Genomic DNA, 103733 nt, shown 5'->3' with positions numbered 1-103733 from the left:
GCAGAGGAGTGCCAAAAGCTGATTGAAGCAGTAATGAAGCCTGATGAAGCAGTCAGGTACATAGTTGCTCTGGGCAAAAGAAAAGTGCTCTTCGACCTGCTGTATGACAGGATCGAAAAGCACGTCAGGAGGGAGAAATAATGCTGAACGAGATTGAAGAATTCAAGGCTTACACGGGCAAGCCTGTTTACAAATGCAGCGGAAAGCGTGACATTTCCTTCCTCGGCCGTTTCAGCTTTGAAATGATGAAGGACTTCACGGGTCTGAGCCGTGTGCTGACTATAATCGCTCGGGGATATATGTTCAGAAACGGCACTCCTGATATCGACTATGCACGGAGAGCTCTGTGTGCATGGTGCAGTATCCCCGACAAAAAAACTGCCGCTCCGAAGGAGGAGTGGCAGTTCAGGACTGATTTCAGTGATTTGCATGAGGAGTTTCCCGAATTGGTGGATAAGACGGGAAAAGGCTGGTTTTACAGGCACGTCCACAAGGTCGAAAAGTTCATCACCAAGAACAGCGAAAACATGAGCAAGACTACTCTCTCCAACGCTGAGCCGCTGAAAACTAAATTTGACGCTGTATGGAGAGATAAAGTGAAGCAGTATCAGGTGTCGCTCTATTCGCCCGATACAAAGGGCGCGTGGGTTCTGCGGTTTGATGATGTGCTTGCGGATGCTTTGGAGCTCGGACCGCCGGCGGATAAGACCGTTTCCTTATCTGATGATGAAAAGGCACATATAAAGGCACTGCTGCCCGACGGTCTGCCGTATGAAGTGGCTGAGACAGTCATCGCATACTGTGTTGCCAACAAGCCCGATGATTCGGATTATGTCATTCTGCCTGTTTCCAACTTTGATGCTTACTTCGGAAATACCAGCTTCAGCCACAAGTGGCTCAATTTGTTCCCTGATACGTTGCTTGAAAGGGAGAAGCAGAGCTTTGGGGTGTGTAGGGTGAATATCACTTTGTAACCAATATTAAAACTCAAAAATGTAGCATATAATATGCTGCATTTTTATTTTGTTATGATACTAAGTAGTTTGTCATAGGTGTCTATTACTTCATAAACAACATCATTACCACTTATTGTCTTAAAGTGTTTTTCTGCACAACGTATTTTTGCTCTTTCTAACGGCGAAATATGTCCAAATTCAAGAGATTCAAGTGAGCCCTTTGTTTCTGCTACAAAGTAAATATGCTTTACTGTACCTTCATAGAAAGCGATAGCCCAATCAGGATTATACTTTCCAACAGGTGTTGAAATATAGAATCCATTTGGCAGTTTAACATACACCGCAACATCCTTGTTTGTATCAAGTTCGGTTGCAAAATTATACTCATTGGTACTGTCATATACGATATAATTGTAAAGGTGCTTCTGAGCTTTCATAGCATTGACATTCAGCTTGCCCTTGATAGTTGGCTCAGTAAATACGTCCGTGCCGTAGCGGTCATCAAGCACATGATAAGTAATATGCTCAATAATAGCCGTTGCTTTCTGCTCGTTTATAAGCTGAGCAGATTTGAGGATGAATTCTTCGGGATTGTATTTATACTGCTCGAAAACAGCAGGCTCGATACCTGTCATAATGCAGACAATATCTTTTCTTGTAAGCCCAGTTTCCGCAACAAGTTTGCCTATAAGGTCATATTTCACGCTCTTGTTAGCGGTGATAGTTCTTGTTTCAGTGGCGGACTCGTTTTTCTTCATAGCCTCGCCCTTTTCAAGAGCCTCCTTGGAGTCAATGCCCTCCATAGAGCCTGATTCGATCTTGTAGAATATCTTCTGCACCCTGAGTTTGCTGTTCAGGGCGTTGATAGCATTCTTGATAAGCTCATCAGTCTCAAAATCCACAACATATACGGATTTGGAATTAATCTTCTCCCAAAGAGCTTTAAATTCGGGCATAGCGAGCTTTTTATCATCAACTTTAAGCTCAACATTATTTTTACGGGCATCTTCGGGAAGTGCGGAACGTTCATCATAGATGCTGTCGATTATTTCGATGACAGCTGCCGCACTGTCAGCAACTTCCTCGGCAACCTTAATCTCGCCGTTAGCCTTATCCTCATAGTATTTATCGGTGAGCTGTCCACGTTTAATATATCCGTTGGAGATCATATCCTCATAGATAGCCTGAGCGGTATCATCATCAATGAACTGAGTGTTGCCCTTGCTGTCAACGATCTCTCTGCCTTTGAACAGCTCGGCAGTAACAGCCTTCGGCCTATATGCGACTGCTTCTGCAATCTCGCTCTGCAAGCCTTTAGCAAAGCTGTCATAGCTTTCACTGGCAATAACGGTCAGGACATTGATGTTATGGACTTCATTTCCGAGAACACCTGTGTCCATTCTGTCTCCGTCCTCATTGACGCAAAGTCGCAGACCTCTGCCGACTTCCTGCCGCTTGCGCACTTCACTTGTGGACTGTTTCAAGGTACAGATCTGGAATACGTTAGGATTATCCCAGCCCTCACGGAGTGCCGAGTGCGAGAAGATAAATCGAACAGGAGAACGCTTCGGATCACGGTCAAGGAGCAGTTCCTTGTTTTTCATGATAAGGTCATAAGCCGAAACATCGTCCGAGGTCTGTTCTTTCTTGTCGATCTTGCCGTCTGTCAGCTTGCCCTTTTTGTCAACGGAGAAGTAGCCTGCATGGGTGCTTTCCGCTGTGATTGCATCAAGATAGCGTATGTAATCGTCATCGCCGAACTCACGCTGATAATTCTCAATTACAGCCTTGTATTCTTCTTCAAACATATCTGCATAGATACCATTCACAGGCTGTCCTGATTCATCATACTGCTTGTACTTTGCAACTTCATCAATAAAGAAAAGCGACAACACTTTGATTCCCTTATGGAAAAGCTGTCTTTCACGTTCGATATGAGATACTATCGTTTCATGTATCTGGATACGGCGAATCTGCTCCTCGTCTATGCTGCCCATAATATCACCGAGAAACAGCTTTTTACCGTTGATAAATTCGATATGATCGTCCCTTGCGTCGATTCGTGAAATGGTAAAGCCATTCTTATATTCTTCGCGTTGACCTGAATGGTCATAAATATTAAATCCTTCGTTAACTATACGACTTGTCTGACGTACTGATGTTTTTCCATTCACGTTAAAGCGAATAGTCGCAGTCGGATTTGCACCAGATACGTTGATACTTTCAAGGAAAACAAAACCTTCTGTTCCCGTTGTGCCGCTGGCACTTATGCCCTTGACTGCTATCTTCTTGACGAGCTTTTTATTATAGGCTTCCAGTGCGTCAAGGCGGTAGATCATGTTGTAAATGCTGTCCGACTTATGGGTAGCGGAATAGCGGAGTGTGAGAATAGGCTTGAATTCTTTCAATCGCTCCTTTGTCTGCTTACCCTCAACAGACTGCGGTTCGTCAATAATAAGCACGGGATTTGTCTTTGCTATAATGTCGATCGGGCGGCGAGAACGGAACTCATCGAGCTTCATATAGATACGCCTTGCGTCTTTGCCCTTTGCGTTGAACGCCTGCGAATTGATGATCATAACATTGATATTGCTATCACTTGCAAAGCGGTCAATCTCAGTCAGGCGCGCAGAGTTATAGATGAAAAAGCGTATCTTCTTGCCGTATTCCTCAGCGAAATGCTCCTGCGTGATCTGGAAAGACTTGTACACACCCTCACGGATAGCTACGCTCGGTACAACCACTATAAACTTGCTCCAGCCGTAAGCCTTGTTCAGCTCATACATGGTCTTGATGTAGGTGTAAGTCTTGCCGACACCTGTTTCCATTTCGATCGTGAGGTTATACCGCCCCTCCAGTTTGTCGGACGGCTTTATCTGGTTTGCACGCTGAATTTTGCGGATACGCTCCAGTATCATATCATCGGTCAGTGCAGGGATAAGCTTCTGATTTGCCCAGCCTGTAAATTCCTCGTCGGTATCGGTCAGGCGTGTTTCAGAGCCTCTGTCGATCATGTATGTAGGGGTGAGATAGGGCTGACCTGCGAACACATCAACTACCGCTTTTGCCGCATCAGCCTGAAATTTCTGGTGTTTGAATTGAAGTTTCATTATTCTCTATGCTCCTTGTGACAATTTGAGGATTATCATTTTTGAATATCCGAACAATCCAGACTGGGAAATTATCTGCTGGTAATGCCCCACCTTTGATTATTCTATTTGCTCTTTCAGTAAAAACCATATACTGCATTTCTTCTAACTGTTTAATGTAAGTGGTAAACTGAAATGCAAATGACATTTTTTGTGCCAATCCCATATAAGGATAATCATCTAAAACCGATTCAAGTTCATCAGAAAAAAGTAAAAGAACATCTAACACTTCTTCATTATCCGGTTCATCATAGTCAAAATCGATTGCACAAGTATTTTCCGCATAACTAAACAATTCCTTCCCCGTTGATACATTTATGAGTGATTGAGGTTCAGAATCCTTTGTTATATAGACTCGTATAGATCGCATAGACTCTAAGAATTTTTCCTTTTTTTCAGATACACTTTCCTCTTTAACTTTCTTATACCAATTGTCTCTATGACTGATCAATTCTTTTTCTGTGAATTTCGTTCCCTTTGGATGTGTAGGATCATACTGTCCTACTTCTGCATGGCAGTCAAAGCATAATGGGATAGCATTTTCAAACGTATCATCGCCACCTTTGGCATGATGACGAATATGATGTATTTCCATTTTGTTTCCACAGAATTTATGGCATATACAGCATCTGCGTCCGCAAGCAACCAATGCCTTTATTTTAACTTCGTTCGGAAAAGCCATGTTTCTCCTCCTATCTTATATCACCTTCACTCTTGTATCCGGCGAGAGCATCTTGAAAATCTCGCTGACATTTATCTTCGACGGGCTGTCTGCAAAGCTGTCATCACGGAACACTACTCTCAGCGGCTGACGTTTTGCGATAGTCTTTATGACGCTTTCGGGGATAGCCTTGTCAAAGCAGGCGATCAGGTCGCCCTCATTGTAGGTATGCACCGTCACGCCCTCTATCTGCTCGGAACTGTATGGCATGGACAGCGGCAGACCCCAGTCAAGCAGGCAGCCGAACAGCAAATCAAGGTCGGTTCTGTCCTCTTTGATATTGCTTTCAAAGCCTGCTATCATCTGCTGTGTTGTTGCGGCAGGGGTATAATAAACATCCTGCATATTGGTATCATCAAGTTTCAGAACACGGAAACCTATATCAAGATCGCTTGTTGTAAGCGGACTATCCTCTTTTATCTTCACACCAGCACGGCGAATACGCTCTTTGCCTATATCTGCAATAGTCTTATTTTTCCCTATATAACCTTCTTCAGTAATTGGTTCATCTAATTGTACCATAATATACTTTCTATTACCATTATCCGATTTATTCAATTGCATTACTGCATCAGCAGTTGAAGCTGAACCAGAGAAAAAATCCATTATAAGTGCGTTACTATTTGCTCCTATTGTAATAATCTGTTTAAGCAATCTTGTTGGTTTTGGAGTATCAAACGGTATATTATCTGGAAAAAGAGCTTGTATTTCTCTTTTAGCTTCCTGCGAATGACCAACTTCGCCATGAAGCCAAATTGATCTTGGAACCATACCTGATTGAACGTCAGATAGAAATAGTTTTGTTGCAGGTGCTCCGTCACCATTCATTCCAAACATTATTCGTCCGTCTTTTACCATATTCCAAAAATCTTCTTCAAGCATTCTCCAATGGCTTCCTTTTGGAGGAGATATCTTTTTTCCAGCTGGAGTAGTAATCGTATACATTAGTCCTTCGTGTCGTTCGCCACTTGCAAAAATAGGTCCTAAACGCCAAGGACCTCTGGGATCATTATCTGGATTTTTATATTTATCTGAACTTTCTTCTGTTCTTGGCAGTAGATTTCTAACGTATTTCCACGCATCGCCTGCTAAGGAATAAATCAATACATAGTTATGAGCGGGAGAAATAGCAGCTGCATTACTCCTCCCGTAAAAGTTTTCCCAAATGACCGTCGAAATATAGTTTTTCCCTCCAAAGACCTCATCACATATTTCTTTGAGGTTTGCATATTCGTTATCATCAATTGTAATGAAAATAGAACCGGTAGGCGATAAAAGATTTCTTGCAAGAAGCAATCGTGAATAAATCATTGAACACCAGTCAGAATGAAATCTTCCATTTGCATCGGTATTTTTAAAAAGTCGTTCCCCATCATCGTTTATTTCACCATTTAAAAGTGAGTATTCTTCCTCATTGTAATAAAAGTCATCTCGATAAATAAAATCTGAACCAGTATTGTATGGAGGATCAATAAAAATCATATCAACCTTTTTAAGATAGCTTTCCTGCAAGAGTTTCAGCACTTCAAGGTTGTCGCCCTCGATATAGAGATTTTCGGTGGTGTCCCAGTTCACGCTTTCCTCCACGCACGGACGCAGCGTCTTGCGGATAGGACGGTTAGCCTCAGCGATAGCCGCCTTTTTGCCCACCCATGTAAATTCGTATGCTTCATCGCCCTCGGCAATATCCTCGCTCAGCATAGCACGGAGCATCTCAAAGTTGACAGCCTTTTTCAGCTTGCCGTTCTCGTCTGCCGTTTCCGTGATGCAGTTCGGGAACAGTGCAGCGATCTTTTCTATGTTCATATCCGTAATGTTTGCGGATTCCATTTTCATCTTTTCCATTATAATTTCTCCTCAATTGGTATAGCCTTTTCTCCACTATATTCAAACTTATAAATTTTATAATTATTAAAATTTAAAAGAAATTTCATGCGTCCCGAATCGTCAAAATGAACCCATCTGCATTTCAAATCAAATTTCTCCAAATATCTATGCATAAATCTGTTCTCAAGAATAAAAGAAAGTGTTAGTTGCTTATCTTTAAAATCCTTAAAAAAAGCAGCTTCACCATAGAAAACGATTTCTGAACTCTTACCCGGCATTAATGAATGCTTTTGGTTTTTGATATTATCAAATCCTTCTATTAAATAATCCCGTACGTATTCTTCATCTTCACATTCTAAATCATCAAAATAGAAAGTTAAAAACGATTCAGTTGTATTTGTAATGGTAAGAACTATTCCAATTAAAGGATTATCTTCATCGTCATCTTCTTCAGTTCTTGAACGACCGTCAATTGCAATAAATGTTTTATTGGTTTTTTCTATTTTTTCACCACAGCTAATTGTTCGAGTGGAATAATTTTTAACTATAATAAATGGTCTTATCCTTAGTAAATAATCATTTTTTTCAATATCTAAAACTTTCTGTGATACGTCATTTGCCTGCTTTGTCTGATAAATAGCATACAGGGCAAGCACAGCAGTAACAGCCGCAGAAATAAATGATACTATATAGCCTAACAAACCATCTGCCGTTATTTCTGATTTTTTGTTTGGAGATTCAATATCTATAATAAACGGGGATAATCCTCCTATAATAATAGCTATTACAATAACTACAATTATAAATCGTTTATTTTTTTTAGAAGTAGAATTAGTATCATCAAGTTCCTTTTTCCTTACAGGATTGTTCGCACTATCGGTTTCATTGTTGTATTCACTATCAGTTTTAAGATTAGTATCGTCCATCATTGTTCCTCCATATGTTTCAAAAATTCTTTTAACTGCATTCCTATAGTAAAGGGTTATTTATATATCATCCTGATACTTTTGGAATTAGTTCAAGCATCTCTTTAGCAATATCCTCAGCCGTCATTGTTGCGGTAGTCATTGCCAACTTACTTGCAATAATTGGACTATATTCTGTTACTTCCTTTTTAGTTAAATGGTGCCATATTGGCAGAATAGTCTTACCATTTATGCTTTCGAGTTGAAATAATCCATCCAGTTCAATCTTAGTCCAATACTTGTTTTCTGCAATATAATTGGGTGAAAGAACGATTATACCAAATTTCGACTTTTTTAATCCCTCATCAATCTTTTTTCTCATGGAATCTCCCCATTTGATTTTTGAAGTGTCATACCATACTTTTATACCGAGTGCTGTAAGGGCATTATAAAGTTCGTCTACAAAATCCTCTTTATCTTCCCAGGCATGAGATATAAAAACATCATACTGCTCAATTGAATTGACATCATCTGTAGTTGGATTATAAGTGATAGCTGAAGGTATAGATTGTTTTTCAAGTTCAGCAATCCTGTTTTCATACTCTTTTTTTATATTATCCATGACCTTTTGTTGGGCTTTTTGTTCTTTCTGTTGCTCTTTTTGCAATTTTAAATACGCATCATTGCGTTTGGCTCTTTTGTCTGCTATCTTTTTACCGAACTCAGTACTTTCTGTTGCTGCTTTATTACTTGCTTTATTATGTCGATCTATTTCATTCAACTTACTCTTTATTGTTGTAGCTGATGCATTTTTACTAATTGAAACACTCTCAGCTTTCTTAGATTCATCTGCCGCTTTTTTATCAGCTGCCGCTTTCTTCTTTTCAAGCTCTGCTATTTCTTTATCAAGTGAATTTACTGTGCGTTGATACTGTTCTACGCTCATATCTTATAATCCCCCTATTTAATAAACAACTTTCTACTGCTTAACAATCAACATCTGATTGAATAATATAATCTCGTTTTTAAAGAAAAGCAATAGATGACCACTATTTATGTTTGCGTCCGTTAGGTTTGCGGACGGCATTTTCATTTTGTCCATTCTGATTCTCTCCACTCGAATTTTGTAATCTTGAAATTAGCAATTCCATTGCTTGCAATTGATTAGTCTTGTATTGGTTTTGCATCTGCATTTCGTTAAACATACCTTCAGGCATATATGGCTTCTGTATAGTTTTTAATGTAATGCTATCTTTATATCCTAATGATTTTGCCATGGTTTCAAGTAGCGATTCTTGTTCATCAATCATTGTTTGCTTTTGCTTATCATCTGGATTATTTACCCACAATGCTTTATAATAGTTTCTCCATTGTTTGATTACCTCTGGTTCATCTGAAAAAATGATATCAATTGAATTTAATGCATTTACACTTTGCGGAGTCCAGCCATATATACGACTTGTCATTAAAGTCATAAAAATGTCCATCTTGTCCTGTCGCTTTTTGCCCCAATCTTGTAATTTTTGCGCAATTAAAACAGAAACGATAGGTGCAACGATAATTGCAATGCAGTTGACAATAATAGAAATAATCATAAGTTTATCAGATGTAGCCATTAAATATCCTCCAACTTTTTTATCAGTTGCTTCAATTGCTTGTTCAGCTCGACCTGTCGGTTGAACTGCTTTTCTTTGCGTATTTTTGCACGGAGTTTTTCAATATCTTTTTCGAGCTTTTCCCGTGCTGCCTGCCGTTCAACAGTCTCTTTCAGGCTCTCGCTGTTTTCCTGTATCAGCGTATCTCCTGCGATCTGACGGACAAGGTTCTCATAGATCGTGTCCATGTTCAGACCGTCTATCCGCAGGGAGAAAGTATCTTCTGTTACCCAGTCAGTGTGATAATAATTCCCGACCTTGAAAGCGGCGTTTGTGCTTTCTTCCTTGTAGCCTGTCCACAGCTGATACTGCTCCTCATATTCAAGAATGAATATCAGATGATAGTGGAGCTGCCTGTCCATTTGCCGAAGCACGTTCAGGTCGATCTCACTTGTTTTCAGCTTGATAAGAAAGACTTCGACTTCCTCAACTATACTGCCTTTTTCCACATTCAGCGTATCGGCGGACAGCTTATGCGCCCAGCGTATCGAGTTGATCTGATCTATAAAACTGCGCTCCAGTTTCTTGTCGATAGTCAGCTTGTCATAAAACTTATTCTTCGGAACGAGCTTTCCGAAATAGGTGCTTTCGGGCAGTCCAAACATTATTTGTCACCGTCCTTTACCACAAGGAAACATATCAGTTCAAAATCTGACAGTCCCGAAATATCCGACACAAGCGCACTTGTGCCGCCGGAACCGAACAGGCTGTCAATATCGCTTTCGGCTTTCGTGTCGATGATAGAGTCGATAGTCATACTCAGCAACTCGCTCATCTGCGACATATCCCTGCCGTCATCAGTCTCCTTATTGAATCTTGCACACAGGTCTTTTATCGGCTGCGACTTGCCCCTGCACAGCAGGCGCACATCGTCAAGCAGCTTTTTCGGATTGAGGTAATCGCAAAGCACCTCTCCGTCATTGCCGATATAGACCATATAGAACGGGTGTATTCGGTTCTGATTGCCGATATTCACGCTGTCATTCACATTCCGCAGAACAAATATCACGCCCTCGCCAAGCTCGTCCGTAGCAGGAACAACAGCGTGAAGTCCTTTCGGCTTCTTTTCAATATCCTTATGTGTCTTTACGTATTCCAGCAGGTCAAGGCGGTATTCGTTCAGACCCAAGTCCATGATGGAAATGCCGTCGTTCATTTCCTCCATATCCACGACTTCATTCATCATCTTTTTGAGCTGGGCACTTCTGTATTCCAGATCACCCTTTTCCTCTGCATTAATCAGATCATCATCACCAGTGGAGGTCATAACAGAAATCTTCATCCTTGTTTCAACCCTGGATTTCAGATTGAGGTAGTCATCCAGATCCATATCAGGCCAGAAGTTCACCAGTTGAATGACTCCGTTCTTGCTTCCGATACGGTCGATTCGTCCGAAACGCTGGGTGATACGAACAGGATTCCAGTGAATGTCGTAATTCACAAGATAATCGCAGTCCTGCAAGTTCTGACCTTCGGAAATACAGTCGGTAGCAATCAGAATATCGATCTCCTGCGTACTATTCGGCATCAGGACATCACGCCCTTTAGATATGGGTGAAAAGAGCGTCAGCACATTATTGAGGGTGGCTCTTTTCAGCTTGACAGTTGTTCTGCCGTCCTCGCTGCCTGTTATCATAGCAGTATCAAGTCCGAATTGTTGCTTAACATATACGCTGACATTCTCATAGAGATACTCCGCTGTATCCGAGAATGCCGTAAAGATTATCATTTTCTTGTTGCCTGCATTGATAGGCTCTTTCTGCTTTTTTGCGATAAGCTCAAACAGCGCCTGCAATTTGGTATCATGTTCGGGTGTAATATCTCTTATCATCAAAATCAGCAGTTCAAGAGTGTCTTTATCCTTTTGCAGATCGTCACGCCATGAGCGGTAGTCCATATCCGCAAGGTCGATTTTAATCTTTTTGCCGACTGTGAAATCTGTGTTGCTGTCATCAATGTCAAGGTCATCATCGGTCATCTCGTACATATCAATATTAGCGGCACCGTGCTTTTCAAAAGCATTGATAGCATTTATCGTAGTAGTTATAAGATTATAGATACGCTGTAATGTCAGCGAGAATGAATTGACCGAGCTTTCAAGCCTTTTCAGCAGATTGATAGCCATAAGCCTGCGGATACCAAGCTCACGGTTAGACTGTCTGAAATTATCGCTTGTGTCCATATACTTTGAAATCTTACTTTCAAAGATATAATGGGACGGCATATAGATGCATAGCGATAATTCTATCAGACTGCTGTATATCTCATTGTAGTTTATAGCATTGTCAAGATCTGTAAGACACGGAGTAAGCGAGATAGGTTTCAACCTTTCGGGGAATTTTCCTATCTTTTCACTGTTATAGTATTTCTGTATATGTTTCCTTGAACGTGCGATAGTTACGCTGTCGAGTAGTTCAAAGAAATCAAAATCGAGCATACGTAGCAGGGAGTCGGTCGTTCTTTCTTCCTTCGGATAGCTACTCCATTCGTTGAATGCTCTCTGCGCCTGACGAAATATTTCTTCTATGGTTTTCTTGGTGTTCAGCTTTTCGCTCAAGCCCTCCGAGCAGCCCTCATAAGCAAGAGCAAGCTGATTTCTAAGATCGGTAAAACGGTTATTGACAGGAGTTGCCGATAACATAAGCACTTTAGTTTTAACACCTGCACGGATAACCCTATCCATAAGACGCATATATCTATTTTCGTGGGTATTTGAGTGTGTACCGATACCGTTTCTGAAATTATGGGATTCATCTATAACGATAAGGTCATAATTGCCCCAGTTCAGCCTGTCAAGATCAAGCCCGTTGGAATAACCGCCGTCACGGGATAAGTCCGTATGGAACAGTACATCATAATTCAGACGGTCGGAGGCGATAGGGTTATTTACATAATTATCCTTGTATGTATTCCAGTTTTCTGCGAGCTTTTTCGGGCATAATACAAGTACGGTCTTGTTGCGGTTCTCATAATACTTGATGACCGCCAGTGCAGTGAACGTCTTACCAAGACCTACACTGTCCGCAAGTATACAGCCGTTATATTTTTCGAGCTTGTTGATGATAGCAAGGACAGCATCACGCTGAAAGTCATAGAGCATATCCCATATCTTACTCTGCTTGAAGCCTGTTGCTTCATTTGGCAGCTCATCTTCGGAAATATCTTCAAGAAATTCGCTGAAAACATGATACAGCGTCATGAAGTATATAAACTCCGGAGCATTTTCATTATAGGCGGTACTGATACTTTCGATCACTGTTTCGGTAACATCTTCAAGTTTGGATTTATCATTCCAAAGCTCATTAAAAACAGAGATGTACTGCTGTGCGAAGGGAGCATCGAGGCTGTTTACCATATTATAGGCGTTGTTTCCTCGGTCACAGCCTATATCGGTGGTAGTAAATCCCATGATCGGCATATATGCAGTTGTATCAGCAGGACTTTCAACGGTAATAAATCCGCCCATACTGTCACCGCTGACATTTGAGCGGAATTTCACCTTAGCTTTGATCCAGTCGGCACACTCCTTAGCGATAGCCTTCTGTGTCATTTCATTGCGGAGCTTTATCTCAAATTCCGTACCATACAGCCCTGACTCTCTGTCCAAACGGGGGATAAAAAACTCACGCTTCTCTTTCTTTGCTGATTCCTTTACAAAGGTAGGAGATGTGAATATGAAGCGGAGTTCATCTATATTATCAAGCTGTTTTTTCAACTCTTTGTATGCGTACATAGAAAAGCAGGAGGCAGCGATCGTCATCTTGCTTCCTTTTTTAATGCTTTCTATGAGTTCATCTTTCAGAAGCGTGTTTATATTGTCTATAACTTTCATATTGTTTACCTCTATGTGAGTGGAAGAAGAATAAAAAATGATAAATAGTTACTTCTCAAACTGTATGTGCAAAATCCACAAACAAGCAAATATTTCCAAATAAAATTATACCAAATTTCAACACACATGTCAATAATGTTCAATAAATCTTTTTAAATTTATAATAATCATATATTCTTAATAAAACCCATTATTGGTGTGCCGACTAAACAAACCTTATCGTCCCATCCGCATTTTCAATGTACACTCTATGAGTGACAGTATCATAACGTGCAATCGGCTTTCCGCAAATCTTTGCCTTATTAAGTGCTGCTTTGACAGCGGCATTTGCTCTTATATCCATATCTTTATCATCCTGAGTCAGGAAAGAATCTTTTTCTTGAGAATCTATTACTTTGATTTTCATACCGTTTAAATTTACTGATTTAGCCATTGGTATCCTCCTTTGATTTTATCAGGATTATTCGCAATATACCCTTCTTCCGTCAGGATACTCGAAATATGGCATGTTCTTGTCATAATCATATCTGGAAACAGGGAGCCCTTTGATACGGCGTATCTCGTCATCTATTCTGATTGCTTCTATAAAGCGCTTTGTAAGTTCATCATCACTTACTCCACAGGTTGAATCCAACTCATTTAATTCTTCCATAAAGGCTTACCTCCGTGTTTTTCACATATTATATCATATCAGACTTCATAAATCAATTCTATTACAATAAAATAATAGCATGTTTTTTATTTGCAGGGAGGTTAATATGGCTGATTACAGACCGCCGTTTAATAACAGTACCATCACTATGATCGATTTGCGTTCCAAACTTTGAGCTTTTCCGCCAATACTAAGAAACACTTAGATTTAATTTCAAAAATATATTTCTATTGACTTGTAGAGTCGAATATGGTATAATAAATTCAGTACAACATGGGAGGTGCTGAATATGCTGTATGATTATCTTCTTGAAACGTTTGGTAAGAATGAACCGATATTCCTTTCGGATATTCGTTATAAGGATTACTCTGATATCTGGCTCAAAAAAGGGCTTGCCAAGCTCTGTGACAGCGGCCAGATCATTCGCTACGAAAGAGGTATCTACTATATCCCTATCAAAACACCGTTTGGAAACAGTATTCTGAATCCAAACAGGATCATTGAGCGAAAGTATTTATCCGAAAAAGGAAAGCGAATCGGGTTTTACACCGGAATCACTGCATTGCAACAGGCAGGTCTTTCTACGCAGATGTCGAATATCCCCGAAATTCAAACGAATAATGAAAACTCTAAGCTCCGCAGAGTTAAAATTGGAAATCAGGAAGTTATTTTACGAAAGGCAAGAGTTACAATAGATAATGACAATATATTTGTTTTGCAGTTCCTTGAAATGATGAACAGCACCTCATCAGGATATTTTGACGATGAAAGAAAAGCTGTCATCAAAAACTGGATCAGAAAATGTAATATTTCTCAGGAACTTGTTACAAAATATGCGCCGTTTTTTCCTGACAAGGCTTTGCGAAATCTCATAGAAAGCGGAGTGATCTATTATGTTGCATAACAAAAAGGATACCTTTGAGCAGCTTGTCCTGCGAACCTCTGAATATCTCGGAGTCAAGGCAGAGATAGTTGAGAAGGACTATTTTGTAACGCTTTTTCTGAAAAGAATCGCCGCTGTTATGCCGGATATTGTTTTCAAAGGCGGCACGTCATTGTCAAAGTGCTATCATATTATAAAGCGTTTTTCCGAGGATATTGACCTTAATTTACAGTCCGAAATAAAACCGCCTGAACGAAAAAGAAGGCAGCTCAAAGCAAATATAATCCAAATAATCAATGATTTAGAGTTTGAGCTTACCAACCCTGATGCAGTCAAAAGCCGACGTGACTATAACCGTTATATTATCGACTATCCCTCGTCACTATCAGCTGCTTACCTGAAGGAACAGCTTATCGTCGAAACTGCGATATATCAAAGAGCTTATCCAACGAAGGTAATGTCAGCAGACAGCCTGATCTATCAATATCTTCACGAAAACGGTTATGGTGATTTTATTAAGCAATATGATCTAGAGCCTTTTGCGCTTAATGTTCAGACCGCCGAACGTACAATGATCGACAAAATGTATGCTCTGGCGGATTACTATCTGCTGAATACCACTACCGAGCATTCAAGGCACATCTACGATATTTACAAGCTGTCTGAGATTGTAACGGTAGATGATACGCTGAAAGAGCTTGCATTATCTGTCGCTGAAGAGCGCAGACCACATAAGATGTGCCTTTCAGTTCAGAACGGTAAAAATGTGACCGAGATCCTCCGAGAGGTCATTGATAAGAAAACCTATAAAGAGGATTACGATACAATAACAGTCCCTCTGCTGTTTGAAGCTGTTTCATATAATACGGCGGTTTCAGCATTGGAGAACATCCTTCAAAACGGTATATTTGACAAGGTTTGAATTTGACAATGGAAATTGAAAGATATGAAGAATGTTAGTCGCTCGACCGACCAAGTTAGCGACCAAGTTACCGACTAAGATCACAACACTTGCAGACTGACAAAAAGAAACGCTCAGGGACTTCCTGAGCGTTTGAATTATATGAGTTTCCTAAGCAGTTCCAAGTGCTTATCGACCTTCTTCACGATGTTATATCCGTCACCGCAGTAGAAGTCGATGAGCCATTCGCGGCAGGTTACCGATTCACTTACAGGTATTCTTGAAAATGATTATTATGATAAAGCTGGGCGGACAGTATTAAAGTAATGGTGCCTATGTTTTATCTCATTTTATATCTGGCTAAATTTCCCCCATGAGTTCAAAAGAAAAAATTTCATCATTTGAACACATTTTTCTGTTGCAATTACTTCGGTAAACCGTTATAATATATGTAAGAGAGGAGGGATTTTCATGTTGATAAATGAAAAGCTCGAAAAAATCAATATGACCAAGTATCGTCTAAGTAAGGACAGCGGAGTGCCACAGGCAACTATCAATGATATTTGCAGCGGAAAAGCCGACCTTGAAAAATGCTCGGCAGGAACACTCTATAAAATAGCAAAAGTTCTCGGAATATCAATAGAGTCTATATTAGACTCAGCCAAAGATGATATTCGCAGTTCCTTTGAAATATTTAAAAGCAATACCTGTCATCATGTAAAGGATATGGGTGATCTGGACTTTATTGTAGTTGTGCTGGAATCCGATGAAGTCCGCAAGCTCTATAACAAGCATTGGTATCCCGAAGCTCTTTATTTACTTGCTATGCTCGATTATTTATCAAGGATTAACGAAATACCGCTTTGTTCCAAGTATAACGATCTTCGCATGAGGAAACTGGAAAAGCCCATATATCCAGTAGGCGTGTTGCTTAACAGCGAGGTTTTAAAATCAGATGAACCTTTGCGAATAGCAGAAAAAGAGGCTATTCCTGAATTCAGAAGATTTAATATTATCGAAAGCGAAGTGAGAAACGTTGTTTGAGCAGCCATTTACAAAAGAAAACCTTGATCAGTATCTGAAGGAACTTGCAAAGGAATTCAGAAAAATTAATGGTAAAAATATGTCTGCCGATATTATTCTTATTGGCGGAGCTTCTGTAGTAATTAATTACGGATTCCGCGAAATGACATATGATATGGACGCAGTTATAAATGCTGCTTCTTCTATGAAAGACGCTATCAATCATGTTGGTGATAAATTCAACTTACCAAACGGTTGGCTGAATACGGATTTCATGAAAACAACGTCATATACTCCGAAAATTGTTCGGTATTCCAAGTTTTACCGCACTTTTTCCAATATTGTTACTTTCCGTACAGTAACAGGCGAATACCTCATAGCAATGAAACTTATGGCAGGTCGTCAATACAAATACGATTTATCCGATATTATCGGCATCTTATGGGAACATGAAAAAGCTAACAATCCAATTACCATAGATATGATAAGAGAAGCAGTAAGTAATTTATATGATTCTTATGATAAACTTCCTGAACACTCCAGAATTTTTATTGAGAAAGCAATTTCTGATAAGAGTTATGAGGAAATGTATAAAAGTGTAAGGCAAATGGAAGCTGATAATAAGGATATTCTTTTACAGTTCCAAGAAGACTATCCGGATGCTGCAAATACCGATAATGCTAATGATATTCTTGCTGCAATAAAGAAGAAAAAGGAAACCACTCAGAACTAAGAAAGGCTTCGCTCAGGATTGCTCCTGAGCGGTAATGTCATATGAGCTTTCTAAGCAATTCCAGGTGCTTATCAACTTTCTTTACGATGTTATATCCGTCACCGCAGTAGAAGTCGATGAGCCATTCGCGGCAGGTTATGAGTCCTGTCTGTACTATTACTGAACGGAGACTGCCTTTCACTATCCATCGGTCCACGGCATTGGGAGTATATCCTGTTATGGCTGACACCTCTGTGATAGTCAGAACATCAGGCACATCGAACCAAACATCGTTCAGCTGTTCTCGGAAGCACTCCGGCGGTCGCTGCGGCTGAACCCTTTCTGCTGCGTTCTCAGTCCGTATTATATATTCGATAACGTCATCGAGCTTCACAGCGTATCGGCGAGTTTTATTGCAGTTATCAGTGCAAGGAATAGCTCCGCTTTGGAGGAGCCATGCACACTTCCGCTTGCTGATATGGAGTATCTTACGAAGCTGTTCTCCTGATATCACTTCGGGGAACTCATCGTACAGGTAGCTGTAATCACTCATTCTTGCCGCCTCGCTTTATCGAGCGTGTAGGCTCGTCGTCGCAGTGCTCGAGCAGGTAGTCGATAAGGTCATCTTTACTTAATATGTATCCGCCCTGATATACAAAGGAGCGAAGCTCTCCGCTGTGTATGAGCTCGTAGACTCTGTTCTTTCCAAGCGGCGACCACCTGGCGGCTTTTATCGGTGATAATATCTCGGGACATCTTCTGAGCATACGCTCTAATTCTTTACGTTTTTCTTCCTTGTTCATGGTCACTTTTTCCTTTCATTTTTCGCTTTAGCCGCCTGAAATTTCTCGCAGTTTTCTCGCACTTTTCTCGCAAATTTCCGAATTCTCGCAGAAAAGTGCTCAAAATCAGGGAAAAACGGTGTTTTTTTAAGACGATAAGTGACCAAATGGGAAGTTTTATAATTTGCTCGAAATCATGATGCCCCTTGAGGGACGTGGGTTCGAATCCCACCCACTGCGCCATCTTAGCCGAATAAAAATATTGACACGGCTCAAAATCCCCGAATTTTCGGGGATTTTTACTATCTAAAAAGTCGAAAGAAACTATAAAAAACGAATGTTGACATTGGGCTATTTTACCACTTTGGTGGGAGTTGAACCCTCACACGAGCTTGTTTCCAGCCCACTCAAGGTCGAAATACAAGCAAATATTGGCTTTGTCGACAAAAAAACAGTATACAAAGTTTCGGACTCGGTTTTAGTGGTTTTCACGAAATGTGAAAACACTGGAATCGAGTCCTTTTTTGTTTCCCCGCAAACCATCTGTTAGCAAACCTATCAGCGATTTGTGAGCCGTTTCTGACGGCATCGATGGTAGCTCGGGATACTACACTACCGAGAATGACTAAAGCCGTTGTGAACGATTTTTGAGCCCATAACAACGAAGGCATTATATTTAAAAAGCTCAGGTATATCTCTGCGGTAGCGAACAGTCAATTGAGTATATGCGTCCATAATTGTGGTATCTTCACGGACAGCACTTTTGAATTCAAAGACTACAACAGGGATACCATTTATAAAGATACCGCCGTGTCAGAGAGTATGAAGCGGAACATGGGATTGCAGAGACGACCTCTGCTTGATATATAGCAATATAGTTTGGTGAGTATGCACATATTTTTCGCAGACTTTTATGCAATCCTCTAAAGCTGTAATGATTATATTGACAACTCAACATTCGCATGATATACTGATATCAGAAAAGTTGAAACAGAGAAGATTACAACTTTACAATTCACCAGAATCATGTTATAATCAGGAGGTACTTATTATGAAAATCGCAGTTGTTTGTGCAAACGGCAAGGCAGGTCAGCTCATCGTAAAAGAGGCTGTAAACAGAGGTTTTGACGTTACCGCATTCGTTCGTGGCGAGAACAAGTCTGCCGCTCCGAATGCTGTTATCAAGGATCTTTTTGAGATAACCAAAGAAGACCTTGCTCCCTTCGATGCAGTTGTGGACGCTTTCGGCGCATGGACCCACGACACACTTCCTCAGCACTCCACTTCACTTGCTCACCTGTGCGACGTTCTTTCGGGAACTGATACAAGACTTCTCGTTGTGGGCGGCGCAGGAAGCCTGTATGTGAACGCTGAGCATACCGCCTGCGTTTCTGACGGTGCTGATTTTCCCGAAGTTTTCAAGCCGCTGGCTTCTGCTATGGCAAAGGCTCTGGGTGAACTCCGTCAGAGAAACGACGTAAAATGGACTTATATCAGCCCCGCAGGAGATTTTCAGGCTGACGGCGAGCGTACAGGCAAGTATCTTCTCGGCGGTGAGGAGCTGACACTCAACTCTAAGGGTGAGAGCGTTATCAGCTACGCAGACTATGCGATCGCAATGATTGACGAGGTAGTAAACGGCGGTCATATCAAGCAGCGCATCGGCGTTGTAAAGGAATAAGAGAGATGATAGTCTATGCAGATCACAAGTAAATTCACAGCAGCAGTACATATCCTCGCCTGTATCGACATTTTTGACGGTCAGATGAGGGTGACAAGTGACGTCCTGTCAGGCAGTACGGGGGTAAATGCGGTGATAGTCCGCAACGTCCTCGGACAGCTTCGCACGGCAGGGATAGTTGAAACTCGTCAGGGCAGCGGCGGCGCACACCTTGCAAAAGCACTTGACGAAGTAACGCTGTACGATATTTACAAGGCTGTTGACTGCATAGATGATGAGGGACTGTTTCACTTCCATGAAAATCCAAATGCGGAATGTCCCGTGGGACGCAATATCCACAAGGCTATGGACGGCAGGCTTGAAGCGGCTCAGGCGGCTCTTGAAAACGAGCTGAAAAGCACTACACTTGCGCAAGTTGTTGCAGACACCCGAAAGATCATTGACGAAGAATAACCAAACAGAGTGTGCAGACGTTTTGTCAGCACACTCTTTCCATAGGAGGACAATATGACAGCGAATGATTATCTGAGATTTATCGTGGACGAGATACACTCCGCAGTTGTTGCAACAGTGGACAGCGACGGTCTGCCTGTGACCTGCGTGATCGATATGATGTACGCGGACGAGAACGGACTGTACTTTCTCACCGCAAAGGGAAAGAACTTCTATCAACGGTTAAAGGACAAGGGCTATCTTGCTCTTTCGGGAAAAAAGGGAGAGGATACCATGAGCTGCACTGCTGTTTCTGTCCGTGGCAAGGTCAGGGAGTTAGGCTCTGATATGCTCCCACTGCTGTTTGAGAAGAATCCCTATATGCGTGAAATTTATCCCACCGAGCAAACATTATCTAATGGATACACATTAACTCATACTTACTTAAAATCGGGCTTTTCACCCTCTGCAAGCCCATTATTGAGGAACTTGTAATAAATCTGAATACGGCGAGGTGTGCTTTTATCCTTCGGGCGGTCACCGACCACAATATACTCAATCAGATCTACACACATCTCCCTCGTCAACTCAGGTGCATCGGCATACTGTTTCAGACGGCGGATAAATTCCTCAATATCGTCCTTTGCCTTGCTGTCCTGTTCCAATGCAGCGGTAAGGCTTTTTACTTTCTCCGTCAGCTCTGCTTCTTCTGTGCGGAACTGACCGAGCATTTCAAGGCACAAGTCCTCCGGCACCTTGCCGAGCAGCTTATCCTGATAGACTTTCTGTGTCATCATCTTCAACTCAGCAAGCCTTGACTGGTGCTTTGCAAGCTGTTGACGGGCATCGTCAAGGTATTTTGTGCCATCTGTTTCCTTGCGTTTGAGAAATTCCTGTCGGGCTTCATCTTCGCTCTCAATAACATATTTTGCCTTTGCGTGAATATCAGCAAGCACTATCTTTTCGATCTGCTTTCTGCTGATATAGTGAGTGGTACAAGTGCTTGCACCGCAACGGCTGTATGTACCGCAGGCATAGAAATAATTGACCGAGCCGTCCTTTTTCTTTGCGTGACCGTTCAGCTTCATCTTTGCACCGCAGTCAGGACAGAACATCAAACTATTCAGCGGAAGAACAATGCCCTTTTTCATGATCTTACCGTGGCTTGCACAGCGGTCAACCTCTTGACACTTATCCCAAAGCTCCTGAGAAATAATAGGCTCGTGAGTATGCTCCGCAATAACCCACTCGTCCTTGCCACGGCGGACGGACTTATGGTTTTTGAATGATACTGTCGTAAACTTCTGCTGTGCCAGATGCCCGATATAGATCGGGTTGCCGAGGATATTTCTTACCGCCACATGACTCCAGTAATGAAAGGTGTTCTTATACGGATTCGGCTTACCCAACCTCTGCGCCCGATAGTCAGAAGGTATCGGCACACCATCGGCATTCAGGATTTTAGCGATCTGCGTCGGCGTGATGCCTGTTGCACGAAGCTCAAAGATACGGCGTACCACTTTTGCGGCAGGCTCGTCAATGACGGGAGTGTGCTTTTCATCATCGCCTTTGAGATAACCGTAGGCAGCGAATGAAGCGATATACTTTCCTTCTTTGGCATTCTGGGCGAGGACGCTTCGCACCTTCTTGGAAGTGTTGGCGGCGTGCCATTCATTGAAAAGATTCATGATCGGCATAAGATCCATCGCTGTGCTGTTGCGGTCAAGCGTATCCACATTGTCACTCAGGGCAATGAAGCGGATATTGAACGAAGGAAAAATATAGTCGATATACTGACCGACCTCAATGTAATTACGACCAAAACGAGAAAGGTCTTTACAGAGGATCAGGTTTATCTTTCCCGACTTTGCATCATCGAGAAGCTGTCTGACACCCGGACGATCAAAATTTGTACCCGAATAGCCGTCATCCTCGCATATCTCCACCAAGTTCCAGCCTGCCTGCTGACTGACATAATCGGTCAGCATTTTCTTCTGATTTTCAATGGAGAGGGACTCGCCCTCTCGCATATCTTCCTGAGATAATCTCACATAAATACCTACGTTATAGGTTGACTGTCTTGTCATGACATACTCCTTTCCAATCAAGACAGCCATATTCGATATTCCTATTATAGCGCAGAAAACCGAATATGGCAAGTCCTTTTTTCTATCTTTTCAGACTTGTCCAACGGTTTCTGCATAAGCTCTTTCAAAAGCCATTCTGTAAAGCTCCTTGTCGAGATTTTTCTCCCCGACAAAGTGGCTTGTGACGGCAAAAAGCTGACCGTCGATCTCATAGGTCGCTTCGCTCACGGGCTTGTCTTTGTATCGCTCGTTCAGCTCGGCAAGAGTAGCATCGTTTGTTGTCAATTTTCTCCTTTCCGCCTGCGATTATCTATCTCTACACGCATAGGCTCAATGTTGCAGGGCGTTACTCCTGCACAGGGTAGCCGTGCGGAACGGCAGGAGCCGTCCCGTTTACAGCTATCGTTTTGTTGTCGGTCTATATCTTAAACCGCATAAGGGTTAGACTTCTCATCAAAGAACGAAGTCTGTCCGTCAGCATCGTCAAAGCCGTTATCGGCATCATCATCGGCAGAGTTGTCCTCGCCCGACACATTCACCGCAGGACTATCTACAAGCCCCTCAATGTCGGCATAGTTCATACCGTTTGCAGTCAGCTTGCTGATAAGGGTATGCTCCGTTGTCACAGCATCGACAAGCTCCTGTCCGTCCTTGCCGTACAGCTCAGAGAGTATATCATAAGCGATCTGCTTGCTCTGCATAATGATCTTACGCTTACGTTCAAGGGCAGCTCTCACAGCCTTGTCAGCGTTGTCGATCTTCGCCTGGTTGCCGTTCAGATTTCCACGCATTCATTTCACCACCTGTCTGAAATTAGATTTCAGGATAACACCTGATGATATTATTATAGCGCGCAATAAAGCCGTTTGTCCAGATGCATTGCGCACGAACTTTCTGTTTCATTAGAGTTTTGCGTTCGACAGATTGTTATGGGGAAAATGAAAAAGCTGCGGAGCGGAAATCGCTCACACAGCTCTGTATACATATTCATTTTATTCCTCATCACTCATAAATCTGCGGAACTCTGCTTCAAGCTGTTCTCTGTCAGGCAGATACAACTGATAACGGCTTACGAATAATTGATTGGTAATATTCTGGAGAGCGTACTGCATGACCAGCTTGTCCTGATATGCACCGAGTATCAAGCCTATCGGTTCGGAGTCACCCTCAGTATTCATTTCCTGCTTGTAGTAGTTGAGATAGAAATTCATCTGTCCAATATCTTCGTGCTGGACCTCACCGATCTTCAAATCGACAAGCACAAAGCATTTCAGGATACGATGATAGAAAACGAGATCGACCTTATACGTTCTGCCTGCAATGACTATTTTCTGCTGCCTGCCGACATAAGTGAAGCCCTTGCCGAGTTCAAGGAAGAACTGGCTCAGATTATTGACAAGAGCTTCTTCAAGATCGCCCTCTTTATACACGGGAAGATTCGGAAGTCCGGTGAATTCAAGCACATACGGCTCTTTGATTATATCCTCCGGCTTTTCAATGACTTGTCCTTCCCGTGAAAGTCTGAGAACTTCGCTCTTATCTCCGCTGAGTGCGAGGCGATGATAGAGCATACTTTTCATCTGGCGTTTCAGCTCACGAACACCCCAGTTTTCAGCGATACACTCTTTCTCATAGAAGGCTCTTTCCGCAGTATCTTCGATCTTCAAAAGCTCAACGTAATGACTCCAATTTAATTTTTGCGACAGTGTCGCAAAATTTTCATAGGAGAGGTATAGCTGTCGCATACGATAGATATTGCTCCAGCTAAAGCCCTTGCCGTAGCGGACACTAAGGTCAGCGGCAAGCATCTTTAAAGTGTTTGAACCGTACTCCGCATTCTCATGACCGTGCTGTTCAAATTCAACGATATACTGTCCTATCTGCCAGTACGTTTCAACCATAGCCGAGTTGATAGCGGCAACCGCCTTGCCCTTGCCGGCTTCGATCGCATTGCCAACATTATCGAGCAGAGCTGTGTATTCGGGATCGTTTCTGTCAATTACATCTATCTCATTCATAGCGTGACCTCATTAATATAATTACGATTATCGGCGATACAGTAGCCGCCGATGTTAGCTTTGATATTATTATACCACATCGGGACTCAAAATGCAATATCCATATTTTTCACCAGATTGCCGCACTCCCAGCACGATAACTGCGCCATACCAGATTAGAATATTGACACCGATGATGACATGGAGAGCATCACGCAGGAGCGTGAGCGAGGAATAAGACCGCCGACCGAAGCGGCGGAGAGAAAGTCGCACAGCTCCAATTCGCTGGGGCAACAGCGAAAGTCTGCGGATAAGCAAATCACGCAGACGAAAATATGCGCGACAGCGCAACAAAAATAACAAGCATTGTATTTTGCGCCGCACAGCGAGCGAAAATACCAAATGCTTGTTGGGGACACCCCAAGCCCCGTAAATGACCGCACAGCGGTCAAAAAAATCGGCTAACGCCGAAATATTCACAAGGGAGATACCACCATGAATACAGAGAAAAAGAAAAGGGGCAGACCGCCCAAGCAGAGGGTTATGGAATTTGAGGGAATGACCTACGAGGGAGCAATCAATAATGCTTTGGATAAAGAGGTCAAGTCCGAGCTTGACGATACCCTTGCACATAAGGACGAGAGCAAGCTCACCGATGATGAACGCAGGTATCTGAAACGCAAGAGGGAGAAGAAGTCATATACCCTTAATGTTCGTTTCACCGAATCGGAAATGCAGGATATTCTTGCGAAGTGTGAGCAGTATGGTTACAAGAACAAAACGGAGTATATTCGTGATTGTGTCAGGGCGAGGGTTGATATTACTCCCGACCGTTCCGAGATTGCCGAATGTAATCGTCTGATGAAACGCATAGGCAGTAACATCAATCAGATACTCATTCGCCTATACAGCACAGGACACATCTATGCCGAGGATATTGACGAGATAAAGAGAGGGGTTAATGAAATTTGGCATACACTTCTATCCATACAATCAGGGCAACAGTCAGCACAGCGATCGCTTACATCACAAACGGAGATAAGACCGTCAACGGTGTATATGTCAGCTCTTATGCTTGCCGAGCCGACAGCGCAGGAGCAAGCGAGGACTTCCGAGCAGTCCGAGACACAGGAACAGGGCGAACACAAATCCTCGCATATCACATGATACAGAGCTTTGCCCCCGATGAAGTTACACCCGAACAGGCTATGCAGATCGGAGAGGAACTTTGTGACCGATATTTGAAAGGCGATTATCAGTATGTTATCGCCGTTCACACCGATAAGGAGCATACCCACTGTCATGTGATTTTCAATAACACAAATCTGTATAATGGGTTGAGCTTCACCACCGAGCATAATCAGGGCAGGAAGTCAGAACGAGCGTGGGCAGAGCTGCGTGAAATATCCGACAAGATATGTGCTGAACACGGCTTATCCCTCATTGATCCGAAAGGCAAAGGCGTATCCCATTACGAGGACGAAATGCAGAAAGAGGGCAAGTCGTGGAAAGACAAGCTCCGCAATCTGCTCAGGGAGATTATTTCTTACAGCAGGAGCTTTGAGGAATTTCTTAAAAACTGCACAGACAGCGGTATCGAGTATGCATATACTCCGCAGAACAAAGTCAAACTAAAATTCAGGCTATCGGGCGAGGGACAGCAGAGGTTTACAAGAGCCGATACGCTGGGCGATGAATTTGAGCCGAGTGCTATCACCGAAACGATTGATACAGCACAGAAGAAAGCTGCCGCCAAAGAAGCAATGGAGAAATTTCTTGCTGCCCGTCGTGCAAGACGGCAAGCGGAGCTTGCTTTGCTCAACCAATCTTCCGCAAAGTCTGCCGAGCCTAAGCCGACACCGACACCCACCGCACAGCCCAAGCCGACCATTGCAGAGCCGACTTCACCCAAACCGACCGAGAGCCACGCACCTGAAAAGAAAGAAGATGTATGGGCAGGCATCAGGGGTATGCGTGATTGTGACAAGATGATTGCAGACCTTGAAGCTGGGGGCATCACATCGCTTGACGATCTTAGGGACTTTTTCTGGAATGTTCAGCACCCCGATGACCATACGGACGAGCTTGCCGCACTTGATAAGAAAATCAAGGGCGTTGATAAACTTATCAAGATGATGAAACAGCGTTCTCAGCACTCTGCGACCTACAACGAGTATCAGGGGCGTTCAGCGTTCACACAAAAGCACTTCCGCAAAAAGAATGCCGCTGCCATTGACGCTTATGAAGAAGCCGACAAGTACATTACCGAGCATATCAAGACTTACTACATCAAGGGCAAACCGCCCAAGCAGAGTGATTTGGAGCAACGGCTCATCGAGCTGAAAAGCAAGTACAATACCCTTGTTCCCGAACATAACGCTTTTGTCAGACGGAGGACGGCGGCATCGCAGTACACCCGTCAGGTGCGTAAGTATCTCCAAAACAAGGAACAACAGGAACGTAACAGACAGTACCAAGAAAAGAAACGCTCTCAGCAGAGGAAGAAAGACACCCTCGAATAAAAAACGGCAGGGGGAAAACTTCTCCCTACCGTGCTATGAAGCATCTGCATTGTTTAGAGTGACAAGAAAGCATCATACCTCAAAGCTGTGATCAAAGTAAAGCACACATTCCTCTCCAAAATCCACTCTATATCTATACTTTGATTTAACAGTAAATATTACATCAAATTCCATATTGTTGTACAATTCTATTCTTACATTTGAGATATATAGTCCATTAACAAAATGTTGAAATAGAGCATTTGGAGCATTGGAAATTATCTCAATATCAATTAGGTCATCTTGATATTGATAATTAGTGGAATATCTGTTTTCATATATTTTTTGAGCTATCTTATCTTTGTTTTTATCAATGAGTTTTAAATTATCAGTCATTAAACGAAAAAGATGCTTGATCTCAGATTCGGAATCACTCATTATTTTTATTCTATTTCGACGCCCCCATATCTTGAAATAGAAAAAATAATAATCCGTATTTTTTGATAAATGCAAAACTTCCAATTGAGTGACCACCTCTCATAAACGTATATTGTGATTGTTATTCAATATAGGTTTCTATGTAATTATTATACCAAACTATATTGAAAAGTCAACTAAAACAGAAAGGAAACTACAACTATGAACAAAATTGGTTACATTCGTGTATCTACGGAAAGACAGGAAACCGCCCGTCAGCAGGAGATTATGTGCGACTATCAGGTTGACCGCATTTTCTCCGAAAAGCTGTCAGGGGCAAATGCAGACCGCCCTCAGCTCAGGGCAATGCTTGACTATGTGCGTGACGGCGATACTCTCTATGTGGAAAGTATCAGCCGTCTGGGGCGTTCTACAAAGGACTTGCTGAACATCATCGACACGCTCAATGAAAAAGGTGTTACCCTCGTCAGCCACAAAGAGAACATCGACACCGACACACCTACGGGCAAATTCATGTTGACCGTGTTTGCAGCTCTCTCTCAGCTTGAAAGGGAGCAGATCAAACAGTGGCAGCGTGAGGGTATCGAGATTGCAAAGGCACAGGGCAAGTACACGGGCAGAAAGCCTATCCCCACCGACTGGACGAGGTTCGGGCAGCTCTATGGGGAATGGAGAGCGAAGAATATCACGGGACGGTATTTTATGCGTAGGATGGTATTGATGTTAAACGCCTTTTAATATTGAGTGCGTGATTATAAAACCAACTATATCGAGGATATAGTAATATAAATATAATAAGAATATACTGTTACATTGAAGTAAAACAATCTCCCCTTAAACATATGTTTAAGGGGAGATAACTTGAAGATTAATTTAGACAGATATTATTACCAATAAAAAGTAAGTCCTCCAACTGCCTTAACATATCCTGAAGCAGGCGTAATTGTAAGGGTAATTGTATCTCCAGCGTTGCATGAGAATGTGCGTGTTATACCTACACCTGTTGAGCTGGGAATTATATAGTTTCCTATGCTACTTCCATTTACTTTTACATTAACGTTTGCCTGTCCAACAGAGCAAGCGCCATAAGAAATTTTAAAGTCGTTTTCATTTGCAGTTCTTGTTATAGTTAAACTGTCATCGCTGGTTGTCCCATTGCTTGTATTAAGATTGAAGCTGAAGTAAGAATACTGCACGTATCTATCAATGACAATTTCTGTCTCAGGTGTAGTAACCTCGGCTGCATTTGCGCTGAAACCAACCATACCGGATGTAAGAGCTGTCATTGCTACTAATGCAGCAACAAATCTGTTAATCTTGTGTTTCATAAATAATACCTCCGTTTGAAATGTGATTTGGTGGATACTTATGTACATCGAATAAAACTGACCACGGTTTGACCTTTTACCCGATGTTTTTGATAACGATTTCCGTTACTGACGACATTATAAGCCATTTCATCTCGGATTTCAAGCGATTTGGCATATTATGGAATTATTTGGCATTTAATGCAATAAAATACGACTTCCGTACCGTTAATAATTGCAACTTAATATTTTCGTGCCTTTTTTTGCCGTCTTGTGCCAAATAGCTTGATTATTATATTTTTATCGTGTATACTTCTTATATAAAATATCTATCCGCTAAGAAAGAGGTAATAGAGATGAAAAAAATAGGAAAGTTATTTTCATTGGCTACAGTAATTGCAACATTAATTGCGCTTCCATCATGTGGTCAAAAAAACAGTGAAAGTAAAACCGCCAATGCTGAACCACAGGCTGTATATTCACTTAATGCTGCCGACGTTTCATTGGAAAATGAATTTTCTGACATCCTTTGTTTGGGTAGCTATAATAATACTATATTTGTTTTTGGTGTGTTAGACGGTGGCAGCTATGGAGGATATACTTCTGATAATAACCTTACAAGTTTTGCAGGCTTTTCCTTTAAACCCTCAGATGATGAAGTAGTAATAACAGCCACAATTCTTAATGATACAGATAAAGCAATCGTGACATACAAAGACGAGAAAACACTAATACACATTTTTGATGATAGCGGTAAAGAAAAAGCGGTAAATGAATATAGCGACTTACTTGATGCCGAGGAGAATTATGTGACGTTTCTTTCAGTTCAAAATGGATTTTATGTAAATGTTAATAATGAAAAAATCTCTTATGCTGACTATTCAGGAAATGTAAGCCCTATCAAACAGATCGGAGATAAAGAAATACTTGGTATAACAAAAAATAAGGATAATAACGTTGTAATTCTGCTATCAGGCTTTGATGGTAAAACTACGATAGCTGATTTAAACGAAGATAATATAAATAATGAAAGAGCTTGCGGTGACAAGTCATCCGCATTCTTAAGCGCTTGTAGCGGATGTGGGGATTATGAAATAGCAGCGGTGTTTAATGACGGTATGTATGGACTTAAAGGAACTGATTGGATAAAACTCAGCGACTTTATGGATAATACGTTCTCATCATATAATATTACAAATATGATAATGACATCAGATAATAGCTTTATTGTAAGCGTGAAAAATGATGAAAAGGCATACTTGAAGAAATTAACTCAGCGAGATCCTTCGGAAATTGCTGAACAAAAAACAATAAAAATAGCTGCCCTTCAAGGCGGTCTTGTATCTGACTATTACCTAAAGGAATACAATTCTTTGCAAAGCGAATATAAAGTAGAGTATAGCTACTATAATAGTGATAACATAGAAGATTGTATACGAGATTTGAAAATGGATATTATATCTGGAAACGGTCCCGACATAATGCCATTTGATGCGAGACTGCCAATTGACACCTTTGGAGCAAATTCAGGTGTGTTTCTTGATCTGTATTCTGTAATAGATGATGATTCTGACTTGAGCAGGGATGATTTTGTTGATGGATTTCTTGATGGGCTTGAAACAAATGGAAAACTATTTATGATAACACCAAGCTTTTCAATCAGTACAATTGAATGCAAAGATAAGTATTTAAACGGTATAAGCAACTGGAATTATGATCAGATGATGGATATTTGTGATGAAAATAAAAATAATCTTTCTATTTCAGTGAAAGCCAAATACGAATCATATACCGACGCATTTCTTGATATAATAAAATACTACCCATATGTAAATTATAGTAAGGCAAGCTGTAGTTTTAATGATGGCAATTTCATCAAGCTTATGGAATACTTTAAAGATAATAAGATTGGAGCAAAAAATCCAGTTGGTTGGGATAGCAGTATGGTGATAGAAAGTTTTAAAAATGATGAAATAATGCTAAATACTACACAAGAGCAAAACTATTTAAGTCTTTATAATATGGTTAGAGAACGTTTTAATGAGCCAGCTACAGTAATAGGATATCCCACATCTAAAGGAAGTATATCGTATGTTGAAATAGAAAACGGTTTTGCTATATTAGCAAATTCAGATGTTAAAGAAGGTGCGTGGGATTTTATTAAGACGGAGTTTCTGAGCGATAATTATTATAATGGCACAGAGGGAAGTTATATTTTCCCTGCAATAGATAAATATATAGACAAACAATTGAGTAACCTTAACACTAATCTTGCCAAATGGAAGAGTGAGGGTGAAAACTGCGAACCGATGACTGATAAGCAAATCGCAGAATACGCTTCTTGGGTAAGAGAAAATGCTGGTAACGTCGTGAAACGAGATGCAAATGTCGAAGAAGTTATTCGTGATGAACTAAATTCATATTTTAATGATGAATGTTCTGCTGAAGAAGCCATAGATATAATTCAAAACCGTATTGGTCTTTATTTAAGTGAACAGTACCAGTAAATTGATAAACGGCTATTACATAATGTGATAGCCGTTTTTTAAGAATATCAGATTTTAAGAGTATGGTTGACTTTTACTAAATAAAGTGATATAATGATTATGTTATTTTAGTTTACTATTCTTATCTCCGAGCAAAGAGAGTGTTTGAAACAGATAATGCTTTTTGTCCTTTGACATAATAGATACAATATTCACCATATCTGCTATCGTCATATTTCCATATAATGTTTCATTTAGCTTGTTGTATTCTATTTCTAACATACATCTACCAAGAAGATAATCAACATTCACATGAAAGAAGTCGGCGAATTTTTCAAGCATTTCTGTATTAGGGACTGTAATACCTTGCTCGTAATGAGCAACTGTTCCCTCACTTACATTAAATGCTTTTGCAAATTCTTTTTGGGTAAGTCCTCTTCCTTTTCTTAAATCTGAGAGGATGCACCCTGTGATATTTGATACATTATCTTTCTTCATAAGCCACACGTCCTTATTCTATATTTACTTAATTATACGAAAAACTACAGAACAAGACATTGTTTTGTTATTGTTTATGATAGTGAATTAGCTTTCACAAGTAAAACTATACGCAAAAATACAGGTAACTGTATGCATTCTACAGGAGGAGATTTGTTATGATAAGAGTTGTGATATGTGATGACAATATTGTTTTTATGAATCACTTCAAAGATATTGTTGAATCATCTTTATCAAACTATACTGATGATTTTCAAATATCAACAGTTTCTAATGGAAAACTTCTTTTAGCTAAACACATGGAAAGCGAATTTGATATTATTTTCCTTGATATAGATATGCCTGATATTTCAGGTTTTGATGTCGCTAAAGTTCTCAGGGATAATAATTCAAGATGTTTTTTAATCTTTATTACAAATCATTCCGAGCTTGTGTACGAGAGTGTGGATTTTCAACCTTTTAATTTTATAAGAAAAAATTGCGGAATACCCGTTGAGGAAAGTGTAGAAAAAATAATATCCAAACTCATACGTCATATGAGGCAAAATGAAAAAGTAATACTTGAAGATGATATATCTGGTCGAAATGCAGTATATATAAAGGATATTGTATTTATCGAAAGCGAACGACATTATGTGAAATATCATATAGCGAATAAAGAGTTTCCAATAAAAATGAGAGACAATATCAGCAATTTGGAAGTCAAATTTGAACAGTATGACTTTGTCAGAATTCATAAGCGCTACTTGATAAATTTCAGATTTCTATCCAATATTGATGGGAAAAGAAATGAAGTTACTTTGAGGCAGCTTAACATTCGGCTACCGATGAGCAAAAACTATAAAAAAGAAGTAGACGAAAAATATACTCTATTTTTGAGGTCAATGATATGAGAAGCGTAATTTGGACTACCTTTGAAATAGCTATAAATATATTTCAAGGGTTTGCATTCTGCTTTTATTCTTATAAATATCTTAATAAAGGCAAATTTAAGAGTTTTATCTTCAGCTCAGGAACGGTATTCAGTTTGATTCTTGCGGCGGTAATAACATTCTTCAATTACATTACGATATTTGAACACTTCTGGGCTTTGTTGTATTCAGCAATAATATTCATTTATGCAATGATGAAACTTAATGGCACCATTGCCAATAAAGCATTTTCAGCTATTATTCCAATATTTATAATGATTATTTCTTCTGCGTTCATTACAAATTTTTTCTCTGTTCTCTTTGGAATTCCATTTGAATCAATACTTTCAGGTGAAAGCATTCCTCGAATGCTAACCCTTGTATCAGCACAGCTGATAATAGTTTATCTCCAAATGGTATCATTAAAAATATTGAATAAAGGCGAGAATAACAGCTCATTAAATGTACAAGAATGGATAATTATTCTCTCGCTTCTTGGAATAAGCATACTAATTTCAGCAGTACTAAATTTTATTTCACTTGAAGGTGTATCTAAAAGAGGTCATTATTTTGTAGTTCTTATATTTTTTGGAGTGTTGCTTGTAAATATTATGATACTCTACATTGTTTCAAATTTAAGTCGAGCAAATAATGTTAGACACGAAAATCAACTATTGAAACTTAGGCAAGAATACAATCAGCAATATATATCAAGTGCAAACGCTGAGTATGAAGTCATACGACGAATCAGACATGATTTCAAAGATAATATTTCGGCTGTATATAGACTTGTAGAGGAAGATCGCAAACAGGAAGCTCTTAAATATATGAAGGAATATTTAGCTGAACTTGCTGAAAAGGAGGTATTCATAAAGACAAATAATCCTGTTGTAAATGCAGTAATTAACTCTAAACTATCTGCTGCCAAATCATATGGAATTAACATAGTTTGCATTTGTATTTCTGATTTTTCAGGGATAGCGGATCTTGATCTGTGTAGCTTGTTATCGAATATTCTTGATAATGCTATATCAGCTTGTAAATCTTGTTTACCTGAAAGCAAAAGAATATATATGAATATCTCTGCTGATGAATATAAATATGATTTTTGTGTTAAGAATACTATATCAACTTCAGTATTAAAAAACAATCCTAAGTTGCTTACAGATAAGCGTAATAAAAAAGAGCATGGACTCGGTGTAAAAATAATAAAAAGTATTGCTGAAAAATACGAAGGCAAAGTTGATTTTTATGAAGAATCTGATGAATTCTGTTGTAGAGTTATACTTAAAAAGGGCATTGACTAAAATGCCCTTCTTTTTATGCCATTTTTATCCACCTTATGCCAATATACTTGACTTTAAGCCGTATGTTTGGTATTATAGCGTTGTAAATTCAATCTATGATTCAAGAGATGATAAAAATGATAGATTTTTTAAGTAGCTTAGCCATGAACTATCTTAATAAATATAATCTAATTGAGCAATCTAAGGATGAGTACGATCATTACAAATATGGAATTGAGATTACTATATCATCACTTATTAATTTGTTACTTGTTTTTTCTATAGGAATAATGATAAACAGAATCATGTACTCTTTAATTTTCCTTACAATTTTTATAAGTTTAAGGCAAATAACTGGTGGATTTCACGCTAAAACATATTTGCGTTGTAATATAACTATGTGTTGTTCATTTGCAATAGTTGTATTAGGAACGACTATACTTCAATCACTTCCATTATTCATATTTATAATTCATATTTTACTTTCAATATTAATAGAATATAAGCTTTGTCCAGTTGAAAACATAAATAAACCCATAGAACCAAAATGTATACCTAAATTTAAAATCGCTTCTATTATAATATCTTCATTTATTTCTTCTATTGGACTTATTATTATGAATAGCACGGATTATCCTGAGTATGGAATGTGTATCATAATGACTATTATTATAATCAATATATTAGTAATAGTATCTCAGATTGAAAAGGGGTGAGAACATGAGAGTAAGAAAAGAAGTACCGACCATTGCAAAAGCAATAAAAAACATTGCTGATAAAATGGCGAAAATTTCTTACGGAACTGCTTCAGGTTGGGGAGCGTACCAGCCTAAAGAACCTAAGAGAATTCAGAAGTAAGAAATAAAAACTCTATATGCTAAAAAACAGGTTATTGCCGTTGTGCAATAACCTGTTTTTTATAAAATTAAAAGCCTTGACTTTGCTGTTGCTTAGAACAAGGCTTTTTGTATTATCCTCATGTTCTGAAAGCGATAAATCATTTCTTTGTACGGGATAATAAAATAAGAATAACTCCTTCGTATATCGAAATATGGCTGTCTGATCTTGACGTGTATCCATTAGAAGTGGTTTCCGAAGAAAGCAGAAAGGCACTCACAGTGTTTCAGATCTATGAGGGCAGCGGAGAGTGGTTCGACCTGTCGAAAAAGCCTATCGAGCGTGACAGCTTCACATTCGGCGGTGCAGAAAGCAAGGAAAGCGGATATTTTGTTACGGATAGCTGTATCGGGTGCGGTTCATGTCTGAGCGACTGTCCGCAGAGTTGTATCGAACTGAACGGCAAGGCTGTGATCCGTCAGGAAAACTGTCTGCACTGCGGAAATTGTGCGGAGGTCTGTCCTGTTGGGGCAGTCATAAGGAGATGATCGTATGGAGAAATTAGACTTTCTGATAAACTATCTGCTGTCAGAAAGAAACGACGTTGACGGAATAAAAATACCCGAAACGCAAGCGGATAAGTTCAGGCTTTACCGCAGCCTTGTGAATATCCGCCCCGCTGTCAAGGCAGACGAGGATTATTTGCAAGCCGAGGACGAATATCTCACAGCCTTGACCGAGAGCAAGGGTATCACGGATATTGCAGATCTGTCGCCAATAGAGGACGGCATTTATCTCTGGAAAGGGGATATTACCACGCTCCGATGCGGTGCTATCGTCAATGCCGCCAATTCGGGAATGACGGGGTGCTGGCAGCCCTGCCACTCTTGTATCGACAACTGCATACACACCTTTGCGGGGGTGCGTCTGCGGTACAAGTGCGGTCAGATCATGAAAGCGCAAGGTCAGGTCGAACCCACGGGCAGGGCGAAGATCACGCCTGCCTACAACCTGCCCTGCAACTATGTGATACATACGGTCGGACCGATCGTTCAAGGGCAGCTCACGGACGAGCATTGCAGACTGCTGGAAAGCTCCTATAAAAGCTGTCTTGAAATAGCCGTACAGAACGGTATCGGGAGTATCGCTTTCTGCTGTATTTCAACGGGTGTGTTCGGCTTTCCGCAGGAAAAGGCGGCGGAAATTGCTGTCCGCACCGTCAGGGAGTTTCGCAAGAACCACGATATACAGGTGATCTTCAATGTATTCAAGGAGGACGATCATGAAATTTACAAAAGACTACTCGGCGGAAATTGACCGTCTGAAAAAAGAAATACAGACCGCTGATGCGATCGTCATCGGTGCAGGGGCAGGTCTTTCCACCGCCGCAGGCTTTACCTATTCGGGAGAGCGTTTGCAGAAGTATTTTGCTGATTTCGTGGAGAAATACGGCTTTCATGATATGTATTCAGGCGGTTTTTATCCGTTCCCGACACCGGAAGAACAGTGGGCGTACTGGTCACGCTATATTTACATCAACCGCTACATGGACGTAGACAACGGTACATACAAGCGCCTGTTCGAGCTTGTGAAGGACAAGGACTATTTTGTCATCACCACCAATGTTGACCACCAATTTCAAAAGGCAGGATTTGACAAGCACCGCCTGTTCTACACGCAGGGCGATTACGGGCTTTGGCAGTGCAGTGAGCCGTGCCACCAAAAGACCTATGACAACGAGGAAACCGTCAGGGCGATGTTTGAAACTCAGAAGGATATGCGTGTTCCGTCAGAGCTTGTTCCGCACTGTCCTGTCTGCGGAAAGCCCATGAGCATGAACCTCCGAGCAGATGACACCTTTGTCGAGGACGAGGGCTGGCACAGAGCAGGGGAGCGTTATGACGAATTTCTCCGCCGCCATGATGGACTGCATATCCTGTTCCTTGAATTGGGTGTGGGCATGAACACGCCTGTCATCATAAAGTATCCGTTCTGGAAGATGACCTATGCAAACCCGAAGGCAGTCTATGCCTGCCTGAATTTCGGGGAGGCGTATGCACCTGATGAGATATCCGAACGGAGCATTTGCATCAATGGGGATATTCGTGAGGTGCTGAATGCCTTAGTCTAATATAAATTTGAGCCTTGCTCTCTGTTTTGAGTGCAAGGCTCATTTTATGTCAATAGGTTATGTTGTTATTTCGGTATGCTCCACAATGCCTGATCGGACTTGTGTGGGACGTAAAACAGGTGCGCCAATAGACTACGGTCATTTGACATCACAAGAACAAATCACAAAACATAAAACTGATCATATTCCAAAAATTTTCATATCATCCTCAACCGTAGTAATTCCTGCAATACCGAAGCTGTCTACAAGAACCTTTGCGACATTCGGAGACAGGAACGCAGGCAGAGTCGGTCCGAGGTGAATATTCTTCACTCCGAGATACAGCAGAGCCAGCAGAACTATAACTGCTTTCTGCTCATACCATGAGATGTTGTAAACGATAGGCAGATCATTCACATCATCAAGCCCGAATATCTCTTTCAGCTTCAGGGCGATCAGCGCCAAAGAATAAGAATCATTGCACTGTCCTGCATCAAGAACTCTCGGAATACCACCAATGTCGCCTAAATTGAGCTTGTTATACTTATACTTTGCACAGCCTGCGGTAAGGATCACCGTGTCTTTAGGCAGTTTTTCTGCAAATTCCTGATAGTAGCTTCTGGACTTCGCTCTGCCGTCACAGCCTGCCATGACTACGAATTTGCGGATAGCCCCCGATTTTACAGCTTCTACAACTGTATCGGCAAGTGCGAATACCTGTTCATGGGCAAAGCCACCGATAATAGAGCCGGTTTCGATCTCGGTAGGCGGAGGACATTTCTTTGCCTGTTCGATGATTGCTGAAAAGTCCTTTGCTTCGCCGTAGGGTGCGTCAATATGCTTACAGCCCGGATAACCTGCGGCACCTGTTGTCCAAAGTCTGTCCTTGTAGCTGTCTTTCGGCGGAACGATGCAGTTTGTGGTCATCAGCACCGGACCGTTAAAGCTCTCAAATTCCTCTTTCTGCTTCCACCACGCATTGCCGTAGTTTCCTGCGAAATGCGGATACTTTTTGAAGAACGGATAATAATGCGCAGGTAGCATTTCCGAGTGCGTATAAACATCAACTCCCGTATCCTTTGTCTGCTCAAGGAGCATTTCAAGGTCTTTGAGATCGTGACCTGAGATCAGTATTGCCGGATTTTTTCTGACGCCTATGTCAACTGTTGTGATCTCAGGATTGCCGTATGCAGATGTATTTGCTGTATCAAGGTCAGCCATACCCTGAACGCCGTACTTGCCGACTTCCAGCGTGAGAGCCACAAGGTCATCGACCGACAGACTGTCATCAAGTGTTTTAGCAAGAGCCGACTGCAAGAAAGCATCAAGCTCCTCATCATCATTCAGCAGAGCGTTTGCGTGTTTTGTATATGCCGCAAGTCCTTTCAGACCGTAGGTTATCAGCTCACGCAGAGAGCGTATATCCTCATTCTCTGTTGCAAGTACGCCGACAGTCTTTGCTTTCTCGGCATAGTCCGAACCGTTCCAAAGAGCTGCTTCGGGGAGTGATTCTTTATTCTGCACCTGTCCGAGCAATTCTTCTTTGACTGCAAGTGTTTCAGTAACCTTAGCGGTAATGCTGTCGAGATCAAAATTCGCATTTGTGATCGTGATAAACAGGTTCACGCTGATAAGATGGTTGATTTCGGGACAGACCTTCTGCCCCTCTGCACGAAGCCGAGTTGTGACTGCCGACAGTCCTTTTGTAACATATACGAGCAAGTCCTGCATAGCTGCGACATCTGGCTTTTTACCGCATACTCCCGAAACTGTACATCCTTTACAGCCTGCTGTTTCCTGACATTGATAGCAAAACATTTTCTGTTCCATGATATATTCCTCCATTATTTTCTTATCTCAACGATACTGCCGTCCGGCGAAATGACTGCAACTTCAAGTGGAATATCCTTACTGCTTGCTTCTATCGCACGTTTTATCGCATACTCCATACCTCCACAGCATGGTACGGTCATTCTTGTGAGAGTGATGCTCTTTATATCGTTATTTCGGAATATCTCTGTCAGCTTTTCGGAGTAATCAACAGCATCGAGCTTCGGACAGCCGATGAGCGTGATCTTCCCACGGATAAAATCATGGTGGAAGTTCCCGTAGGCGTAAGCTGTGCAATCGGCAGCGATAAGCAGATCAGCACCGTTGAAATAAGGTGCATTTGTGGGCAGGAGCTTTATCTGTATCGGGAACTGTCGCAGACAGCCTGGAACACGAACATCGCTGTCATCTTCTTTTGGCGTAAAGCTCTGCAATGGAGAACCCGGACAAGTGAAACCGCTGCAAGCGGACTTTTTCTGCTTGTTTGCCTGTACCGCCTTTTCGTCATAAGCCGCCGCTTCACGCTCGGTGAAGTGGATAGCGTCCATAGGACAGGCAGGGAGACAGTCACCGAAGCCGTCGCAGAAATCGTCACGCATAAGCTTAGCTTTGCCGTTTACGATAGCGATTGCCCCCTCATGGCAAGCCTTCGCACACAGACCGCAGCCGTTGCATTTTTCTTCGTCTATCTCAATTATTTTCCGTATCATAGCCATACCTCCTTGACTTTCTGTATCCATTATAGTATAATTAAAGGAGAAAGTATGTTGTATTTACAACGAAAGCAGGGGTTTTATGAAAAAATATGCAGCTCTTTTGAAAAGAACAAAGCTGTTCTCCGGTGTTGGGGAAAATGACATTCTATCTATGCTCCATTGCCTGAACGCTCAGGTTCGGGAGTATAACAAGGGAGAGTATGCCTTTCGGCAAGGTGAGTATATCCGCAGTTTGATGATCCTTGCTGTGGGCAGACTTCACATTCAGAAAGAGGATTATTGGGGCAACCTGAACATATTGAATGAGATACGTCCCGGAGAAATGTTTGGAGAAGCTTATATTGTACCAAACAGTGGAACTTTGATGAACGATGTTGTTGCTATTGAAGAAAGCGTAGTCCTCTTTTTTGATATAGACCGAATACTGACCGTGTGTTCCTCTGCTTGCCCCTTTCACACTCAGCTGATAAAAAATATATTTTACACGATCTCAGATAAGAATAAAAGCCTTGTACAAAAAATCAGCTATATGTCTCAGCGTTCCACAAGAGAAAAACTGCTGTCCTACCTTTCAGATGAAGCAAAACGTCATAACAGCAATTCATTCTCTATTCCATTTAACCGACAACAGCTTGCGGATTTTCTTTCGGTAGACCGAAGTGCTATGTCCAACGAGCTAAGCAAGCTGCGGAACGAAGGAATGTTGGATTTTCATAAAAATGAGTTTACCCTGCGGTAACTTTGATCTAAACCATACACATACCCCAAACCCAATGAAATTTCGGGTTTGGGGGTTTCTATACATAGAAATAAAACAGGGATATGCCTTCTGTGGTTGCCACAGTAGACATATCCCATTTATCGTAACAGATAAACCTATAAAGACGACTCAGAAAGGTATAAAATTTTCTTTAGGTTTTGAGCCTTACCTCTTACAATTATAGCATATACGGCGGTTTTCGTCAATTCATCGGGCTTTTTGTCGGCTTGACAACAGAAGAAATAATCTGATATACTTTTTATAGCACAGCATGAAAGGAGAAGCTCATGGCAAAGAAAACCGATACAGGACAAAACCGCAAGATCAAAGCGGTAGTTGATATGATGTTTGACGACATTCCCTATTCCGAGGAGGTCACGCAGGCACAGGAGAAAATTGAAACTGCTCTGAATGCGGAGTTTGACAGGATAAGGTCTGACCGCCACGAGGACGAGGCTTTGGAGGAGCTGCTGGGCAGGTACGGCAAACTTTCGCAAATGGCAGAGCTGGCAGGCTACCCTGCGGACAGTGCGGAAAAATGGCGGGGCGATACGGAAGCTGTTGACCTTCGTCCGCTGAAAAAGGAGATATGGAAACAGCGTCTGAGGATATATTTTACTTCGGCATTTGCGGTGTTTGCGCTGCTGCAGGTGTTCTGGCTGATCTACAACATCACAGCTAAACCCATTGCCGTCATTGGAAATGTGTTTGTTATATCAGTAGATCTATTTATCGCATCATTTCCGTTCCGCAAATATCTGAAAACCGAGAAAGCCGCCGTGGGGAGCAAATACGATACCGATTCCTACAAATATCTCCGTACCCGAAGCGACAAGTATGCAAAGCGTCTTCTCAACGGAATTGCTCTGCTGTTTGCGGTGGTGTTCGTGTTTGTGGCTTCGGAACTTAGCTTTTACTTCTTCGGCAATTCAAAGTCGGCTGAATTTGCGGAAAACTTCTTTAATAACAGCATCGTTATCGAAATTCCCGTCTTTCTGCTGATAAAGAATATCCTCTCCCTCAGAATGATAAGGCGGAGGATAAACATTCCCGATAAGGACAAGTACAAAAAGCACATCATCGGCATAACGATATTTTCGGCGGTCTACTGGCTTGGCGTGACCGCATTTACGGTCATCAAGAGCAAGGACATCGCATACCCCGGAAATGTCTTTATGATAGCAGGGATATTCTTCGGACTGCTCGTCATAGTCTATGATCTCACATTAAGACGCAAAGTCACATTCAGAAATATCGTCATCAACAAGCCGAGAATAGCTGTTTATACGGCTGTTGCAGTTGCGGTATCGGGATTTATGGTCTTGCAGCAGGACACATGGTACACCCAAAGCTACATCAATTCCGTTCCCGTTGTGGAGCATAACACTCACAAGATAGAGTACAATGACGAAACTGGAGTTTACACCATAACCAAAACCACAGACGATTTCAAGATACTCCACCTGACCGACATTCACATCGGCGGCAGTCTTTACTCCTACCGCAAGGACATAAAGGCGCTGAAGGCTTGCTATGCGGAGATAGAGCACACCCACCCCGACCTTGTTGTGGTCACGGGCGACCTGAGCTTTCCGCTGGGGATAATGTCCATGTCGCTGAACAACACCGCACCCGTGGGACAGTTTGCGGCGTTTATGCGGAATACGGGCATCCCGTGGGCTTTCACCTACGGCAATCACGACACCGAATCGCTTGCATCTGCAAACAAGCAGGAGCTGAATGAGGTATACAAGTCGCTGTCTTTCAAGACTTCGGGCAATCTGCTTTACCCCTACACCCAGCCCGATGTTATGGGCAGGAACAATCAGCTGATCGAGATAAGAAATGCTGACGGCTCGCTGAACACGGGGCTTTTTATGATAGACTCAAACGCCTACACGGGCGAGGGCATCAACGTTTATGACTATATCCACGACGATCAGGTGGACTGGTATGCCGATGAAGTCCAGCGAATGAACGCTGAGGCAGGGCACACGGTAAACTCAATGGTGTTCTTCCATATCCCATTGCAGGAGTACAAGACCGCCACCGAGCTTTATCTGGACGGCAGTGATGAGGTGAAATACTTCTACGGTGAAAACCCCGGCGATCACGGCGGTATCACCAACGATCTTGTGTGCTGCTCGGACTATCCCAGCAAGATGTTCGACACCGCCCTTGAGCTTGGCAGCACGACGGGATTCTTCTGCGGGCACGACCACTACAATAATGCGTCTATCGAGTACAAGGGCATCCGCCTGACCTACGGCATGAGCATCGACTACCTTGCAATGCCCGGCATTGAAAAAGAGACAAAACAGCGTGGTGCTGAACTGATAACCATTCACGCCGACAGCACATGGGAGTCAGAACAGATACCGCTTGATTCTATAACATAACAAAAAGCAGATGCTTTCTACCGTGAAAGCATCTGCTTCTTTAAAAGGACAGCTTTGAGTAAGCTATACCTTTGTCTGTCCGTTAGTATGCTTTTAAAAGCTACTGCCACTCTGTTAAGGCAATACCGCACAAAGACGTCAGGCGGTCATTGTACGGTGTTGCCTTAATTCTAACACGATCTGCAATAATAGTCAATCAGCACAAGACGCATTTCTCCGTTCTCACTGAGAGATTTTTTCAGTTGGCTAATGTGACATTCCTGTCAAAAAAATGAAACCTGTGTGAAAATTAGCACTCTCCCCTTGACAGTGCTAATTCAGGGTGCTATAATATAGTCAGAACAAAGGAACAGAGAAGCACCAAAGGATCCGGGTGCTGAACCCTCCGTCCCCTTGCTCGAAGCAATGGAAACAATGTGACGAGTAAAAAAGGAGGACTGACCTATGTTGTATCCAAGCATTTTCGGTGAAAATTTATTCGATGATTTCTTCAGATTCCCTGATTTTGGCAGAGATGTGGAGAAGAAGCTGTACGGCAAACACGCTGCACAGGTAATGAAGACCGATGTTCATGAGCATGACGACCACTATGAGATCGTTATCGACCTGCCGGGCTTCAAGAAAGACCAGATCAATCTTGAGCTTCAGAACGGTTATCTGACTGTCAGCGCCGCAAAGGGACTTGACAAAGACGAAAAGTCAAAGAAGGGCAAGCTGATCCGTCAGGAGCGTTATGCAGGCGCAATGCAGAGGAGCTTCTACATCGGTGATACTGTTACCGAAGCCGATGTAAAGGCTAAATTTGAGGACGGTGTTCTTAACATCTGCGTTCCGAAGGCAGAGCCAAAGAAGCTGGAAAATCACAAGTATATTGCCATTGAGGGATAATACCTCGCTAAGTTCATACCCCAAAATAATACTCCCCGGAGCTGTTCATATGAGCAGTTCCGGGGAGTTTTTTACACTTTAGTGCAGTTTTTGTGCTTATCGACCTTCTTCACGATGTTATATCTGTCACCGCAGTAACAAAGCTAAAAATATTCCTGCTATATTACCAAAGGATATTGACGTCAAAATTAATGTCTGCTCAACAACTAAAAATTGGCTTTATACAGCTTTTAAAAGCCAGTTTTTAGTTGTCAAAGTGCAGGAAAAAATCAATATTCCGATAATTTTTCCTGCACTTTGTTTTGCCCGAAAGGGCAAAATGAGCATGACATAAAGAAATGTGATGCGCAAATTCCTCGAATTACAAAGAATTTGCGCCCCCGAACACAGTTCGGGGCAATAACCGCCTAAAGGCGGTTATTGAGTACACATTAATTATAAGTGTAGGCTTAGTACGAGTGTTCTATATAAATTTGATGTAACCTCATAAGCTGCCGTCGTTTCGGTTATCTGACAATTTAATACCGCTCTGTATCTCCACAACTCGTTCCTCGGTGATACAGCACTTTTCGGCAAAAAGCTTAAACTTTCATGCCATTCAGAGCCTTAACAAATTCAGGCGAATTATGGTCAACGATCTCGCTGTGACCGAGGTCAAGCTCTGCGATCTTCTGCATATCCTCGTCGGAAAGTGCAAAGTCCCAGATGTCGATATTCTGCTCCATACGTTCCACATGAACAGACTTCGGCAGAATGGAAACGCCTCGCTGCGTGTTCCATTTGAGGGCTATCTGAGCGGCAGTCTTGCCGTACTTTGTTCCGATCTCGGAGAGGACGGGGTGAGAGAAGATGCCGTGCTTGCCCTCAGCAAGCGGCCCCCACGCCTGCGGTGCGATACCGTATTCCTTCATTGTCGCAAGGGCGTTTTCCTGCTGGAAGAATGGGTGAAGCTCGACCTGGTTGACCGCAGGAATGATCTCCACATTCTCGCAAAGATTTGCAAGGATCGCAGGATAGAAATTGGAAACGCCGATCGCCTTGACAAGTCCCTCTTTGTAAGCTCTTGTGATACCTCTGTACGCTGCGAAGTAGTCGCTCATAGGCTGGTGCAGGAGAATGAGGTCAACATAGTCAAGCCCCAGCTTTGCAAGAGATGTTTTCACGGATTCATAAGCTGTGTCCTCAGTTTTCATATTGGATACCCACACTTTGGTGGTGATGAAAAGTTCCTCACGCTTTGCGATGCCGTCAGCAATTGCACGGTTCACTGCCTTGCCGACAGCCTCCTCGTTCATGTAAGCCTGAGCTGTGTCGATCAGACGATAGCCGGTAATGAGCAGATCAATAAAAGCTCAAAGCATACATATTCACCTTTATTCCATGCCTTTCAGAACTTCGACCATATCTATTTTCTTTATTCTGCGCGAGAACATGAAGCTGACAAGTACGGATACGGTCATAACAAAAATTGCTGAGATAATGTATGTTGACGGTGCTAAATAGCACGGCCAGTCCACCGCATCGCCGTTTGAGTCCATCATCGCTTGTAACGGCACACGTCCGAGGGGAATTCCGCATATCACTCCGATTATGGACAGCCAGAGATTCTGCGTGGAGAGAAGCCTGCGTACAGCATTGCTTTTAAAGCCAAGTACTTTAAGCGTCGCGAACTCCTTTTCACGTTCATTGAATGAAAGATTTCCCGAATTATAGAGAACTATGATTATCAGCAGGACTGAGAATATCACCATGAAATAAACAAGCAGATTCATTATTTCCATCATCTTGTCAAATGCAGCGATAAGGTCTTTCATGCTGTGAACAGCGGAAACACAGTCATTGTCAATAGCTTTTTCGCAGTTGTTTTTTGATACCAGCATTATAGGTCTGAACGTCAGATCGGCAGCTTCGTAATCACTGCGCAGCATTGTAATACCCGTAATATTCGGATGACGTGATACAAGACCTATCCTGCTTTCGTTCCATTTATTGCCTGCTGCGGTTTTCCAGTATACCTTGTCTCCCTCGGACAATCCAAGCTTCTTTGCCTGTTTCATGGTAAGTGCGACTGTTCCTTCGGGGATTGGCGTGGTATTAAGGTCCGTGTCGGAAACACAGTAGAGCTGTTGACCTTCGGTAACCGCCAGTTTACAGGTTATTATGCCATCGGAAGTCGGATGATCCTCTGCGGCAATTGATACAGCCTCCATAGCAATGAGTTCACCGTCGGTCTCTTTTTTCAGTTTCTCCGCCTGTTCCGTGGTACAGCTGTCATTCAGTATGACCTGATACTCATAATTCTGGATATCGCGGAAATACCAGTCACGGACATAATCGACGGTATCGTAGGCTCCAAGTCCGAGTTCCATGATCATCATACCCATGCAAGTACCGAAAACGCACATAAAAGCTCTCATTTTCGAGCGTGATATATCGCGTAAATTGTATCTTGCGTTGAAGCCCAACTTGTTCCAGAAGGGGAGCTTCTCAAATATGCATGGCTTAGCAGTTTTTGCAGCCGCAGGTCTGAGTGCCTCCGACGGGTGTATCCTCAATATCTGCTTGCAGCTGAAATATGAGGTCCCTGTGCAAATAAGAACAAGAACTGCCGCAACAATGATGCTCTTGCAGCTGAATCCCGGCTTCCAGTCAGGCAGGGTGTAAAACTGACTGAACATATTGACCATAAGCTTGCCGAATGTCACTACACCGAGAATAATACCGAGAGCACAGCCGATAACAGACAGTACAAAACTATAGCTGAGATAATGTAAAAGTATCTTTCTCTTTTTCATTCCCAGAGCGTTGAGGGTACCTATCTGAGTTCTCTGCTGCGCTATCATTCGCTTCATGGTGGTGATGATAACAAGAAGTGCAATGGCAACGAATACGAATGAGAATATATACGAAAAGCTGTCATGCTGAGCGAGCTCATCCGAAAGCTGGTACCAGCCTCGGATACTGTTCCTGTCAGCGAGATATGCATAATTATCATCGAGTGCCTTTGCGATATCATCCTCATAGCTGAGCGCCTTGCCGTTACAGGTAAATATGATCTCGTTATTGATACGCATTTCCTCGGGCAGGACTTTCTGCGATAAATAGGCGAAACCAATGTTATGAAAGTCGGTATCGGTATCAGTCGAGGCGCAGGCGAATTCGTATTCCGGAGTGACAATAAGTCCCTTGACCTCTTTTTCGATGTCAAGGCCCATGGCGTGGACTGTGAATTTGTCACCGACTTTTATTTTCCATGTTTCCGCAAATCTGCTGAACAGCCATGAACCGTTCTCGTCATCAGCATCAAAGTCCGCCCCCTCGATCGTTCGCGGTGCTGTTATATCTGCACTGTTCTGAAAATAGCAGTACATTTCCGCAGTGTTGTACTTTTCGTCGGCTTTTCCGAGTACCTCGGTGCGCCGCTGTACATCTTTGATACCGCTGATATCTGCGATCTTCTCTGCCTGTTCCTCGCTGAAGTCCGCACCGTATATCCAGCCGTCGGCAAAATTTGAACTGTCTTCAAAATCGGCTCTTGCCTTGTTGCCGCCAATAACGTTTGCCTGAAATCCCGTATAGCACCACATGGCAATAAGCGACAGCAGAAGTATTGAGAAAAACTGTGCGAAGTTAGCCTTGATGTCACGGAGCATTTTTCTTCTGAGCATTGCTGTCACCTCACCATTCGATATCGTTTACTGACAGCGGACTCTCATTGGTCTTGACAGACTTTATCTTGCCGTTTCTCATGTGAATGATACGGTTCGCACACTTAGCGATATCAGCGTTATGAGTTACAAGAATAACGGTATTTCCGTGTTCTGTTGACAGCTTTTGCAATAAGTCGATCACGAGCTTTCCTGTTTCGGAATCAAGCGCACCTGTCGGTTCATCACCGAGAATTATTTTCGGGTCTTTCGCAAGCGCTCTCGCAATGGATACTCTCTGCTGCTGTCCGCCTGACATTTGCGTAGGGAATTTGTTCTTCTGATCGGAAAGTCCCACACGCTCGAGCATTTCATCTGCGCTGAGCGCAGATCTTTTTATATCCTTGACAAGAGCTACATTCTCATAAGCTGTAAGTCCGGGGAGCAGATTGTAGAACTGAAAAATAAAACCGATCGTATCTGCACGATATTCCGAAAGCTGTCTGTCGTTATATGAGGATATTTCCTTGCCGTCAACAATGACCTTGCCCTCTGTCGGAACGTCCATTCCTCCCAGCATATTAAGAACAGTTGACTTTCCTGCACCTGATTGTCCGAGAATTACAACAAATTCTCCTTTTTCTATTGTGAAGCTGACATGATCCACAGCAACTTGTTTTCCTTCCCCCTTACCATAGATTTTTACTACATCCTTGAATTCTACTGCTGTCATCTATATACCTCCTGTTAAATAATGTTAGTATTCACAAACCAACTTATATATTATAGCATATATTTCCAAGAATAGCAAGGGGCGCGGCATAAAAGTTCCCGAGAAGTCAAGCTATACCGCGAAACAGGGGGCGGCGGCTCGCCGCTTATAGCATATATTTCCAAGAATGGCAAGAGACGCGGAGATAAAATGCTTTTTTTGTAGAGAATTACCGTGAAACAGCCAGCGTGGGCTCGTCGCTTATAGCATAAACTAACTATATATACATAATAAAAGCCGCTCAATACTGAACGGCTTTCTGTGCTCGATCATCATTTTTTCGTGTTAACACCGAACACGGAATAGCTCACCTGATAAGCCAATATCAGGTAGTTTGCTTGGCTTAAAGTATCAATGCCTAAAAAAACGACAGCTGCATATCTATCCAGCTTTCCTGACTTGCCTGATGAATGATCTCACCCTCCTGCAAATTGCCCACAAGGAAAGGTGACTCAGGGTCGTGAAGCCGCATATTTCGTCTGACATTTTCATGGTTATAGTTTGCGTAGCAGTAGCGGCAGAGGTGTCCGCAGGTGTCGTAAGCACCGATGTCCGTACCGAGAACGCAGGCACATTCCGCCCTTTGCGACTTCTTCTTCGGCACGACAAGGTTACTGCCTATTGCTGTTTCAAAGGTCTCCCGTGTCGTGCAGCCTGTGCAGTCCACTCCGTATGGTGCAAGATCGTTTCCCTCGGCACAGGCTTTGATGGTTATGCCGTATTGCTTGCCGACCTCTGCAAATGTCCTGCCGATGGTGATACGCTCCTGCGGAGTGACCGACCGAGCCTGCGGAAAGTTGCGCTTCACCTTTTCGTAGAGGTCAATAAAGCTGATAACACAGACCTTGGTATGACCAGATAATGTTCTGCACATCTGTTCAAAGTCCGCTATATGGCGTTCAATTGTGTAGGTCCTGTCGATCAGTATCGGGTCGTACCGCCAGCCCACGCAGTTTATACCGACCTTATCCGAAAGCGTGATGAAGTCCTGCATGACTTTTTCTTTGGGCGGAACATTCGGCTCAATATCCCTGCCGTAGGGCGTGATCGTAACGAACCAATACTGATGATAGGCATTCAGCTCGTCAAGGTGTTTCAGCATAGGTCCGGGATTTTTCGTGCAGAAAGCGATACAGTCCACCACATCGGGATCAAGTTCATATCTTGTTATCCAGTCGGGGCGGTAAGGATTTCTCACCAGCACAAAGCCTGCGCGGATCCTGTTCACGAACCACTGCGAATAAAATGCAGGGATATCCGTCCGCATACCTGTGTTGATTATCATTGCTCTCACCGTCCTTTCTTTATATTTTACCATATTCATTCCGCTTTTTCAACAGTCGATCATTCATCGCAGGCGGCATATGCATTAGGAGATATCGAGTTTTTTAGCGCATTGTATTGATAATAAGGGATGATCATGATATAATGGTAATGTGATCTATATGCGGGATAATTCCGATTTAAGCCGTCAGAGAGCGGCTTTGCCGCTTTATTATCGGGCGGATAATATCCGCCCCCTACGTTATGCTGATTGCTAAAATCAGGATTCTGAACAAGTGCTAAGAGTGAATAGTGAATAATGAGAGTCAATGCGTTTGTTTCGCTCACATTTGGGGCTTGGTCATATGATCTCGATGATAAAACTGTAATGGGAAATATAATACCGACGCTGTGAAAAAAGAGGTGGAACGAATGGCAAAAGCTCATGAACTAACAGAAAACGAGTATCTTGCCACTATGTCAGGCGGCATGAAAAATGTTACCGATACCGCAGGGGGCATAGTGGATATATGGGAATATGCATCCAATTTCGGAGTTCGTATGCTGCTTTCTGATTATGGATTTGAAAACAGGATCATAGAGGCAGTTTACGAGAATTCTTCATGCACTTATCAGCATATCCTGCTATTCGGTTTGAGGGAGAATGTTTACATTGTGGTAGTTGTAGATATGCAGAAAGGTGAGATATACGGTCATTATTATCTTGACTTGAATGAAAAATACGGGCTTGACGAGAGCAGTTCTGAACTGTGAGGACAGGTGTATCCGTTAAGAAAAGGCAATGTCATCCATACGCGGAGGCATTGCCTTTTTCGTTTTATTCAAGCCGCAGAGCTTATTGCACTGAACAATGACAGTTCATGAGAGCCTGATAAGCTCTTTTTTCATCAGTGTCAGGTCAAAAATGTCCAGCTGACCGTCATCATAAATATCCGCAGCCTGCCAAAGAGGAAGCTTTGTATCCTTTGATTTAAGAAGCCATTTCTGGAACAGAACAACGTCCGCGATATCGAATTTGTCATCGGCATTTACATCGCCTTTGAGATGAGTGTAGGGCTCCCATAGTTCGGTGAGCCAGTTATTTCGGTTCAGTATGAACTTTCGGACGATATCCGCCGATTCAATAAATGTCGCACCGCTGGAGCCTCCGAAGACGCAGTATTTAGAGCCGCCGTAGGTATGCCATCTGGCGTTGCTCATTTCTGCCGAAGGACAGATATCCTCAGCCATTTTCATGAGGTAAGGCTCCTCACCCTCAGTCAGCGAGCGGAGGAAGGGCTCAAAGCGCTGTGAGTATACCTCAGCGACCTGTCTTGTAAAGCCTGCATCCTTGAAAAGCTGTCCCACCCAGCTGACACCGACCGTAGGACGTCCGCTGACATCATAGCCGCTTATGGGGAAGTAGGCGGCAAAGAGGTTGTCGTATCTTGAGGAATATCCGATCTTTCCGTCGGAGTTGAAGCGGCTCGTTATGAAGTTGTTGTAGCTCAGGTCAAAATCCCATGCAGGGCTGAAATGCAGCTTTCCGTCGCCTTTCAGGTCTGAATCCTTCCAAAGATAGAAGCTTGTCTGTGTACCGTCGATATTCATGGATATCTCCTGCACAAGATAAGCGGCAATGAGCGAATCCACGTCTATGTAGTCGCTGTAATGCTTTCCCTTGGAGTTGAAGCCCGTATCGGAGTATATGGCGTCCTCGGCGTCCTGAACAAAGCCGCGGATATATTCGACCTGTGCCTTTGAAGCGTATTCGGGACCCTCGATGCCAACTGCCTGTCCTCGGGATGTGATAAAGGCGCTCTTGCATTTGAAACCGTATCTGTTCCACAGCTGGAACTGCATCAGATAACCGCCGGTTATATCCTCGGGATCATTGGGGATATCATAGTATTTATAGCTGTTTTCCATATATTCATTGGCATTTGCGGCTCCCACAACTACCTGAGGACAGCTTTCGAGGTCATCGCTGTTGAGGTCTTCCGTTACCTCCTCCAGATCGCGTATATTGACTCTGTTTTTCTGTATCTGCACCCGTTCATAGAGCTGATAGGTGCCGCGGTATGAACCGCCTGCATAGAGGTCAACGAAAACCGAGTCCATAACGTACTCCATGCCTGCTGCCCTGCACATTTCCTCGGTGAGCTTGTTCCTCAGCATGGAGTGGTCAAGGTAATTGGAAAGCAGAGCCCATTTCTTAGCCTTGCCCATGCCGTAGAGGTTTTCTTTCTGCGGAAGCTTTATGTTATAGGGCTTTTTCTTGCTGTAATCCCATGAGGAATTGCCGTGTGCCGAAAATTTCGGGATGGGTCCCTCATACTCTGTGCCTCCGTCAGCATTTATCATCAGGGCGTCCGCCGACTCATCTATAAAGCGGACGCTGTCCAGCGCATCTGTGTTGCCGTGAGTGGTGGTAAGGAATATGCAGCCGAGATTGGACTGCATTATTTTTAGCCTACCGCAGTCCTTTCCGCCTACTGTAATGTCAAAGGTATCGGCGCTGCCGAGGATATCGGTGCTTTCTCCTGTGCTTATCTCCTGACCGTTAAGACAGAGCGATCCGTCTGCGGAATATGTAATAACGAGGTCGCTTCGGTCGGCAGTGGAGGGGAGAAATACATAACGGCAGTCATCCCACTCGCTGTACCACCAGTCGGTATATTCCTTATCAGATTCCCTGTCGGGGAGAAGATTGCCTACCTGAAAGGAAGATACGGGGATATCGCTGTATTTCAGCTCAGCTTCACCGACCTTGGGGCGCATGATACTTTCCGCTGCTGTTCCGTCAGTATATATAATGTCCTCTGTCCTTTCAAATGTCAGGGGACTTTCTGCAAAAGCATTGAGCCCGCACTGTGCAAAAAGCGCAGTGACCGAGAGCGCTATGCTCAATAATCGTGTTTTCAGTTTCATAATTATCCCTCTCTCCAGCTTTGCATGAAGCTGCAAATATCCATTCTCTTTATTAGACGCACGGACTGCGGTTTCCTCTCAGTGTTTTTCGTTTGAAGATCGGGATAATTGGCGATAAGAGTCTGTGTATCTGTAATGAATTTTACCACAAAAATATGCAAATAGCAAGCTGTATGGTGATAGATCCCGATAGAAGATACTGTAAACGGATAAGAAAAACGGGCGTTATAAGATGGAGACATATACAAAAACTGCCCCTGAGCGCTGCAAAGCGTCCGGGGGCAGGGGGGATTCAGCAGGATCAGTTTATTGCTATGTCGATAATATAATCAAGGACCTCGTAAAAGTCAGAAAATTCCGAGCATTCTTCTTTTATGCTGTCATAATCTTCATATTCATAAAGGAAGAATGTGCTGTATCTTGCATCATAACATATGTGACAGGAATTATAAAAGCCTACGATCAGCAATTCTTTCGGAACTTTGCCCTCTGAAAAATCATAGCCGATCTTATGTTGAGCGTTCAGATCAGCGCTGTACAAAAAACAATCTCCGCCGAAAAGCTCTGCACCGTTTGACAGCCTGAGAAATGCTTTATAGGATTCGGGGATCACGATGTCCATTTCCTTTTCAAAAGCGGCTATTTCAGCATCTGTTGCAGGAGAATAGAAATCCGATCTCATCCAGTCGTTGTCTATATTTTTTATTTGTTCGATACGTTCTTCCATAACAAGCTCCTTTGTATTGTGAATTCTGATAAGTATTGATACATATACGAATTATACCAAGGTATAAAGAATGAGATCGACAAGCACGAATAACTGTCAATCTCATTCATAAAACCATTTCGAGCGGTTCGCTCTTTACCAAAGTATATCACGAATAACCGATAATGTCAAGGAGGTATAATACGATTACCTCTGTTCAGAGTTCGGTTTTCGGTCATTTCCTTATACGTTAACGTTTCCATCGGGAGAGATAGCGGCTGTCTATATAATAGAGGGGAGAAGTATGCTCTGAATGCACCATTTTATTTTCAGAAAAAAATTTTTGGATTTTTTTATTTCCCCCCTTGACAAAGTGTAACACTGCTGATATAATTGTATACATAGTAGTTATACAATTTTAGCTTTGCTATACAATCCGGAAGGTATAACAGAGTTCTATAACCACAAGGAGTGTACACATATGAATATCAATATCAGCAATTCATCGGGTGAGCCGATCTATTTACAGATCGCCAACCAGATCAAGACCCTGATACTGGAGGGCAAGCTGGCAGAGGGAGAAGCCCTGCCGTCTATGCGCGTCCTTGCGACGGAGCTCCGTATCAGCTTTATGACAACAAAACGTGCCTATGAGGAGCTTGAACGTGACGGCTTTATCGAGAGCTATACGGGCAGGGGCTCCTTTGTAAAGGCGCAGAATTTAGAGCTTTATCGTGAGGAGCAGATCAAGCGTATAGAGGGTCTGCTCATGGAAGCAGGGGACGCTGCACGAAAGGTAGGAGTCACCATGGATGAGCTTCACGAACTGCTCGATCTCGTTAACGGAGGGGAATAAAATGAAATCATATGAGAATGCAATTGCTATAAAGGGCGTAACAAAGCGCTATGACGGCTTTGTACTGGACAATATCAGCTTTGACGTTCCCAAGGGCTGCATTATGGGATTTATCGGACAGAACGGCGCAGGCAAGACCACCACTATCCGCAGTCTGCTGCATATCACCGATATCGACAGCGGCGAGATAAGCCTGCTTGGTATGGATCATGTTAAGGACGAGGCGGAGCTGAAAAAGCGCATCGCGGTAGTATTCGATGAGCTGCCCTTCCATGATATGTTCAATGTAAAGGATATGGCGAAGATATTCCGCGGACTCTATCCCGATTGGAACGACGATACATATATGAAGTATATCGATCGTTTCCAGCTTCCCAAGAAAAAGAAGATAGGACAGTTTTCAAAGGGCATGAAGATGAAGCTTCAGATCGCCTGTGCCCTGTCCCACAATGCCGAGCTTCTGGTAATGGACGAGGCTACTACGGGACTGGACCCCGTTGTCCGCGACGAGATACTCCACATCTTCATGGAGTATCTGGGAAACGGCGAGCGCTCTATCCTTATGTCCTCGCACATCACCTCTGACCTTGAGAAGATAGCCGATATGGTAACATTCATCGACAAGGGCAGGATACTGCTGACGGGCTATAAGGACGAGATACTCGAAAGCCACGGTATTCTCAGATGTGCAAAGGACTACATTCAGAATGTTGACCCCGAGGACATTGTAAGCATTCGCACAAACAATTTCGGTGCCGAGATAATGGTAAATGACCGTGAAAACGCAAAGATGAAGTACAGGGATACAGTGATCGATCCTGCAAGCCTTGACGATATCATGCTCTACTATGTACACAGAGACGCAAAGGAGTGGTCGTAATGAAAATGTACAGATCCCTTGTTTACAGAGAATGGAGACTCTCACGCGGACACTATATATTGATGACCATACTTTTCCTGCTGACGGAGACTGTGTTTATTCTCCCTGTTCTTGTGGAAAAGCAGTCGCTTCTTGAAATGACTGCTGAGGAGCTCAGGGAAACAAAGGTATCCATCGCAGTCGTAGCGCTGTTCCTTGCAGCTATAGGCGGATTTATCGCAGGAATGAACAACAGGGTGCATAAGGCTGATATAGCCAGCGGCTGGAAAAGGTATTCCTACGCACTGCCTCCCACGGCAAAGCAGAGAGCTGCCTCAGACCTTATGATGAAGCTTATCATGATAGCTTTTTTTGCAGCCTTTATCCTCTGCTATGCCGCAGCTGCAAAGGCGATCGTCGGCGGAAAAATAATAGGAAGCACTATAAGCGCATACCTCATCATATCTTCCATTGCTTTGGTTTTCGATACTATTTACTGCGGTATACTGCTTATGGCAAACAGTAAGAATGATCTGAAAAAATTCGGCATTATTGCCTCAGCCGCAGGTGTGGCGCTGTTCTTCATTCTCACACATTTCCCCATCAAGATCGGCTCCGGAAAAAAGATCAGCATTGCAGACAGGCTGTTTAACATCATAGACACCATGAACAAGGGTTACTTTATACTGATAAGCGCTGCTGTGTTTGTTCTTATCTGCGCATTGTATTACATCGTAATGTGGAGATCATACGAGAGGAGAGAGGCATAATGACAGGCTTCGTCTATAAGGAGCTGAAGCAGAACCTGAGATACATACTCCTTACCGTTGTCAGCGGCTTTGTTGCACTGATAGTCCTGATAATGTTCAGGGACAGCTATAATGCGCATGACTATAATATCCTGCTTATGCTCGGACTGATAGGCGGACTCCTGCTGGCAGGAGGTATGGAGATGGCTGTCCTCAACGGCGATGACCGCAAGCTCTGGGCGTACTTCGTTTCCTCAACATCGGACGGCTACAAAGGCTTTCTCCGTGTGAAATACGAGATGATATTCGTAATGTCACTGCTGTTCCTGACAAGCTTTTCGCTGTGTGAGCAGCTTATTACAGCCATTGCTGCGGATAAGGGAATGATGGTGGAGAGCTCTGCTTCTGCAATTGCAGTACCTCTGGTATTCATCCAGTTCCTTCTCAGATCGGTGGATATACCGCTTTTCTATCGCTTCGGTGCAAAAAAGGGCAATACCATAAAGCTTATTTCCGTACTGGCGATAATTGTAGTTGTATTGACAGTTCTGCTGATAAACATTGACAATTTTGAAGATGTGTACAATAGTGTATGCAAGGCATTCACAGAGTACACAAGATCGCCCCTGCTTCCTGCGGGAGCTGTTGCTGCTCTGGCTGCATACTATGCTTCCTACCGCATATCGTGCAGGGTCTATCTGAAAGGAGCGGAGACGTATGACAAATAAAAAAGAAAACCTCAGGCGTCTTGGGCTTTATCTCCTCATCGCCTTTGCACTGAGCCTTCTGCTCATAGTTTTCAGAAAGCCCATGGAGACTTCCGCAAGGGTAAGCTTCATAATCACTCAGCTGTTCTCTTTCTCTCCTGCTATAGCCTGTCTTATCACAAGGGCAGTCACAAAGGAGGGCTTCGGGGATATGAAGCTGCACTTTAATTTTCACGGCAATTTCAGATGGTACCTGCTGGCATTTGCGGTGCCGCTGTTATGCTTTTCCGCATCTGAGCTGCTTCCCGTCATCATCGGCGGTCACGGCAGCCGACTCAGCGCATTTACGGCGGATAACGTGCTGTCGGTCATATTCATACTCATGGGACAGTCCGCTGTGGTGTCGGCAGGACTTCTGGGCGAGGAGCTTGGCTGGCGCGGATATATGAACCGGAAACTGGAGCCGCTGGTGGGAACATTAGGCACTTGTCTGATAGGCGGTATTATATGGGGACTTTGGCATTTCCCAATTGACATTTCAAACTATCTCGGAGGTTACGGCTCGTTTTCATTCTCAATGAAGTTGGCTTTTGGCAGACTTGTGCTGCTGACCTGCTTCGGAGTGTTCCTGATGTGGCTTACAAAAAAGACCGACAGCGTATTCCCTGCGGTGGTAGCGCATTTCATGTTCAATGCAAGCCAGAACGCCATTATGGAGCTGTTCATGCAGAGCGATATACCCGAGGATACTGACCTCGGAAAGCTTGCTGACGTTTTTCAATATATACCTATGGCTGTACTTGCAGTGATATTCATGCTTCTGCTGCTCAGAGCCAAAGCCCATGCAGGAAAGCACTCTGCTCCGCAGGCGATGAAAGCATAGTCCCGATAAGTAATAATACGGAAGCTGCCGTGTCATAATGAACGCGGCAGCTTTTCTGTGCCTTGAAAATGTGTTATGTCATAAGCTTACTATAAATCTCCTGATTTTGCTATCATTTTTCACTGCGAAAAGTTATAATAATGCCAAGATGCAACTGAACTCGTATTCAGGGAGGAGAAAATATGAAAAGTATCAAGGCATTATCTTTTATTGCAGCAATGGCGCTTACTGCAGCCGTTACAGGCTGCGGCAGCTCAAAGGAAAGCTCGGTAAGTGAGACCGCTCCCGAGACTGCCGTTGCAGAGTCAGCGACAGCTGCTCAGGAGGAGGATGTTCCCAAAATCGAGGGCTATGACCTTCTCTGGAACGACGAATTCAGCGGAAGCGAGCTTGACCAGACCAAGTGGAACTACGAGCCCCATGAGCCGGGCTGGACAAATGAGGAGCTTCAGGAGTACACCACCTCAACGGACAATGTTTTTGTCCGTGACGGGAATCTTGTCATAAAGGCTATAAAGACCGAGAACAACGGCAGAGCGCACTATACTTCGGGTAAGGTCACTGGAAAGAACAAGACCGACTTCACCTACGGAAAGGTAGTCGCCAGAGCAAAGGTCCCCGAGGGACAGGGGTTGTGGCCTGCTATCTGGATGATGCCCAAGGACGAGGGCTACTACGGACAGTGGCCCAAGTGCGGCGAGATAGACATAATGGAGGTGCTGGGCAACGATGTCAGCACCGCCTACGGAACTCTCCACTACGGCGAGCCCCACGGCGAACAGCAGGGTACATGGGGACTTACGGGACAGACCTATGCCGACAGCTTCCACGAGTTTTCGGTAGAGTGGGAGCCCGGTGAGATACGCTGGTACATCGACGGCAACCTTTACCACACGGTCAATGACTGGTTCACAGCAGTTCAGGGCGAGGACGACAAGCCCTATCCTGCACCCTTCGACCAGCCATTTTTCGTGCAGATGAACCTTGCAGTAGGCGGCGTATGGCCCGGTGACCCCGACGAGACCACGGACTTTGACAAGGCGGAGTTCGAGATAGACTATGTGAGAGTTTATCAGAAGCCCGAGTATGATACCAACGTGACAAAGCCCGAAAAGCATTACCGCGAGGCGCTTGAGGACGGAAATTTCATCTTCAACGGCGACTTCTCCGAGGCGGAGGACCTGACCGACGATGTAAACTGGAAGTTCCTGCTCTTTAACGGCGGCGAGGGCAGTGCCGAGATAAGGGACAACATGATAGTTATAAGCTCCGAGGCAGAGGGCACAGAGGACTATTCCGTTCAGCTGGTACAGCCCGAGCTCCCCATGATAAAGGGAAAGAAGTACAGAGCTACATTCGATGCCTATGCAGATGAGGAGCGTGATATCGTGGTATGCGTGTCAGCTCCCACAGCAGGCTGGATACGCTACCTGCAGGACACAAAGCTCACTGTAACACCCGAAAAACAGACATTTACATATGACTTCGAGATGAAGGACAAGGACGACCCAAACGGCAGACTTGAATTCAATCTCGGACACAGAGGTTCCACAGCAACTGTGTATATCTCTAATGTCAGAGTCGAAGAAATATCTTGACCCCTCTTTGATTTAGCCGACGAAAGTCGGCTTTTTCCTTTATACCGCAAAACTGCTTTTTATCCTTGACAAAACCGCAATAATATGGCAAAATAGGGGTATGGTATTTTTCGGCAGCACAGGGTTTCTGCGCGCAGGCGCAGACCCGCTGCGATAAACAGGAGATAGAGATGAAAAAGATAAAACAGTGCGCTTCTGCAATAACAGTGCTTCTGACTGCGGCTGCAATGCTGTGGAGCTGTGCGGTTGCTTCCGAAAGAGACAGCAGGCAGGAGCTGATAAAGGGGCTCGAAAAGAAGTACGGCGAGTCCTTCACTCTTATCGAGGATGCAGGAGGCGGAAATCTTTCCGCAGACCACTGCGCGGTATATGTGCGTGCGGAGAGCCTGCCCGATGAGAGGATATATGCGGTCCACGGCGTTTTTGACGGAAAGACCGGGGACAGGGACAACTTCATGGCGTATTGTCTCAGAGATGAGGCTGCCGCATATCTGACGGATATTGCAGATGATGTTTACGGTGAATGCAGGACGTTTTACGTTCCCGACGATACGGGAGTGCTGCCTGCGGATATCGGAAAGGATTCCGCGGTCGGCGATATGCTCAGGGGAGGAAAGTTCTACTGGTATCTGCTTCTTCCCGAGGGGCAGGACCTGAGCAAAAAGGATGAACAGCTTGATGAGCTTATGGATAAACTGGCAGATGAGAAAATAGGCTGCTATTTCTATATCGCCTATCTTGACGACAATGACAGCTACAAGAACGCGGCTTCCGCAAAGGATGTGGACAGGAGCCATATCCTTGCCGACTGCACCGTGGGAATGGACGACAACTTCAATATAACCGAAAGAAAGTGGGAGGTCAACGGCAATGGCTGATTTCTTTGAAAAACACGGCATAAAAGACGAGGCAAGAATGTCGATAATACTCAATACATTCATGTACATAAGCAAGTGCATAAAGAGCGAAAAGACTCTTACCCTCAGCAGCATAGCTCAGCAGATAAGTCTCAGCGGACTTGAGGAGTATCAGCAGGCGGCACTGTCAATGGTGCGCAGCAGCCTTGAACACAGGAGCAACAACAGCTTCGGAGAGTATGAGCTCATAAGCTATTCCGAGAATATGGACGGGAAGTACAGAGGTGCTTATGCGGCTTCATTCCGCAGTCCCGACCGATCTGTGATATATGTGGTGTACCGCGGCACAGGCAACGGCAGATGGTACGACAACGGCGACGCACTTGCAAATGTGGCTTCGGAGTATCAGAAGATAGCTCTGCGGTATTTCGACGATATGATGGACGAGCTTTCTCCCTCCGAGGACGTAAGGGTGATACTGACAGGTCATTCCAAGGGCGGAAATCTTGCCCAGTATGTCATGCTGACCTCGAAGCATAAAAACAGCATAAGCCGATGCATATCCTTTGACGGACAGGGCTTTTCTCCCGAATTTCTCGGCAGCATAAACTACCCCGACAGCACCTCGGAGGAGCTTTGCGGCAGGATGTACTCCATCTGCGGCGACAACGACTACGTCAATGTGCTCGGTAAAAAGATAATCCCCGACACCAACACCATCTACATAAAGACCGCCACCGACCTTACGGATATGAGCGGCGCTCATTCCATAGTTCCCGACCGCAGCAGCGACATTGAAAAGGGACTTATCCGCTATATTTTCAACTTCAACACCAATGACTTCAACGAGCAGACTACCCGGCAGCGTGAGCTTGCGGTCTGTGCAAGGGAGATAAACGCCAATATCATGGACCTTCCTCAGAAGGAGAGGGAGGATATATGCAGGACCCTTATGACCCTTTCCGAGCAGTTCCTCGGCGGAAGCAATTCTCCCCGCGGACTCAACGGCGAAATGGCAACTCTTGATGAGGGAGTGGGCTTTATCACTAACCTCTACGAGATAATCGTTCCGCTGGTATCCCATGTGGGCAGCGAGGCAGGAGAGGACATCATATTCAAGGTGCTGGTGGTGCCCAACTGCAAGAATGCGGACAGCTCCATGGCAAAAGCACCTATCAGCGATAAGATATCTCTTATCATGTCAGAGCCCGATATCATGAAGTTCTACTATATCGGCGCCGCACTTGCCATAGAGGGACTATGCGACAATGCGGAGCAGAATGCCTATTCTGTCGGCAGAGCAGTTTCAAGCAGGTACTCCGACGAGCTGGGACTTATAATCAAAGCACAGCTCATGGCAGCCGATATGATAATCTCCTACATCAAAAAGGCAGGCTTCCTTGCAGGGATAGCTGTCATGGTGATAAAGTCAGTGCTGAAGAAGTATCTTTCCCTTCAGGAGAGCGCAGGTATCATAAATACCGCGAAAAAGACCGAGGCAAAAAAGGCTTCCGGCGGCAAACGCAGCAGAAAGGGCACTCAGAAAGCCGACCATATCATGGGTGACGACGCAGCTGAGGTCATAGAGGGCTTCGGCGGAGACGACAGTATACACGGCTGGGGCGGCGATGACGATATCTATGGCGGCGACGGAGACGACAGGCTCTACGGCAAGGGCGGCAGAGACAATATCTACGGCGAGAGCGGCAGCGATCACTTGGTCGGCGGCGAGGACGATGACTACCTGAACGGCGGTTCGGGGGACGACGATCTTCACGGCGACGATGGCAATGATGTGCTCTTCGGCGGCATCGGCAATGATATACTTGAGGGCGGCACAGGAGATGATACTCTCAACGGCGGAGCAGGCGATGACAGATACATCTTCGCACGCGGCTTCGGCAGGGACATTATCAGCGACCCCGAGGGCAGAGAGGTCATCGAGCTCAGAGGTATCTCGGCTGAGGACCTGCTTCTTGCCTCCGACGGCAGCGGCGGTCTCATTATCAGCGTGAGAGGTACAGATGACAGCATAAATATAGAGGGCTTCCGCTGCGATAGGTTCACCCTTGAGATAAACGGCGGCAGCTACGGAATAGTTGAAAATGACGGAGCATACTTCCTGATAAAGCAGTGATACTTGATTTATCAGGTAAGATGTGTTATACTTATATAACAATATTATTTATGAGGAGGAAACCATCATGAGCAAAAAATTAGTAGCATACTTTTCAGCAGGCGGAAATACCGCAGCACTGGCAAAGAAGCTTGCAGCGGCAGCAGGGGCAGACCTTTTCGAGATAGAGCCTGCGGTGCGCTATACTGCACAGGACCTTGACTGGATGAACAAGCAATCCAGAAGCAGCGTGGAGATGAGCGACCACAGCTCCCGTCCAGCAATTGCAGGCACAAAGAGCGATCTTGCGGAATACGATACGGTATATGTGGGATTCCCCATATGGTGGTACATAGCTCCCACTATAATCAATACATTCCTTGAGAGCGGCGACTTCTCGGGCAAGAGGATCATCCTTTTTGCCACCTCGGGCGGAAGCGGATTCGGAAAGGCTGCGGACAATCTCCGCGGCAGCGCTGTGGGTGCAGAGATCATTGAGGGAAAGGTAAATCCTTCAGACAGCGACATAAAGGCTCTGGCTGAGATGTAAGACAAAAATAACGGGGAGAAGCAAAAATACTTCTCCCCGTTTTCATGTGCAGGCTTTACAGTATTATCCTTATGGTGAGCCGTTCGTCGCTGTATTCGGCAGTTATGCTGCCGCCCATGCGCTGTATGAGGGAACGTGCAATGGACAGCCCCAGCCCCGTGGAATGACGGGCGGCTTCAACGGTATAGAAACGGTCAAAGAGCTGTTCCACTTCAACTGCGGACAGCTCTTTTGCTGTATTTGAAAAAGTTATCTCACCCGATTCTGTCAGAGCGATTTCAAGGTCTCCGTCACTGTATTTTGCCGCGTTGTTCAGCAGGTTTGAAAAGACTCTTGACAGGGCGTCGGAGTCCAGCTTGCGCTCCACACGTTCCTCGGTGATGGATATTTTCGGAGCTATGCCCTTTTCTGAAAGCGTCGGATAGAAGCTGCTGATACTCTCTGCAAGGAGCTGATTTACGAATACGGTCTCGGTTTTCAGCTCAGTTTCATCGGAAACAATGACAGAATAGCGGAAAAGCTCCTCGGTGAGATGCTTCATCATATCGGCGCGTTCCTTCATAATGGACAGGTAACGCGCCTGTTTTTCGGGATCGTCGGTCTTCTGAATCATATCAAGATAGCCGCATATGGCTGTCAGGGGAGTCCGCAGGTCGTGGGAGATATTGGTGACGGCGCTTTTCAGCTCTCTGTTGCCCTGTATGTAGGAAAGCTCCTCGGCGCGCATGGCAGAGAGCTGAGTGCTGAGGCTCTCGGCGAGCCTGCGGATATCCTTGTCACTGCAGGAGACATAGATGAGGTTATTGGTGTCATTTTTAAGTCTGTCAGCAAACTGCGCGGATATCTCCCGTGCCGACTTTTTCAGCAGATATATCTTGACGCAGAGCAGTATTATCACAACTGCGGCGCATAACAGACAGTATATCATCTTTGTCCTCCTGTGTGGTTATTTAAGGTCGGCTTTGCGGAAGTTTACCACTCCCGCTGTTATGAAAAATACGGTGAGTATCAGTGAATATACTATGTGAATGGCGGCGCGCTTGTCGGGCATAGCAAGTGCAGTCATCTGGCTCAGGGGAATGATGTCATTGAATACCCGTATCCACTTTGACTCTCCGAATTCCTGAGCCATAGCAGCGAACATCAGCAGGGGATACATGAGTATTATGGGAAGAACTCCTCCTGCGGCGCTTTTTACGGTCATGGCGAGAAATGTTGTGAGAGCGGATACAGCGACCACCGCAAAGAAGCAAACGGTCATGTTCTTCATGATATCGGAAAATACAGCGCCCTTGGTGCCGATTACGATAAGGTTGGCGGCAGACGATACCGCAAAGAAAATGATCAGCGATATGCAGAAAAACAGAGTTTCCGTTATCTGATTTGCCAGGTAGATGTCGGAGCGCTTATGTCCGACGGTGAGCTTGTTGCGTATGGTGTTCTGGGTGTAGTCGCGGCTGATGAAAAGTCCTCCCACAGCCGAGAAAAACATCATCATTATCAGGGGCATCTCAAACATACTGTACCAGTCAAGGCTGCCGTTGAGCTTGCCGATGAGGACCTCCAGCAGGGCGAGCACCGCCGACATTATGACGCATATCATAGTATCTTTTCTGCGGAGCATGAGCTTCAGGTTTACTTTCAGGAGCTTACTCATTGCTGCCACCTCCTACCAGTGAGATAAAGAAGCCTTCAAGGTTCTCGTCGTGCTCGGAGACAGAGAGTATCTCGCACTTTTCCTCCCACAGGCTGAATGCCAGCTTTGTGATATTGGGTGAGGCGAAGATATCTGCCTGTTCATCGTCGATTATCTTGTACTCCATATCCATGCCGTCGAGGACTCTTGCAAGAGCGGCGGTGTCCGTCACCTTTACCCTTACGCACTTGCGGCACTCGTTTTCCAGTTCCTCTGCGCTCATTTCGCGGACTATCTGTCCGCCGTTGATGAAGCCGTAATGTGTGGCTATCTTTGATAGCTCATCGAGGATGTGGCTGGAGATGAGTATGGTAATATTATTCTCACGGTTGAGCTTGAGAATGAGCTCGCGCATTTCGATTATGCCCTGAGGGTCGAGACCGTTTATGGGCTCATCAAGGACGAGAAAATCGGGCTTTCCGCAGAGCGCTACGGCAATGCCGAGACGCTGACGCATACCCAGTGAGAAATCCCTTGAGAGCTTGCTGCCCGTGTTTTTCAGTCCCACAAGGTCAAGGAGCTCGTCGATGCCGTTATAGTCGGGCATACCCATGATGTCGTACTGCATCTCGAGGTTTTTCCTTGCGGAGAGATAGGGGAGAATTGACGGTGTTTCCACAACGGCGCCCATTCGCCTTCTGGTCTCGGATATCTTAGGGTCACTGTTTTTTACTCCGTAAAGCTCGAAGCTGCCGTCGGTGGGGAACTGTATCCCGCACACCATTCGTATGAGAGTGGTCTTTCCTGCGCCGTTCCTGCCTACAAAGCCGTATATGGAGCCCTTGGGAACGTTCATGGTGAGACCGTTCAGGGCTTTGAAGTCCTTGTAATGCTTGGTGAGCGCATTTGTTCTTAGTACATAGTCCATATAGGAACCTCCTTCTTCCTTTCTGATATGAGTATATCACAGGAAGGTTAAGAAATCGGTTAAGAAAAGAGTTAAGATTCGGTTAAGCTTTATCCGAGAGCATATATCCTATTCCCCAGACTGCCGATATGAAGTCCCTGCCTGCGGCGTCTTTCAGCTTACGGCGGAGGTTGTGGACGTGTATTTTCAGCGAGTCCTCGGTGCAGTCGGGGGTGTCGTCGCTTATCCGTTCAAGAATGGTCAGCTTTGCGACCACCTGTTCACTGTTCTGCATGAGGAGCTTCAGTATGGCGTATTCAGTCCTTGTGAGCTTTATCTCCCTGCCGTCGGCGGTGACGGTGTGGGAGCTGCTGTCCATGGTCATTCCACCGTATGTCAGCAGTTCCTTTTCGGGAGCGGCTTTGACTTTGCGAAGCTGTACGGCAATACGCGCCATAAGCTCCTGCATATCGAAAGGCTTGGTAATGTAGTCTGCCGCGCCGCCGAGGAGAAGCCCCACCTTATGGGAGACATCGGCTTTCGCGCTGACAACTATGACGGGGATGTTCTTTATCTTTGGCAGAAGCTCCTCACCTGACAGCCCGGGGAGCATAAGGTCGAGAAGTATAAGGTCGGGAGCAGTCTGAGAGAGCAGCATTTGTGCCTCTGTTCCCGAGTACGCCTGAGAAACGGCATATCCTTCATCACGGAGAGCTTCCGTTATCATATCGCTGATATGGGGATCATCGTCGATCACCATTATTTTCGGCATTGTATCACCTCGTTTTAAATGTTCACTGATGATATTTTACCACATTCAGCCGCAAAAGTAAATATCTCTATGCTCGGACGCGGGACTGTTTCCGTTGACTTCATCGGCTGATAATGTTATAATAAGCCATAGCAAAGCTTAGGAGGTGCCGAAGAAATGAGGATATTCATTGATGCAGACGGCTGTCCCGTGGTGGATATCACAGTCAGGACGGCGTTAAGATACGGTGCGGAGTGTACCATAATATGTGACACCGCTCACGCTATACAGCGTGAGGGCGCAGAGACCATAGTCGTGGATAAGGGAGCTGACAGTGCCGACTTTCGCCTTGTGAACCTTGTGGGAGCAGGGGATATCGCAGTCACTCAGGACTACGGACTTGCTGCCATGTGTCTCAGCAGACGTGCTATTGTCCTCGATCAGGATGGCAGGCTCTATACCGAGGAGAACATATCGGGACTGCTGGAGTTCAGGGCGGTGTCTGCGAAGATACGCAGGAGCGGCGGACGCACCAAGGGTAAGCCCAAGCGCAGCGCGCAGCAGGACAGGGATTTCGAGGCGGCACTTATAAGATCACTCAGTTCAGACAAGGCACATGAACAATAATAAAACGGCAGCCGCGGCTGCCGTTATCTTTTATGTATAGTGGGATATCTCAAAGCTTTCCTCTATGAAGCTTGTCAGCTATTCAGCCTGCTTGATGAGAGCTTCCACAAGCTCTCTTTTTTCATAGAGCACACAGCCGCCCTTGTGATCGTCAAGGAGCAGGTCACCGCTTCTCAGTGCAGTGAACAGGGGAGACCTCATAGCCTCCCGGAGAGGGGTGTCCTTTATGTTTACATCGGAATAGGGCGAGAAAGGACATGGCTCCGCGCCGCCGTGGGAGTTGATGTGGAAGAATCCTCTGCCTGCGGCAACGCAGCCTCCCGAGCTCTTTTCGTCACCGGGGAAGGCGATGTATACCATCTCGGGGCGCTCATCTCTGAGCCGCTGTATCTCTCTCATGAGGTGTTCGCGCTCCGCATCTGTGGGAGCAAGGCTCCCGGTGTCCTCGCTGACGGGGACGTATTCCACGAAGATGACAGCCTTGCAGCCCCTTTCGGCAAGGTCTCCGAGAAACTTCTCGGAGGTGACCTCCGCATAATTTTTTGTGGTAACGGTGACTGATGCACCGAAAATGAGGCCTCTTTTCCTGAACTCCTCCATGTTAGCCATAAGTCTGTCATAGATACCGCTGCCCCGTCTGCTGTCGGTGAGCTCTCGGCTGCCCTCGATGCTCATAATGGGAACAAGGTTGCGGCATCTGTCAAAGAGTCCGAAGTACTCCTCATCCATGTATGTACCGTTGGTGAAAATGGGGAAGAGTATGTTCTGGCTGCTGCCTGCTGCTTCAATGATGTCGCGGCGGAGCATAGGCTCTCCTCCTGCAAGGAGAATGAAGCTGATGCCCATATCGTCTGCCTCACCGAATATCCTCAGCCATTCTTCGCCCGAGAGCTGCTTTACGGGCTCCGAGTCCACGGTGGCGTGGTTGCAGCGTGAATAGCAGCCTGCACAGTGCAGGTTGCAGCTGCTGGTGATGCTTGCGATAAGAAAGGGTGGGATATGCTCGCCGTTGTCCTCGGCTTTTCGGCGCTTTTTTGAAGCTGCGCGGCTTGCGGCAGCGAATTTCAGCATAAAAGCGCTTTCCCTCGGATTTTTTATGGTCGCCTTTATGGCTTCCTTAACGACTCCCTCAACGCCTTCGATGAGGTAGTTCTGCAGGTCGAAACCTTCATTCATGGGGGATCCTCCGTTTCTTTGCAAAAAGGGCTGCCGATGGTGTACCGACAGCCTGTTGTTCATGTGTGCAGGCTCAGTTGCTGCTGTAATATTCGTCAGCAGCCTTGCTGTACTCGTATAAGCGTGTACACAGAGCCTTCAGGTCATCGTCTGCGCTGCTGTTGCTGAGTACTCGCTGAACATAGGAAAGTGCGCTGAATGTTACTTCCTTGCCGTTTATGATGAGAGTGTTCTCGGAACTGAGCTTGTCAGCGCTGATAGCAGGTATCTCAAAGAACTTTCCGTACTGACTTGTGCTTGGTGAGATGATAAGCTGTCCGCACTTTGCTGTTTCGGCTTCATCGGGATAGTATATCCTTACAGCTGTCTTTGAGTTGAGAACGAGGGATATACTGCACTTGCCTGTTTCGTCCTTCATTTTCTTGCTGTTTATGAAGCTCATATCCTCGTCAGTGAGGGCTGCGGCTGTGATGGGAGCAGCTCCCTCGGCGAAGTAGGCGTTTGCAGCCTCGCAGTAATTGCTGAGAGAGTCAACGAGGGCATCAAGCTTTTCACTGCTCTGGTACTGAGCATAGCTGTCGATATATTCCTGAACGCTGCATTCAGCCTGTACGAAGCTGAGTATCTTCTCGTCATCGTTGACCAGTATGAGCTGTCTGCCGTCGGCATCGAAGGTCTTCATGGTGACAGCATCGCCTGCCTGCGTAGCATTTACGGGATATTTCAGCTTACATACTCCGTTTTCGTCGGTATATGCTGCAAGGTCAGCTTTGCTTAGGGTAATGTCGCCGTCTGGACCGCTGAGAACTGCCTTTGACAGTGACTCACAGGGAGTGAAGCTGATATTCACGCCGATATCCCCCTCAAGGGTAAGGCTCATGCCTTTTACAGTGCTTATCTTGTCCTTGAGTCCCTTGCAGTTGAGGAAAACGCTTTCGGTGCTTGTCACAGAAGATGTGTCGAAGCCGGTGAGGTCGAGGTATTCCAAAGCTCCGCAACCGTTGAACATATCCTCCATGTCCTCGACCTTTGAGGTATCGAAGGAGGAGAGGTCTATCTTTTCCAGCTTTTCGCAGTTGGAGAACATGAAATACATATCTGTTACGTCAGATGTGTCGAAATTTCTCAGGTCCAGCTCGGTAACAGCCTTGCAGGCAGAGAAAAGTAACGCCATATTCCGCACCTTTGATGTGTCAAAATTGCTGACATCGATAGTTTTCAGAGCATAGCAGCAGTTGAACATACTGCTCATGTCAGTGACCGAGGAGGTGTCAAAACCGCTGACGTCGATGTTTCTGAGAGCGCGGCAGCATTCAAACATCCTGCTCATATTCGTAACATTGGAGGTCTTGAATCCGCTTACGTCTATTTTCCATGTTGCCTCGCAGCTGTAGAACATACCGCTCATGTTGGTGACCTTTGATGTGTCGAAGCTGCTGAGCTTGAAGCTGTCCATAAGCAGACAGTTTCCGAACATAAAGCTCATATCGGTAACATTTGAGGTGTCGAAATTTCCTGTGGGCACAGAATAGAGCTTCTGGCAGCCGAAGAACATACGGGACATATCCGTTACCTTTGATGTGTCGAAGCTGCCGGTTTTCAGAGAAGTGAGCTTCATGCAGTTATAGAACATCCAGCTCATGTCTGTGACCTTAGAGGTGTCGAATTTGCTCAGGTCGAGAGTTGTAAGGCGATAGCAGTCGCCAAACATATGGTTCATACTGGTGACATTCGAGGTGTCAAAGCCGCTGAGGTCGAAGTTGCCGAGAGAGGTACAGCCGTCGAACATATAGCTCATATCCGTAACAGCCGAAGTATCGGCATTCCTCAGGTCAATCTCAGCCATTCTGAAGGAGTAGAAAAGCTTTGAGCAGTCCGCAGGGAGTATCGTGCCCTCCTCGGCGATGACCTTTTTGACCTTTGTATTTTGCTTGTAAGCGGTAACATCTTCCTTGACAACATTTCCGCTGAGAGTGAGGGTACCTGTTTCAGCGTCAAACGATACCGTTGAGGTACTGTCCGCAGCGGATGCGGTCACAGCGTTGTCCGAAAGGGCAGAGCTGCCGTATGCGGAAACTGCTGCGCCCCCTATGACAGCAACAGCCATTACAGCAGCAATGGTCCTTCTGAAAAGTCGATTTTCCATATATACATCTCCTTAAATAAAATAAAGGCAGACAGCTCCGTGAGAGCTGTGCCGAAAGAACAAAGCTTTACATTTAATTATAACATATTTCACAGAAATAATCAATACTAAGTTAAAAGAAACGTAGGGAACGCTGTCCTCGGCGTTCCGTACACTCATGTTGTTTTCGCTCCGCGCATCTTGCTTTATAAAAAAATATATGATATAATGAACGTAAAACGTTCATTATAATTTATCTAAAAGCCCTTGCAGATACGCAAATCAGAGATTTGCTCCCTGCAAATCGGGCAATTATATCATAATGCTTCGCTTTTATGATATAATGAGTAAAAAAACCGATAATTATATCGGGGAGAGGAGCCCTTATGCTCAGAAGGATAACAGCTGTCGCAGGTGCTCTCGTCATGGCAGTGGGTCTGTGCTCATGTACGATGACTGAGATACCCGAGAGAGAGGTAGTACATAATACGGAGGTCCCACCGAAAATGCTGTTCCTCGGAGACTCTATCGCAGCAGGTTACGGTCTGGAGGGCTACACCCTCACGGACAATTATAACTGTCCCGACTCCTATGCGAATATATTGAAGGAGCGCTATAATGCGGAGCTTCCTGACGACTGCGGTCATGTCATGGTCAACAAGGCTGTGTCAGGCTACACCTCTGGTGATCTTATAGAGCAGATACAGAGCGGAGCCCTTGACAGCGACCTCAGCGACAGCGATGCGGTGATAGTCTCCATAGGCGGCAATGACCTGCTTGATATAATGCTGGGGCTTCTCAACTCCCTCGGCATAGACGATACAGGTTCCTTTGATACGGCTCAGTTCGACATTTTCAGCGCGGCTTCTATGTTTATGAGCATGGACGGCGATGTTGACAAGGCTCTGGAGCAGTTTGACGACAATATCAAGGTCATTTCCGATGAGCTTTTGGAGAGAACTGAGGGAACGGTCTACATTCAGACACTTTACGATCCTCTGGAATATTTCAGTAAATTCAGTATGGTGACGGACTTCTCAGCCAAGAAGATAGGCAGGCTGAATACCATGATAAAGGACAATTCTCCGCGAGGCTACAAGGTCATTGATGTGGCAGCTGATTTCAAAGGCAAAGCCGCAGAGCTGACCAGAATTGCCGATTATGATATTCATCCCAACGAGGCAGGACATAAGGTCATCGCCGAGGATGTGGACGCGGCTCTCCGCGCAACGGGCTTCTCTTATACCACCATTGAGCAGGGGGAGAAGCAGCTGACCGCTGACGGCAAAAAGGCAATAGCAGCAGGCTGCGGCGGAGGAGCAGCGGCAGTTATTGCTGCTGTGACAGTGACAGTGCTTATGATCAGAAAACGCCGCAGGAAGAGCACTTCTGCGGAGTGAGTATACTGATATCTTGAATGGAGGCGGATTATGAAAACATCATTACTTGCACATTTATTCCCGTTTTTTAAAGGCTCGCAGGAAGATGTTGCAACCGCATCGTTGAATTACATCATATCATCTTTTTCAGATATTAGCAGAGCGTTTACAAAGCAACTTGGAGATGTACTTGGAATTGAAATAAATGAGACGTTGCAATATCATTGTCAAGTTGTCGGAGAGAATTATGAGCGTCCTGATATGGCTGGAACAGATACCAAAGGCAATGAAGTGGTACTTTGTGAGTCGAAGTTTTATGCTGCTCTTACAGCTAATCAACCAAATGAGTATCTGAGAAGACTTATAAAAAACAATGGTATTGGTTTGGTTTTTATTTGTCCTGAGGTGCGCCAAAAGGGATTATGGTGTGAAGTAGTGGAAATGGCAGGCAAAGAGTTTGAATTGAAAAAAGTTGACGATAATTGCGTGGAAACGAAAGATGGCGTCCGCATGGGGATAACCACATGGAAGGCGGTACTGGATTATCTGGAACAGGTAGCAATAACCAACGCCCCTGCTGTTGTGTCGGATATAAAGCAGCTTCAGGGCTATTGTGCCCAACTTGACAGCGAAGCCTTTATACCGTTTGCTGAGGAGGAGCTTGGAATAGATGTTGCAATAAAATTTGAGCGACATTATAGGCTGCTTGACGAACTTGTAAATGCTTTGAAAGTGGAATTGGGAGATGATGTCTCATTAAAAGGATTAAGAGCAACCCCAATTTGGTCTGGTTACAGAAGATACCTAAGCTATAATTCTCATGGCGTCACACTGGAATATGATACGAAAAAATGGAGAAATCCTGAGAGCAAGGTTACTCCGTATTGGCTTAGAATTGATAGGTCAATTGACGGACGATGGGTGTTTGATGAATGTTGCGAGAAGGTAATGAAAAAAATAGCTCCAGAGCTTAAAGACGGTACATATATTGCGCTTATCCCTAAAAGCTATGTTGCGTTGAATGAAATAGTCGAGGATATGAAGAAGCAGGTACTTGAATACTTCAGAATATTCAAAGAAACAGAAGAACAGGACATGTAAGACAGAAAAGCCGCAGTATTTCTTAATGAAATACTGCGGCTTTGTTTTTATGATGGATATACCGTTCAGATACCCTTGAAGGTGATCTTCTTGTACTTTTCAACTCGCTGTGCAACGGTGGCACGGGCTTCGGGATCCATGAAAAATCCACCCTGAACATCTGCGATCTCATCGCAGTGGACACCGCGTCCCTCCTCGGTGGTGCGGTCGCGCTCAAGACCGTTCTCGGCGATAACGAACTTCCACTTGCCGTCATCGGTCTTAACGAGGTCTCCGCCTGCGCCGCAGACTGCACATTCGATGGGGTACTTCAGACCGCCCCACTGCTCCTCGCCGAGGCAGAGACAGTTGCTGTGGCAGTTGGGACACCAGCCTGCGTCGGGGGCTCCCAGCCATTTGCGCTCAGCAGCAGGAGTGTTCAGCGCCTTCATGACGTTCTGACCTATCTCCCTTGCACGGGCAAGCTTTTCCTCATACAGCAGCACCTGTGCCGGGGCAGGTACCTGAGTAGCCATATACATATCGACCACCTTAAAGCTGTTGGTGACTGTGGTTATCTGCATACATTCGAGAGCCAGTGACTGCCATGAACGGGTGGAGCCGCCCACAGCGATAAGTGCGCCCACACGGTCACGGGGCTCGATAGCGCCTATCTTGGTGAGAAATGCCGACTCATAGGCGAGGTTCCTGTGCATGAACTTCAGGAACAGTGACGAGGGCATGAGAGCATATGTGGGAGCGGAGAATATGACCGCGTCCTGATTGAGCATGACCTCCATGATCCTGTGTTTGTCGTCCTTGTCCTTCAGAGAGCAGCCTGTGTTCTTGCCCATGGACATACCCATGGTGCAGGCTGTGCAGCCCGTGCAGTCAAGGAGCTCATAGTCCTTGAGGTTTATCATCGTTATCTCTGCGCCCATTTCCTGACAGACGAGGAGAGCCTCTTTCAGAAGAATTTCGCAGTTGCTGTCTTTTCTGCCTGCGGTAACGCCCATTACTTTGAATCCCATAGTAAAAACTCCTTTTCGTGATATAGTGGTGAGAGGTGAGTCCGTTCTGATGCGCCTTTTGTCCTGAATAGCTGCCGAGGGGACAGCCTTGTCTGTTAATTAAATTATACGCCGTTCTGCCGTAAAAATCAACCTTTGGTGCATTATTAAAAGTCACAATAATCAGCTTGTAAATTTGTAAGTATTGGCAGTTGAAAAACTGCGTGAAATGTGATAAAATTTACTGTTATAAAATGGTATCGGCTATGGCAGCTTTTATGATATCCGCACCACCTGCAAGCTGCACTGCGTTCATCGAAACCATAGGCTCATAATAGTTTTTCCGCAGACAAAATGATACTTTTTCTGCATTTTTTGTGACACTGCATCTTCTTGTTCCGATTGTTTTATTGAAAGCTGAAATAAAGCTTTCGGCTCAGCCGACCGCGCATAAATCAGAGAGGGAAAAAGCCGCGGTCGGGTATGAGCAGCACGAAAGGAGGAAATCGTATGACGGGCGGCGAATATCTCGCTCTTCTGGAAAGATCACCAAAACTGGCGCATGAAAAACTGTTCGGCGAGTACTATAACTATGTACGGACCATTGCATTCAACCGCCTGAGAAGTACGGGTACTACCGAGGATATCGAGGAGTGCATCAGTGATATCTTTGCACAGATATTCTTCACCTTCGGCGAGAAGTACTCAAACGGTGATATGAAGGGCTTTGTCGGCACTGTTGCCAAGAGGATGAGCATAGACTACTACAGAAAGCTTGTGAGAAAGGCAGGAAAGACATTCTCCATGGACGAGGACGGAGTTCCCGAGATAAGCGCGGAGCTTGACCTTGTAAAAGAAAGCGAGAATTCAGAGATCAGACATATATTGATGGACAGTATCAGGGAGCTCGGAGAACCGGACTCCACTATACTTATACAGAAATATTATTATAATAAAAGATCGCATCAGATAGGGACGCTTCTGTCTATGAACCCGTCAACTGTCCGTATGCGATGCAAGCGTGCGGCTGAAAAGCTGCGCAGAGTACTTGAGAATAGAGGCATAAAGGAGGGGATGATATGAAAGACATAGACCTCAGAATACTTGAAAATGCCGAGGATGACATCGTGGAGGAGCTTGTCCCCTTTTCACCCAACGAGGATCAGGTGATGAAAAGGGTGCTTGCTATGAGCGAGAAGAAATACAAAGACCTTATCAGACATCAGGATAAAGAGAAAGAACAGGATAACAGAAAAGGAACGATAAAAAGCAGCGAGACCGTTGTAGAGGGCGTAGAGGTGTACCACAGACCTGCATGGTACAAACCTCTGTGTGCGGCAGCCGCTTTCATCCTTATAGCAGGCGGACTTGGCACCGGCTTTGCATTCAGCAGAAAAGCCAGACTCTCAGGAGTATCACAGCCCGATCCTACCACCACCGCTGAGACAACAGAGCTGACGACAGAAGCTCCTGCCAAGCCGGAGGATATCCTTCCCAAAGAGGAGGAGATGAAGGGCGTTTTCGAGGAGCTCTTTCCCGTTTTCAGTGAATTCTCCGGTCTTTGTACGGAGGATTATTTCAGCAGGGACTGGGAAAGCATCAACTTTGATCTCCGGAGTAATGACGGAGAATTGTATGAAACACCTTTCTATAAGGTCGAAGACGAGAGGTTCAGCACCTATGACGAAATGGTGGAGTATTACAGCCGCTATTTTTTCGAGCCCGTTGAACTCCTGCCCTACGCAGGCGATGTAAGCGATCATCAGGCAGGCGATGTTTTGGATGACTGCAATTTTCTTGAATACAATGGAGCACTTTACGTCAGGGGCACTCTGAAAAGAGCGGAAACGCAGGAAGAATGGAACCATGATATCCTTTCCGACAGAGCTTTCTTCGTAAAGCCCGACAGCTTTATGTGGGAGCGTGTTGTAAAGAATGAAGAAAATGATGTGACATTTGCATATGCACTGACGATGGAATTCAAGAAGTCAGATGACGGAGTATGGAAGATACTCTCATACAATATAATGGGAACTCAATATGAAGAAGGCAAGGATTATACTGCAAGTGAGTATCCCCTGCTTGAGGGCGGTCCCAGCTTCCGTGCAGATGATGATATCGACTTTGATTCTGTTATGGCAAGTGTACAGACATATCTTGAGGGGTATAATGAAAACTTTTACGCTTACAATGCTCATTGGGACATGATGACGGAGCTCCCCGACAGCTATTACCATGTGACCGATGACTTCAGGAACAACAACAGATGGATCAGGTTCGTCCTTGAGCCATACTCCGACGACGACACAGACACAAGAGTGCTTTACGTTGACGGATACGGCGTGGTATTCGGCGAGGAATACTGATAACAGCGAGGCTGTCCGAAGTTTTTTGCGGGCAGCTTCACTTTTTTTCGGAAAAGCCTTGATTTATTCTGTCCGAAGTGTTATAATGTAAATACCATAAAGAGTGCGTGAGGGACAAGCCCTGTGACCGCACAGCAACCTGCGTTATGTAAGGTGCTAAAGCTTGAACGATGGGGTAAAAAGGCTTACAGAGCGGCTCCGTCGTGACGATGGAGCCGCTTTTTCGCACTCTTGTGGAATATTTTTCAAGGAGTGCATATTTATGAGAAGCATCAGAGAACTGCTGGAAAACGAGGAAACGGTATGGGTGTATTTTGACAGTGAGGAGCTCTGTGAGGAGTTCTTCCGCAGCGAGGAGGGGCTGTATTTCGGGGAGCTTCCCCGTGACAGGTGGAAGACGGGAAATGTCATAGCTGTCCATCGTGACGGCAGCATGGGGCACCTCCCTCTGTTCATATGGCTAATGTCATTCGGAGCAGGCAGGGAGCGCTGCCCCGTGAAGGTAGATTACAGGCGGTTTATCGGCGGCGAGGAGGACTATTTATGCCGCAGCTCCCATTTTTCCTGCCGTATGACATTCGGGCGCACAGCAGGCGCATGAGCGGCTTTCAACGCAAGATACGACCGAGCCGCCGCAAAAAATGACTTGAAAAATTCGTATCATGTGTTACAATCAGTATTGAAGACCCGAAAACGCTTCGGGTGACAAAACGAAAGCGAGGTCATGACCTGAATGAAGAATGGCATTTTAAAGAAACTTTCCACAGCCGCAGCAGTTGTTTGCATGATCGGTGCGCTGACAGGATGCAGCTCAAACAACGCCAAGACAGAGGTGTTTACCGAGAATGTAACGGGCTCTGCCGACGGCTATGACTATGAGCTCTGGAAGGACGAGGGCGACACCACCTTTAATGTTGAGCCCGGCGGCGGCACCTTCTCCTGTGAGTGGAGCAATATCAACAACGCTCTTTTCCGCCGCGGAAAGAAGTACGACTGCACACAGAACTACAAGGATCTGGGCAATATCACCGTGGATTACGGCGTTGACTACGACCCCATCGGCAATTCCTATATGTGCGTATACGGCTGGACAAGAGACCCCCTCATAGAGTTCTACATCGTGGAATCATGGGGCAGCTGGAGACCACCCGGAGCTCCCATGGCGCTGGGTACCGTTACTGTTGACGGCGGCACATATGATATATACAAGACCACAAGATACGAGCAGCCCTCTATCGACGGCACTCAGACCTTTGACCAGTACTGGAGCGTAAGGCAGTCAAAGCCCGAGGGCGACGGCACCAAGATCGAGGGAACTATTTCCGTTTCCAAGCACTTTGACGCATGGGCTAAGTGCGGACTTGAGCTGGGCAATATGTACGAGGTGGCACTAACCATCGAGGGCTATCAGTCCATGGGCAAGGCTAAGGTATACAAGAACGAGCTCAAGACAGGCGGCACCTACACTGAGGCAAACGATATCACAGTTACAGTTGACGAGGATGCTATCGCACAGCTTTCAGAGGCTGAGGCAGATGCAGGAACTCCCGAGGCTGTGGGCTTCTTTGATATAAGCTTCGAGAACGGCAAGGAAGGCTGGATACCCAGAGGCGGTTCAATGGTAAGCGTTGACAAGGAGAATGCATCAGACGGTTCACAGTCCCTGTTCGTCAGCGGAAGAACAGATAACTGGAACGGTGCTGCGATCATGCTCAGCAGCGATACCTACAAGCCCGGACAGGCTTACAAGTTCAGCTGCAAGGCAATGCAGAACAGCGGCAAGGACGCTACCATGAAGCTGACTATGCAGTATGACTGCGACGGCGAGAAGTACGATGAGGTGGCACTTGTGCCTGCAAAGAGCGGCGAGTGGGTAACCCTTGAAAATCCCGCATACGTTATCCCCGACGGAGCTGAAAATCTTCAGCTTTACGTTGAGTCACCCGACAGTCTCACTGACTTCTATGTGGACGAGGTCTCGGGCGCAGAGGGCGAATAATAAAGAGAGCATCATGGCTCCGATAATAATATGAACAATGAGCAGGACGTCTTGGACGTCCTGCTTTTTTGCGTACTGAAAATGAGGGAAAAAGGCTGTGCTTTGCGGAAAATCAAATTTCATAGCACACACAAAGTAACTATACAATCCGTCGGAAATGCACCTAAGGTACATTTTCTATCAAGAACATTGACAATTTTTATTCAATATGTTACACTTGGAGAGTAAGGGGAGCTTTTGGGGGCTCCTAAAATTGACAGGAGGTAAAAAGGCAATGAACAACAAAAATCGGATCAAGGCAATTCTCACGGCAGCTGTAATGGCTGCGGCACCTCTGGCTATGAATATCCCTGCCGCTTCGGCTGAGGATTATGTAGTTGAAAACGCAGAGGTGCTCACACTTTTCGGCGACGTAAACTTCGACGGTAACGTTGGCGTATCGGACGCAGTTCAGCTCAACCGCTATCTGCTGGGACACTTAGGGGAACTCGGCAACTCAAAGAACGCGGATCTGCTGGCTGACGGAGTTATCGATGTTTTCGACATGGTATACCTGAGAAAGCAGCTCGTCGGCGCTCAGAAGCCCGCAGGCACCAAGCTCAGCATCAAGGTCGTGGACATGATGACAGGCGAACCACTTGATAATGCAACGATATGTCTTTCTGAACTTAACGGCAATAATCTCTATGATATCGGAACAACTCTGGATACAAACGGCGAGTCTGTAAACTACTACGGACTTCCCGATGATAAGGATTATCAGTATTTCATCAACGTAACAGACCTTCCTGACGGCTACGCGACAGCTTACAAGAACTGGGATCAGGTTGTCGAATTTGATATGCCTGCCGGTACAGCCGAGAAGGAGCTGGTTATCAGAGTTGCTGCTGATGATGCTGAAAACAATGTAAAGATCACAAGTATGGACTGGGATCAGGGAATTGAGTACATAGGCTACGGCAACCTTACCATCACCGACAAGGACGGAAATTACTACTATCAGAGAGACTATGATATGGAGTTTGCTCTTCCCGACGGTGATTACCATGCTGACTTCAATTCCTTTGATTATCCCGTACAGCTTGTAGAACCCGACAGCATTGCTGCTGCAAGGATCAAGGAAAACTATCCCGACGCCGAGTTTGAGGACTGGTCAGACGGCATTGACTTCTCCGTAGTTGACGGAAAGGCTGACAGGGACCTGTTCATCAACTTCAGTGCCATCGAAGGAAAAGGCAATACCCTTAAAGTAAACTGCTATGACAGCCTGACAGGTCTGCCTCTCGAGGGCGTTGAACTCACACTTACAGAGGCTCCCGAAACCTATGCGAAGGAGACAAAATTCACCTCCGACGGCACCACAAAGGTATTTGAAGATCTGTACTGCACAGGCTGCAATGGCTACAATGTAAGAGTTGACAGCGTTCCCGAGGGATATAAGCCCAGCAATGAGGTGAAGCGGATAGGCTTCGGCTATGCACACAACTATACCGGCAACTTCAATTTCTACTTTGAGCCTGTGAACGCAGAAAAGGAGATATCCTTCAATGTTCTCACATGGCCCGATAAGCAGCCCTACACAGGTGATGCTACATACACTATCTATCAGGGGGATGACACTATAATGACAGATGTGAAGCCGGGTCAGAAGATTGCCCTCAAGGACGGCGACTACATGATAAGCGGTTTCAGGTATCCTGACGATGATCCCTACTGCGGCACATGGATATGGACAGAGCTCGGCGAGGAGATGAGCAGGGAGCTTGATATATTCGAGGACGAGGGAGTATACAGATCGGATATGGCGTCTTTCACAGTTAAGAACGGCAAGCTCACTAAGAACATTACTCTTTATGTCGCCGATAAGGATAAGGCAATGACAGATTACGAAAAGGAACTCGAGGAAGAGCGACTCAAGGAGGAAGAACGCCTCAAGGAGGAAGAGCGTCTCAGACTGGAAAACAGCTCATCTGAGGATCAATAAAAAGCAGGGACCCTGCTGCACATATGGTGCGGCAGGGCTCTTTTTTAGGCTGCACATATATGTCATAGATAATGTCTCAACCTTTCAAAAATGTAATATTGCGTAATATTAAGCGAAGGACAAAGTCTTGCGGAGGGTGTATAATAAGATCATGGAAACGGGGAAAAGCCCCGAGGATAAACAGGAAAAAACGAAAGGAAATGATCATTATGAAAAAGTCAGAAAAGGTATTATTCGCAATTTACAAGGTACTCTATGTTATCACTATCGCTGCTATGATATTTGTTTACTTCAGGGCAGTTTTTGACAAGACAGGGACATACAGCAGTCTGTCATCAAACGACTTCTTTGTAGGCGGACTGATGTCGGTCGTTATGGTCCTCATCGCTGAAAAGGAGAGCATGGCAAAGAAGAACAAAACTGCCGTTCTCTGAGCACTGAGCTATAATATCTTCAGGAAACAGGAGCGCCGAAAAGGCGGAGCATGAAAAGCTTTCCACATTTCCTGTTTATATAGATAAACTATCCATGAAGAGCAACAGCCGCTGCATTCCGCAGCGGCTGTTGTTCTTGTATTTACTTCATCAGGTCCTTGCCTGCATTCCATGCCTGACCTACCTTTTCGCCCACAGCGAAGTAGCCGCTGCGGTACTGATCGAAGATGAGGGCATTTACCTTTTCGGGGAGTATCTTGTCCTTGTCGCCGATGACCTGCTCGTCAGCGCTTACATTGACGATCTTTCCCACGATGGCGTGCATATTGGGAGTATTGATCTCCTCCGCAAGCTCGCACTCGATAGCAACGGGGAACTCTGTTATCACGGGAGCGTTTACGAACTCGCTCTTTACAGCGTGGCAGCCCGAGCGCTCAAACTTGTCGGGCATCTTGTTTCCTGTTGCTATACCGAAGAAGTCTGCGGGAGCCATATTGGGAACATCGGCAATGCTGACTGTGAAAGCCTTGGTCTCCATGATGTTCTTTGTGGTCTTGTGGTCTGCGTCGATGAAAAGGGCTATCTTGTCCATATCGCAGATCTGAGCCCATGCGGCGTTCATTGCGCAGATGCTTCCGTCAGCGGCATATGCAGCCACGATGACTACGGGCATGGGGAACAGCGCTGGCTGTACACCTAAATTTTTTCTCATAAAAATACCTCCTTATTATCAGCGGAAAACCGCTTATATGTGTTTGCAGTCCGTAACAAGGACTATCTTGAATATAACATATCCTGCCCGTTTTGTCAATATTCCGAACGGACAGCATACTCCTAAAGCCCAACGACCGCGAGCTTGGGGAGATTTTCGGCGCTGAGCTCACAACCCCGGAGCAGGCAGCCGGGTATGCAGAGAAGCTCCGCGGCATGGGTGCAAGGAATGTGCTTTTATCCATGGCGGAAAAGGGAGCCGTCCTCCTTGATGAAAACGGAGTGCTCCATAAGTGCGGAGTATGCAGCGGCACTGTCAGGAACTCCGTGGGTGCAGGCGACTCCATGGTAGCAGGCTTTGTAGCAGGCGCAGTGAACGGCGACTACGACTATGCGCTGAAGCTGGGAACAGCCTGCGGCGGCGCCACAGTCTTTTCCGACGGACTTGCAAAGAGACCGCTCATAGATGAGCTCATGAAGCAGCTTTGAACCTGATTCTGCTGTAAAACAGCCCCCGATCATTCAGCTGAATGTTCGGGGGCTATTTCTATTTCATGAGCTTTGAGCGGCTTGTTATGCAGCTGCCTGTGCGATGGCTTCTACCTTGCCGAGATTTCTTATGGCAGGTATAGCCGAAAGGAGAGATATGATGATATTGAGCACCAGTGAAGCGATGAGAACTGCCGCTACCTTGCCGATATGGAGCATAGAGGGCTCCCGTATGAGCAGGTATACGAATATGAGGAATATGCCAAGTCCCAGCAGTGTGCCGATCACCGCAGCCGTTGCGGAGAACATAATAGTCTCAAGGATAACGCTCTTGCGGAGCTGTTTCCTTGTCATGCCTACGCTCCTGAGCATCATCAGCTCGCGGCTTCTGTTGAGAACACTGGTGTTGACGCAGTTTATCATGGAGAGTATTCCCACAAGCCATATGGATATGAGGAAGATGAGGATTATCTTGACGATAGCCTTTACGAACTCCTTCAGACCAGTTCCCACCATGTAAAGATCTTCAATATTGCAGAGTGTGACTTTTTGTCTGAACTGATCCATCGAAGCCTGAGCTTTTTCGTAGTTTTCCATGCCGTTTACAGTCAGGCTGATATGGTAATCCTCGGCGTATCCCGCTGCTTTTTCCAGTGGGACGATCAGGTTGTATGACATAGCCTTAGGGCTGTATGCAACACCGAGAATTTTAAGGCTGAGTCCGTTGGTGCTCTCCGAGGTAATGGGCTTGCTGAATTTTTCAAATCGGCGCTCGCTTGTTTCTTTGATCGTATCTGTTTCAGGGACACGAACACCGTTTTGTATATTGAAGAAAGCCGAACCGCTGTCTCTGAACTCCGCATAGCTCATGCCGGTTACTTCGTCCAGATAGCATCTTTTGTATTCGCCCTCATTGACTGCATATACCATAGCTATGCCTTTTTCGGAAATTCGTTTGAGTCTGTCATCGGCTATCTCGTCGGTGTCTGAAACAGCTGATATTTCCTGTGTGAAAATTGAGGTTATGCAGTAGCTTGAAAAGGCATCGTTTCCTGCGAAACATTCATCGGCGGCTTCGATCAGGCTTTCGTCCGCGTACATGGTGTCTATATAATAATCTCCAATAGAATCGGGAATTATCTTTCCCGACAGCTCCTTTACATATGTGCCGATAAGGGCTGTAAAGGTGAACATGAGGACTCCCAGACCCATAGTTATGGTAGAGATCACGAAACGGCTCTTTGAGGCGCCTATGTTCTTTCTGGTGTATCTTCTCAGGAACTTCTTTGAGCTCAGGTCCAGCTTTGACTTGTATCTGCGAAGCCTGCGCTTTTTGCTCTTTGGCTTGCCGAAATTCAGTGCCTCGGCAGGGGAGAGCTTTCTTGAAGCCCACATTGCGGATGTGAATGCGGATACCATTATCGCCAGTATGCAGAGTGCTGCACCGATGACTATGAATGTGCCCTTTACGGAGAACTCAAACAGCGGGAAGCCTGCCCTGTGGAAGGAGTTGAATGCACCGCGGCAGATGAATACAGCTGTGAGTATACCGAGGGGAACGGCTGTAAGGCAGTAGAATACCGCTTCTATGAGGACTACCGCCGCCACCTGTCCCTTTGAGGCGCCCATGATACGGAGAGCGGCGAAGTGAGTGCTTCTCTCCTGAACAGCCATTTCAAAGGCGTTGTCGATGATAAATCTTGAAATGAACCACGCTATGAGCAGGACTACCATAAGGGGCAGCACGAACATGGGAAGTATGCTGTATATAGCGTCGGCGCTCTTCCATTCAAGTCCCAGCAGAGTGGAGTTTTCGGAATGGCGAAGGTTGTCGCTGTAAAAATCCTTGTCGTAATCATGACCGAGGTCGGTGAACAGTGTTTTCAGCGCTTCCTCGAAGTCACAGCCGTCCTTTATGCGTATGAACATCTCGTCTTCAAGTGAGCAGTTGAGGAAGTGATTTTTATCGTATACCTTTTTAAGGTCAACACTGCCGCTTTTTGTGTTGATGAAACGGTTCAGGTTTACACTGAATGAATTGACCGATTCGGTAAAGCCTGCTATTTTCACGGTGTACTCCACAGGCTCGCCGTAGCTCAGATCCGTAAGAGGATAGTCCTTTACGTCTATATTTCTCCGCTGGAGAGAAAATAACAGATTCGAGCCTGAAGCCTTACGCTGAAGCTCCTCGGGCAGCCGGTCAAAGCCTATATCCATTGGCGTGAGACTTGTGCCGTTCTTTTCCTTCAGCTCGGCGCGGAGCTGCTTTATGATGTCGCTGTTCTCGTCAAACTTAGCGCTGAAAGGGCATATGGTGAAAGTAACGGTATCTCCCTCGGAGTATCCCATATCCATGAAGCTGTGTGGGACATAGACTCCGTCTGCATTATCTGTATCAAGATTGAACGCAGGATCGGTGACGGTCATTTCCGAGACCAGCTTCTTGTTGCCCTCGTAGCTGCTGCTGCTGAGTACCATTGCTCTTGATGAGGTTTTTCCGTCGCTTATCTCAAAAAAGCCGATATCATCCATGTATGCTAATTCTTCAGAATGAGGCTGAAGGTAATCGTCCACAACAGCGTGGTTCTTGACTATATCCAGAGCCTTGCTATAATCCTCTGCTTGTCTTACCCAATTTGTTACGTCCACTTCCCACAAGCCGTCGTCGTGCTCGGTGTAGTTGTATAGGGTGGTGTAGAGGCTGCTGCCGAAGGAACAGACCGTGGCGAGTATGAATGCGGAGAGCATTATGCACATGAATGTGAGGAAGGTGCGGACCTTCTGGCGGCGGATATATTTGAGAGAAAGAGAGATGAGATGTTTCATGCTGCCGCCTCCTTATTCGCTGAGAACGCCGTCGGTGATACGGCAGATGCGGTCTGCCTGCGCAGCAATGCTGCCGTCATGGGTTATGAGTATGAGGGTCTGGTCATACTTCTTGATGGAGTTTTTCAGTATGGAGATTATCTCGCGGCTGTTCTTGCTGTCAAGGTTTCCCGTGGGCTCATCAGCCAGTATGAGCTGGGGCTTGTGGACCAGAGCCCTTGCGAATGCCACACGCTGCTGCTGACCGCCCGAGAGCTCGTGAGGAAAGTTACGGCGCTTGCTTTCAAGTCCCGTAAGACGCAGCAGCTCATCAAGATATGCCATATCGGGAGGAGTGTTGTCCAGATTGAGGGGAAGAACTATATTCTCCTCAACATTGAGCACGGGTATGAGATTGAAGTTCTGGAAGATGAAGCCTATGCTCCTGCGGCGGTAGGCTGAGAGAGCGTTGTCGCTGAGCCCTGTGATATCCCTGCCGTCGAAGATTATGCTGCCGCTTGTGGGACGGTCAAGCGAGCCGAGACAGTTGAGAAGAGTGGTCTTGCCGCTGCCGCTTTCGCCTGTAATAGCCACGAACTCGCCTTTGCGGACCTCAAGGTCTATGCCTTTTATGGCAAGGAATGCGTTCTCGCCCTCGCCGTACTGCTTGGTAAGTTTTTCAGTCTTCAGTATTATATCGTTTCCCATAACAGGACCTCCGTTCCTTATTCTGTCTGTATTGTAAAGCATGAACCTTACGGGAAAGTTACAAAAAGCAAAAAACTGAGAATTATCTCAGTTTTTCAGAAATACAAATTCAAAACGTGCTCCGCTGCCCTCCTCGGAGTAGACGAATATCTCGCCGCCGTGGCCGCGGACTATTTTCTGTGAGATGGACATACCCAGTCCCGAGCTGTACATTGAGCGGTCGGATGAGCCCGAGGAAAAGCGCTCAAAAAGCTTGGGTATCTCGTTCTGTGGAATGCCCTTTCCGTTGTCGGAGAGAGCTATGGTGACCTTGATGGGGTCATCGCTGACCTCGGCGGATATCTCCGTACACTCCGAGTGATCGGCGGAGTTCTTGATGATGTTCTCCACCGCCTCGCAGAGCCAGCCCTTGTCACACATGAGCCTTACATCTTCATCAAGGTCGGTGCGGACGGAGATGTTTTTCTTGCGGAGCATTGGCGCAAGGCGCTTCAGCGCAAGACTGCACACCTCGGCAGGGGATTGCTCCTGCATATCGTATTCCACGGCGTCTGCGTCAAGCTTAGCCATTTTTATAGCCTCGATGACCATGTTCTCCATGGCGTCAAGGTTGAGCTGTATCTCGTCGGAGAGCTTTGTGCGCTGCTCCTCGGAAATATCGGGGAGCTCCGACAGCATATCCGTGTTGAGCCTTACCACTGCAAGGGAGGTCTTTATCTGGTGGGAAAGGTCCGTGAGGAAGCTTCGGAGGTACTTCTGCTCGCTGCTGAGACTGAACAGTGTGTGGTCGAGCCTGCTGACCAGAAGATCGGCGGATTCGGCTATCCTGCGTACCGAGCTAAGGTCGTGACCGTAGAGCCCTATCCTTTTGTCGGGTGAGTCCGCAGCGGCTATGCACTCTTTTCTTATGGCTTCGAGGTCACGGTATATCGCCATGAGCTCCATGAGTGCGGCGATGAACCAGAAAAGTGAGACTGCTGCCGCAAGACCGAATAAGGGAATAAAAATGGTCTTGCGTACGCTTTTGTAATTGTGCATGAGCTGCGGTGAAAGGCTGCGGTCTATGCCGTATTCGTCCAGCAGCACCTCGCCTGCTGAGATGTGCTCCTCATCGGGAGAAACTGTCAGCTTGCCGCCGCCTGCCACTGAGAGCTCCGACTTTATCTGCTCTCTCACTATCTTCTCCGCGCACTTTCCCGAGATAAGGTAAGCAGCAGCCGCGGAAATGCACAGCAGCAGCGCAAGTATCAGCACCAGCCGCTTGGGAGCGCGGTTGTTTATGAATCTGTCCATTTATAGCCTATACCTCGCTTTGTAACTATGGTCCCGCAGCCCTCGGCGTTGTTGAGCTTTTCGCGGAGCCTGCTTATATTTACGGAGAGGGTATTGTCATTTACGAATGCTCCCTTTGAGTCCCAGAGGTATTCCAGTATCTGGTCACGGGTCAGGAACTGACCGCGGTTCTGCATGAGATAGTTCAGCAGCTTCTGCTCCAGCGCGGTAAGGTCCAGCTGCGGTACATCGGGGATGCGCCTGAGATTTGCTCTTATACGGGAGAAAAGCTCGCGGAGTCTGAAGGGCTTGGTCATGTAGTCGTCGCCGCCGCTGTCCAGACCGCGGATGATATCCGCTTCGTCGTCGCAGGAGGTGAGAAATATAACGGGAGCCTTTATGGTCCTGCGAAGCCGTTTGCAGAGGTCAATGCCGCTGCCGTCGGGGAGCATTACGTCCAGTATGAGCAGGTCAGCCTGCGGAGCTAGCTCCTCGGCTTCCTCGGTGGTGGAGACTGCAATGACATTATAGCCCTCTGTCTCCAGTGACATTTTTATGTTTTTACGCAGGGTATGGTCGTCCTCTGCAAGAAGAATAGTGTTCATGGTCAGCCTCCTTTGTTTTATATATTTTAGCATATTAATAACGATAAAGCAAGGGGGCGCGGAGATGATCTTCCCTCCATTTACAGCTTAGCCGCGAAACAGCCGGCGGGGGCTCCCCGCTTTTAGCATATTAATAACGATAAAGCAAGGGGGCGCGGAGATGATCTTCCTTCCATTTACAGCTTAGCCGCGAAACAGCCGGCGAGGGCTCTCCGCTTTTAGCATATTAATAACGATAAAGCAAGGGGGCGCGGAGATGATCTTCCCTCCATTTACAGCTTAGCCGCGAAACAGCCGGCGGGGGCTCCCCGCTTTTAGCATATTAATAACGATAAAGCAAGGGGGCGCGAAAGAACCTCCCGTCGGCATAGCTGCTCCGCGGTAAACAGTCCTTGCATTTCCTGTCATAAAATGCTATAATGATTATACTTTTTACTTTCGGAGGACATAATGGAACCAATTATCATTATTGCTGTTATTGCACTCATTGCTGTTATCGTTATCATAGTTCGTATGATCGGCAGCAGGCAGGCTGTTAACTACTATATACGTCATTCATTCGGCGACCCGAGCCGCGTAAAGGCAGACGTCCGCGACAGGATGGAGAGCATAGCTTTGCTTTATGAGCAGGAGAAGAAGGACTTTCGTGAGGACGAGCTTGTGGACAGTGTCACATGGAACGACCTTGAAATGGATAACATTTTTCTTCGCGCAGACCACACCGACAGCTTCGCAGGGGAGCAATATCTGTACTCCACGCTGCATATCCTCGGCAGCAAGGACAGAGAGCCGCGGCTGAACAATGACATTATCGGCTTCTTTGAGAAGAACGAGGAAAAGCGAAATGAGGTCAGAAAGCTGCTCTACGGCGTGGGAAAGCCCATAAGCGGCTATTATTCCGTTGGGCTTGCTGAGGATGCAGAAAACCGCTATCTGCCCTACAGATTTGTATACCCCGTTATGCTGGGAGTTCTGCTGCTTTTCGGTATACTGGCGGTGGTGCTCATGAGCCCTGTGTTTGCCATGCTGTTTATCTTTGTCTATCTTGTGAATTTCGTGGCTTATCTTTTCCTCAGGGGCAGCTTTGAAACAAGGCTTGAGAGCCTTTTCTCATCGGCTATGACAATCAACGCTGCTGCTGAGTTGAGCAGAGTGATACCGCAGTTTTCAAAGTCGGTGGAAGTGCCGCTGAAAAAGCTGAAAAAGGCTGCAAGGATACTTTCACTGCTCAGTATGAAGCGTTCTATGATGATGTCCGATGATCTGCTCTCACAGCTGGGCTCCTATGTAACGGGACCGCTGATGATAAACTTCATACTATATAATATGGGCGCTGCGGAGCTGGCTGACAAAAAGGACGAGTATATGCAGGTGTACCGCTATCTGGGCAGCATTGACTGCTCCATAGCCGTTGGCTCCTTCAGAAAGAGCCTGCCGCATTTCTGCGTTCCCGAGGTAAATGACGAAAGCAGCTTTGAGTTCGTACAGGTCTTCCATCCCATGCTGAAAGCTCCCGTAGCAAATGATTTCAGATTTGAGCGCAACACTATCATCACAGGCTCCAATGCTTCGGGAAAGTCCACTTTCATCAAGGCAGTGGCGATAAATCTTATCTTTGCCCAGACCATCTGCACCTGCACTGCGGACCATGCTTCGGTGCCGCGCTGCGGTGTTATCACCTCTATGGCGGTCAGGGACGACCTGCTCACAGGGGAGAGCTACTATATCCGCGAGATAAAGTACCTGAAACGTATGGTGGAGCAGGCTGAGAGCGGCAGGCTCATATTCCTCGCCATTGATGAGATACTGAAGGGCACCAATACCACAGAGCGCATTGCAGCGTCCAAGGCTGTGCTGAAGTATTTCGACAGCAGGAACTGTATGCTCATGGTGGCGACTCACGACATAGAGCTGGCGAAAGCCTTTGACGGTGTGTACAGAAATCACCACTTCTGCGAGAGCCTTGAGGATGGGGACGTAGTTTTTGATTATACTATACACGACGGCATAAGCCGCTCCAGCAACGCCATAAGGCTGCTGAGCGTCATAGGCTTCCCCGATGAGATAATTCGCGGCGCACTGGCGGAGATAGAGTAAAAAACATCTGCCTATAAGGGAGGTACTCTTATAGAAGTTTTACAAGTGATATTGAGGAAAACCCTTTTGAAAAAGGGTTCTTCCTCAAACTCCTTTCCTAAAACTTTTAGCATTAAATTTAGCCCCGTCAGGGCGCTCTCAGTTTTATTACTGTTTTTCACATCTTGTGTGGAGCGCCCTGTTGGGGCTAAATTCAGTTATAAAGTCTTTGGAAAAAGGGGGCTTGGGGGAAAAGAACCTTTCCTCAGAAAGGTTTTTTCCTCCAATAATTACATATAAACTTCTATATAAGTACTACTCTTATAGTGAAGGGTTAATGTGTTCGCTGCGCTCACGATATTTTAATATTGTGCCGCAGGCAACCCTGCGCTCCCCGACTAAATATTGTATAAAAAGAAAACAGCAGGATCATCCGATCCTGCTGTTTTTTATGGGTTACAGCTTTTACTTGGTCGATACTACGAATGTAGAGTCATTAAGGATATTCAGAGCGCTTTCGATCTCGTCAGCATTTTCTGTTGAGTTATACTTGTAAACGTTAACAGTTGAACGATCATTGTTGTTAACTACATAGAAGAATGTGTGACCGGATTCAGTGAACTGCCTGAGTTCTGAATTTGTAAAGCCGATGAATGCATCTTCGCCATGGAGGTTGCTGTCCTTCTCATATACGATGTCCCAGAGATTAGAGTCCCCGAGAGCGTTTGCAGCATCTCTTCTGATCTCCTTATAATTCTTGCCTGCATTGGCAGCTGATTTAGTAAGATAATTACCGGTGAAAGTGGTAACGTCTACTTCATGCCACTCGTATTTTCCTGTGCTTTCGTTCTTCATCCATACGAGATTATATGCGTGGTTCTCAGCTCCTGCAAGGTGATTCTTAATACCGAGAGTATCAAGGATAAGCGAAGTAGTCATAGAGATACCGCCGCACTCAGTAAAGTTTGTGTTCAGACCTGCGTTGATGGAACCATAGTTTAAGCGGCTATAGTCGAAGCTGTTATATAAAGTGCTGGGATATATTGATATTTCTTCGGGAGAGATATATGAAGTGTATGTTATATTGCTAACGACTTCTTTTATAACTGCTTTGACCTTCTCACTTTCGGTTGTTTCGGGAGTAAAGCTTTTTTCAAGATTGGAAGCGATATGATCGACAATTCTTTGAGTCTCCTTGGTTATAAAGGGAGTTCCGTCGAATGCGTTGATAAATCTTTTTATCTTCTTCTGTACGTTTGTGCCAAGTCCTGAATACTCATGACCGTTCACCTTTTCAAGCTTCCTGCAGTTTTTGAATGCGTTGAATCCGATATACTTTACAGAATCAGGGATATTTACGTTTTCAACGCTTTTGCAGAATGGGTGAGCATACGCGATCTCGTCATTGATAGAAGTAGTTCCGTCCATGAATGTGAGGTCGGTATCGCTGTATGATTCGGGATCAGCGAGTCGGTAAGCAAGGATAGCGGGGGAGCTTGTATTGCTGTCACGGTAATATTCAACACCGTTATCGTCGAAGTGATTATACTCGTTCAAGTTGAATGCAGTATCGTTGAAAGCTCCGTTTTGCATAACGATATTCTGGGGGAAGTAAATATTAGCAAGGTTGCGGCAGCCCTTGAAAGCGTTATTTTTTATCCTGAGGTATGTGCTTGCCTTGACTTCGCCGCCTTCGTTCAGAAGGAAACCATAATTGTTAATCCATTCGGGCTGACGGTAATCGCTGAGATATACGGTCTCAAGTTTCTCGCAGAATGAGAAAGCCTCAGGTTCGATCTCCTGAACAGGAAGGATGCAGCCGTGAACACTATCAAAGAGTGACGCAGGAACTACGATCTCGGTCGCATCATCCAAAGCGCAGTTCTGGATAGTGAAAGCTGCTTCTCCATCGATGAATTCTGCTCTGTATGAAAGGGACAGTTCGTGGAGATATACACAGTAGTCTTCGGGAGATATGCACATATCATTAGTCAGGTCGAAGAGCTCGGGGGTGAGATTTGCCTTCTGTGCTTCCTCGGAAAGCTCGACCTCTGAGCAGGAGTACTTCTTGTTGGGGAAGCCATCTTTAGCGTATATTCTGTTGATCTCCTTTTCAATGATAAGGAAGTCATAATAGTTGGCTTTTCCGTCCTTTTCGTAGTTGTCCTTGCCTCCGAAATCATAGGTCATGTCTGAGAGATCGATATCATGTACATTGACAAGATCTCTGTCAATTTTATAAGGGCCTTCTGCTTCTGCAAAGCTCTGTGCGGGAGCAGCTGCTGCCATCACTGAGAGAGCGGAAACAGCAGAGGTGATAAGGGCCAGTGTTCTGTTGTTTTTCTTCATTGTGTTTTTTCCTCCATTATAGTGTTTTTATTGTTATTTCTTTTACTGTATACAGTGCTATGATAAAATGTTGGAATACGATGAACTCGCAAAACATAGTTACCATTTTAACAATTTGTGCTGTGTAAACAAACGGAATGTACAATCCACGTTTATTATACACCAAAATGAAATTAAATCAAGTCCTTTAAGCGAAAAATTAATGCAAATCTGCTAATTAAATAATAATCCGTGAGGCGCCTCTGAAATAATTATCACAATTTGCTAAATAACAAATTTTAAATAAAAATTATTTAATCAACAGCTTTGAGAGTGTACGACCGTCTGTTTTGTGCCCAAAGAACTTGGTTCATTTAATACTATCGTGCCAGCAGACACAGGTGTGACATATATTTTTTTTATTATCTTTATTTATTGCAGAATGGAGCAAAAATGTTGATTTGGAGTGTTTTTTGTGATATAATGGTTAGGCTGAAATAATATCAATATAGGAGCAGATAATGGAAACGCTTAGAAATATTAAGATCGGAGATACTGTCAGGGTTGAGAGCGTCGGCGGTGAAGGTGCTCTGAGACAGCATTTCCTTGATATGGGACTTATCCCCGGAGCAGAGGTGACTCTGGTCAAATATGCACCTATGGGCGACCCTATGGAGCTGCGGCTCCACGGCTATGAGCTTACGCTGAGACTTGCGGATGCCGAGCAGATCGGAGTCTGTCCCGTCGCCTCTAAAAAAGAGGCGGTGAAGAAAGAGCACAGACATAAGAAGTCCGACCACCCGGGTCTCGGTGAGGGCGGACGCTTCCACGCCAAGGACGATGGTGTCCCTCTTGAAAAGGGCACTGTGATGAAGTTCGCTCTCGTGGGAAACCAGAACAGCGGCAAGACCACCCTTTTCAACAGGCTGACGGGCTCCAAGCAGCACGTCGGAAACTTCCCGGGAGTTACCGTGGACCGCAAGGACGGCGCTATAAAGGGTCATCCCGATACCCTTATAACCGACCTGCCCGGCATTTACTCCATGTCGCCTTACAGCAGCGAGGAGATAGTCTCCCGTAATTTCGTGCTCAACGAGAAGCCTCACGCTATCATCAATATCGTTGATGTCACCAATATCGAGAGAAATCTCTATCTTACAATGCAGCTTCTGGAAATGAATATCCCCATGGTAGTTGCACTGAATATGATGGACGAGCTGACTTCCAACGGCGGAACCATCGACATAAACCAGATGGAAAGACGTCTCGGCGTACCTGTGGTGCCCATATCAGCTGCCAAGAACAAGGGTATCGAGGAGCTTGTGGAGCACGCCATACATGTCGCCTATTATCAGGAGCGCCCCGTCCGCTATGACTTCTGCGCGAAGAACGAGAACGGGGGAGCGGTACACCGCTGTCTCCACAGTATCTCTCATCTTATTGAGGATCACGCAGAAAGCGTGGATATGCCTATACGATTTGTGACCAGTAAGGTCATCGAAAACGACAAGCTGGTCATCGACAAGCTGGGACTTGATCAGAACGAGCTCGAGACCGTTGAGCATATCGTTTCGCAGATGGAGAAGGAACGCGGTCTGGATCGAAGCTCCGCCATTGCGGATATGAGGTTCAGCTTCATCCACAGGCTCTGCGATGACACGGTGAAGAAGCCTGCGGAGAGCCGCGAGCATATCCGAAGCCGCCGTATAGATAAGTTCCTGACGGGAAAATATACGGCTATCCCTGCATTCATCCTCATTATGGGACTGGTATTCTATCTGACCTTCAATGTCATCGGTGCTTTTTTACAGGGGCTTTTCGAGACAGGTGTGGACAAGCTCACGGAGATTACAGACAAGGCGCTGACGGGCGCTCATGTTAACACGGTTATCCATGACCTTGTCATAGATGGTATTTTTGCGGGCGTGGGAAGCGTTCTCAGCTTCCTGCCAATAATCGTGACGCTTTTCTTCTTCCTGTCACTGCTGGAGGACAGCGGCTATATAGCCCGTGTTGCATTCTTTATGGACAAGATACTCCGCAAGGTGGGACTTTCGGGACGAAGCATAGTTCCGCTGCTCATCGGCTTCGGCTGCTCTGTGCCTGCGGTAATGTCCACAAGAACTCTCCCCAGCGAGAGAGACAGAAAAATGACCATTCTTCTGACCCCCTTCATGAGCTGTACCGCGAAGCTGCCCATCTATGCATTCTTTGTGAATGCTTTCTTCCCGAAACGGGGCGGACTTATCATGATAGGGCTCTATCTTCTCGGAATAGTTTCGGGAATAATCGCCGCATACATTTTCAAGGGAACACTTTTCCGCGGTGAGGCTGTGCCCTTTGTAATGGAGCTTCCCAACTACCGTCTGCCTTCGGCAGGCAACGTGGCACAGCTCCTGTGGGAAAAGGCAAAGGACTTCCTCCAGAGGGCGTTCTCCGTTATCCTCATAGCTACCATAGCAGTCTGGTTCCTCCAGAGCTTCGACCTGAAGCTGAACATGGTGGACGACGCAGGCGACAGCATACTCGCCAAGATAGCAGGTGTTTTCGCGCCGATCATGAAGCCTGTGGGACTTGGCGACTGGCGCATACTTGTTGCTCTCATAAGCGGATTTATGGCAAAGGAGAGCGTGGTCTCCACACTGAAAATACTCTATTCGGGAGATGTTGCCTCGGCTATGTCCTCACTGACAGCAGCCTGCCTGCTGGTGTTCTCGCTGCTCTACACTCCCTGTGTAGCGGCGATCGCCGCTGTAAAGCGTGAGCTGGGCAAGAAATGGGCTCTGGCAGAGGTGGTATGGCAGTGCGCCGTGGCATGGATCGCCACACTTGTTATACGCGCCATACTGCTGCTGATAGGAGTGGTCTGATGAATATTGCGGATATAGTCATATTGGCTCTGATAGTCCTTGCAGTTGTCTTTGCTGTCAGGTACATGATAAAGAGCTCAAAGAATGGCAGCTGCTGCGGAGACTGCGGAAGCTGCGGCGGATGCAGCAGGCATCGGCAGTGAGTGCCATTAGTATAAACGAATAAAGCTCCCCTAAGCAGACATCTGTCCGCTCAGGGGAGCATTTTTATATTGCCTTTTGTTTTACAGAAATTCCACTCTGCCGCTGTCAAGGCGGTATATGGCTCCCAGCACCTGCAAGCCGTACTCCTCCTCGTCACGCTGTATCTGCAAGCTGTGCTCGATTATATCACAGCTGTGCTTCACGTTGAGACAGCAGGCACGGAATTCGTTTTTCTCATCGCCGATAGCCTTCAGTATCTCGTCTGTTATGAACTTTATGTAGCCGTCGGGCTCATGGTTCATGGCGGCGTCCACGGCACCGCAGTGGTCGTGACCGAGAACTACGATAAGACCCGTGCCAAGGTGCTCTGCGGCGTATTCGATACTGCCGAGCTGGTGGGAATCCATGACGTTGCCTGCAACTCTTATGACAAAGAGGTCGCCTATGCCTGCTGAGAATATCATCTCGGGAACTACCCTCGAATCCGAGCAGGTGATGATGATAGCGTAGGGCTTCTGTCCGCTCTCGCTGAACCGCAGGAGAGTCTCGGGAGAAACGTCACAGCTAAGCGTCCGTGACTGTATGTATTTTTCATTGCCGCTGATAAGACGAGCCTTTGCTTCGTCTGCGGTTATCCTGTATGACTGCATTACACAGCACCTCCGTCCTTGATGTAATTGTAACATATTTTCGTCCGTTCCGCAATATGCTTCGGGAAGCTTTGAAAAATTGTTCCGCGGCGTTGATTTATGGCGGTATCTGTGGTATAATGGTCTGTGGTAAACAAAAATCAGTATAAGGAGGCGTATATGTTCTATCTTATTAAAAGCACCCTTGAGGAGCGCAAGAACCTCAAGCCGAGAGACTCAAAGGAAAAATATGTGGCTATACTCTCTGCGGAGGAGTGGCAGAGCAACAGCTCCAAATTCGATATGGGCATTGACCTTGAGGTCAGCACCTTTCAGATAGACAGCACTAAGGCAGAGGTGAACTATGACTCGCTGACGGGTACATTCTGCCTTCCCGACAGGAATGATATCTCGGGTGAGAACAGGAGGTTCGCATTCGCCCTCGACGAAAAGGGCATAGTTTTTATTGATGACAGCGGCGCTGTTGCTGAGATAATCAGCGGCATTGTAAAGACCAAACGCTGGACAAATCCCTCGCTGGAGCGCTTCATTTACGACTTCCTCGAGCAGATAATATATAACGACCAGAACGTGCTGGCGAAGTACGACGCGGAGCTTGACGAGATGGAGGACAAGATACTTGCAGGCGAGGAGGAGAACTATCCCAAGCGCCTCAGCGAGATAAGAAGCGACCTCAGGGATATGAGGATACACTATGAACAGCTGGAGGATTTGGGTCAGGAGCTGGAGGAGAATGAGAACAACTTCTTCAAGCATGAAAATCTCCGCTATTTTCACCTTTTCACTCAGCGCATAGCCAGACTTCACGACACCACCGCCGCACTCAGGGACTACACCGCCCAGATACGCGAGCTCTATCAGTCTCAGCTGGACATAAAGCAGAACAGGATAATGACTATACTCACCATTGTCACCACTATTTTTATGCCCCTAACCCTAATTGCAGGCTGGTACGGCATGAACTTCAAGTATATGCCCGAGCTGGAGTTCAAAGCGTCCTATCCCATAGTCATACTTGTAAGTATTATCATAGTCGTCATCAGTCTCATATTTTTCAGGAAGAAGAAATGGCTGTAAATACAAAACGCTCCGATAGTCTCGGGGCGTTTTTGTTATCGTCAACTATAACTTTATGCAGTTGTCTTTATCATCAGCGGCACTTTGTCCTTCCATCTTATAGTGAAGCTCCTTTTTGCCGCCTGCTGTTATCACTAAACGGAGATCAATGAATTCTGTGTCGGTATCATAGAATAATCCGTACTCCTCGCTGCCGTTTCTGTAAACGCTTATGGATAATAATTCAATGCGGTCAATAATATCCTGCTCGGAAGCTCCTTCCTCAATGAACCCGGGCTCTGACAGTAAACAGTCTGCCACTGCCTTTTTTACGTTACGGTCTGTGCGCTCTCCGTATAAGAGCAGCTTCTCAAGTTTCCGATAGCACTTTCCCGGCTGTATTTCCTTCAGCGACGGTATCTCTGTTATCAGCTTGTTGATATCAAGGTCGATGGGACCTTTATCGATGAGAGCCTTCTCGATCATTCCGTTATAGCCATCCTGCGGAACAGTGGGGTGCCTGTCAGTGTCAAAAAATGCAGTAACGATGCTGTCGTCGATCAGATTCCACTTCCATTTGATATCACATTCGTAGCCCACGGTGCCCGTATGGTCAAAGAGAAATCTTCCGTATCCCGTATCAAAATAGATGCGGTTGCGGTCTTTGTCCTTTGCAGCTCCGGAACGCTTGTAAGAAACAATGATTATGAATATTGACAGTGCAAGCATGAGTCCGCTTGCTGCAAACGAGAATATCGAAGCCGCCTTGTAGGTATCAACGTAGTCGCTGATATAATAGTTGTTGGGATCATTCGGGTCATAGTGGATGATGATCTTATCGCCTTTGTGTTCCGGACCTGCATTACAGTAAAGATGGCGCAGCCTGAACCTGCCATCGGGTTCGACCTCTATATGCCGCCAGTGCTTGCCTGTGAGGTATTTGCTCTCCGCATCGTCGAGATCTCTTAAATAGCCGCGGCTTTCGTTTACGACCTTGCCCGTTACTTCGGCGGTGCAATTATTTTTCAGGTCTTTGTAAATGAGTCTCTGTCCAAAGCCTGCCAGAAAGAGTATCACAGAAGCGGTAATGGTCAGGATCAGACAAAAGATAACGGCTTTTTTGCTCGGATTACTTTTCAATTTTATTACCGTCCCTTTTACTTGTTTGCAATGAGTTTTTTCAGCTCCGCCTTCAGATACTGATAACGCTCCAGCTTTTCCTGCTTTGCGAAGTGGACCTCGCGCAGCTGCTCGGGGTTGCCCTCATAGCAGAGCTTCTCGTCGCCGAACTGCTCGCTGGTAAGGTCGAATACAACATCGCCAACCACGTTGTAGCAGTGGTAGTTCCCGCCGGGACGAAGAACTCCGAAGACCTTGCCGCCGAAGATATCCTGTGCAAGGAATGCGGTTATGGAGCACTGCCCCGTGGTGATGTTGTCCTTGCTCCACTTCTCGCGGAGCCTCGGTGCACAGGTGCATTCGCACCATATCTGCAAAAGCGCGTCATAGAGCGCCTGCGGTGTTTTTATTGCACTGTATTCCTCGTTTATCGGCGGAACGAGAGCGTTCTCCCAGCCGTAAAAATCATAGCTCATAATAATCCTCCGAAATCAGTGCGCCGAAGCTGTTCATGCGCACATTTTTATTACAGTCGGCTCACACAAGACCGTCTGTGCGAAGCTTCTCCAGCAGAGCGCGGCAGCCCTCGTCGATATCGCTGTACGCCTTGCCGAAATCGCCGCTGTACCACGGGTCTGAGACATCGTCGCTCCGTCCTGCAAAGGTGAGGAGCTTGTATATCTTTCCGTCCTTGTCGCTGCCGAATATGCGGTTCATGTTGCGGATATTGGCGGAGTCCATACCCACAAAAAGGTCATAGCTGTTGTAGTCAGCCTTTTTAAGCTGAACAGCATACTTGCCTTGGCAGCTTATCCCATGGGAAGCAAGCTCCGCTCTTGCGGGAGGATATACGGGATTGCCCAGCTCCTCAGTGCTGGTGGCAGCTGAGGAGATATACAGCTCATGGCTGAGACCGTTCTCGGCAGCCAGCTTCTTCATTATAAATTCTGCCATAGGTGAGCGGCATATATTGCCGTGGCAGACGAACATGATCTTATACATCTCCTCAAATCTCCTTAAATATTTGATAATCTTCGTAAAATAGCCTCAAAGCTCGTTTTGACATAGCATGAATAAAAACGAATGTTTTCTTATAATTCTGCATATTTTTTCATGTTTTCTCATGTTTTTCATTGCAAGCGTGGAAAAAAGTTCGACCATATATTGAGCTATACCAGTGTTTTTTGTGGATTATTACTACGATAAAATGGTAAAATGAATGTTTTCAGGCTAAACGATCCCGTATAAGCGCTTCATCTCTTTCTCCGCATCTTCATACTGGACGTGAGTATAGGTATTCAATGTAACGCTTATGTCTGCATATCCCATTATGTACTGAAGCATCTTGGGGTTCATGCCGTTCTTAACAGCGATACTCATATCACAGTTACAGGCGCTTTTTTGTTTGGTTTAATTATCAGGAGAGATCAGTGTGTCTTACTGCGTCTCTGACCTTGAGTACAAAGGAAGGCGAAACTGAAAGCTCGTCTATACCCATTCTCAGGAATGTTTCGGTAAGACTTGTGTCAGCTGCAAGTTCGCCGCATATACCTATCCACGCACCATTTGCATGGGCATTTTTTGCAGACATTTCTATTAGCCGGAGAATAGCTTCATGGTGTGTATCAACGAACTGTTCAACGGCACTGTTCTGCCTGTCACAGGCGAGAGTGTATTGTGTCAGGTCATTGGTACCTACGCTGAAAAAGTCAACAAGAGGAGCAAGTTTATCGCTTATGACAGCTGCTGCGGGAGTTTCGATCATTATACCGAGTTCTGCGTTTTCATCGAAGTCTACTCCGTCAGCGCGGAGCTCCTCTCTGACCTCTGCGCATATTTTTTTGATCTGTTCCACCTCCGATACACTTGTTATCATAGGGAACATGATACCAAGCTTGCCGAATGCGGAAGCCCTGTAAAGGGCACGGAGCTGTGTCCTGAATATCTTTGGACGAGTGAGACAGATCCTTATAGCTCTGAAACCGAGGGCAGGATTGTCCTCCTTTGCGAGATCAAAATAATCCACCTTCTTGTCAGCGCCGATGTCAAGAGTACGTATAATGACCTTTTTGCCAGCCATGCTTTCAAGCACCTTTTTGTAGGCAGCAAACTGCTGCTCTTCGGTCGGATAATCGCTGCTCTCAAGATAGAGAAATTCACTTCGGAATAGACCAATTCCTCCTGCGTCGTTGGCAAGAACTGCTCCGATATGATCCACTCCGCCGATATTGGCAAAAATATTGATCCTTGTTCCGTCGAGCGTAACGTTTTCCTTGCCTTTTAACTCCTGGAGAAGCCTCTTCTTTTCCTCGTCCTCTTTCTGCTTCGTTTCGAGTTTTTCGAGAGCCTCGGTGTCAGGAGAGAGGAATACCTCACCGGTATATCCGTCAACTGCGGCAAACATACCGTCTGACACAGCTGAGAGAAAATCATCACCTGCACCGATAACGGCAGGGATATTCATATTCCTTGCCAGTATAGCTGTGTGAGAATTTGAAGAGCCGTGAGATGTAACAAAAGCGAGGACCTTGTTCTTGTCCAGCAGAACGGTTTCGCTGGGAGCCAGATCGTCTGCACAGATTATCACTTTTTCGTCGCTGCTGTTCTCCTGAGAACCGTCGTCTGAAAGGCAGGCGATAATGCGATTCGATATATCCTTCACGTCTGCGGAGCGCGCCTGCATATAGGCATCGTCCATAGACGCGAACATTTCTGAAAAGTTATCGGCGGTCACCGAGACTGCATATTCTGCATTGACAGACTGAGTGTCGATAATACTTTCGATGGACTCGTTGTAATCGTCATCTTCGATCATCATCATGTGTATCTCAAAGATCTGAGCATTCTGCTCACCGACCTCCTTGAGTGCCTTGTCATATATTTCCTGAAGCTGAGCTGTTGCCGCTTCCTTTGCGGCTTCCAGTCTTTTCTTCTCGGCAGCTGTATCGCTGACGTGTATTCGCTTTACAGTTGTGTCCCTTCGTTTGAAAACAGAGATCTTACCGATAGCTACAGCACCGTAAACTCCCTTGCCTTTGAAAATGGTCATATTGATGCACCTCCTTTAAAGGTATGGGACAGCAGTGATGCCGTCCCATTTTCGTTTGGAATTATTCGCCGAAACCGTTCTCGAACATTGCAGCGAGTTCATCAAGAACTGCCTGCTCGTTACCGCCGTTAACGACTATTTCCACTTCGGTGCCCTTTTTGAGTCCCGCTGCCATGATCTGCATGACATTTTTAGCCTTGATGTCCTTATCATTGGCTTTGAGAATGACCTCGCTGTCTGAATGAGCCTTGACAGCCTTTGCGATCATACCTGCGGGTCTCATGTGCATACCTTCTGCGTTTACGATAGTTACCTTTTTTGATACCATAAATTTTCACTCCTTATAATAATGATTTGTTTTATGCGTTCTGAGGATGCTTCTTTTTGAGCAGAGCCAGCATTAACATTCCAACTACTGAGCCGATGGCAAGTGCTATAACATACTGGAGAGGGTGTCCTACCACAGGGAATACGAATATACCGCCGTGAGGAGCTCTGAGCGTACAGCCGAATGCCATTGATATGCCGCCTGCTGTTGCCGCACCTACGATACAGGAGGGGATCACTCTTGCAGGGTCAGCTGCGGCGTAGGGGATAGCGCCTTCTGTTATGAAGCTGAGTCCCATAATGTAGTTGACGGGACCGTTCTTGCGTTCCTCCTCGGTAAATCTGTTTTTGAAGAATGTGGTAGCCAGTGCTATAGCGATAGGGGGGACCATACCTCCTACCATTACTGCTGCCATGATATTGAAGTTGCCCTGAGAGATAGCAGCAACGCCGAATACATAGGCTGCCTTGTTGAAGGGACCGCCCATGTCTATCGCCATCATACCTCCGAGTATGCAGCCAAGGAGGATCTTGCTCGAGTCGCCCATGCTGTTGAGGAAGTTGGAGAGACCGTCGTTGAGAATGCCCATTACAGGGTTGACTGCACACATCATGATGCCGACAATGGCGAGTCCTCCGAGAGGATAAATGAGTACGGGCTTGATACCGTTGAGAGCCTTGGGCAGCTTATTGCACGCCCTTTCCAGGCAAAGTGTGAGGTATCCGCCGATAAAGCCCGCCAGCAGCGCACCGAGGAAGCCTGAGGGAACGTCTCCTCCCGGAGATGCAAAGGTTGCACCTGCGGCTGCCATTGCACCTCCTGCCATACCGACAAGGAAGCCGGGGCGGTCAGCGATGCTGAGTCCGATATATCCTGCAAGCACAGGTATCATGAACTGGAAAGCGTAGTTTCCGATAGTCTTGAACCATGCCGCAGCCGCAAGGTGGGAACCGAAATCACCGTCCTGGGGAGCGCCTCCGAAGGAGTCTATCAGGAAGGCTAACGCGATAAAAATGCCTCCCGCAACTGTGAAGGGCAGCATATTTGAAACGCCGTTCATGAGGTGTTTGTAAAGCTTTCTTCCGAAGCCTTCGCTGTCAGATGTGCTCGATGAGCTGCTGTCGGCTTCGCCCTCATGATGATATACGGGAGCGTCTCCTGCTTCGATGCGGTTTATAAGCTCCTCGGGGATCTTTATACCGTCTGATACCTTGGTCTTTATGACTTTTTTGCCGTTGAAACGCGCCATGGAAACGGTCTTGTCGGCAGCGACGATGATTCCGTCACAGGCATCTATCTCCTCCTGAGTGAGGATATTCTTTGCACCGCCTGAGCCGTTTGTCTCAACTTTAATAGAGATACCCAGCTTTTTGCCTGCTTTTTCAAGAGCCTCGGCAGCCATATAGGTGTGGGCAATACCCGTCGGGCAGGCGGTTACCGCAAGAACTTTATATCCGTTTTCGGATATTTCTTCAGCAGCAGGTTCGTCGGGATATTTCTCCTTCTCCATATCGTCGATGACCTTCAGGAACTCATCAGCGTCCTTGGCTTTCAGAAGGTCGTCTCTGAAATCCTCGTCCATGAGTATAGTCATAAGTCTGGACAGAACTTCAAGATGAACATCTCCGTCATTGGGGGCTGCTATCATAAACAGCAGATTTGAGGGCTCATCATCAAGGGCTTCGTAATCAACTCCATCCGGAACTGTCATTGCCGCCAGTGATGGAGCCTTTACAGCTTCGCTTTTTGCGTGTGGTATTGCAATTCCTTCGCCAACAGCGGTCGAACCTTTTTCCTCTCTTGCGATGATGCCTTTTTTATAAGCTTCCTTATCGGCGATATGTCCGCCTTTTACCTGAAGGTCTATGAGCATATCGATAGCTTCGGATTTTGACTTTGGGGAAGCGTTCAGCTTGATGCTTTTTTTGCTGAGCAGATCTACAATTCTCATGAGCTATTCCTCCTTACTGTTGTAATATCAGAGCTGAGCGAGCAGCTCTTCGATCTTGGTTTTTACTGCCAGTCCGTCTGAGAAAGCTGTGGCTCCTCCTGCGGCGGTACCGAGCTTTAATGCGTATTCATAGTCGCCGTTCTGAGCTCCGGTCAGAAAACCTGCTACCATGGAATCTCCTGCACCGACCGAGTTTCTGACTTTTCCCTTGCAGACGCCGCAGCGGTGGCATTTACCGTTCTCGTCAATAAGCATAGCTCCGTCACCAGCCATTGAGATCAGAACATTTATAGCTCCCATGTCTTTCAGTTTTCGGGCATAGCGCTCTATTTCTTCATCTTCCGAGAGGGTTACTCCGAACATCTCACCAAGCTCATGATTATTTGGCTTGATGAGGAAGGGCTTATACTTCAGAACGTTGAGCAGAAGGTCATTTGTGGCGTCAACAACTGTCCTGATCTTTCTGTCCGAAAGTCTCTGCATGATCCTCTCATAGATGTCCGATGGAAGACTGGAAGGGATACTGCCTGCAAGCACGAGCGTATCACCGTCTGACAGCTTGTCCAGCTTTACGAAAAGTGCTTCCAGCGCCTCGTTGTCTATGTGCGGCCCCTGACCGTTGAGTTCGGTTTCTTCGCCGGCTTTGATCTTGACATTGATCCGGGAGTTGCCGTTTTTCAGTCTTACGAAATCTGATTTTATGCCCATTGCCTTGATACCGTTTTCGATAGCCTCGCCTGTGAAGCCTGCGGTGAAGCCCAGAGCAATGGACGGTGTACCAAGCTCATTCAGAACTATGGACACATTTATCCCTTTGCCGCCGAAGTACATTTCCTCCGATGATGAACGATTAACTTCGCCAAGCCTCATTTCAGCTGTGTGTACAACATAGTCGATGGCAGGGTTGAATGTTACAGTGTATACCAACTACATCACCTCCTTGATATTTGCAGCTGTCAGATATTTTTTATCACTGAGTTTATCAGTGATTATTATGACCTTATCAAGATCCGTGAAAGTTACTGAGGTGATCTGATCGAATTTGGAATGATCCGAAAGGATATATGCGGTCCTGCTGTGTCTGATCACCTCAGACTTTATGCTCGCCTCATTTCTGTCGGGAGTGGAAACTCCGGCAGAAAGTGAGATCCCGTTTGCTCCGATGAAGCTTTTTGTGAAGTTGTAAGCCTGAAGGCTGCTGACACATTCTGCGCCGACGATCGCTTCTGTTGTAAGCTTTATCTCACCGGCTGGGAGGAAAACTTTGAAGCCTCTTTGTGCAAGCTTTTTTGCGAGAACAAAGGCATTGGTAACAAATGTGACGTTTTTTGCAGAGATATAGTCTATCATTTTTTCAGTTGTTGTTCCGGCGTCAATGAATACGAAATCACCGTCTTCTATCAGTGAAGCTGCATACTTAGCTATAGCAGTCTTTTCATCATTATAAAGATGAGATTTTTCTTCAATATTCTGTTCTCCGAAGCTGAATTTGTCAATGCAGGGCATAGCACCGCCATGTATCTTGATAAGCAGTCCGCGTTCTGCAAGGTGATTAAGATCTCTCCTCACGGTAGATTCAGAAGCGCCGAGTAATGAGCAAAGCTCACTGAGCGTAACGGCATTTTTACCGTCGAGTGCATCAAGTATCATCTTATGTCTTTCTTCTGCAAGCAAAATTATCCCCGTCCTGAATATTTAATAGTATCATTATCAAACGAACATTTATGAGTGGATGTGAATGAATATGATTGATGTTGATTGAATTATATCATCAAGTGTCAAAATAGTCAAGAGAATTCAATCAAAAACATTCATCGGCAGTAAATATCTGTGTAGATAAACAACAAATGACTGTACGATTTGTTTATTTTGACTATGTGAGATGTTTTCTCAGACGAATTGATGACGGTAATTGACTGTATAAAAAAAGGTTGAACCGCATTATCATATGCGATTCAACCTTTTTCTTTTACCATTGTATGCTTTTCTGCGTTTTATACCTTAGATGTCGTTATCAAGCTCCAATGCAAATATACGCATAATATCACTCCGTTGGAAGGTCAATGAATGTGGGTTCATGCTTAGCCGCACGGACATATCTGAGCATATCCTCTCGTAGCAGGCGGACTGTCGAAGTATTGATACCCGGATGTCCGCAAATGTATTCATCGCTCATAAGGTCGTTATCTATGACGAGCTGTATGTTATTATCGGTATCGAATATAAGCTCCAGTGCTGATACTGAGCCGGGGATAGTATGCAGATACTCCTGCATCTTATCAGCCTCCGCAAAGGATAGACGGGCACAGTTCAGCTGCGATGTCAGGAACTTGGTCTTGAATGGCTTATCTCCTGGCATAAGGAGCATATAGAAGCTGGTCTTCTGGCGGTTGCAGAGAAACAGGTTCTTGCATATCTTAGCACCAAGTACCTTTTCGATAG

95 protein-coding genes, 3 pseudogenes and 1 riboswitch (1 of these 99 running past the window's edge) are annotated in these 103733 nt (G+C 45.5%); of the genes and pseudogenes, 46 read left to right on the top strand and 52 right to left on the bottom strand.

Annotated features, from left to right (window positions below; all coding sequences use genetic code 11):
• Nucleotides 1-140 precede the first annotated feature (140 nt).
• Nucleotides 141-974: a hypothetical protein gene (locus tag DSZ37_RS11185; RefSeq protein ID WP_109726987.1), complete on the top strand. Its 834-nt coding sequence runs from the start codon at nt 141-143 to the stop codon at nt 972-974.
• Between the two features lie 44 nt (nt 975-1018).
• Here DSZ37_RS11185 and DSZ37_RS11180 read toward each other — a convergent pair whose 3' ends face one another.
• The 10 genes from DSZ37_RS11180 to DSZ37_RS11135 form a co-directional block, all read right to left on the bottom strand.
• The gene (locus tag DSZ37_RS11180) at nt 1019-4066 is read right to left on the bottom strand and encodes a type III restriction-modification system endonuclease (protein ID WP_109726986.1); all 3048 of its coding nucleotides are present in this window, start codon (nt 4064-4066) and stop codon (nt 1019-1021) included.
• Nucleotides 4029-4787 carry an HNH endonuclease gene (locus tag DSZ37_RS11175; protein WP_109726985.1) on the bottom strand — a complete coding sequence of 253 codons (759 nt, stop codon included), beginning with the start codon at nt 4785-4787 and terminating at the stop codon, nt 4029-4031. The genes DSZ37_RS11180 and DSZ37_RS11175 overlap by 38 nt, the downstream gene beginning before the upstream one ends.
• Before the next feature lie 15 nt (nt 4788-4802).
• Nucleotides 4803-6671, bottom strand: a complete 1869-nt coding sequence (locus DSZ37_RS11170; RefSeq protein ID WP_109726984.1) for a site-specific DNA-methyltransferase — start codon at nt 6669-6671, stop codon at nt 4803-4805.
• On the bottom strand, nt 6671-7579 hold the full coding sequence (locus DSZ37_RS11165; RefSeq protein ID WP_109726983.1) for a hypothetical protein: 909 nt from the start codon (nt 7577-7579) through the stop codon (nt 6671-6673). The genes DSZ37_RS11170 and DSZ37_RS11165 overlap by 1 nt, the downstream gene beginning before the upstream one ends.
• Before the next feature lie 67 nt (nt 7580-7646).
• Nucleotides 7647-8504: a toll/interleukin-1 receptor domain-containing protein gene (locus DSZ37_RS11160; protein WP_109726982.1), complete on the bottom strand. Its 858-nt coding sequence runs from the start codon at nt 8502-8504 to the stop codon at nt 7647-7649.
• A 103-nt stretch (nt 8505-8607) separates the two neighbouring features.
• On the bottom strand, nt 8608-9174 hold the full coding sequence (locus tag DSZ37_RS11155) for a DUF6680 family protein (protein WP_181380302.1): 567 nt from the start codon (nt 9172-9174) through the stop codon (nt 8608-8610).
• Nucleotides 9174-9818: a DUF4391 domain-containing protein gene (locus tag DSZ37_RS11150; RefSeq protein ID WP_109726981.1), complete on the bottom strand. Its 645-nt coding sequence runs from the start codon at nt 9816-9818 to the stop codon at nt 9174-9176. Before DSZ37_RS11150 ends, DSZ37_RS11155 begins: the two co-directional genes overlap by 1 nt.
• A complete protein-coding gene (locus DSZ37_RS11145) occupies nt 9818-13045 on the bottom strand; it encodes a helicase-related protein (RefSeq protein ID WP_109726980.1) in 3228 nt (1075 codons plus the stop codon). The genes DSZ37_RS11150 and DSZ37_RS11145 overlap by 1 nt, the downstream gene beginning before the upstream one ends.
• 205 nt (nt 13046-13250) lie before the next feature.
• Nucleotides 13251-13478, bottom strand: coding sequence for a hypothetical protein (locus tag DSZ37_RS11140; RefSeq protein ID WP_109726979.1), 228 nt, complete (start codon nt 13476-13478; stop codon nt 13251-13253).
• 27 nt (nt 13479-13505) lie between these two features.
• Nucleotides 13506-13697 carry a hypothetical protein gene (locus tag DSZ37_RS11135; RefSeq protein WP_109726978.1) on the bottom strand — a complete coding sequence of 64 codons (192 nt, stop codon included), beginning with the start codon at nt 13695-13697 and terminating at the stop codon, nt 13506-13508.
• A gap of 289 nt (nt 13698-13986) precedes the next feature.
• Between DSZ37_RS11135 and DSZ37_RS11130 the strand changes: the two genes are divergently transcribed.
• The 4 genes from DSZ37_RS11130 (at nt 13987) to DSZ37_RS11115 (ending at nt 17237) form a co-directional block, all read left to right on the top strand.
• Complete coding sequence (locus tag DSZ37_RS11130; RefSeq protein ID WP_109726977.1) at nt 13987-14601, top strand: DUF6088 family protein; 615 nt, start codon at nt 13987-13989, stop codon at nt 14599-14601.
• Nucleotides 14591-15502 carry a nucleotidyl transferase AbiEii/AbiGii toxin family protein gene (locus DSZ37_RS11125; protein WP_109726976.1) on the top strand — a complete coding sequence of 304 codons (912 nt, stop codon included), beginning with the start codon at nt 14591-14593 and terminating at the stop codon, nt 15500-15502. Before DSZ37_RS11130 ends, DSZ37_RS11125 begins: the two co-directional genes overlap by 11 nt.
• A gap of 450 nt (nt 15503-15952) precedes the next feature.
• A complete protein-coding gene (locus DSZ37_RS11120; RefSeq protein ID WP_031561575.1) occupies nt 15953-16525 on the top strand; it encodes a helix-turn-helix transcriptional regulator in 573 nt (190 codons plus the stop codon).
• Entirely contained in the window at nt 16518-17237 is a 720-nt protein-coding gene (locus DSZ37_RS11115) for a DUF6036 family nucleotidyltransferase (RefSeq protein WP_109726975.1), read from the top strand. Before DSZ37_RS11120 ends, DSZ37_RS11115 begins: the two co-directional genes overlap by 8 nt.
• A gap of 37 nt (nt 17238-17274) precedes the next feature.
• Here the strand turns inward: DSZ37_RS11115 and DSZ37_RS11110 are convergent, their stop codons facing one another.
• From DSZ37_RS11110 to DSZ37_RS18235, 3 genes are all read right to left on the bottom strand, one after another.
• Nucleotides 17275-17769, bottom strand: coding sequence for a hypothetical protein (locus DSZ37_RS11110; protein WP_109726974.1), 495 nt, complete (start codon nt 17767-17769; stop codon nt 17275-17277).
• Entirely contained in the window at nt 17762-18019 is a 258-nt protein-coding gene (locus tag DSZ37_RS11105) for a helix-turn-helix domain-containing protein (protein ID WP_109726973.1), read from the bottom strand. Before DSZ37_RS11105 ends, DSZ37_RS11110 begins: the two co-directional genes overlap by 8 nt.
• A gap of 591 nt (nt 18020-18610) precedes the next feature.
• On the bottom strand, nt 18611-18796 hold the full coding sequence (locus DSZ37_RS18235; protein WP_431768066.1) for a type I restriction endonuclease: 186 nt from the start codon (nt 18794-18796) through the stop codon (nt 18611-18613).
• A 253-nt stretch (nt 18797-19049) separates the two neighbouring features.
• Between DSZ37_RS18235 and DSZ37_RS11090 the strand changes: the two genes are divergently transcribed.
• From DSZ37_RS11090 to DSZ37_RS11080, 3 genes and pseudogenes are all read left to right on the top strand, one after another.
• The gene (locus tag DSZ37_RS11090; protein ID WP_109726971.1) at nt 19050-19679 is read left to right on the top strand and encodes an NAD(P)-dependent oxidoreductase; all 630 of its coding nucleotides are present in this window, start codon (nt 19050-19052) and stop codon (nt 19677-19679) included.
• A 15-nt stretch (nt 19680-19694) separates the two neighbouring features.
• Entirely contained in the window at nt 19695-20132 is a 438-nt protein-coding gene (locus tag DSZ37_RS11085; protein ID WP_109726970.1) for an Rrf2 family transcriptional regulator, read from the top strand.
• A 54-nt stretch (nt 20133-20186) separates the two neighbouring features.
• Nucleotides 20187-20520 (top strand): annotated as a pseudogene (locus DSZ37_RS11080) (pyridoxamine 5'-phosphate oxidase family protein); the annotation flags it as partial.
• A gap of 31 nt (nt 20521-20551) precedes the next feature.
• On the opposite strand, the gene DSZ37_RS11075 reads toward DSZ37_RS11080, so the two are convergent.
• The 4 genes from DSZ37_RS11075 to DSZ37_RS11060 all read right to left on the bottom strand — a co-directional run bounded on the left by DSZ37_RS11075 (nt 20552) and on the right by DSZ37_RS11060 (nt 24216).
• Nucleotides 20552-22198, bottom strand: coding sequence for a recombinase family protein (locus tag DSZ37_RS11075; RefSeq protein WP_109726969.1), 1647 nt, complete (start codon nt 22196-22198; stop codon nt 20552-20554).
• 90 nt (nt 22199-22288) lie between these two features.
• Nucleotides 22289-22483 carry a hypothetical protein gene (locus tag DSZ37_RS11070; RefSeq protein WP_109726968.1) on the bottom strand — a complete coding sequence of 65 codons (195 nt, stop codon included), beginning with the start codon at nt 22481-22483 and terminating at the stop codon, nt 22289-22291.
• A gap of 140 nt (nt 22484-22623) precedes the next feature.
• Nucleotides 22624-22989: a hypothetical protein gene (locus DSZ37_RS11065; RefSeq protein WP_109726967.1), complete on the bottom strand. Its 366-nt coding sequence runs from the start codon at nt 22987-22989 to the stop codon at nt 22624-22626.
• Between the two features lie 201 nt (nt 22990-23190).
• Nucleotides 23191-24216, bottom strand: a complete 1026-nt coding sequence (locus DSZ37_RS11060) for a PDDEXK nuclease domain-containing protein (protein WP_109726966.1) — start codon at nt 24214-24216, stop codon at nt 23191-23193.
• Between the two features lie 474 nt (nt 24217-24690).
• Between DSZ37_RS11060 and DSZ37_RS18000 the strand changes: the two genes are divergently transcribed.
• Nucleotides 24691-25362 carry a plasmid mobilization protein gene (locus DSZ37_RS18000; protein ID WP_242978620.1) on the top strand — a complete coding sequence of 224 codons (672 nt, stop codon included), beginning with the start codon at nt 24691-24693 and terminating at the stop codon, nt 25360-25362.
• Nucleotides 25278-26717: pseudogene (locus DSZ37_RS11055) on the top strand (relaxase/mobilization nuclease domain-containing protein); the annotation flags it as partial. The gene DSZ37_RS18000 and the pseudogene DSZ37_RS11055, both read left to right, overlap by 85 nt.
• A gap of 72 nt (nt 26718-26789) precedes the next feature.
• On the opposite strand, the gene DSZ37_RS11050 reads toward DSZ37_RS11055, so the two are convergent.
• On the bottom strand, nt 26790-27218 hold the full coding sequence (locus DSZ37_RS11050) for a hypothetical protein (protein ID WP_109726964.1): 429 nt from the start codon (nt 27216-27218) through the stop codon (nt 26790-26792).
• A 117-nt stretch (nt 27219-27335) separates the two neighbouring features.
• Here DSZ37_RS11050 and DSZ37_RS11045 point away from each other — a divergent pair, with 117 nt between their 5' ends.
• Nucleotides 27336-27872 (top strand): recombinase family protein, encoded by a 537-nt coding sequence (locus DSZ37_RS11045; RefSeq protein ID WP_109726963.1) that lies wholly within the window; start codon nt 27336-27338, stop codon nt 27870-27872.
• 149 nt (nt 27873-28021) lie between these two features.
• On the opposite strand, the gene DSZ37_RS11040 is transcribed toward DSZ37_RS11045, so the two are convergent.
• The gene (locus tag DSZ37_RS11040; RefSeq protein ID WP_109726962.1) at nt 28022-28462 is read right to left on the bottom strand and encodes a hypothetical protein; all 441 of its coding nucleotides are present in this window, start codon (nt 28460-28462) and stop codon (nt 28022-28024) included.
• 335 nt (nt 28463-28797) lie between these two features.
• Here DSZ37_RS11040 and DSZ37_RS11035 point away from each other — a divergent pair, with 335 nt between their 5' ends.
• On the top strand, nt 28798-30948 hold the full coding sequence (locus DSZ37_RS11035) for an extracellular solute-binding protein (RefSeq protein ID WP_109726961.1): 2151 nt from the start codon (nt 28798-28800) through the stop codon (nt 30946-30948).
• 102 nt (nt 30949-31050) lie between these two features.
• Here the strand turns inward: DSZ37_RS11035 and DSZ37_RS11030 are convergent, their stop codons facing one another.
• The gene (locus DSZ37_RS11030) at nt 31051-31425 is read right to left on the bottom strand and encodes a helix-turn-helix domain-containing protein (protein ID WP_109726960.1); all 375 of its coding nucleotides are present in this window, start codon (nt 31423-31425) and stop codon (nt 31051-31053) included.
• A 158-nt stretch (nt 31426-31583) separates the two neighbouring features.
• On the opposite strand from DSZ37_RS11030, the gene DSZ37_RS11025 reads away from it, so the two are divergent.
• The 7 genes and pseudogenes from DSZ37_RS11025 (at nt 31584) to DSZ37_RS10990 (ending at nt 36590) form a co-directional block, all read left to right on the top strand.
• On the top strand, nt 31584-32318 hold the full coding sequence (locus DSZ37_RS11025) for a LytR/AlgR family response regulator transcription factor (RefSeq protein WP_109726959.1): 735 nt from the start codon (nt 31584-31586) through the stop codon (nt 32316-32318).
• Nucleotides 32315-33643 (top strand): sensor histidine kinase, encoded by a 1329-nt coding sequence (locus DSZ37_RS11020; RefSeq protein ID WP_109726958.1) that lies wholly within the window; start codon nt 32315-32317, stop codon nt 33641-33643. Before DSZ37_RS11025 ends, DSZ37_RS11020 begins: the two co-directional genes overlap by 4 nt.
• Nucleotides 33644-33738: 95 nt before the next feature.
• Nucleotides 33739-34338 (top strand): accessory gene regulator B family protein, encoded by a 600-nt coding sequence (locus DSZ37_RS18230; protein WP_109726957.1) that lies wholly within the window; start codon nt 33739-33741, stop codon nt 34336-34338.
• A 4-nt stretch (nt 34339-34342) separates the two neighbouring features.
• On the top strand, nt 34343-34480 hold the full coding sequence (locus DSZ37_RS11010; protein WP_109726956.1) for a cyclic lactone autoinducer peptide: 138 nt from the start codon (nt 34343-34345) through the stop codon (nt 34478-34480).
• A 233-nt stretch (nt 34481-34713) separates the two neighbouring features.
• Nucleotides 34714-35007 (top strand): annotated as a pseudogene (locus tag DSZ37_RS11000) (DUF362 domain-containing protein); the annotation flags it as partial.
• Between the two features lie 4 nt (nt 35008-35011).
• Complete coding sequence (locus DSZ37_RS10995) at nt 35012-35776, top strand: protein-ADP-ribose hydrolase (RefSeq protein ID WP_109726954.1); 765 nt, start codon at nt 35012-35014, stop codon at nt 35774-35776.
• On the top strand, nt 35742-36590 hold the full coding sequence (locus DSZ37_RS10990; protein ID WP_109726953.1) for an SIR2 family NAD-dependent protein deacylase: 849 nt from the start codon (nt 35742-35744) through the stop codon (nt 36588-36590). Before DSZ37_RS10995 ends, DSZ37_RS10990 begins: the two co-directional genes overlap by 35 nt.
• A gap of 180 nt (nt 36591-36770) precedes the next feature.
• Here the strand turns inward: DSZ37_RS10990 and hcp are convergent, their stop codons facing one another.
• Both hcp and DSZ37_RS10980 read right to left on the bottom strand, forming a co-directional pair.
• Nucleotides 36771-38399, bottom strand: coding sequence for a hydroxylamine reductase (hcp, locus tag DSZ37_RS10985; protein ID WP_109726952.1), 1629 nt, complete (start codon nt 38397-38399; stop codon nt 36771-36773).
• Between the two features lie 14 nt (nt 38400-38413).
• A complete protein-coding gene (locus DSZ37_RS10980) occupies nt 38414-39109 on the bottom strand; it encodes an ATP-binding protein (protein WP_109726951.1) in 696 nt (231 codons plus the stop codon).
• An 85-nt stretch (nt 39110-39194) separates the two neighbouring features.
• Between DSZ37_RS10980 and DSZ37_RS10975 the strand changes: the two genes are divergently transcribed.
• From DSZ37_RS10975 to DSZ37_RS10965, 3 genes are all read left to right on the top strand, one after another.
• On the top strand, nt 39195-39854 hold the full coding sequence (locus tag DSZ37_RS10975; RefSeq protein ID WP_109726950.1) for a Crp/Fnr family transcriptional regulator: 660 nt from the start codon (nt 39195-39197) through the stop codon (nt 39852-39854).
• Nucleotides 39855-40162: 308 nt separating this feature from the next.
• Entirely contained in the window at nt 40163-42274 is a 2112-nt protein-coding gene (locus tag DSZ37_RS10970; RefSeq protein ID WP_109726949.1) for a metallophosphoesterase, read from the top strand.
• Nucleotides 42275-42718: 444 nt separating this feature from the next.
• The gene (locus tag DSZ37_RS10965) at nt 42719-43162 is read left to right on the top strand and encodes an Hsp20/alpha crystallin family protein (RefSeq protein WP_002851770.1); all 444 of its coding nucleotides are present in this window, start codon (nt 42719-42721) and stop codon (nt 43160-43162) included.
• Between the two features lie 581 nt (nt 43163-43743).
• Here DSZ37_RS10965 and DSZ37_RS10960 read toward each other — a convergent pair.
• The 4 genes from DSZ37_RS10960 to DSZ37_RS10945 form a co-directional block, all read right to left on the bottom strand.
• Nucleotides 43744-44481 carry an aldo/keto reductase gene (locus DSZ37_RS10960; RefSeq protein WP_278298689.1) on the bottom strand — a complete coding sequence of 246 codons (738 nt, stop codon included), beginning with the start codon at nt 44479-44481 and terminating at the stop codon, nt 43744-43746.
• 54 nt (nt 44482-44535) lie between these two features.
• Nucleotides 44536-46830, bottom strand: a complete 2295-nt coding sequence (locus DSZ37_RS10955; protein ID WP_109726948.1) for an ABC transporter permease — start codon at nt 46828-46830, stop codon at nt 44536-44538.
• Nucleotides 46831-46840: 10 nt separating this feature from the next.
• On the bottom strand, nt 46841-47542 hold the full coding sequence (locus tag DSZ37_RS10950; protein WP_109726947.1) for an ABC transporter ATP-binding protein: 702 nt from the start codon (nt 47540-47542) through the stop codon (nt 46841-46843).
• Between the two features lie 397 nt (nt 47543-47939).
• Nucleotides 47940-48899, bottom strand: a complete 960-nt coding sequence (locus tag DSZ37_RS10945; RefSeq protein WP_347504569.1) for a DUF1848 domain-containing protein — start codon at nt 48897-48899, stop codon at nt 47940-47942.
• Nucleotides 48900-49276: 377 nt separating this feature from the next.
• Between DSZ37_RS10945 and DSZ37_RS10940 the strand changes: the two genes are divergently transcribed.
• Nucleotides 49277-49618: a hypothetical protein gene (locus DSZ37_RS10940; protein WP_109726945.1), complete on the top strand. Its 342-nt coding sequence runs from the start codon at nt 49277-49279 to the stop codon at nt 49616-49618.
• A gap of 105 nt (nt 49619-49723) precedes the next feature.
• Here the strand turns inward: DSZ37_RS10940 and DSZ37_RS17995 are convergent, their stop codons facing one another.
• Together DSZ37_RS17995 and DSZ37_RS10930 are read right to left on the bottom strand one after the other, a co-directional pair.
• Nucleotides 49724-51775, bottom strand: coding sequence for a CotH kinase family protein (locus tag DSZ37_RS17995; protein ID WP_146198178.1), 2052 nt, complete (start codon nt 51773-51775; stop codon nt 49724-49726).
• A gap of 301 nt (nt 51776-52076) precedes the next feature.
• Nucleotides 52077-52502: an SMI1/KNR4 family protein gene (locus tag DSZ37_RS10930; protein ID WP_109726943.1), complete on the bottom strand. Its 426-nt coding sequence runs from the start codon at nt 52500-52502 to the stop codon at nt 52077-52079.
• Nucleotides 52503-52962: 460 nt separating this feature from the next.
• Here DSZ37_RS10930 and DSZ37_RS10925 point away from each other — a divergent pair, with 460 nt between their 5' ends.
• From DSZ37_RS10925 to DSZ37_RS10885, 9 genes are all read left to right on the top strand, one after another.
• The gene (locus DSZ37_RS10925) at nt 52963-53337 is read left to right on the top strand and encodes a GntR family transcriptional regulator (RefSeq protein ID WP_109726942.1); all 375 of its coding nucleotides are present in this window, start codon (nt 52963-52965) and stop codon (nt 53335-53337) included.
• Between the two features lies 1 nt (nt 53338).
• The gene (locus DSZ37_RS10920; RefSeq protein ID WP_109726941.1) at nt 53339-54217 is read left to right on the top strand and encodes an ABC transporter ATP-binding protein; all 879 of its coding nucleotides are present in this window, start codon (nt 53339-53341) and stop codon (nt 54215-54217) included.
• Complete coding sequence (locus DSZ37_RS10915; protein ID WP_109726940.1) at nt 54217-54966, top strand: hypothetical protein; 750 nt, start codon at nt 54217-54219, stop codon at nt 54964-54966. The genes DSZ37_RS10920 and DSZ37_RS10915 overlap by 1 nt, the downstream gene beginning before the upstream one ends.
• On the top strand, nt 54966-55673 hold the full coding sequence (locus DSZ37_RS10910) for an ABC-2 transporter permease (protein WP_109726939.1): 708 nt from the start codon (nt 54966-54968) through the stop codon (nt 55671-55673). Before DSZ37_RS10915 ends, DSZ37_RS10910 begins: the two co-directional genes overlap by 1 nt.
• Nucleotides 55663-56535: a CPBP family intramembrane glutamic endopeptidase gene (locus tag DSZ37_RS10905; RefSeq protein WP_109726938.1), complete on the top strand. Its 873-nt coding sequence runs from the start codon at nt 55663-55665 to the stop codon at nt 56533-56535. The genes DSZ37_RS10910 and DSZ37_RS10905 overlap by 11 nt, the downstream gene beginning before the upstream one ends.
• 182 nt (nt 56536-56717) lie before the next feature.
• Nucleotides 56718-58133, top strand: a complete 1416-nt coding sequence (locus tag DSZ37_RS10900) for a family 16 glycosylhydrolase (protein WP_109726937.1) — start codon at nt 56718-56720, stop codon at nt 58131-58133.
• A 170-nt stretch (nt 58134-58303) separates the two neighbouring features.
• Nucleotides 58304-59011, top strand: a complete 708-nt coding sequence (locus DSZ37_RS10895; protein WP_109726936.1) for a hypothetical protein — start codon at nt 58304-58306, stop codon at nt 59009-59011.
• The gene (locus tag DSZ37_RS10890) at nt 59004-61127 is read left to right on the top strand and encodes an Mbeg1-like protein (protein WP_109726935.1); all 2124 of its coding nucleotides are present in this window, start codon (nt 59004-59006) and stop codon (nt 61125-61127) included. The genes DSZ37_RS10895 and DSZ37_RS10890 overlap by 8 nt, the downstream gene beginning before the upstream one ends.
• Before the next feature lie 67 nt (nt 61128-61194).
• Complete coding sequence (locus tag DSZ37_RS10885; protein ID WP_109726934.1) at nt 61195-61656, top strand: flavodoxin; 462 nt, start codon at nt 61195-61197, stop codon at nt 61654-61656.
• Between the two features lie 55 nt (nt 61657-61711).
• Here DSZ37_RS10885 and DSZ37_RS10880 read toward each other — a convergent pair whose 3' ends face one another.
• From DSZ37_RS10880 to DSZ37_RS10865, 4 genes are all read right to left on the bottom strand, one after another.
• Nucleotides 61712-62584 (bottom strand): sensor histidine kinase, encoded by an 873-nt coding sequence (locus DSZ37_RS10880; RefSeq protein WP_109726933.1) that lies wholly within the window; start codon nt 62582-62584, stop codon nt 61712-61714.
• Between the two features lie 18 nt (nt 62585-62602).
• On the bottom strand, nt 62603-63313 hold the full coding sequence (locus DSZ37_RS10875; protein WP_109726932.1) for a hypothetical protein: 711 nt from the start codon (nt 63311-63313) through the stop codon (nt 62603-62605).
• Nucleotides 63306-64220: an ATP-binding cassette domain-containing protein gene (locus DSZ37_RS10870; protein WP_109726931.1), complete on the bottom strand. Its 915-nt coding sequence runs from the start codon at nt 64218-64220 to the stop codon at nt 63306-63308. Before DSZ37_RS10870 ends, DSZ37_RS10875 begins: the two co-directional genes overlap by 8 nt.
• An 82-nt stretch (nt 64221-64302) precedes the next feature.
• Complete coding sequence (locus tag DSZ37_RS10865) at nt 64303-64971, bottom strand: response regulator transcription factor (protein WP_109726930.1); 669 nt, start codon at nt 64969-64971, stop codon at nt 64303-64305.
• Between the two features lie 156 nt (nt 64972-65127).
• Between DSZ37_RS10865 and DSZ37_RS10860 the strand changes: the two genes are divergently transcribed.
• Nucleotides 65128-65577 (top strand): YaiI/YqxD family protein, encoded by a 450-nt coding sequence (locus DSZ37_RS10860; protein ID WP_109726929.1) that lies wholly within the window; start codon nt 65128-65130, stop codon nt 65575-65577.
• A 78-nt stretch (nt 65578-65655) separates the two neighbouring features.
• Here DSZ37_RS10860 and DSZ37_RS10855 read toward each other — a convergent pair whose 3' ends face one another.
• Nucleotides 65656-66753, bottom strand: a complete 1098-nt coding sequence (locus DSZ37_RS10855) for a radical SAM protein (protein WP_109726928.1) — start codon at nt 66751-66753, stop codon at nt 65656-65658.
• 73 nt (nt 66754-66826) lie between these two features.
• On the bottom strand, nt 66827-68899 hold the full coding sequence (locus DSZ37_RS10850; protein WP_109726927.1) for a BspA family leucine-rich repeat surface protein: 2073 nt from the start codon (nt 68897-68899) through the stop codon (nt 66827-66829).
• Nucleotides 68900-69264: 365 nt separating this feature from the next.
• Between DSZ37_RS10850 and DSZ37_RS10845 the strand changes: the two genes are divergently transcribed.
• Both DSZ37_RS10845 and DSZ37_RS10840 read left to right on the top strand, forming a co-directional pair.
• Nucleotides 69265-70278: an SGNH/GDSL hydrolase family protein gene (locus DSZ37_RS10845; RefSeq protein ID WP_109726926.1), complete on the top strand. Its 1014-nt coding sequence runs from the start codon at nt 69265-69267 to the stop codon at nt 70276-70278.
• Between the two features lie 30 nt (nt 70279-70308).
• On the top strand, nt 70309-71358 hold the full coding sequence (locus DSZ37_RS10840) for a hypothetical protein (protein WP_109726925.1): 1050 nt from the start codon (nt 70309-70311) through the stop codon (nt 71356-71358).
• Nucleotides 71359-71423: 65 nt separating this feature from the next.
• Here the strand turns inward: DSZ37_RS10840 and DSZ37_RS10835 are convergent, their stop codons facing one another.
• The gene (locus DSZ37_RS10835) at nt 71424-72368 is read right to left on the bottom strand and encodes a flavodoxin family protein (protein WP_109726924.1); all 945 of its coding nucleotides are present in this window, start codon (nt 72366-72368) and stop codon (nt 71424-71426) included.
• Between the two features lie 489 nt (nt 72369-72857).
• On the opposite strand from DSZ37_RS10835, the gene DSZ37_RS10830 reads away from it, so the two are divergent.
• From DSZ37_RS10830 to DSZ37_RS10805, 6 genes are all read left to right on the top strand, one after another.
• Nucleotides 72858-73430 (top strand): RNA polymerase sigma factor, encoded by a 573-nt coding sequence (locus DSZ37_RS10830; RefSeq protein WP_164170408.1) that lies wholly within the window; start codon nt 72858-72860, stop codon nt 73428-73430.
• Nucleotides 73427-74713, top strand: coding sequence for a hypothetical protein (locus tag DSZ37_RS10825; protein ID WP_109726922.1), 1287 nt, complete (start codon nt 73427-73429; stop codon nt 74711-74713). The genes DSZ37_RS10830 and DSZ37_RS10825 overlap by 4 nt, the downstream gene beginning before the upstream one ends.
• A 91-nt stretch (nt 74714-74804) precedes the next feature.
• Nucleotides 74805-74890: riboswitch (SAM riboswitch) on the top strand.
• A gap of 85 nt (nt 74891-74975) precedes the next feature.
• A complete protein-coding gene (locus DSZ37_RS10820) occupies nt 74976-75314 on the top strand; it encodes a hypothetical protein (protein WP_173914833.1) in 339 nt (112 codons plus the stop codon).
• A gap of 132 nt (nt 75315-75446) precedes the next feature.
• On the top strand, nt 75447-76712 hold the full coding sequence (locus tag DSZ37_RS10815) for a glycoside hydrolase family 11 protein (protein ID WP_109726921.1): 1266 nt from the start codon (nt 75447-75449) through the stop codon (nt 76710-76712).
• 274 nt (nt 76713-76986) lie between these two features.
• Nucleotides 76987-78696 (top strand): dockerin type I repeat-containing protein, encoded by a 1710-nt coding sequence (locus DSZ37_RS10810; protein WP_109726920.1) that lies wholly within the window; start codon nt 76987-76989, stop codon nt 78694-78696.
• A 209-nt stretch (nt 78697-78905) separates the two neighbouring features.
• Entirely contained in the window at nt 78906-79130 is a 225-nt protein-coding gene (locus tag DSZ37_RS10805; protein ID WP_109726919.1) for a hypothetical protein, read from the top strand.
• 142 nt (nt 79131-79272) lie between these two features.
• On the opposite strand, the gene DSZ37_RS10800 is transcribed toward DSZ37_RS10805, so the two are convergent.
• Complete coding sequence (locus DSZ37_RS10800) at nt 79273-79842, bottom strand: flavin reductase family protein (RefSeq protein ID WP_109726918.1); 570 nt, start codon at nt 79840-79842, stop codon at nt 79273-79275.
• 92 nt (nt 79843-79934) lie between these two features.
• Between DSZ37_RS10800 and DSZ37_RS10795 the strand changes: the two genes are divergently transcribed.
• A complete protein-coding gene (locus DSZ37_RS10795) occupies nt 79935-80330 on the top strand; it encodes a PfkB family carbohydrate kinase (RefSeq protein ID WP_242978618.1) in 396 nt (131 codons plus the stop codon).
• Nucleotides 80331-80414: 84 nt separating this feature from the next.
• On the opposite strand, the gene DSZ37_RS10790 is transcribed toward DSZ37_RS10795, so the two are convergent.
• The 4 genes from DSZ37_RS10790 to DSZ37_RS10775 form a co-directional block, all read right to left on the bottom strand.
• Nucleotides 80415-83156: an ABC transporter permease gene (locus DSZ37_RS10790; RefSeq protein ID WP_109726916.1), complete on the bottom strand. Its 2742-nt coding sequence runs from the start codon at nt 83154-83156 to the stop codon at nt 80415-80417.
• A 12-nt stretch (nt 83157-83168) separates the two neighbouring features.
• Complete coding sequence (locus DSZ37_RS10785) at nt 83169-83843, bottom strand: ABC transporter ATP-binding protein (RefSeq protein ID WP_109726915.1); 675 nt, start codon at nt 83841-83843, stop codon at nt 83169-83171.
• 87 nt (nt 83844-83930) lie between these two features.
• Complete coding sequence (locus tag DSZ37_RS10780; RefSeq protein WP_109726914.1) at nt 83931-85136, bottom strand: sensor histidine kinase; 1206 nt, start codon at nt 85134-85136, stop codon at nt 83931-83933.
• Complete coding sequence (locus tag DSZ37_RS10775; RefSeq protein ID WP_109726913.1) at nt 85121-85720, bottom strand: response regulator transcription factor; 600 nt, start codon at nt 85718-85720, stop codon at nt 85121-85123. Before DSZ37_RS10775 ends, DSZ37_RS10780 begins: the two co-directional genes overlap by 16 nt.
• 450 nt (nt 85721-86170) lie before the next feature.
• Here DSZ37_RS10775 and DSZ37_RS10770 point away from each other — a divergent pair, with 450 nt between their 5' ends.
• Nucleotides 86171-87817 carry a MutS-related protein gene (locus DSZ37_RS10770; RefSeq protein ID WP_109726912.1) on the top strand — a complete coding sequence of 549 codons (1647 nt, stop codon included), beginning with the start codon at nt 86171-86173 and terminating at the stop codon, nt 87815-87817.
• A 444-nt stretch (nt 87818-88261) separates the two neighbouring features.
• On the opposite strand, the gene DSZ37_RS10765 is transcribed toward DSZ37_RS10770, so the two are convergent.
• The gene (locus DSZ37_RS10765; RefSeq protein ID WP_109726911.1) at nt 88262-90145 is read right to left on the bottom strand and encodes a leucine-rich repeat protein; all 1884 of its coding nucleotides are present in this window, start codon (nt 90143-90145) and stop codon (nt 88262-88264) included.
• 500 nt (nt 90146-90645) lie between these two features.
• Between DSZ37_RS10765 and feoB the strand changes: the two genes are divergently transcribed.
• Complete coding sequence (feoB, locus tag DSZ37_RS10760; RefSeq protein WP_109726910.1) at nt 90646-92994, top strand: ferrous iron transport protein B; 2349 nt, start codon at nt 90646-90648, stop codon at nt 92992-92994.
• The gene (locus DSZ37_RS10755; RefSeq protein WP_109726909.1) at nt 92994-93137 is read left to right on the top strand and encodes a FeoB-associated Cys-rich membrane protein; all 144 of its coding nucleotides are present in this window, start codon (nt 92994-92996) and stop codon (nt 93135-93137) included. Before feoB ends, DSZ37_RS10755 begins: the two co-directional genes overlap by 1 nt.
• A gap of 81 nt (nt 93138-93218) precedes the next feature.
• Here the strand turns inward: DSZ37_RS10755 and DSZ37_RS10750 are convergent, their stop codons facing one another.
• Nucleotides 93219-93788 (bottom strand): carbonic anhydrase, encoded by a 570-nt coding sequence (locus tag DSZ37_RS10750; protein WP_109726908.1) that lies wholly within the window; start codon nt 93786-93788, stop codon nt 93219-93221.
• 159 nt (nt 93789-93947) lie between these two features.
• On the opposite strand from DSZ37_RS10750, the gene DSZ37_RS10745 reads away from it, so the two are divergent.
• Nucleotides 93948-94865: a magnesium transporter CorA family protein gene (locus DSZ37_RS10745; protein ID WP_109726907.1), complete on the top strand. Its 918-nt coding sequence runs from the start codon at nt 93948-93950 to the stop codon at nt 94863-94865.
• A gap of 45 nt (nt 94866-94910) precedes the next feature.
• On the opposite strand, the gene DSZ37_RS10740 is transcribed toward DSZ37_RS10745, so the two are convergent.
• From DSZ37_RS10740 to DSZ37_RS10695, 10 genes are all read right to left on the bottom strand, one after another.
• Nucleotides 94911-95984, bottom strand: a complete 1074-nt coding sequence (locus tag DSZ37_RS10740; RefSeq protein WP_109726906.1) for a hypothetical protein — start codon at nt 95982-95984, stop codon at nt 94911-94913.
• A 17-nt stretch (nt 95985-96001) separates the two neighbouring features.
• The gene (locus DSZ37_RS10735; RefSeq protein WP_109726905.1) at nt 96002-96439 is read right to left on the bottom strand and encodes a YunG family protein; all 438 of its coding nucleotides are present in this window, start codon (nt 96437-96439) and stop codon (nt 96002-96004) included.
• 61 nt (nt 96440-96500) lie between these two features.
• Entirely contained in the window at nt 96501-96965 is a 465-nt protein-coding gene (locus tag DSZ37_RS10730; RefSeq protein WP_109726904.1) for a low molecular weight protein-tyrosine-phosphatase, read from the bottom strand.
• Nucleotides 96966-97193: 228 nt separating this feature from the next.
• Entirely contained in the window at nt 97194-97343 is a 150-nt protein-coding gene (locus DSZ37_RS10725) for a hypothetical protein (protein WP_347504561.1), read from the bottom strand.
• 37 nt (nt 97344-97380) lie between these two features.
• Nucleotides 97381-99012 carry a phosphoenolpyruvate--protein phosphotransferase gene (gene ptsP / locus DSZ37_RS10720; RefSeq protein ID WP_109726903.1) on the bottom strand — a complete coding sequence of 544 codons (1632 nt, stop codon included), beginning with the start codon at nt 99010-99012 and terminating at the stop codon, nt 97381-97383.
• A 61-nt stretch (nt 99013-99073) separates the two neighbouring features.
• Entirely contained in the window at nt 99074-99340 is a 267-nt protein-coding gene (locus DSZ37_RS10715) for an HPr family phosphocarrier protein (RefSeq protein WP_019679450.1), read from the bottom strand.
• Between the two features lie 31 nt (nt 99341-99371).
• Nucleotides 99372-101291 carry a PTS fructose transporter subunit IIABC gene (locus DSZ37_RS10710; RefSeq protein ID WP_109726902.1) on the bottom strand — a complete coding sequence of 640 codons (1920 nt, stop codon included), beginning with the start codon at nt 101289-101291 and terminating at the stop codon, nt 99372-99374.
• 27 nt (nt 101292-101318) lie between these two features.
• On the bottom strand, nt 101319-102218 hold the full coding sequence (pfkB, locus tag DSZ37_RS10705; protein ID WP_109726901.1) for a 1-phosphofructokinase: 900 nt from the start codon (nt 102216-102218) through the stop codon (nt 101319-101321).
• Nucleotides 102219-102965, bottom strand: a complete 747-nt coding sequence (locus tag DSZ37_RS10700) for a DeoR/GlpR family DNA-binding transcription regulator (RefSeq protein WP_109726900.1) — start codon at nt 102963-102965, stop codon at nt 102219-102221.
• A gap of 370 nt (nt 102966-103335) precedes the next feature.
• On the bottom strand, nt 103336-103733 hold the 3' portion of the coding sequence (locus DSZ37_RS10695) for a prolyl-tRNA synthetase associated domain-containing protein (RefSeq protein WP_109726899.1). It continues 148 nt past the right edge of the window; 398 of the gene's 546 nt are visible here — the last part of the coding sequence; its start codon lies beyond the right edge, outside the window; its stop codon occupies nt 103336-103338.

Source organism: Ruminococcus flavefaciens (assembly GCF_900116855.1).
GTDB lineage: Bacteria > Bacillota > Clostridia > Oscillospirales > Ruminococcaceae > Ruminococcus > Ruminococcus flavefaciens_R.
This window is presented reverse-complemented; position numbering and strand designations above follow the sequence as displayed.

Coding starts and splice junctions, on each gene's coding strand:
- DSZ37_RS11185 (WP_109726987.1), top strand. CDS start 141: ATGCTGAACGAGATTGAAGAATTCAAGGCTTACACGGGCAAGCCTGTT.
- DSZ37_RS11180 (WP_109726986.1), bottom strand. CDS start 4,066: ATGAAACTTCAATTCAAACACCAGAAATTTCAGGCTGATGCGGCAAAA.
- DSZ37_RS11175 (WP_109726985.1), bottom strand. CDS start 4,787: ATGGCTTTTCCGAACGAAGTTAAAATAAAGGCATTGGTTGCTTGCGGA.
- DSZ37_RS11170 (WP_109726984.1), bottom strand. CDS start 6,671: ATGGAAAAGATGAAAATGGAATCCGCAAACATTACGGATATGAACATA.
- DSZ37_RS11165 (WP_109726983.1), bottom strand. CDS start 7,579: ATGGACGATACTAATCTTAAAACTGATAGTGAATACAACAATGAAACC.
- DSZ37_RS11160 (WP_109726982.1), bottom strand. CDS start 8,504: ATGAGCGTAGAACAGTATCAACGCACAGTAAATTCACTTGATAAAGAA.
- DSZ37_RS11155 (WP_181380302.1), bottom strand. CDS start 9,174: ATGGCTACATCTGATAAACTTATGATTATTTCTATTATTGTCAACTGC.
- DSZ37_RS11150 (WP_109726981.1), bottom strand. CDS start 9,818: ATGTTTGGACTGCCCGAAAGCACCTATTTCGGAAAGCTCGTTCCGAAG.
- DSZ37_RS11145 (WP_109726980.1), bottom strand. CDS start 13,045: ATGAAAGTTATAGACAATATAAACACGCTTCTGAAAGATGAACTCATA.
- DSZ37_RS11140 (WP_109726979.1), bottom strand. CDS start 13,478: ATGGCTAAATCAGTAAATTTAAACGGTATGAAAATCAAAGTAATAGAT.
- DSZ37_RS11135 (WP_109726978.1), bottom strand. CDS start 13,697: ATGGAAGAATTAAATGAGTTGGATTCAACCTGTGGAGTAAGTGATGAT.
- DSZ37_RS11130 (WP_109726977.1), top strand. CDS start 13,987: ATGCTGTATGATTATCTTCTTGAAACGTTTGGTAAGAATGAACCGATA.
- DSZ37_RS11125 (WP_109726976.1), top strand. CDS start 14,591: ATGTTGCATAACAAAAAGGATACCTTTGAGCAGCTTGTCCTGCGAACC.
- DSZ37_RS11120 (WP_031561575.1), top strand. CDS start 15,953: ATGTTGATAAATGAAAAGCTCGAAAAAATCAATATGACCAAGTATCGT.
- DSZ37_RS11110 (WP_109726974.1), bottom strand. CDS start 17,769: ATGAGTGATTACAGCTACCTGTACGATGAGTTCCCCGAAGTGATATCA.
- DSZ37_RS11105 (WP_109726973.1), bottom strand. CDS start 18,019: ATGAACAAGGAAGAAAAACGTAAAGAATTAGAGCGTATGCTCAGAAGA.
- DSZ37_RS11090 (WP_109726971.1), top strand. CDS start 19,050: ATGAAAATCGCAGTTGTTTGTGCAAACGGCAAGGCAGGTCAGCTCATC.
- DSZ37_RS11085 (WP_109726970.1), top strand. CDS start 19,695: ATGCAGATCACAAGTAAATTCACAGCAGCAGTACATATCCTCGCCTGT.
- DSZ37_RS11075 (WP_109726969.1), bottom strand. CDS start 22,198: ATGACAAGACAGTCAACCTATAACGTAGGTATTTATGTGAGATTATCT.
- DSZ37_RS11065 (WP_109726967.1), bottom strand. CDS start 22,989: ATGCGTGGAAATCTGAACGGCAACCAGGCGAAGATCGACAACGCTGAC.
- DSZ37_RS11060 (WP_109726966.1), bottom strand. CDS start 24,216: ATGAATGAGATAGATGTAATTGACAGAAACGATCCCGAATACACAGCT.
- DSZ37_RS18000 (WP_242978620.1), top strand. CDS start 24,691: ATGAATACAGAGAAAAAGAAAAGGGGCAGACCGCCCAAGCAGAGGGTT.
- DSZ37_RS11045 (WP_109726963.1), top strand. CDS start 27,336: ATGAACAAAATTGGTTACATTCGTGTATCTACGGAAAGACAGGAAACC.
- DSZ37_RS11040 (WP_109726962.1), bottom strand. CDS start 28,462: ATGAAACACAAGATTAACAGATTTGTTGCTGCATTAGTAGCAATGACA.
- DSZ37_RS11035 (WP_109726961.1), top strand. CDS start 28,798: ATGAAAAAAATAGGAAAGTTATTTTCATTGGCTACAGTAATTGCAACA.
- DSZ37_RS11030 (WP_109726960.1), bottom strand. CDS start 31,425: ATGAAGAAAGATAATGTATCAAATATCACAGGGTGCATCCTCTCAGAT.
- DSZ37_RS11025 (WP_109726959.1), top strand. CDS start 31,584: ATGATAAGAGTTGTGATATGTGATGACAATATTGTTTTTATGAATCAC.
- DSZ37_RS11020 (WP_109726958.1), top strand. CDS start 32,315: ATGAGAAGCGTAATTTGGACTACCTTTGAAATAGCTATAAATATATTT.
- DSZ37_RS18230 (WP_109726957.1), top strand. CDS start 33,739: ATGATTCAAGAGATGATAAAAATGATAGATTTTTTAAGTAGCTTAGCC.
- DSZ37_RS11010 (WP_109726956.1), top strand. CDS start 34,343: ATGAGAGTAAGAAAAGAAGTACCGACCATTGCAAAAGCAATAAAAAAC.
- DSZ37_RS10995 (WP_109726954.1), top strand. CDS start 35,012: ATGGAGAAATTAGACTTTCTGATAAACTATCTGCTGTCAGAAAGAAAC.
- DSZ37_RS10990 (WP_109726953.1), top strand. CDS start 35,742: ATGAAATTTACAAAAGACTACTCGGCGGAAATTGACCGTCTGAAAAAA.
- hcp (WP_109726952.1), bottom strand. CDS start 38,399: ATGGAACAGAAAATGTTTTGCTATCAATGTCAGGAAACAGCAGGCTGT.
- DSZ37_RS10980 (WP_109726951.1), bottom strand. CDS start 39,109: ATGATACGGAAAATAATTGAGATAGACGAAGAAAAATGCAACGGCTGC.
- DSZ37_RS10975 (WP_109726950.1), top strand. CDS start 39,195: ATGAAAAAATATGCAGCTCTTTTGAAAAGAACAAAGCTGTTCTCCGGT.
- DSZ37_RS10970 (WP_109726949.1), top strand. CDS start 40,163: ATGGCAAAGAAAACCGATACAGGACAAAACCGCAAGATCAAAGCGGTA.
- DSZ37_RS10965 (WP_002851770.1), top strand. CDS start 42,719: ATGTTGTATCCAAGCATTTTCGGTGAAAATTTATTCGATGATTTCTTC.
- DSZ37_RS10955 (WP_109726948.1), bottom strand. CDS start 46,830: ATGCTCAGAAGAAAAATGCTCCGTGACATCAAGGCTAACTTCGCACAG.
- DSZ37_RS10950 (WP_109726947.1), bottom strand. CDS start 47,542: ATGACAGCAGTAGAATTCAAGGATGTAGTAAAAATCTATGGTAAGGGG.
- DSZ37_RS10945 (WP_347504569.1), bottom strand. CDS start 48,899: ATGGTAAAATATAAAGAAAGGACGGTGAGAGCAATGATAATCAACACA.
- DSZ37_RS10940 (WP_109726945.1), top strand. CDS start 49,277: ATGGCAAAAGCTCATGAACTAACAGAAAACGAGTATCTTGCCACTATG.
- DSZ37_RS17995 (WP_146198178.1), bottom strand. CDS start 51,775: ATGAAACTGAAAACACGATTATTGAGCATAGCGCTCTCGGTCACTGCG.
- DSZ37_RS10930 (WP_109726943.1), bottom strand. CDS start 52,502: ATGGAAGAACGTATCGAACAAATAAAAAATATAGACAACGACTGGATG.
- DSZ37_RS10925 (WP_109726942.1), top strand. CDS start 52,963: ATGAATATCAATATCAGCAATTCATCGGGTGAGCCGATCTATTTACAG.
- DSZ37_RS10920 (WP_109726941.1), top strand. CDS start 53,339: ATGAAATCATATGAGAATGCAATTGCTATAAAGGGCGTAACAAAGCGC.
- DSZ37_RS10915 (WP_109726940.1), top strand. CDS start 54,217: ATGAAAATGTACAGATCCCTTGTTTACAGAGAATGGAGACTCTCACGC.
- DSZ37_RS10910 (WP_109726939.1), top strand. CDS start 54,966: ATGACAGGCTTCGTCTATAAGGAGCTGAAGCAGAACCTGAGATACATA.
- DSZ37_RS10905 (WP_109726938.1), top strand. CDS start 55,663: ATGACAAATAAAAAAGAAAACCTCAGGCGTCTTGGGCTTTATCTCCTC.
- DSZ37_RS10900 (WP_109726937.1), top strand. CDS start 56,718: ATGAAAAGTATCAAGGCATTATCTTTTATTGCAGCAATGGCGCTTACT.
- DSZ37_RS10895 (WP_109726936.1), top strand. CDS start 58,304: ATGAAAAAGATAAAACAGTGCGCTTCTGCAATAACAGTGCTTCTGACT.
- DSZ37_RS10890 (WP_109726935.1), top strand. CDS start 59,004: ATGGCTGATTTCTTTGAAAAACACGGCATAAAAGACGAGGCAAGAATG.
- DSZ37_RS10885 (WP_109726934.1), top strand. CDS start 61,195: ATGAGCAAAAAATTAGTAGCATACTTTTCAGCAGGCGGAAATACCGCA.
- DSZ37_RS10880 (WP_109726933.1), bottom strand. CDS start 62,584: ATGATATACTGTCTGTTATGCGCCGCAGTTGTGATAATACTGCTCTGC.
- DSZ37_RS10875 (WP_109726932.1), bottom strand. CDS start 63,313: ATGAGTAAGCTCCTGAAAGTAAACCTGAAGCTCATGCTCCGCAGAAAA.
- DSZ37_RS10870 (WP_109726931.1), bottom strand. CDS start 64,220: ATGGACTATGTACTAAGAACAAATGCGCTCACCAAGCATTACAAGGAC.
- DSZ37_RS10865 (WP_109726930.1), bottom strand. CDS start 64,971: ATGCCGAAAATAATGGTGATCGACGATGATCCCCATATCAGCGATATG.
- DSZ37_RS10860 (WP_109726929.1), top strand. CDS start 65,128: ATGAGGATATTCATTGATGCAGACGGCTGTCCCGTGGTGGATATCACA.
- DSZ37_RS10855 (WP_109726928.1), bottom strand. CDS start 66,753: ATGAATGAAGGTTTCGACCTGCAGAACTACCTCATCGAAGGCGTTGAG.
- DSZ37_RS10850 (WP_109726927.1), bottom strand. CDS start 68,899: ATGGAAAATCGACTTTTCAGAAGGACCATTGCTGCTGTAATGGCTGTT.
- DSZ37_RS10845 (WP_109726926.1), top strand. CDS start 69,265: ATGCTCAGAAGGATAACAGCTGTCGCAGGTGCTCTCGTCATGGCAGTG.
- DSZ37_RS10840 (WP_109726925.1), top strand. CDS start 70,309: ATGAAAACATCATTACTTGCACATTTATTCCCGTTTTTTAAAGGCTCG.
- DSZ37_RS10835 (WP_109726924.1), bottom strand. CDS start 72,368: ATGGGATTCAAAGTAATGGGCGTTACCGCAGGCAGAAAAGACAGCAAC.
- DSZ37_RS10830 (WP_164170408.1), top strand. CDS start 72,858: ATGACGGGCGGCGAATATCTCGCTCTTCTGGAAAGATCACCAAAACTG.
- DSZ37_RS10825 (WP_109726922.1), top strand. CDS start 73,427: ATGAAAGACATAGACCTCAGAATACTTGAAAATGCCGAGGATGACATC.
- DSZ37_RS10820 (WP_173914833.1), top strand. CDS start 74,976: ATGAGAAGCATCAGAGAACTGCTGGAAAACGAGGAAACGGTATGGGTG.
- DSZ37_RS10815 (WP_109726921.1), top strand. CDS start 75,447: ATGAAGAATGGCATTTTAAAGAAACTTTCCACAGCCGCAGCAGTTGTT.
- DSZ37_RS10810 (WP_109726920.1), top strand. CDS start 76,987: ATGAACAACAAAAATCGGATCAAGGCAATTCTCACGGCAGCTGTAATG.
- DSZ37_RS10805 (WP_109726919.1), top strand. CDS start 78,906: ATGAAAAAGTCAGAAAAGGTATTATTCGCAATTTACAAGGTACTCTAT.
- DSZ37_RS10800 (WP_109726918.1), bottom strand. CDS start 79,842: ATGAGAAAAAATTTAGGTGTACAGCCAGCGCTGTTCCCCATGCCCGTA.
- DSZ37_RS10790 (WP_109726916.1), bottom strand. CDS start 83,156: ATGAAACATCTCATCTCTCTTTCTCTCAAATATATCCGCCGCCAGAAG.
- DSZ37_RS10785 (WP_109726915.1), bottom strand. CDS start 83,843: ATGGGAAACGATATAATACTGAAGACTGAAAAACTTACCAAGCAGTAC.
- DSZ37_RS10780 (WP_109726914.1), bottom strand. CDS start 85,136: ATGGACAGATTCATAAACAACCGCGCTCCCAAGCGGCTGGTGCTGATA.
- DSZ37_RS10775 (WP_109726913.1), bottom strand. CDS start 85,720: ATGAACACTATTCTTCTTGCAGAGGACGACCATACCCTGCGTAAAAAC.
- DSZ37_RS10770 (WP_109726912.1), top strand. CDS start 86,171: ATGGAACCAATTATCATTATTGCTGTTATTGCACTCATTGCTGTTATC.
- DSZ37_RS10765 (WP_109726911.1), bottom strand. CDS start 90,145: ATGAAGAAAAACAACAGAACACTGGCCCTTATCACCTCTGCTGTTTCC.
- feoB (WP_109726910.1), top strand. CDS start 90,646: ATGGAAACGCTTAGAAATATTAAGATCGGAGATACTGTCAGGGTTGAG.
- DSZ37_RS10755 (WP_109726909.1), top strand. CDS start 92,994: ATGAATATTGCGGATATAGTCATATTGGCTCTGATAGTCCTTGCAGTT.
- DSZ37_RS10750 (WP_109726908.1), bottom strand. CDS start 93,788: ATGCAGTCATACAGGATAACCGCAGACGAAGCAAAGGCTCGTCTTATC.
- DSZ37_RS10745 (WP_109726907.1), top strand. CDS start 93,948: ATGTTCTATCTTATTAAAAGCACCCTTGAGGAGCGCAAGAACCTCAAG.
- DSZ37_RS10735 (WP_109726905.1), bottom strand. CDS start 96,439: ATGAGCTATGATTTTTACGGCTGGGAGAACGCTCTCGTTCCGCCGATA.
- DSZ37_RS10730 (WP_109726904.1), bottom strand. CDS start 96,965: ATGTATAAGATCATGTTCGTCTGCCACGGCAATATATGCCGCTCACCT.
- DSZ37_RS10725 (WP_347504561.1), bottom strand. CDS start 97,343: ATGAGTATCGCTGTTAAGAACGGCATGAACCCCAAGATGCTTCAGTAC.
- ptsP (WP_109726903.1), bottom strand. CDS start 99,012: ATGACCATTTTCAAAGGCAAGGGAGTTTACGGTGCTGTAGCTATCGGT.
- DSZ37_RS10715 (WP_019679450.1), bottom strand. CDS start 99,340: ATGGTATCAAAAAAGGTAACTATCGTAAACGCAGAAGGTATGCACATG.
- DSZ37_RS10710 (WP_109726902.1), bottom strand. CDS start 101,291: ATGAGAATTGTAGATCTGCTCAGCAAAAAAAGCATCAAGCTGAACGCT.